Genomic DNA, 115,343 nt, shown 5'->3' on the forward strand with positions numbered 1-115,343 from the left:
CGGCCCGGGCGGCGCGCTCCTGAGCGAGCAGGCGCTGGGCGCCGCCGCGTGCCTCGGCGTCCAGACGCATGATGTATCCCGCGAGCGCCATGCCCGTCACGATGGCGGCGGTGGTCAGCCAGACGTCGTTGTTGATCACGGAGAACGAGGCGAGGGCGGCCGCGGCGACGGGCAGCGCCGCTCCCAGCGGGAGCCGCTCCAGCGCGCCGATGGCACAGCCGCACCACACGACGAGCGCCGGTCCCTGGAACCCCGTCGCCTGAGCGAGCGCGGCCACGCCCAGGAGCAGAACGATCAGCCCGAGGGACGGCCACAGCCGATGGCCGTAGGTGGTGCGGTAGAAGCCCCAGGACAGGACCGCGGTCAGGAGGATCCCGCCCACCGCCGCTGCCGTGCCCCAGCCATGGACGTGATGGGCGTCAAAGGCACCCCACGCCAGCACACCGATCGCCACGACCCGCACCGACCAGGCGAGCAGGCGTCTCGGCCGGGTGATCCCCTCGCGGCCCAGCGCCTCACGGGAAGGCCAGCGCGTCCAGGCGTTCTCCGTCACACGCCCTCCTTCCACGCCGACCGGCGCATGGCGTCACCGTACGCCGCGCCGCGCCCGGTCGCCGCGGTGAGGGACCGCGCACGCCAGACCAGGATTCCGGAGCGGACGACAAGAGTGCCGGCCAACGCGAGGAGCAGGGCCGAGCTGTCCTGATGGATCCCCAGCACCGCCCCGAGACCGAAGAGGCCGGCGCGCAGCGCTATACCGGACGCCCAGACGGCCACGCTCGCCTTAGTGCTCTTCGTCCACACGGCGCCGTCCGACTCGGTCCACACCCGTGTCGTCCAGGCCCAGCCGGCTCCCATCGCCAGGCCTATGAGCAGTTCGGCGCCGAGCAGTGTGATGGATTCGGTGCGGTGGTGGGCGTCGATGATGCCGGGCTCGCGCAGGGCGACGACCGCCAGGATGACGGGCAGGACCCACCAGCGCCGGTCGGTGTCGATCGCGCGGGCACGGAACTGCCGCACCAGAACCAGCGCGACCACGGCCACGATCACCAACACATTGACCAGCCCGGACATCAAAGCCTCCGTGAGCGGAAGGGGGTGTCGGCTGCGGGTGCTGCCGATGCCTACGACGCTACGGAAATGCGCAGGTCAGCGAATCGGAGCCGGGGTGGATCACGGGTGGATCCGCAGGTCGGGCCAACCTCCACCCGCGGGTGGAGAACCAGGCGCGCGCCCGGGTCATTCGGCCGGGCACGCAAAAACGCGGGGGTGCGGCCGTCGCCACAGTCGCCCGAGGCAGCCCGGCCAGGTGAGACGTTGGGTGTCGGCGTGCGGACACCAGCACCAGCACCAGCGACTGTGACAGTCCGGTCCGGTCCGGTCCGGTGACACGGTGAGCCGGCGCGCGGAAACCGGGCGACCGTGCCGGTGCCCGGCCCTTTACCTGCCCGAGCCCAGCGGTGTCCCGGCCCGAGGCACTACGGGCCCGCGGGGACCGCTGTGCCACGGGTCCGTTGTGCCGGTCCACGGGAAGCGCTGGTGCGGCCGATGCCAGGACCGTACCGGGCCGGGGCCCGGCCAGTGCCGGCTGCTGCCGAGTCCGCCGCGGCCCCGGCGAGGGGGCCGCGGCGCGGTCGTTAGGCGTCGATCCGCGAGCGGTCCAGTGTGGCCGCCGAGCTGGAGATGAACTCCTTGCGGGGGGCGACTTCGTTGCCCATCAGCAGATCGAAGACCTGTTCGGCGGCGTCCAGGTCGGACAGGTTGATCCGGCGCAGGGTGCGGTGGCGCGGGTCCATCGTTGTCTCGGCCAGCTGGTCGGCGTCCATCTCACCCAGACCCTTGTAACGCTGGATGGAGTCCTTGTACCGCACGCCCTTGCTCTGGAACTCCATGAGCTTGTCGCGCAGCTCACGGTCCGAGTAGGTGTAGACGTACTTGTCCTGGCCCTTCTTCGGCTGGACGAGCTCGATGCGGTGCAGCGGCGGCACCGCCGCGAACACCCGGCCGGCCTCGACCATGGGCCGCATGTAGCGCTGGAACAGCGTCAGCAGCAGGCAGCGGATGTGGGAGCCGTCGACGTCGGCGTCCGTCATCATGATGATCTTGCCGTAACGGGCCGCGTCGAGATCGAAGGTCCGGCCCGATCCCGCTCCTATGACCTGGATGATCGCGCCGCACTCGGCGTTCTTCAGCATGTCGGTGACGGACGACTTCTGGACGTTGAGGATTTTTCCCCGGATCGGGAGCAGCGCCTGGAACTCGGAGTTCCGGGCGAGCTTCGCGGTGCCGAGCGCGGAGTCTCCCTCGACGATGAACAGCTCGCTGCGTTCCACGTCGTCGCTGCGGCAGTCGGCGAGCTTGGCCGGCAGGGACGAGGACTCCAGGGCCGTCTTGCGGCGCTGTGCGTCCTTGTGCTGGCGGGCCGCGATGCGCGTACGGGCGGCGGCGACCGCCTTTTCCAGGACCACCCGGGCCTGCGCCGCGGCGTCCCGCTTCGTGGAGGTCAGGAACGCCTTGAGTTCCTTGGAGACCACGTTGTTCACGATGCGGCGGGCTGCGGACGTGCCGAGGACCTCCTTGGTCTGACCCTCGAACTGCGGCTCGGCCAGGCGCACGGTGACGACCGCGGTCAGCCCTTCCAGGGCGTCGTCCTTGACGACGTCGTCCTCGGCGACGCGCAGCAGCTTTTTGGCGCGCAGCACCTCGTTCAGCGTCTTGGTGACGGCCTGCTCGAAGCCTGCGACGTGGGTGCCGCCCTTGGGGGTGGCGATGATGTTGACGAACGACCTGAGGGTCGTGTCGTAGCCGGTCCCCCAGCGCAGTGCGACGTCCACGCCCAGCTCGCGGGTGACCTCCGTCGGAGTCATCTGCCCGTGCTCGTCGAGCACGGGCACCGTTTCCTTGAAGGTGCCCTGACCGGAGAAGCGGAGGATGTCGCAGACCGGCTTGTCGGTGGCCAGGTACTCGCAGAACTCACTGATGCCGCCGTCGAAGCGGAAGGACTCCTCGCCCTTGCTGCCGCCCTCGCCGAGACCGAATTCGTCGCGTACGACGATCGTCAGGCCGGGCACCAGGAAGGCGGTCTGCCGGGCCCGCTGGTGCATGGTCTCCAGGGCGAGCTTGGCGTCCTTGAGGAAGATCTGCCGGTCGGCCCAGTACCGCACGCGCGTGCCGTTGCGGGTCTTGGGGATCTTCTTGGTCTTGCGCAGGCCGCTCTTGGCCTCGAACTTGGCACTCGGGCCGTTCGCCGCGAAGACGCCCGGGACGCCGCGCCGGAAGCTGATCGCGTGGGTGTGCCCGCCGCGGTCCACCTCGACGTCGAGGCGGGCGGACAGCGCGTTGACCACGGATGCGCCGACGCCGTGCAGACCGCCGGAGGCCGCGTACGAGCCGCCGCCGAACTTCCCGCCGGCGTGCAGCTTGGTCATGACGACCTCGACGCCGGACAGGCCGGTCTTGGGTTCGACGTCCACGGGGATGCCGCGGCCGTTGTCCCGCACCTCCACGGAACCGTCGTCGTGGAGGATCACCTCGATGTGGTCGCAGTACCCACCGAGGGCCTCGTCCACGGCGTTGTCGATGATCTCCCACAGGCAGTGCATCAGACCGCGGCTGTCGGTCGAGCCGATGTACATACCGGGACGCTTGCGCACGGCCTCAAGACCTTCGAGGACGAGCAGGTGCCGCGCGGTGTAGTTGGAGCCGTCCCGGTCTGCTCCTGCCAGCAGCGCAGTGGACGGCACGGACGTGTCGGCGGTCACGCGGTTCGCTCCTCGCTGAATTTCAGGTGAGCCCTTTTGGGTAAGGGCGCGGCTTCGGTCGCCGCCAAGAGGGTACCGAGGCCTGGTAGAGCCGTTGTAACGCCACCCTCGTCTGAACTCACACTAGTCCACAGTCGTATGGGTGTTCGATCCCTCCATGGAGTGAAGTACATATCACGTTCCCTTCGAGGCATGAACCATTTAGGCTCCGGGCACGTCCTCATTCACAACCGGCAAGCCAGCCGGGGGGACCGAAACCCGATAGACAGCGCGAACCCGTAAGACACATAGACACGCAATACGGCACATTCGCCGCCAACCGGCAGCAGACAGCCGCCCCGGAGAGATTTTTTCGAGGAAGAGCCACGAGCGGGAACGTTTTCGGGCTGGTTGGATGTTGACCCTGGTACGACAGCTCGTCGAGCTAGAGAAGAGGCGACGTGACTACTGTTCTGACCCCCGCGAGCCCGCTGACGGCCGCCGATCGCTGCGACCGCTGCGGCGCCCAGGCATACCTGCGCGTCGTCCTGCTGAGCGGCGGAGAACTGCTCTTCTGCGCCCACCACGGCCGCAAGTTCGAGCCGGAACTCAAGAAGATCGCCGCTGAGATACAGGACGAGACGGAGCGGCTGACGTCCGCTCCGGCATCCGCCGCCGAAGAAGAGCGCTGAGATCTCGCATCCACGACGAGCCAGTCCCGGCACAAGCCGGTGAACGGGCGGCCGCTCCTCTTGGAGCGGCCGCCCGTCGTCGTGTCCCTCAGCAAGCGATCCAGGGCGTCAGGCGCCCGTGTGGGGCTTCCTTGCGCCGACGCCGCTCGCGCCCGTCCTGACGACTTCGGAGACCCGGGTGTAGACACCGGGACTCCCTGCCCGCCCGCAGCCGCTCCCCCATGACACCAGTCCGATGAGCCGCCCCTCGGCGACCAGCGGCCCTCCGCTGTCGCCCTGGCAGGCGTCCGGGCCGCCCTGGGTCTCTCCGGCGCACAGCATGGACTCCGCGCGATACGCTCCGTCGACACCGCCGGGATAGGCTCGCTCGCACTGGGCGTCCGACAGCACGCGCACGCGTGCTGCCCGCAACTGCCGCGGGTAGTCCCCGGCGCCCGTCGTGTCGCCCCATCCGTACACCGTGGCGCTCGTGCCCGGCGCGTAGGCCGGATCGCCGGCCGCCGCCATGCCGATGACATCGCTCTGCGGCAGGGACGCGGTGAGAGTGAGCACGGCGAAATCGCCGGCATTGGTCGCCGCGTCATAGCGCGGATTGATACGGACCTCGCGTACGGCGATCTCCTTCCCCTCGGCCGACAGGAGATCGGTACGACCCGCGATGACCTTGAGGTCGCGCGCCTCGTTCGGCGGCGCCCCGAGAACCTCCTCGGTCAGACAGTGGGCCGCGGTCAGCACGGTGGTCCGGCCGATCGCCACGCCACCGCAGAACTGCCCCGCCCGCGTACCCCCGAACCGGTCACGGCTGGACAGCGCGACCGTCCAGGGGCTCTGGGAGACATCGACGGGAAAGCCGCCGACGACAACACTGCCGGCAGCCTCCGGGGCCGCGGCGGTCAGGGGTATGGCGGTCGCGGCAGCCGCCAGAACCAGCGGCCGGATCAGTGCTCGCGCGATAGGGCGTCGCATGCACGCTCCTCACTCTGAGTGCCTATGAGACACCCAGAGTCATCCAGAGCACGGCAACCCGCAGCACGAAGGCCCGGCGCCCCACTACGGGGGACCGGGCCTTCGACGTCGTAGCACCGCGATGAGACCTCAATCGGTCGCAACCCGACTTCGTACGACCAGAGGCCGATCGAGATCGATCGACGCGGTCGCCGGACTAGTCGAGGTAGTCACGCAGGACCTGCGAACGCGACGGGTGGCGCAGCTTCGACATCGTCTTGGACTCGATCTGACGGATGCGCTCACGCGTCACGCCGTACACCTTGCCGATCTCGTCGAGGGTCTTCGGCTGCCCGTCGGTGAGACCGAAGCGCATCGAGACGACCCCCGCCTCACGCTCGGACAGGGTGTCGAGGACGGAGTGCAGCTGCTCCTGCAGGAGCGTGAAGCTGACCGCGTCGGCCGGGACGACGGCCTCGGAGTCCTCGATGAGGTCGCCGAACTCGCTGTCGCCGTCCTCGCCCAGCGGGGTGTGCAGCGAGATGGGCTCGCGACCGTACTTCTGGACCTCGATGACCTTCTCCGGGGTCATGTCGAGTTCCTTGGCCAGCTCCTCCGGGGTGGGTTCGCGGCCCAGGTCCTGGAGCATCTGGCGCTGCACACGCGCGAGCTTGTTGATGACCTCGACCATGTGCACCGGGATGCGGATGGTGCGGGCCTGGTCGGCCATGGCGCGGGTGATCGCCTGGCGGATCCACCAGGTGGCGTACGTGGAGAACTTGTAGCCCTTGGTGTAGTCGAACTTCTCGACCGCGCGGATCAGGCCCAGGTTGCCTTCCTGGATGAGGTCCAGGAACAGCATGCCGCGGCCGGTGTAGCGCTTGGCCAGGGAGACCACCAGACGGAGGTTGGCCTCCAGGAGGTGGTTCTTGGCGCGGCGGCCGTCCTCAGCGATGATCTCCAGCTCGCGCTTGAGCTTGGGGGCCAGTTTGTCGGCATTGGCCAGCTTGTCCTCGGCGAACAGGCCCGCCTCGATGCGCTTGGCCAGCTCGACCTCCTGCTCGGCGTTGAGCAGGGGGACCTTGCCGATCTGCTTGAGGTAGTCCTTGACCGGGTCGGCGGTGGCGCCGGCGGCTGCGACCTGCTGCGCGGGCGCGTCGTCCTCGTCCTCGTCGGACAGGACGAAACCGGCGCTCTCGGCGCCCTCGGGCTCCTCTGCACCCTTGGCGTCTTCGAGCACCTCTTCTTCGAGCAGCTCGGCGTCGTCCTTCTTGGCGGTGGTCTTCTTGGCCGCCGTCTTCTTGGCCACGGCCTTCTTGGCGACCGTCTTCTTGGCGGTCGCCTTCTTGGCTGCTGCCTTCTTCGCGGGCGCGACTTCCTCGGCCGGGTCGACGGCGACGGGCTCGGCAGGCACGGCCGGAGCGGACGTGGTGGCGGTGGCCTTCCTGGTGGTCACCGTCTTCGCCGCGACCGTCTTGGTGGCGGTGCGCTTGGCCGGACTCTTCGCTGCGACGCTCTTTCGGGTGCGCTTGGGCTCCGCGGCACTGACCATCAGCGTCACACCCTCTTCCTCGAGGATCTGGTTGAGGCTGCGCAGTACGTTCTTCCACTGAGTGGCCGGAATCTGGTCAGCTTCGAAGGCCCGACGCACGTCGTCGCCGGCGATCTGCCCCTCAGCCTTTCCCCGCTCAATGAGCGCCATGACAGAGACGGACTCGGCGATCTCCGGCGGGAGCGTACGGGATGTGCTGGCCGACACGAACAACCTCTCGGAACGTTGGAAAACGGCTTCCGGCCCCGTCCACGGCGGACTGGAGCCGACCACCGGCCTGGGGATGGGCCGACGGCGCGGGCGGACGCCGGAAGGGCACAGCGCCTTGTATGGCGTCCGTATTCCCTCCGCGGCTGTCACCTCTTAGGTCATCGCGCTGATCCCCCGAGCGTTACGCCCAATCTTCGTGGCCCGAGTCACACCCCGTAAGTGCCCAAAAACGGTCAGATACGGTCAGACGTGGCTGCTGGCGGTATCGACCGGCACCACCGCCGCCATCGGGCCGCATCACCCTGCCGCCGAGCCCCACCGAACCCCTCCGGACCGAGGAGGGCCCGGAAGGGTCCGGCGGGGTCCGGCGAGCGACGGCTCCCGGGCCGGGCACAGCCCTCACAGGGCGGTGCGCCTGCGACCACAGCGCCCGCGGTCCGCGGTCAGTGCTCGCGCGGCGCGGGCACCACACGCTCCACCTCGGGGTGGATGGTGAGCAGTTGACGCATCGCCGCCTCGGCCGCGGCGCCGTCACCGGTGCCGAGCGCGTCGACGATGCGCGCGTGCTGGGCCAGGGAGGCATCGTTCGGCCGGTCACAGCCGGTGACCGGGCCGCCGGAGACCTGGAGCGCGGCCGACACGATGCCCGACAGGTGCTCCAGCATGCGGTTGCCCGCGATCTGGATGAGCAGGGCGTGGAACTCGGCGTCGGCACGGGAGAAGGTGAGGGCGTCACCCTGCCCCATGGCGTGGCTCATGATCTCCACCATGTCGGAAAGGCGCTGCTGGACGTCCTCACGGCCGTGCCCCGCGGCGAGGCGCGCGGCGAGCGGCTCGATCGTCCAGCGCAGCTCACTCAGTTCGCGGCGCTGATCGTCGCGCTGCGGCCCGAATGCGCGCCATTCAATGATGTCCGGGTCCAGGAGGTTCCAGTCACTGACGGGACGCACACGCGTGCCGACGTTCGGGCGGGCGCTGACCAGGCCCTTGGCCTCCAGGACACGGAGGGACTCACGGACGACGGTACGGGACACCTCGAAGCGTTGGCCGATCTCCTCGGGCACGAGCGGGCGGTCCGCGCCGAGGTCGCCCGAAACGATCATCTGGCCCAACTGCTGGACGAGTTGGCCGTGCAGGCCGCGGCCGCGGCTGCCCGCGGCGCGCCGTCCCACCCGGCCCAGGTCGGGGTCCGCACCCTCCCAGGCGGGCGTTCCGAGCCGGTCGGCTGCGGGGCCCTCGGCGTAGGGGTAGCGGTCGAGTTCGCCCGGTCCGACCAGACCTGAGTCGGTGGAGCGGGCGGCGGTCATCATGGTGTGCGCAAGGGTACTCACGGATCCTTTGTCGGCGCTGTCTCCAACTGCCTTGAGGTCTTTGGTGAAAAGCACACGAAAGGGTGATCGCTCACCCCGTCGCAATTGACGCCTTATCGGAAAGAAATGGGCGCGCTCCGGGGGAGTTGTGCACACAGCCGGATCGGAAGCGCGCGGACGGTCGTCATCTGACCCTGCTGCGCAGCGTCGTGAGCAGATACGCACAGAGCAGGGCGGTCAGCGACAACGCCAGTGCGCCGCCCACGGGTTGGACGAGCACCCGGGCCACCACGGCCAGGTACCGCTCTCCCCCGAAGGGCCACTGGAGCAGGAAGACCTCCCGCATCCGGACCGGAAGACCCGCCGCGGTCCGCACGGCCGGGCCGCCCACCATCTTCTGCACGACGGGGACGACCACGACCGGTACGGCGAGCACCGCGGCGAGCCCGGCCGTCGTGGACCGGAAGACGCCCGCCGCCAGCACCCCGGCCCAGGCGCACCCGACCACCAGCCCGAACCAACTCGCACTCAGCGAAAGCCAGTCGGCGGGAACTTCCGCAAGCTCCCGCCCGTAGACGACATAGAGCACTTCGGCGTCGCAGCCCACGGTGAGGAAGGCCAGCATCAGCGCCGTGGCCCCGGAGACGAGCAGTTTTGCGGTGAGCAGGCCCAGCCGACGGGGCACGGAACCGCGGTCCGCCGCCAGGGCGGGGTGGCGGAACTCGTCCCCGAAGGCCAGCGCGCCGAGCAGCCCCGCGCCGAGCGCCGCGGGCGGCAGGGGCACCTCCCGGGGCCATGCGGCGAACAGGCGCGCCTGCGGGGTGTGACCGATGCGGGCGAGCAGGACGGCCGTGACCGCGGAGACGACGAGCACGACACCACAGGTGAGAAAGCCCGTGCCGATCCCCGTGGCGCGGCGCAATTCGTAGCGCAGGGGGCGGAGGGGGCTGGGGGCGGGGCGGACGGAGATGGGGGGAGGGAGAGGGGACAAAGAGCCGGGGGTGAGCGATCCGGTGGCGCGATGCGAAGGCCCGGCCCCGGGTCGGGCGGCGGGTACGCGGCCGATGACCGGCGCCGCGGGGCCAGTGGTGGAACCGGGTGAGGTGGGTGCGGCGTCCGGGGTCTGAGCGGAGGAGGGGGCCGGGGTCTCGGCCCCCGGCGTGGGTCCGGTCGGTTCCGGACCGCCGGGCGTGTGGTCGTCGGATTCCAGGGGGTGGCCGTCAGCGGGGGTCGGCGCGCCCTCGGAGGGAGGTGTGCCGGGCAGGTCACGGGATGTCGCCGCCGACGGCGCGCCCACGGGAAGTGGTGCCTCAGGATCGCCCCGGCCCTCCGTCGCCACGGGTGATTCATGAGCCGCTCGCTGTCGCCTCAGGACGGACAGGCCGCGGCCCGGTCGCAGCCGGACCCCTTCCGGACTCGCTTGGCTCTGCCCTTGTCCGCCGGCCGTCGTTTCGTGCGCGGGCTTCGGCCCGCCCGGCACCTCCGGCACGTCGACCGGGTGCTCCCCATCGTGCGGGCGGGTTCCGGCGCCCGGTCCCATGTCGCCCACCTCGTCCGCGAGTTGGTGGACGAGGATGCCGTGCCGGAAGGCGACGTCACCGATGTCCGCAGTCGTACTGCCGTACACGGAAAGACGGTTGCCCTCCTCTCGAACGATCTCGACGGACCGCCGGTCGGTGCGGGCCTCCTTGGTGAGCAGGGCGGCGAGGCGGGCGGGGTGCGGGGTGCGGACCGCCACTCGGGGACGCAGACGTGTGCGGGCGAACTCCACGGCCTCCTGGTCGGCGACGAGTCTGCCCTGCTCCAGGGTGACGACCCGGTCCGCGTTGCGGGCCGCCTCCTTGGGTTCGGCGGTGGTGAACAGGACCGTGCCGCCCTGGGTCGCATGCGCCCGGAGCATGCCGTGCAGCCAACGGGCTTCACGGGCGGACAGCCCGTCCACGGGTGCGTCCAGCACCAGGGTGTGCGGGTCGGGCAGCAGAGCACAGGCTAGTCCGAGCCGGCGGTCCATCCCGCGCGAGAGCGTGCCCAGGCGCTCCTCTCGCAGGCTGACGAGGCCGACGACTTCGAGAACCTCGTCGGCGCGCCGGGCCGGGACCCCCGTGGCGGCGCACAGCATGCGCAGATGCCCGCGGACCGAGCGCGCCGGATGCCCGGGTACGTCACCGAGGAGGACGCCCACCTCGCGCGACGGGTGGGCGATCCGGTGCAGTGGCCGCCCTCTGAAGTGGGTGATCCCCCGGCCCCGTTGGAGTTCGAGCATCAGTCTGAGCGCCGTTGTCTTGCCGGCGCGGGGCGCACCCAGGAGTGCCGTGACACGGCCCGCGGGTGCCTCGAAGGAGACATCGTTGACGGCGGGCGGGTGCGCCTTGCGGGGGTTGCTGGTCAGTCCGAAGGCCTGGATCACCTGCAGCAAGATAGCGCGCTGAGTCCCTTTTTCCGGGTATCACCCTGTCTGCCCAGTGCTGGGGGTCTTCCTCCTGATGTTTCTGCCGGCGGTTCCCCGGTCCGGGCCGGTGCGGGGTACGGAAAGAGGGGCCTGCTCGCACCGTCCGGCCCTGTCCGCTCAGACCTCGGGACGCAGCATCGGAGGGTTGAGCAGCGTGGCACCGCCGGCTCGGAAGAGCTGGGCGGGACGGCCGCCCTGGCGTGTGGTCGTGCCTCCGGTGGGGACGAGGAATCCGGGGGTTCCGGTCACCTTGCGGTGGAAGTTGCGTGGGTCGAGGGCCACTCCCCACACCGCCTCGTAGACACGGCGCAGCTCACCGACAGTGAACTCGGGCGTGCAGAACGCGGTCGCCAGGGACGAGTACTCGATCTTGGAACGGGCCCGTTCCACCCCGTCGGCCAGGATCTGGGCGTGATCGAAGGCGAGCGGTGCCAGGGGTTCGCCGTCACGGCCGTACCCCCCCTGCTGCAGCAGTTCCTCCACCGGAGCCCAGCGCGCGTTGCTCGCGTCGCCGCCCGCGCGGGGCGCGGGCAGGTCGGGGGCGAGCGCCAGGTGAGCGACGCTGACCACACGCATGCGCGGGTCCCGCTTGGGATCGCCGTACGTCGCGAGCTGTTCGAGGTGGGCGCCGTTGTCCTGGGCCGGGGCGGACGGGTCATGGGCATGCAGGCCCGTCTCCTCGGCCAACTCGCGCGCCGCGGCCTGCGCGAGATCCTCGTCGGCCCTGACGAAGCCGCCGGGCAGCGCCCATCGCCCCTGGAACGGTGCCTCGCCCCTGCGCACCGCCAGCGCACACAGGGCGTGGCGGCGCACGGTCAGCACGACCAGGTCCACGGTGACGGCGAAGGGCGGAAACGCTGACGGGTCGTAGGGCATGCCGCGATCATAGTCGTCTGCCTGACGATAAACACTCCCTTCGCCGACCACATCGCCGACCGATCCGTTCGGGTCCGATGCCGGACGCGCGAGCGGTTTCCGGTTCTTCATCCGAATGGCATCGTGCGAGGTCACACTCCCGGTTGCCGGCCGTCCGCAGGCTTGTCGATCATGGCGAACCCTTGGCGGCCGCCCTGTACGGAACACGGGGGTCCGCGGCCCGCAGCCCCCTCGTGGGCTCCCTCCCAGGGGCAGGCACTGCGCCGGTCGAAGGACGACCGTCCGGATGCGGGTGTCGTAGTGGTTGCCCATGATCGCCGTCAGGATCAGTACCCCGCGGGGCCGCCGCCTCGGCCGCGCCCGGGAGAGCTGCACCGCCTGGTCGCAGCAACCAGCGCGGACGGCGGAACCTTGATCGGGTCAGGCCGTGCGGCCGATGACGGTTTCTGCCGCCGAGTCGCAGGCGGTCCGGGACTGCCCGTCGCCACCGGCCTGCGTCGCGTCCGCCGCCGCTCACGAGTCCTCCGCGGCGCCATCGCCGCCGGCCCGTGAGCCTCCCGCAGATGCGCGGCCCGCGTCGCTCCTGTCCGCGGCACGCGCACGTGTACCGTCCGTAGCCGACACGCCGGGGCGCGTGGAGCCCTCGCCCCGGGAGGGGCGCCGGGGGGCCAGCCGCGAACGCCGCCCCTCCGCTCGTACCGGACGGGCGTCGCCGTCGGAGCCTGCCCGGACGCGTACGCGGCGCCGACGGCGCGATCCGGACTCCGACGAGTCCTTACCTGCTGCCGGTGACGTCTGCTTCCGGCATGTCGCCTCTGTCGCTTCGGTCCGTGCCTCCGGACGGTCGGCGCGCTCCGCGCGCAGACAGCGGCGGATCGCCTCCGGGTCCAGGCCCTCGTTGCAGGCCTGATGCAGCAGACGTGCGAACAGGTAGTCGGGGTCAGCACCGAGGGCCATGGCCAGCGCTTCCCTGGCCTCCAGGTCGTCGCCGACGGACCAGGCGACCCAGCCCGCGAGGGTGAGCGGCGCGGCGGCATGTTCGCCGTACGGTCCGACGCAGCGACGGGCCAGGGCGCGCCACAGGCGCAGGGCGGGACCGGCGTCGTCGCCCTCCATCCATGCGGCGGCCCGGTCACGGGTGGTGCGGTCCTGGAGGCCGAGGATCAACTGTGCCGCTTCGTCGTGGGTGAGCAGTGCGTCGTCGCGCAGGTCCGCCGGGAGTGTGCCGGGCGCCGGGGCCGCCGCCGCGAACTTGGTGAGCACGCGCTCGGCGAGGCGCAGCGTTTCCTCCGCCACGTCTGCGCGGTCCGCGTCGTCGAGAAGCCGGGGCACCAGGGCGGCGCCCGCGGTGTCCAGCGCGATCTCCTGTTCCAGTGCGGCGGAGATCTCCCAGGGCAGCAGCCGGGCCCGCAGCTCGCGCAGCGTGCCGCGTACTTGGAGACCGGCGTAGGTCGCGGCGGCGGCCAGCACGGAGGTGCCGGGCAGTCCCATGGGTGTTCCGTCGTCCGGGCAGCAGCCCGCGTTCGGGCAGCAGTACGACCAGAAACGGCCGTCCGAAATACACAGGGCCTCGATGACGGGTACGTCCAGGGCGCCGCATTCGGTGCGCAGCAGTTGGGCGAGCGGCTGAAGGCGCTGCATGACCTCGCGGCCAGTCTCCCCCTTCGCCGGTTCCTGGCAGACGTAGGCGACGATCTGCGCGGGCCGCGATCCCCGGCGTTCGCTGCCGGCCACCAGGCCATGGGCCAGTTGCCGGGCGGCCGACGCCCAGTCGTCCCTGCTCGCGGGGATGCCGAGCCTTGCCCGGCCGCCGAACCGGCCGCGTCCGTCCCGGTCGTGGAGAGCCACCAGCACGATGCTGTCCTCGGGGCGGTATCCGAGCAGATACGGCAGGGCATCGGCCAGTTCGGCCGGGGTGCGCAGGGTGACCTGTGTGTCGTGGGCGGCACGGCGGTCGAGTTCCTTTTGTTCCGTGACGTCGCCGTTTTCGGCGGGTCCAGTCGATTCGCTGTGATTCGTCATGCGCCGACGATCTCGCGGATCTTGAGATTCCGCTTGAGTCTGTGGATAAGCCGAGGCAGGGTCACGACAATCACGTCGGTGGGGCCGTCGCTTGTCCACAGGCGCCGTTCGGCTGTCGCCGGTGTCCTGTTGGATGGGATGCATGGAGCACACGAGCAACACGGATCTGCGAGCACAGGCCGACATCGTCCTTGCCCGGCTGGTCGGGGATGCCACGGGCGCCGCCCGGCTGCGCGAGGACCAGTGGCGGGCGATCGAGGCGCTGGTCGCCGATCGCCGCAGAGCCCTTGTCGTCCAGCGCACGGGATGGGGCAAGTCCGCGGTCTATTTCGTGGCGACGTCGCTGTTGCGTGCCCGGGGCAGCGGCCCCACCGTGATCGTCTCGCCACTCCTCGCGCTGATGCGCAACCAGGTGGACGCCGCTGCCCGAGCCGGCATCCACGCCCGGACCATCAACTCCTCCAACACCGAGGAGTGGGATTCCATCCAGACGGAGATCACGGCGGGCACCGTCGATGTCCTGCTCGTCAGCCCGGAACGGCTGAACAACCCAGACTTCCGCGACCAGGTCCTGCCCAAGCTGGCCGCCGCGACCGGGCTGCTCGTCGTGGACGAGGCCCACTGCATCTCCGACTGGGGCCACGACTTCCGGCCCGACTACCGCCGGCTGCGCACCATGCTCGCCGACCTCCCGCCCGGTGTGCCCGTGCTGGCCACTACCGCCACGGCCAACGCGCGCGTGACCGCCGATGTCGCCGAGCAGCTCGGTACGGGGGGCTCGTCGGACGCACTGGTCCTGCGCGGCCCGTTGGACCGGGACAGCCTGAGCCTGGGCGTGCTGCGGCTGCCGGACGCCGCGCACCGCATGGCCTGGCTCGCCGACCACCTCGACGATCTGCCGGGTTCGGGCATCGTCTACACGCTGACGGTGGCTGCCGCCGAGGAGGTCACCGCCTTCCTGCGGCAGCGCGGGCACATCGTCGCCTCGTACACGGGCAAGACGGAGAACGCCGAACGGCAACAGGCCGAGGAGGATCTGCTTGCCAACCGGGTCAAGGCGCTGGTCGCGACCTCCGCACTCGGCATGGGCTTCGACAAGCCCGACCTCGGGTTCGTGGTGCACCTGGGCTCGCCCTCCTCCCCCATCGCCTACTACCAGCAGGTGGGACGGGCCGGCCGAGGCGTAAAGCATGCCGAGGTGCTCCTGATGCCGGGCCGGGAGGACGAGGCCATCTGGGAATACTTCGCCTCGCTCGCCTTCCCGCCCGAGGACCTGGTGCGCCGCACACTCGACGTCCTCGCCGGATCGGACCGTCCGCTGTCGCTGCCCGCCCTGGAGCCCCTGGTGGAGCTGCGGCGCTCACGTCTGGAGACCATGCTGAAGGTCCTCGACGTGGATGGGGCGGTCAAGCGGGTCAAGGGCGGCTGGGTCGCCACGGGGCAGCCGTGGACGTACGAGGCCGAGCGGTACGACTGGGTGGCCCGCCAGCGCAAGGCCGAGCAGCAGGCCATGCGCGAGTACGCCGACAGCGCGGGCTGCCGGATGGAGTTCCTGCAGCGGCAGCTGGACGACGAGGGGGCCAAACCGTGCGGCCGCTGCGACAACTGCGCCGGTAGCCGGTTCTCGGCGGACACGACGGTGGCCGCGCTGGACGCCGCGCGCGTCGATCTGCGGCGGGCGGGCGTCGAGGTCGAGCCCCGGCGCATGTGGCCGACGGGGCTGCCTGCGATCGGCATCGACCTCAAGGGGCGGATTCCTGCCGGGGAACAGGCGGGGCCGGGGCGCGCGTTGGGGCGCTTGTCGGATATCGGCTGGGGCAATCGGCTGCGGCCGATGCTCGCGCCCTCGACACCGGACGCGCCCGTGCCGGACGACGTGGCGCGGGCCGTGGTGGATGTGCTGGCCGACTGGGCCAAGGGTCCCGGCGGCTGGGCCACGAGGGCCGCCGACGCGCAGCCGCGGCCGGTCGGTGTGGTCGCACTTGCCTCGCGCACCCGGCCACAGCTGATCCACTCCCTGGGCACGCGCATCGCGGAGGTCGGCCGCCTGCCGCTACTCGGGTCGGTGGAGTACACGGGAGAAGCGCCACGGTTGTCCCGCAGCAACAGCGCGCAGCGTCTGCACGCACTGGACGGCACGCTGGTCGTGCCACCCGCACTGGCCTCCGCGCTCCTGGCGGCGGGCGGTCCGGTCCTGCTCGTGGACGACTACACCGAGACCGGCTGGACCCTGGCGGTCGCGGCCCGCCTTCTCAGGAGGGCGGGAGCGCAGGGAGTGCTGCCGCTGGTCCTGGCCGTCCAGGGCTGATATCCGCCACACCGGCGCACGCTCGGCGCACGGCGTCCGAAAACGGCGGGACCGCCGGTCCCACGAGTCGTCGGACGACTCTCTGGGTAGGGATATAAGCCACAGATCCCTGGATAAGGGTCGCTGGCCCCAATTGCTCGTTGCCGCATCCAAGTTCGACAGGAAGAATTGAAGCCCGCTCCCCGCACGGTTCGTCCGTGATCCGGTTGGGCTTTGCTGCGGTGCGCGTCCCCCAGTCCGACCCCGCCCGCAGTGTGGGCGCGTAGCCGAAGGGAGAAACGTGACCTTCGGATTCGCTCCGTCCTCGGGGGCATCCTTCTCGACGCCCGCGTCCGCCGCTTCCACCAACCGCCTGCTTGAACCCGCGGAGTGGGCCGCCGCGGGGATCCCGCTGCTGCGCAACCCCCGTGAGGTCGTCAGCGGGCTGCACACCCGGCACCGGCCCAAGGCGACGACCGCGGTCGTCGCGGTCCTCGACCCCGAGGAAAGACTGCTGGCCAGCGCCTCGTTCATCCGTCGCCCGGTACCGGCCGACGGGTGGATGTTCCGCAATGCGCTGCTGTCCCAACTGCGCCGGGTCATCCCGCACGACCTGCGGCGCCGCACGCCCGTGCGCACGGCGGTGCTGCTCTACTGCCGTGAAGGGGACGCGCGTTGGACAGAGGAGGACGGCGCATGGATGTGGGGCCTGCGTGACGCCTGCACCCTGCACGGATTGCGCTGCGGGGCGTACATCACGCTGACCCGGGACGGCTGGCAGGTACTCGGCGAGGGCCGCGGCGGCCGTCGCCCGAACGTGGACTCGACGCCGGAACCTTTCGCCACCGCGGACGCCCCACCGTCCTCACCCCGCACCGGCGGCGCCGTTTCGGAGGTATTGCGCCGCGCGGCGGCCCGTTGAGCGGTACGGTCCTGTGACCAAGCAGATCGGCTCCGTGCTCGGCGGAGCCGGCCAGTCTCGTGCCGGCCCGTGTGACCGACGCCGGTACGAGATCCGCAGTGGGCCGGTTGCCCGGGCCATCGCAGCCCCATGCCCGGTACGCAGTCCAATGCCCGGTACCGGTGCGGCGCTTCCCCGGCAGAAAGGGCCGCTCCCCGGTTTCCGGGCATGCCAAAAGCACCACCGTGCCTGTGCCGCCGAAGCGGTAGCTTCGACGCCCCGCGCTGCTCTCGGTGTTCCGGCTGGGTACCGGACCCGGATCAGACGCCCGTGCCCAGCACCGCGTTGATCTGCTGCGGGTCACCGCAGACGATCAACAGGGCACCGGCCCGGGCATGGGCCAGCGGGAGGGCGGCGGCGGCAGCCGTGTCAGGACCGCCGTTGACCGCGACCACGACCACCGGACGGGATGCCGCACGGGAGGCGCCGACGGCGTCCGCGTAGAAGACGTCGTCGCCTGCATCGTGCTGCGCCCAGTAGGAGGCGTCGCCGAAGGACAGTTCGTGCTCGGCCCACGGATGCGGCCGACCGGTGGTGATCACCAGCACATCACCGGGAGAGCGGCCCGACTCCAGGAGCAGGTCCACCGCCTCGTCGGCGGCATCGAGTGCTCCCTCGGCAGAGGCCGGAATCAGTTGGATCTGCGGGTTCGCCGCCGAGGCGGCGGAGGCGGCCGGACCCGACGGGCCCGGCTCGCTGGCGGCCACGTCACGCGGCGTACGTTGCATCGGCGGCGCGGGCCGGAGAGGGCCTGGGCGACCGGGACGCGACGGAGCCGCGGGGCGGGGGCCGGGTACGGGACGGGGGGTCGGCGCGGTGCGGCCGCTGGACGGCGTGGCGCGGGGACCCTGGGCACTCTCGTGAATCTGAGGCTCCTCGGGAATGAGAGGCATGAGCTGATATTTATCAAACGCCGGTCTGGCACGCACGACCGGGTGGCACAACAGTGCGAGTGGAATCGTCAGAAGTCGAAGCCGAGCTGGCCCTCGACCTCTGGAACGCTTCCATCCGCCCAGCTGCGGGCCTTCTTGAGGTGCCGCCACTGGGGCAGCGCATCAAGATACGCCCACGACAACCGGTGGTACGGGGTGGGGCCCCGCTCCTCCAGTGCGGCCTTGTGCACGGGAGACGGATACCCCGCGTTGTCCGCAAAACCGAAGTCTGCATGGTCGATACCCAGTTCGGCCATCATTTTGTCGCGCTGAACCTTGGCGATCACCGAGGCCGCCGCCACCGCCACGCAGGACCGGTCGCCCTTGATCACCGTACGTACCTTCCAGGGCGTGCCGAGGTAGTCGTACTTCCCGTCGAGGATCACCGCGTCGGGGCGGACCGGAAGGGCCTCCAAGGCGCGCCCGGCCGCGAGCCGCAAGGCCGCCGTCATCCCCAATTCGTCGATCTCCTGCGGGGAGGAGTGGCCCAGGGCGTAGGAGGTCACCCAGGTCCGCAGCGTCTCGGCCAGCACTGTGCGCCGTTTGACGGTGATCAGCTTGGAGTCGGTGAGACCCTCGGGGGGCCGGCGAAGTCCGGTGACGGCTGCACAGACGGTGACGGGTCCGGCCCACGCGCCGCGCCCCACCTCGTCGACACCGGCAATGACCTTCGCTCCGGTCGTGGCGCGGAGGGAGCGCTCGACGGTGTGAGTAGGCGGTTCGTACGGCATGGCGCCCTTAGCGTACGCCGCCCGGATCCTCCGGCGACACCCCGGCCCACCACTGCGGCCGGGGTGCGGCCACACCCCGCAGTCAGGCCCCCTCGGGCCGGAGCAGCGGCAGCATCAACTGGTCGATCATCTCTTGGACGTCACGATCGGACCATTCACTGGCGCACATCTTGGTGCGGTACATCATCATCGCCGGGATGGCGTCGCAGACATAGCTGTTCGCCGCGTCGGGGCGCACCTCTCCGCGCGCGATTCCGCGGATGATGATCTCGTGCAGCAGCTTGATCGCCGGTTCCACGACACCCCCGATGATCACGCTGTGGAAGCGCTCCGCCTGCATCGTGTCGCATTCGTGAATCACCGAGCGCAATGCAAAGCCGGGGCGGGAGAACATCGCGTCGCGCGCTTGGAGGCACAGGGCCAGCAGATCCTCGCGCACACTCCCGAGGTCGGGGGCCTCGTCCATCCGCGGCAGACCGGCCTGCAGGGCGTCGGCGACGAGATCCTCCTTGGAGGGCCAGCGGCGGTAGACCGCGGCCTTGCCGGTCTGAGCACCGGCCGCGACCCCCTCCATCGTGAGGCCGTTCCAGCCGACGGTGCTGAGCTGCTCCAGGGCGGCATCGAGGATCGCGCTTTCGAGTACGGCGCCGCGCCGGCGAAGGGAGGCCGCCCGAGCGGGGGCGGCGCTCCAGTGCGAGGTAACCATCTGGATTTCTCCAACAGACAAGGGGAGGCGGGAATTCCGACACAAGGGGCGCATCACACGGCGACAGCGGGGGACGCGACGCGCAGGTAAGGATTAAGTGAACGCTTGCGTTCTCTGTTGGGGACTCACTACCGTTGGCGCGACAGTGAACGCGAGCGTTCACTAACGCCTTCGCGGGGGACCCATAGTGACAACCTCTCAACTCATTCAGGACAAAACACCAGGAGCGACCGACCGGAAGGGGCACTCCGGTATCGCGCTCACTGTCATCGCGGCCTGCCAACTCATGGTGGTACTCGACGCGCCGGTTCCATCGCGTGTTTCACCGTCCTCGACATCGCCATCGCCCGTGTGGAACAAACGGGGGTCGACCACGCCCTCGACCAGCATCTCAGGCAACGGCGCCTCTTTCGATGGCTCGGGCACCGGAACCGTCTGAATCCCCTGTACCTCCGCCAGCGCCTCCACCACGCGCTCCCATGTGCCGTCCGCGCCCCAACGGGTCCAGCGGCTCATGAGGGACTTGCCCACACCATGAGCCATCCGCGAAGCGGCCTCGTTCCATGTCTTCGCCATCCGCGCTTTCCACAGGATCGCCTCGACGGCTTCACGGGCCGGTAGGTCAGTGGACTTTCCCGATCCCCGGCCGGTCCTGGTGACAAGCGGCTGGATGAGCGCCCACGCCGTATCGGGGACCTCGACCGGAATGAGCAGGCCGCGGCTTTTGAACCACGTGCCGACGGCGCAGCCCGAGCGTCCCTTGCGTACGGGGACAGGGCTCTGGAGTGTGACTCGGAGGTCGATAAGATCGATGACGTCCGCCCGATCCTCATTGTTCATGGACGGCATCTGGACACGAGCCCGTTCGGCAAGGGCGCGAAGGTCCCTGGCTCGGCGCTCGGCGGCCTCGTTCTCTCGCTGCCATGCGACGGCTTCCCCGCGGAGCTTGCGCAGCTGGCCGAGTTCGGCGTTCATGGAGGCAGTGGTCTGGGTCACGAGCTGGGTCGCGGCATCTTGATCAAGACCTTGCTGCGCGGCCTGGACGGCCGTCACAGACATCACCGTGGCGATCGCCTTCTCCTGCACCGCAATCTGTGCATCGAGCTCCTCGATACGGTCGCCCTGGCCGCTTCGGACGCCCAGCGTGGCATCGACCCATTCCTGGGCCAGCTCCATCAGCGCGTCCGGGCTCTTGAGGAGCCTGCTGACGCGCCGCCACACCTCCTGCTCGATCCGCTCCGCATCGATCTGGCTGCAGGCGCACACCGGGCTTCCGGCATGACGGGGCTGCTTGCCCGAGCAGATGTACTTGCGCCTTCCCGTAGTCGTCTGGATCTGCCCGACGTAGTGGGCGCCGCACCAGCTCACGATGCGCTTGGACAGTGGATAGGCATGCGAGCGCTCACGCGACGCCCGTTGCGTGCCGATTCGAGCGGCTGCCTCTTTCAGCTCGCGGACTTCGTCTTTCGTGAACACCTCGTCCAACTTGATGACTACCGTGGCTCCGAAGACGGGGTTGCCGTCCCTGTCGACTTTGGTCCCGCGCCCGGATCGTGCGTCCTTGGAACGCGCGTCTCGGAACACCTGCACTCCTTCAAGTACCGCGCGGGACATCACACGTGCCCGGAGATTCTCTCGGGACCAAGGGGCTCCCGAGCGCGTCAGCAACCCTTCGGAGTTCAGGACGAGCGCAGCCTGAGTCCAGTTCTTGAGCTCGTGCACGATGAGGTACAGCGCGCGCCGCAAGGTATTCGCTTCACCTTTGGGGACGCCCTCCTCCTCGTACAGGTCCAGCACGAGCCAGCTCTCGCCCTTCTTTCCCTGGTCCTGAATCCGCCAGCCGTACGGCACCGTCCCGCCGGTATGGCCGCCTTCTTCCGCCTTCTCCTGAAGGCCGCCCTGTGTGCGGTCCCTGATCTTCTCCCGCTCGTCCTCCGCGTAGTCGGCCCCTTTGCGCATCTTCGAGCGGCCCGCAGGGGTGGTGTTGTCGTAGTCGTCCTTCACGACCGCCACGAAGACCCCGAGGTCCTCCAGTTCCCAACCCCACGGCCAGAACGCTCGTCCTCGGCGGCCGATGGCCCGCTCTTCATAGACCACGACGACATCGAACGGGCGGGGTTCGGTGCGGGCATCCCTCATGAGGCGGCGGAGGTCCTTCCGCTTGTGCGCCTCCAAGCTCCCGCTGAAGCCCTCATCGGCGTAGGTGTCGGTGTGTGACCATCCCTTCGCCTCGATGTACTTGGCCGTCTTCTTGCCCGTGTAGGTAATGCCGTAGCCCTTGACCTGCTCCTCGGTGGACACCCGCAGGTAGTCCACGGCTCGGAGCGGAGGAGCGGATGTGGACCGAAGTGCGGTGTCGACGGCTCCCACCACAAGGTTTGTCATTTTCATCCCATTTGTTCTGGAATGGCTGGATATCGGAGCGCTGCGCCGCAGCCGTGATCGCATGCGGACCGGCAGCGTAGCTCCGCTCCCGCAAGAGCGCTGCAAACCTCCGACCAGGCCAGCTACTGCTCTCCAAGCGCGTGATCGCCGTCTTCCCGCAGGGCGTTGCCGAACAGGGCCCGAGCGAAGCGGAGCCGCTCAGTCCGGCTCCAGCGGCCCGCACGCCACCGAATGGTGACGCAACCGACTTCCACGATGGCGGTGGGATCACCCGCCCCGCGCTTCGATCCCCTGGTCGACGAGGTTGGGGGATCCAGACCGTGCTCTGCGGGATCGGCGGGATGCTCTGGATCGGCGTGCGGGCCACGGCCCTCGCTCTGCTGTGGGGCTGGCGTCTGGCTTGCCTCCATCAGCGGTCACCGCTCAGGGGGACATCAGGACCGAAGAAAGCACTGCCAATTCCCGAGCAGAGTGATCCGGGCTTGATCGCGCCGATCAGGACGCGCTGAAGGTGGACTTGGCCGACGCGCGCGGCATGCTCCTCATTCACCACGATGCCTTCCGCCACAGAGCAGGATCTTTAGCTTGCGAGGGGCCGGGGACCGCAGTCACCCAGCCTTCGCCGAGACCCATGGTCCATTCGACGAACCCGGCGGAGAGGCGTCGGGTTCCGGGAACGGCGTGCCAGGCGATGTGGCCTCCGATCGCGGCCTGGACGCCAGAGTCCAGGCCGCTGACTCCGGAGGACAGGCTGCCGATCGGAAGGTCAGTTGCCGCCACAGCGGCCCCTTCCGGTGCAGGTGCGGGAGCGGACGGCGGCTGGGGTCGCCGACCTGCAAGCTGTTGTGGCCGTGCACCTCGACGTGTGTGTCGTTGTTCTCGGAGCGCTGTGCTGTCCGGGCCGGGTGAAGACGAGTACGTCCTCGTGCTGGACGACCGCGAGGGGGATGCCCTGGCGGCGGGCGTCACGGACGTTCTTCATCTGGAAGAACGAGGGGCGGGTGATCAGCCGGCTGTCGCGGATTCCTGCAAGGAGGGCGACGCAGCGTTCGGCGGGGGTCAGCGCAGCGGCCTGGCCGGAGGCGAGGACGGCGGAGGGCAGGTCGATGAGTTCACCGCCCTGGCGCCAGGGGCGGGTGGTGACGACCACGGTGCCGCCGGGGCGAAGGACGCGTCGGCACTGGGTGAGGATCTCGGTGAAGGCTTCCAGGAGCCGGTCGGTGGAGACGTGGGCAAGGTTGGAGGGGTCGTGGCTGTAGCGGTAGTACTTCTTGACCACACCGCGTTCGCCGGTCTCGCGGGTGGAGCGGACCTGCCCGTGCACCGAGTTCCCGTAGGGCGGTGAGGTGACGACGAGGGCGATCTTGCCGTGATGGCAGTCGTCGATGAGGTGGGTCAGGTGACGGGCGTCGCCGCATGCGACGTGTCCGCTGCCACCTCCGGTTGCCTGCTGGGTGCGGGCGACGTTGGCGCGGGCCAGGTCGGCCCAGCGTGGTTCGTACTCGGTGCCGAGGGCGTGGCGGCCGAGGCGGATGGCCTCAACGAGGGTGGTGCCGATGCCGCACATGGGGTCCAGGACCAGTTCCCCGGGACGGGTGTAGCTGGCGATGGCGTGGGCGGCGATCTGCGGGAGCATCTTGGCCGGGTGAGCGGCGGAGCCGTGCACGTAGCGGTCGGCACGCTGGGCGGGGGCGGATGTGGGGGCGGTGTTCCACACCGAGAGGGGGGACGGCATGGCGGGTCTCCTGTTCCTTGGTCTAGGCATGGGTGATCGCGGACAGTGCGATCAGGTCGCAGTGCGCGACGCCACGGGAGGCGTCCGGGGGCAGCGCGGGTACCAGGCGGTCGCCGGCCGGGTGGCCGTAGACGACCACGATGTGCTGGTCGTCGCGGGACTGCTCGCCGTCTTCTACGTCTACGCCGGCACGCTGAAGGTGATCCGCAGCCGCGATCAACTCCGACCGATGATGGCCTGGGTCGACCGCATACCCCTGCCTGCCCTCAGGGCGCTGGGGACGGTCGAAATACTCGGCGCGACCGGCCTGATCCTGCCGCCGCTGACCGGTATCGCTCCCTCGCTGGCGACGGCCGCGGCCATCGGCTTCGTACTCCTGCAGACCGGCGCGATCGCCGTCCACCTGACTGGCGAAGACCGCCGGATCGCACTCAACGCCGGGCTCACCGTTACCGCGGCCGTGGCCATCTGGCTGGCCACCCGGCTGTGATCGAGCCCAGGCCTCGACCGGTGGATGCGACTACAGGGCCGGCCGCCCCACGACCGCTGTCATTTCTCACGAACATCGAACACGCCGCTATCTACGCGCTGCTCGGCGAGGTGTACATCTGCTGTCGCAATTCGTGAACAGAGCCACCTGCTCAAGGCCCTGTGCGAGGCCGACCCGGACTTCGTCCTGCTGGACGGCACCCTCGCCGAGTGCGACCGCGTCGGTGACGGGCGGGCGGACTACTCGGCCAATCACCGCTGGCACGGCGTGAATGTGCAGGTCGTCACCGACCCCAGCGGCCGACTGCCGTGACTCTTCCCTGCGCTGCCGGGCCATGCCCACGACCTGACCGCCGCCCGTGCCCACCGGATCATCCTTATTTGCGAACGCCGGTGCGACCGGACACGGCCCTGCGCCGGCACCGCACTCTGGTCACACACCGCCGCGCCACCGCGTCCCGCTCCAATCAATGCGGCCGGCCCCGCCCCCAGGGCCCTGGCAAAGTCGTTCTGTAGCCCTGTGGCGTGGGATTTTGCGGGGTGGAAGAGGTGCGCGGGCGTAGTCCAGTCCGGTTGGGTGGAGGTTCCTACGCCTTACCGTCCGAGCAGGGGATGACGCCCGCGCCATGCCATCGTCCCTCATCCCTGCCCCTGCTCGCACGCCTGCCCCGGATCATGAGCTCCTCGTCCAGCTGCTTGCCGGGATACCTGATCCGCGCCGTCGGCGCGGTGTCCGGCACCCGGTGGGTGCTCTGATCGCGGTGGCGGTGTGCGCGGTGGTGGCCGGAGCCCGGGGGTTCACCGCGATCGGGGAGTGGGCCCGGGACGCGGGAAGTGTCGCGCTGGAACGGCTGGGCCTGGAGCGGGGCGGGGTGGACGAATCAACGCTGCGGCGCCTGTTCGCCTGCCTCGACGCGGACCATCTCGATGCGGTGCTGGGAGCCTGGGCCCAGACCAGGACCGCACGTGTCGCGGGCCGCAGGGTGATCGCCATCGACGGCAAGACGGTCCGGGCGCACGCGGCGGCGGCTCCGCGGCCCCGCACCTGGTCGCCGCCCTCGCGCACGGTCCGGGGCGGTGCTCGGCCAGGTCGCGGTGAGCGAGAAGAGCAACGAGATCCCCGCCGCCCGGGAACTGCTTCAACTCTTCGGCCTGGACGGCGTGGTCGTCACGATGGACGCACTGCACACCCAGCACGACACCGCGACCCTGGTGACCAGGGCCGGGGGAGACTACGTCCTGACCGTGAAGGCGAATCAGAAGTCGCTGTACGCACAGCTCAAGGCGCTCCCCTGGACTTCGATACCCGCCGTCACCAGGACGGACCGAGGACATGGACGCCGCGCCACTCGCACGGTCAAGGTCGTCGACGTGCCGGCATGGGTCGGGTTCGCCGGGGCCGGGCAAGTCGCCCAACTGCGGCGCACCGTCACCCGCAAGAGCCGAAGGACCATCGAGATCGTCTACCTGATCACCAGCGCGGACGCCCGCACCGGGCCGCCCGCCGTCCTGGCCGCATGGACGCAGTCGCACTGGGAGATCGAGAACCGCCTGCACCGGGTCCGCGACGTCACCTTCGACGAAGACCGCTCCCAGATCCGCACCGGCAACGCACGCCGCGTCATGGCGGGCCTGCGCAACACCGCGATCACGCTGCTGCGCTTGGACGGACACCACAACATCGCCGCCGCCCTACGGCACCAGGCACACACACGCCACCGACCACACGCCACCGACCACACACCACCGACCATCCTATCAACCTACCCCTGACAGCCTGATCAACAACTTTGCCGGAGCCCTGAGGGTGAAGGAAGCTGCGGCCACCTTCTGGAATCTCCAAGAACGCGGGCACCCGACCCGGCATCCAGCCAGTCTCGACCGCTGGGGCGGACTTCCCGCGCTCCCCATCCGACGCATGAGCAGGCCGGGGCGGCCGGATCACCGGGTAGCTGGGTTCACTCGAAGCAGTTACAGGACACCCTTCAACGCCGATTGATACCGAGCAAACGGACGTCGTAGAAGTCCAGCATCGAGAGGGTGCGCGACCGCGTCCGTTCCTTCATGTAGGGCCAGGAAGCCTCCACCAGGCCGTCGGCGTTCAGGAGCTGTTCGAGCACCTCAAAGTACACGGCACCGCGGACAAGTTCCGAGGAGTGGGACACGATGTGCTCCACGAAGTCCCAGCACCGCTCAAGCAGGTCCGTATCCGGGCTTGCGCTCTTCAACTGCGGCATCAGCACCGGCGCTGTGAAGCATTCGGTCAGCAGCTCGTACAGATCGAGGAGCGCGTCCTGCGTCAGGACGGCCGCTTCCGCAGGTTGGTGGTATTTCTCGGCAATGAACCCGGCGGACTCCGGAATCATTCGCAGCAATAGCGGAGGAACCTCGTCCTCGGGGATCTCCTGGTCGGGGACGCTACTCATGTTTCCTACCTGTGGTGCGGTGGCTGTGATCGTCGGGATAGCTGTGCGCGGCGCCGGGAACACGGCGTCGCTGGTAGACCGCGAGCGTGGAGCGAATCGATGTGATCGCCTTCCGGGTCCGGCCAGAGGTCATACCCACCATGAGGACCAGGGCCAGCTCCGTGAGAACACCCACACCCGCTACACCGCCGTCGCCCGGCTCCATCTCATCCCCGGCCTCGGGCAGAAGAAGCTGGCCAAGCTCACCGCCAAGGACGTCCGTACCTGGCTCAACCAGCTCCGCACCACCTGCCAGTGCTGCTCGCGCGGTATCGACGCCCGGCGGGATCACGCTCCCTGCTGTGCCACCGGCCGGTGCCGCCGCAAGCTGCTCTCGCCGCCGACGCTCACCTACGTCCATGCCGTGCTCAAGTCCGCCCTGGAGCACACCGTTCGCGAGGAGGAGATCCCGCGCAACGTCGCCCGCAACGTCCGCACCGGCACACCCCGTCCCCGACGCTTCGAACCCCTTACCGCCGACGAAGCCCGCCAGTTCCTCAGAGCCGCGCGCGGGCACCGGCTCCATGCCCTGTTCGAGTTGGCGCTCCACACTGGACTCCGCAAAGGTGAACTGCTCTGCCTCCGCTGGGAAGACCTCGATGTCGCCCGAGGCACGGCTGCCGTCCCCCGCACCTTGCAGCGCACGAGCACAGGCGGACTCACCACGTTGCCCACCAAGACCCGAGCCTCCGAGCGCCGCATCGCCCTCCCCGCCCGCTGCCTCCAGTCACTGAGGCACCACCACGAACAGCCGCAGCGCGAGCGTGAGGCCGCAAGCACCACGTGGCGGCGCAAACCCGGGGGCGGGGCGGTCGAGGTGTCATCGGTGGTGTGGCGCGGCGGGGATGTACCCATCTCCGCCGTGCCAGTACTCACCGTCGCCGATACAGGTCCTCTGAGTACCTCAGGAACGATTCTAGCCTTTCCACCATTCCTGAAATTCCCTCCTTACCCCCAGGAGGGGGAGGCATGTATTTCACGAAGCCCTCCATCTCCTCAGGGTACTCAAAGTCCGAATACAACTCCTCAATGGCGTCGAACAATTGCTGCTCGCTCAAGCCTCCCTGATAGAGCCAGGCAAGCGAGAGATAGATCCACACGGCGGACAGCTCGCGGGAGTCACCCAAATCCTCAGGCGAAAGGTCCGGAAGATCCCCGGATCGGATATCCTCCTGGAGAGCGAGCGCCCACCTTTCCTCTACCTCAGCCAGCGGGCGGCCGGCCTGCATTTTGTGCAGGTAAATCTGCACGATGGCAGGATCATCCAACCACCCCCAACGCTTCCCGTAAGCGACTTCCCTGGTCGTCAGATCCACTCGATCCACAATAAAGCTACCGGGGATCTTGAACCTAGCCATCGCGTTCATCGTTTGTTTGGGATTCCGTTCATCGATCCTCCATTTACGAATCTTTGATGAGTGATCAGGTTTCCACTTCCGCCGCGCTCAACTAGCCACTCGAAGCGCCCAGCTTTTCCGTTCATCTCTCCCGGCATCTGCACCAACAAGCGCTCCACTCCATCGCCACCAACAAGTCGAGTGGTTACACCCTTAGTTGCGATATCACCGACAACGAAATCTGCCGCTCTGTGCCCAGCATCCCTCTTCAGCCCGGACCCATACCCCTTGGCATTCTGGATGATTTCCTGCGCTTCCGCAGGGCCGACACCACACCACGGTCCACTGTTGTGAACGAGTACTGGCGTCTCGCCCGCCAGCACATAGTACGTGTGGACGTCCTCGATGGTCAGGTCATGAGTGATCTGCGGCTTGGTGAAGTGGCGCACGGTCGCGACCTCCACCTGGCGTCCGTCACTGGTGCGCAGTGTCATGCCCGGCTGTAGGTCGCCAGCGTCCAGCCAACGTCGCTCCGACGGGGACCAGAACGGGTGCGTGGTCGTAGCGATCAGTGGCTTGTGGACGTCGCCACTCTTTTTGTCCTTTATCGTGAGAGCGATGAAGTCTTTGTCGTCCTTGGTGAGGATGGTTCTGACGACCTCATGAGTGACCGTCTTTCCGGTATCCGGGTCCGTGGCCAGGACCACATCATCGACTGTCACGTCCTCGATGTTCTTATGCGTCCCGTCCGCGAGGAGAACCTGAGTCCCATCCGCAAAACTATGTGTGCATCCCGCTCCCTGCCGAATCTTGTTCAGCGCCGTAGCTGCTTCGCCGGCGAGCAGGATAGGCACAAGTTCTGCTGCTTCTTTCATCGCTTTGTAGGCGCCGGCATCCACGCCGCACTCATGGCTGTGCGTGACGCAATAGGTCGCTGCGATTTCCTTTGCCTTGGCGAAGCTGCCGCCGTTTGCGACGTAGGAAAACGCCTTACGGCATGCAGTACGCCCGAAGCACGCCATCGCTGTCCGGTCACCGTCGCCGACCTGGGCGTCCCAGTAGCCGCCGTACTGGGTGGTGCCACCCATGTCGAACCAGACGATACGAAATCGGTCTTCGTTCCAGCCGTTTTCAGGGCGCGGCAGATAGGACATCAACTCTGACTTGGTCGTGGTGGTTCGACCGGTACTGCTGGCGCTGTTCTTGCTGCAGGTGTAGTAGCAGCCGCTGGGTCCGGTGCCGCCGCGGGGAACTCCGACGTTGCTGCCGTGGTTTCCGGAACGGGGGTGGGGTTCGCTGTGGCCGGTGCCGTCGTCAATCCACGTGCCTGCTGGGTCACTGAGGGTGACGGGGTTGTTGTCGGCGTAGGCGTAGCCATTGATGGACTGTGGGTCGGAGAGGTCCATGAGCGGGTCGACGCTGATGAACCGGCCTGTGGTGGGGTCGTATTCGCGTGCTCCGAGGTGGGTGAGGCCGGTGGTGGCGGTGTCGTCGGTGCCTCCGATGTAGCCCTTGGTGCCTGGCCAGGTGCCGGTGCTGTTGCCCCGGTTACCGCCGAAGGGCAGGGTGCGGCGCTGAGAGAGTGCCAGGTCGGCGACGCCGATAGCGAGTTGGCCGGTGCCGAGGTGGTCGGCGACGGTGATGGTGATCTTGCCGTCGTCCGACTGGACGGCCTGGCTTCCGCTGCCGAGGTCGATGTAGCGGGTGGCCTTGGGTGTCGTTGCTCCCTTGGCCAGGACGAGTTCGGTGTTTCCGATGTAAAGGGTGGTCTCGTTCGGGCCGCGGGCGATGAGGCGGTTGCCGTCCGCGTCGTAGATGTATTCGGTGACCTCGTCGGGCTTGTTGGGCACGGGCTGGGTCACCTTGGCGAGTCTGCCTTCGGCGTCCCAGTCCAGGCCCTGGGTGTCGCCGGAGATCGTCCGGCCGGTGGTGTTGCCGGTGAGGTCGTAGGAGTAGGCGGTCTTGGCGGTACCCGTCGGGCCGCTTTGGTTGACTTCCGTCAGGGTGTGGGGCTGCGCGGTGCCGGGCGGCGGGTAGGTGTAGGTCCGCTGGACGTCCTTGCTGGTGTCACCGGCGATGTCATGGAGTGTTTCGGTCTTGCGGCCGCCGGTCTTGTCATAGGTGTAGGAGTGCCAGTACGGCGCGACGGTGCCCAGCGAACCGGCCCGTGGGGCTGTCTCGCAGCTGGTGTCGCCTTCGGTCCATGCCTCAGTCAGACAGCGCAGGTAGTCGTAGGTGAAGCACTGGTTGTCGGTTCCGGCGCGGGAGACGTCGGTGACGGACAGGACGTTGCCCGTCTGGTCATAGTGGTAGGTGTTCTGCCGGTCGACGCCCGCGACGCCGTAGCGGTCGACGCGGGAGGTGGCCAGGCGCTGGGTGCCCCATTCGTAGGTGTTGGTGACCCAGGCTTCCTTCGCTCCGCTCGCGGTGGAGTGGTAGCTGTATTGGAGCGGCTTGCCGGTCAGTGAGTAGCTGGTGACGTCTGTCTGGAAGCCGTCGCCGAGGAGGGTGATCGGGCGGAGGGTGTCATCGTAGGTGTAGGCGTAGCCGCCGCCGGGAAGGGAGCCTGCCGCGGAGTAGGACACACCGGCGACCAGGCCGGAGGGCTTGTAGCTGGTGCCGGCCTGGTAGGTGCCGGCCAGGCCCTTGTTCTCAGTGGTGTCCGGGATCGTGACGGAGGTGCGCTGGGGCCGGTAGAGCCGGTCGTACAGTGTGACCTTGCTCGTATAGGCCGCGCCGTTCACGTAGCGGGTGGCGGAGGCCGGCTGTCCCTTTGCGCCGGCGACCGTGTCGTAGGTCCATGCGGCGCGCAGCAGGCCGGTGGCGTTCTTCTCCCGCAGTTCGGTCTGGCGTCCGAGTTGGTCGTAGGCGTGGTAAAGGACCGTGTCGCCGGGGTTTTTGGTGGTGGTTGTGGTGGTGGTGATGCGGCCGCGGTCGTCGTATCTGGTGTCGGTGGCTCCCTTGTCCGGGGCGACGGTCCTGGTCTGACGGCCGAGCAGGTCGTACTCGTAGGTCCACGCGTTGCCGGCCGGGTCGGTGACCTTCGTCATATGGTCGGCGAGGTCGTACTTGTAGCTGGTGGTGTCGTAGGCGGCGCTGGCGCTGCGGGTGTGGTGCTGGCGCAGTTCGGTGGTCTGCCCGCGCACGTCGGTGAGCGTGGTGGTGGCGGTGCCGCCCTGGGGTGGGATGACGGTGGTGCGGTCGCCGCCGTAGATGGTCTGGGTGATGCCCAGGACTGTGCCGCCGTCGCCGTTGCCGGCGATGTTCCTGGACTCGGTTTCCCGGCCCAGGCCGTCGTAGGTGTGCCAGGTCTGCGTCTCCACGCTCAGGGCCTTGGCGGGCGGGAACAGTACGCGGCTGGGTGCGGTGGCGGTGTAGTAGGTGGCGAAGGTTTTGGCGACCTGGCCGCGTTCGTCGTAGAACGTGTCGGCGATGAGGCTGCCGCCGTTCGGCCCGGTGTCCTGGGTCTGGCGGGCGCGCAGCAGCCCGTCGTAGAGCGTGTAGGACGGGATCTGGCCGCCGTTGTTGTTCAGCGTCAGGGTGCGTACCGTGGCTGGTTTGCTGTCCTCGATGAAGTAGTCGAAGTCGTAGGTCGGGGCCTGGTCGGTCTTGCGGTCGGCGAGCCAGATCTTGTCGCTGCGTCCAAGCGCGTCATAGGTGTAGGCCGTGACCTTGCCGTTGGTGTCCTCCTCCGCTGTGGGCTGGCCGCGCAGGGGGTCGAGGGTGGATGTGGTGGTCTGTGCGGTGGTCGTGTCGGCGGCCTGGGCCGGTGGAGTCTTGGTGGTGACGGTGGTGGGGAAGCCGGTGGCCGGCGTGTAGGTCGTGGTGCTGGTCAGGCCGTCTGTGCGCGTACTGCGGACGGGTGTGCCGGCTTCAGTGGCGGTGACGTCCGCGGTCAGGTCGGTGACGGTCAGCGGCCGCCCGTAGGAGTCGTAGGTGGTACCGGTCTCCAGGTAGGTGGCCGTGGTGCCATTGTGTTTGCTGAGGGTGGCGGTTGCGGTGATGTCGCCCTTCGTGGGCGCGCTGTTGTAGGCGCCGCCGTCGTAGGCGGTGCGTACGTCCGACAGGACGTCCTTGGCCCGGTCCGGGGTGGTCGTGCAGTCTGCGCCCACTGTCTCCGTGCGGGAGACGAGCGTGAGTATGTTGGCGCTGGTGTTGGTGGCGTAGGTGATGCGGGTGCAGGTGTTGTCGGCGACCCCAGTCTCGCCGTTGTCGGCGGTCTGGGTGAGTCTGCCGGCGACCGTGTCGTACTTCATGGACTTGGAGGCGATGCGCCAGTCGGTGCCCGCGCCGTTGTCCAGCGAGGTGAACGTCTGAGTGTTCGCGGTGCCGGTGAAGTTGGATGTCACCGTGCCCCAGGACCGCACCTTCTTGCCGGTCTCGTAGTGCCAGGGCCGGTTGACGGTCTTTGCCAGCACCTTGCCGCCGGGACCGGAGTAGGTCTCCGTCCGGTACTGGAAACCGGCCGCGGACTCGTGGTCGGCGATCGGGTCGCCTTCACCGGCCCCCAGCGTGACATTGACGGTTTTGGTGCCGCCGGAGGAGTCCTTGCGGTCGCCGTCCATACCGCGCAGGAAGTAGCTGTCCTGCTGGGTTTTCATGGCGGCGCTGCCGCCCTGGCCGCCGGTTTTGACCCGGACGTGGCCGTAGCCGCGCCACTGCGACCAGGTCTTGTTCTTCTCCTTGGTCAGGCCGTCGTCATCGTCGTAGTGCCAGGCCCCGCCGTCGAGATACTCGTAGGCGGTGACGGCGTCCGGGGCACCGCCGGTGCGGTCGGTGGCGGTGACGGAGGTGACGACGTACTTGTTGAACCAGTGCCGCTCGGGATCTTCGGTGTCCGTGCCGCCCAGCATCTGCGGGAAGCAGCGGGTGGTGTTGGTTTCGGGTGTCGGCAGGCTGTCCGCCTTGCAGGCCGGCTCCGAATAGTTGACGTCCGTCTCGCCGCCGTACTCGTCGCTGATCGTGGACAGCCGTGCCTTGACGAAGGGTGCGTAGCCGTCGCCGGTCTTGTCCAGCCGGTTCTCCAACTGGGTGTAGGCGAACGTAGTCGGCGGCAGAGTGATCGGGGTGGCGGCGGTGTGGCCGGTGTGCTGCACCGAATCGAGGAGCAACTGGTAGTCGACGTCCGCCTGGCCCCAGCGGTGGGTCAGCTTCCAGGAGTCGACCGGGCTGTAGGCACCTGCGTTGAGGACCTGGGTGGAGATGCCCGTGAGGCGCTTACGGGTCCAGAACGTCGGCGAGTAGCTCGCGTCACAGTCCGTGTCCGCCTCGCAGTTCATGTCCCACGGCGTGTCGTACCAGTAGAACGCGTCCTTGGAGATGGACGAGCAGTCCGTCGCGCTGTCGGGCAGGCACCGCTCGGAACTGGTGAAGTCGACCTTGGCCAGCGGCTTGGCGCTGTAGACCTGGTCCCATCGCACGCCGTACTCGATACGGTCGAGGTAACCGCCGCGCGTGTAGCGGGTGTCGTCTGTCTTCTTGAGGTTCCGCCCGTAGGAGTTCTCTTCCTTGTCGTAGTAGTAGGCGATGGCGTTGCCGTGCGTGCCAATGACATAGTCGAGGTTCCACCGCCAGGCCTGCCGGCACCAGGAGTCGGCAAAGGCAGCGGCGTGGCAGGGCTCGCCGGCGTCATTGCCGTAGACAGGGACGGTCCAGGTGGAGTCGGTGGTTTCCTTGCCCGCCGCCCAGCCTTCCAGCCGGTTGTAGCCGAAGTAGTACCGGGTGCCGTCCGCGGTCGTGACACGCCAGTACTCATTGTCATCGTCGCCGTTGCCGCGGGCCGTCTCCGTCAGCCGCGCGACGCGCGTGCCGTCATCGTCCTTCAGCCGCCACTCGTCATCGCCGACCGGGACGAGTTCGCCGCTCTTGCCGTTCAACGAGATGTAGGCGTTGTCGTAACCCCAGCACAGATCGCCCGGCTTGCTGACACCGTTGTCCGCTTTCTGCCCGTCATCCGCGCACGGCTTGTAGCGGCGCTCGATGAAACCCGGCGAAAGATCGAACCCGTCACCGACCCACGAGGACTGGTTGTTACTGTTCCCGGTGCGCCCGTCGATCCCTCCGGAGGAGTACGACAGCCCCACGCTCGGCGACAGGCCGCCCGGGACCGCCGGTACCGGAATGCCGTAGGACCAGCCGAAGGAACCGGAGTTCAGACTGGTGCTCCAGGTCGACGACGCCGACAGCGGAGTCGCCTTGTAGTCACCGGTCTTCCCCGAGTCGTCGGCAACCACGGCCAGCACCGTCGGGCTGCCGGGCCTGACGGACACAGCAGACGCGGTGAGTGTCTGTGCCTCGGTGTCGTTGTCCGAAGCTACGGGTGCAGTGGTGCGGCAGGCGTCCTTGGCAGGTGAGGTCAGCACGCAGGCGGGCAACTCGACCAAGGTGAGGCGGGAAGCGTAGGAGCCACCGAATGCCTGCGCGAAGGACGAGTAGTCGACGGTGGCGCCGACCGAGCCCGCCGCGTCCTGGTCCTGGGCCTCAAGAGTGACCAGCAGCCCGTCGATGCCTGCCTTCCGGGACGCGTCCTGGCCCAGCACACGGGCCTCGACGTGACCGCCGGTGGCGGACTTCACCCGCTTCGCGGGGGTGGTCAGTTCCAGTGGCAGCCCCTTGGCCTTTACCGGATCACCCGCCTTGGCCTGCGGCTCCTTCAACGCCACCACGGCGGAGCCGGTCGCAGGCCACGCTGCCTTCGGCGCCTCGTGTGGCGTACGCGGGCCTTTCATGACCTTGCGGGGCTTGGCCTTGATGGCAGCGCCGGCAGTGACCGGCTTGTCCGGGTCCGTTACCGCCGGGCGGCCCCTGCCCGCCGCATCAGCGACGGGCGCGGAGGCCACCGCCTGCAACAGTGTGGCGATCAGGACTGCCGAGACGCCCAGCGCGACTCTTCGCCGCTGGACGGCAGCGCGGCGTGCTCGCGATATGCCGTACATGCTGGATCCGATCCTCATCAACAGGCGCTCACCCAGGGGTGGACGCGGGACATAAGACGGGGAGAAGGAAGGGGGCTGCGCCGGGTTCCGGGCCGGGCGCACCCTGTGGTTTTCGGTCAGCCGCCGGGGACTTCGGTGGGCACGTCGAACCAGTTGGTGGCCAACTCGGCGATCTGGGCGTCGGTCAGTGCGCCCTGGAACGTCCATACGTCGTCCACCAGGCCGGGGAAGTAGCCGCCGGCGCTGCTGCCGGTGCCGCTGCGGCCGATCTGCAACGACGTGGCCTTGAACGACAGCACGTTCTCCGCCCAGGAAACCTGATCCGTGCAGGTGCTGCTGTCACTCGTGCCATCGCCGTCGGCGTCCGTGCAGGCGACTTCGGCCAGGCTTCCGTTGACGTAGAGGCGGGCCTCCTTGGTGAAGCCGTCGTAGACCAGGGCCAGGTGGTTCCACTCGCGGGCGTCATAGAACCCGCTGTTGTCGACCTGCACCACGGTGGCATCCGCCGTGTCCTTGTCCGCCACGGACAGTTGCCAGCGCCCAGGGCTGTTCTCCGGATCGGTGGCATCCGGCACGAACCGGACCGTGAAGGCGCTGCGCGCGCTGCCCTCCGCGCCGGCCAGGGCCACCGCGCCATCGGGCATCGCCGCGGCCTGCGCCCAGGCCGTCAGCGTGAAGCTGCCGGAGGTGTCCACCGGCATGCTCTTGGCGGAGGCGTAGCCGGTGATGCCGTCGAGTTCCATGGCACCGAAGTCGATGAATCCCGCGTCCGACTTCTTGGCGCCACCGTTCAGCGTGAGGACGTTGCCGGTGCCTGCGGCATCCGGGACAGTCACCGGAGCCGTACCGGCGGTCTCCTCGAACTTCCAGCGGCTCTTGACCAATGGGCGCTGTTGGAACATCTGCTGCACCTCGACCGCGGAAACCGGCCGGTCCAGCACCCGGACGTCGTCGACCGTGCCGGGGAAGAAGTACTGCGTCGCTCCGCCGAAGTTCCCTGTACCGATGTACATCGACTCGGCCGCATAAAAGGGGCTGGTCTGTGTGACCGAACCGGCCTTGACCCCGTTCACATACAGCGTGAGCGTGTCGCCCTCGGTGTCGTGCACGCCGACCAGATGCGTCCACTCCCCGGCCCGCGCCTTCGTACCGGAGGCCGGGAGTGCGCGGACGATGCTCGCATCCGTTGTGTCCGCCGTGTACTGGGCGAATGTCCACTGCTGCGAGGCGGCGGAGTAGTACAGCTCCATCCCGGGCCGTTCCTTGCCGGCCTGCGTCACGACCACGCCGCTTTCAGCAGCCAGGCTGTCCAGTTTGGCCCAGGCGGAGACAGTGAAGCTCCGGAAGGTGTTGATGTGCGGGGCGCTGGTCCGGCCGATCTTCCCGTAGCCGGTCGCGCCGTCGAAGTGCGTGGCTTTCCCCGCCATACCCGGTACTCCTGTGGTGACGGCACCGTGGTATTCCGCCGGGAAGACTCCGCCGTAGCCGGCGATCTCGGTGGCGTCGGGTTCCTCGTCCAGGTGGAACACCGCGGTCGCGGGCGGCCCCGGGTCTCCGACGGTCTCCTTCGCGTACAACGCGCTGACCTCGTTGCCGGCGAGCGGTCGGCTGAAGATCTGCACTTCGTCGATGGCACCGGGGAGGAAGTTGCCCGGCGTCCCGCTGTAGGAGCCGGCGCCCAGCCTCAGACCACGGCGAGCGTTCCACGGGGTGGACCAGCTCTTCTCGCCGACCAGTTGTCCGTCGACATACAGTCGCAGCAGGTCAAGGGTCGCATCGTAAGAGCCTGCGACGTGCGTCCACTTGCCCACCGTGATCGGTGCGGGCGTAGCGGCCTTGGCCATGACCGAGGTGGCATCAGCGGAGTCCGCGGAATGCTGGTTGAACACCCAGCCGTAGGTCAGGGAGTAGTAGAGCTCGAAGCCCGCCATCACGTTGCCGGGCTGGGTGGCCACCACCGCCGAACGGGTGGGCTGCTGGTCGAACTTCACCCACGAGGACACGGTGAAGCCCTGGGTGGAATTGACCGGGGAGAGGTCCGTGTCGGCGTAGCCGTCCGTACCGTTGAACCGCACCGCCGTGCCCGTGACTCCCTCCACTCCGGATGTGGTGCCGCCCAGCAGTTTCAGTGTGCGCGGCGGAGTGGAGCCGGTCGCCTTGCTCGCGCCGGCGTCTTCGTCCAGCTGCCAGGTCGCACGGTCGGGCTGTCCGGCCTTCACCCGGTAGAAGTAAGTATGGGTCTCACTGCCGTTACCCGCCGAGTCGAATGCCTTTGCCGTGATGAAGTTGATGCCTGGCTTGGAAGGGAGCACTTTGGCGATCTGCGGAGCCCCGCCCGACGTCTTGATCGTGTTATCCGGGCTCGGATCGCCGTTGATGCCGTACCAGTACGTCGTCACATCCGAGTTCACCGCGTCGATGGTGAACGAACCGTACTGTCCGACCCCGTCATACCAGGGACCATCGGGATCCGCCGGGTCCGATTCCGGATACTCGCCCGAGCTGATCCTCGGCGCCGCGGGCGCGTTCTTGTCATAGACGAAGTAACACGCTGTTGCGTCTCCCGCATACGACCACGGCGAGTACTGCGCCCCGTCATAAGCGCGGGCATACCAGTTGATCGACTTGCCCTCCGGGATTGTCGACGGCAGGCTGATCTTGAAAGTCGACCCTGACGCCTTGAACGATGTCCGCGCGGGGCTCCATGTACCGCCGTCCCATTTCGCCTGGAACTGCACCGCGACGCTGTCCCCGTCCGGGTCGGTGACATTGTTCGCATAGATCAGGCCGAGGCTCCGCACCCGGGCGGCCGACGACGGCTTCTTGCAGGTGCCGCCGTAGACCATCGTCAACTGCGACATCCTGATCTGAGCCGGCGGACGGTTGTACTTCACCCGCAGGAACGCCTTGTCCGAAAACCGCTTCCACGCATCGGCGTCTTCCTCGTTGGCCGCCCTCAGGCCGAACGTCATCGTGGAGTCCTTGCTGTTCGCAGCCGCCTGCACCGCGGACTTGACATTGAACTCGGCGTCCTTGGCCGCACAGCCCGAATATCCGTACGCGAACGACTCCGACGCCAGCTGTTTGATCCAGAAGCCGGCTGCCTTCTGACTGTTCCACGTAGTCGACGAGGAGATGTCCTTCGTCTGCCACAGCTCCACCGTCCGCGCGTCACAGGACGCCGACCAGGTGTTACGCACCACGAATTCCGCCGACAGGATCGACCGCCCCGCGAACGCGGACACCGGAATGCGGTAGAAAAGGCGCTTGGTGTCGTTCGGCTTGCAGTACGACCAGTTGCAGTAACCCATTCCGGCGTCGGATTCCCCGTTGAACTTCCACTGCGGCGACGACGCCCAGTACTCCGACGCCATCGTCCACGCCGACGCCCGAGGCGAATACCACTGCGGGTCGATGTACACGGGATAGGTGGTGTCCTCGCCCTTCAGCACACCGGCATCCGGAGTCAGCACCACCTCCTTCTGCCCGGCAGACACCTCCACCTCCACCGGCGCCAGCTTGCCCGACTCCCCCGCACCCGGCTGCCCCGCCGCGTCCTCAGCCGCCTGCAGTCCGGCCGGCTTACCAGGCGCCGCTGTCGACGACCGTGCCGTGCCCGCAGCCCCCGAACCCGGGCTGGAGTCCCACATCATCGGCTTCGGCGCCTCGAAAACAGCGCCCTGGGCCCCCGCGTCGAGCGCCTGCAGGCCACCGTCCGGAGTCTCTTCGACGGACAGGCCCTGCGCCGACAGCTTCAGCCGCAGCTCGGCCAGTTCAGGACTCGCCGCGGCTGCGGCCGTCTTCACCACCAGCAGCTGGGTGAAACCGTCCGCCTGGGCCGTCATCCGCAGATCCACGTCCGGAAGCACCGACCGATAGGTCGCCACCGCCCCCGTAACCTCGGGCTCGGGCAGCGGGGTGGGCCACGACAGGCTCAGCTCCCGCCCCGCACGCCACACCCGCACCAACGGGGCCGCGCCGCCGCCGGAGAACTCCACCCCCATCGTCGACACCTTGGGAGCGACCCTGCCCGACCCGGTCACCACCAGGTCAGAGTCGATGCGCTGCCAGCCACCCGCCACGCGGGCCCAGACCGGACGCACATACTCACGCGCCTCCAGGTTGCCGTCCGGCATCGCGAAGACCTCACTGGCCTCACCGCGCAGCGCCGCAACCTCCACCGGCTCACCGGACTTCGCAGCCTTCGCCAGCGCATCAGCCTCCGACAGGCCACCGGCATCATCGGCCGGTGACGCGCTCCGCAGGCCCGGCGAGGCCGCCGCATCGGCCGACGCACTGGTGGCCAGCGCAGGCACTGACCCGACAGCCAGGACCAAACCCAGCAGAACCCCGATCGCCCTGGGTCCGCCCCTTAACCGGCTCCACATTCCCGCCACACCCTGCCCACAGAGGCCTCACAGCTGACTGCAGTAACCAACCCCGCACACCAACAGCAGGTCAACAGACAGGAAAGCATCGATGACGTGACAAGTCTGGCTTCGCACTTGTGGTGATCGTTACGTTTACCGGTGATTGCACGGACTTTGTTAATCATCAAGCAAAGAAGTGCACCCAGTTGTCCCCCGACCGTCAACTTCTACCGCCAGGCACCTTCCACCTTCCAAATGTGGTCATTGGGTTTGATCCGGGCAATCATGAAATCCGGGTGCTGACGGGAGAGACGGGGATGGTTCATCCACTCATGCCGCGACATTCACCTTGGCGGACAAGCCACGAATCACGGGACTGCACACGGGGCGTTCGACAGGCGAGGGCCTCAACCGGGCCATAGCGGGTGGTGTCGCACGTCGTCGTCCGATCAGGATGACCGCGTCGCGCGCTTGGCAATAGTGAGGACGCCGCCGCGCTTGAGGGGCGGCCCACCACGCCGGCTGCCCCGTGTCCTGCAGGGCATGGGCGGCGCGATCGCATCTCCCACCTCGCTCGCGCTCATCACCACGACGTTCCCCGAAGGCCCGGAACGCAACAGGGCGTTCGGCATCTTCGCGGCAGTCTCCGCGGGGGGCGGCGCCGTCGGGCTCTTGGCTGGCGGACTCCTCACCGAGTGGCTCAACTGGCGCTGGGTGCTCTTCGTCAACGTACCCATCGGCATCCTCATCGCGGTGCTCGCACCGCGCTACATCAACGAGTCCGAGCGACACCCGGGGCGCTTCGACCTCACCGGGGCGACTACCTCGACACTCGGCATGGTCGCCCTGGTCTACGGGTTCATCAGGGCGGCATCCGATGGCTGGCGGGATTCGCTCACGCTCGGCGCGTTCGGCGCGGCCGCGGTGCTCCTTGCCGCCTTCCTGTTTGTAGAGACCCGCGCCAAGGAACCGATCACCCCGCTGCGGATGTTCGCCAACCGCAACCGCTCAGGCACATACGTGATCATGATCAGCCTCGCCGCAGCGATGTTCGGCATGTTCTTCTACATCGTGCTGTTCGTACAGAACGTGCTGAGCTACTCCCCCATCCGTGCCGGCCTGGCCTTCCTGCCCGTCACCGTCGTCATCGCGTTGGGCGCGGGGATATCGCAGCGACTACTGCCGACGTTCGGTCCCAAGCCGTTCCTGATCACCGGCGCCACTCTCGCCGCCATCGGACTGGCCTGGCAGTCGCTGATCGACTCAGGTAGCTCCTACGTCGGCGGAGTGCTCGGCCCGATGCTGATCTTCGGCTTCGGCATGGGGCTCAACTTCGTAACCGTCACCGTGACCGCCGTATCCGGCGTCGCCCCCCACGAGGCGGGAGCGGCCTCCGCCCTGCTCAACGCGACCCAGCAAGTGGGCGGTTCACTCGGTCTGTCCATCCTGACCACCGTCTTCGGCTCGGCCAGCCGCGACGAGGCGACCAAGTAGGCAGCGTCGTTCATGGCCGAGGCATCACTCGAACAGAAGGCTGCGTTCGCCAAGACCCACCAGCTGCCGGCCCCGTGGAGCCACGAAGTCCTCGCACACGGCATCTCCACGGCCTTCATCCCGGCCGCCGCCATGGCCGTCCTCGCACTCGCCGTCGCCGCTGCCGTCATACGCGTCCGCAAGAGCGACCTGGAGGCCCTCAGCGGCACGGGGGGCGCCCCGGCCGTGTAACCCCCGGCGGTCCCCCGATCACGGCACCCGTGACCGAACACCCCGTCCACCACGGGTTCGTCGGCCTACGGGCGTCATGCGGCACCCCCAGCCCCGGGGATGGGCGCCCCCGGCCATGCCCGTCATGGTTGCCGCATGACGTCACGCCATCGACGCCAATCGGAACCTGATAACGCACGTTGGAACGCCACCGGACGCGACGATTGTGAACATCGCGCTCCCGCACATTCAAGACGCGCTCAAGTTCAGCACCACAGACCTCACCTGGGTGGTCAGCGCCTACACGCTCACCTTCGGCGGCCTGCTGCTGCTCGGCGCCCGGGCCGGTGACATCCTCGGCCGCCGCCGGGTGTTCATGGCCGGCATCCTGCTGTTCACCTTCGCCTCGCTGCTCGGCGGTCTCGCCCAGGAACCCTGGCAACTGCTCGCCGCGCGTGCCTTGCAGGGCGTCGGTGGCGCGATCGCTTCGCCCACCTCGCTGGCCCTCATCACCACCACATTTCCCGAGGGGCCGGAACGGAACCGGGCGTTCGGCGTCTTCGCCGCCGTGTCCGCGGGCGGCGGCGCCATCGGTCTGCTCGCCGGCGGCATGCTCACCGACTGGCTCGACTGGCGGTGGGTGCTCTTCGTCAACGTGCCGATCGGCATCCTGATCGCCGTGCTCACACCGCGGTTCATCAACGAGTCCGAACGGCACCCCGGACGCTTCGACATCGCGGGCGCACTGACCTCGACCCTGGGCATGGCCTCTCTCGTGTACGGCTTCATCCGCGCCTCGGAGGACGGCTGGCGCGACGGCCTGACCCTGGCGTCCTTCGGTGCGGCCGTGGTTCTGCTGGTGGCCTTCGTCTTCACCGAGATGCGGGCCAAGGAACCGATCACGCCGCTGAAGATGTTCGCCGACCGCAACCGCTCGGGCACGTATGTGATCATGTTGAGCCTGGCCGCGGCGATGTTCGGCATGTTCTTCTACATCGTGCTGTTCGTGCAGAACGTGCTGGGATACAGCCCGATCAAGGCCGGGCTTGCCTTCCTGCCCGTGACGGTCGCGATCGCCGTCGGGGCCGGTCTGTCGCAGCGGTTCCTGCCCTCGCTCGGCCCCAAGCCGTTCATGATCAGCGGTGCGACGTTCGTCGTCATCGGGCTCACCTGGCAGACCTTCATCAGCCCCGACAGCTCCTATCTCGGCGGGATCCTGGGCCCGATGCTGGTGTTCGGCTTCGGCATGGGTCTCAACTTCGTGACGGTGACGGTCACGGCCGTCTCCGGCGTCGCCCAGCACGAGGCGGGCGCAGCGTCCGGGCTGCTCAACGCCACACAGCAGGTGGGCGGTTCGCTCGGACTGTCCATCCTGACCACCGTCTTCGGCTCGGCGAGCAAGGACGAGGCGGCGAAGCAACTGCCGAAGTTCCTCGCCGACGGCTCGCCCGCGCAGAAGGCGGAGTTCGCCAAGACCCAGCAGTTGCCGGCGCCTTGGGGGCACGAGGTGCTCGCGCACGGCATCTCGACCGCGTTCATACCCGCCGCCGCGATGGCCGCACTCGCTCTGGTCACGGCCTGGTTCGTGATCAAGGTGCGCAAGAGCGACCTCGAAGCCCTCTCCGGAGTCGCGGGCCCCGGAATCGGCTGAGCCGGAACGCTCCCCGCAAGACCGCGGATGGCCGGGCCCAGCCCGGGGGACGGACGGTGAGGGCGACGGTCCGGCCATCCGCATCACAGCCGCCAAGACCGAGAAGAAGAACACCAGCACCACGAACACCGTCACCACACCCCCTGCCCCACACAGAATCTCCCGACCGCGCGTACCCACACGTCGCACAGCCGATGTCAGAACAACGCGCCGACATCACACAGAGTTCCCAGCAATCACGCAGGGTTTCCATCGACTGGAGTCGACCGCGGGTGTCAGGCCGCCGCCACCCAGTCCGGAAGCGTCTCCGCACGCTCCAGCCACTCGGTCGGCGGCGTCCCCGCCTTTCCGGCCGCCAGCACACCGCCCACGATGGCGCAGGTGGTGTCGACATCCCCGCCGACCTGGGCAGTCGCCCAGAACGCCGTCTCGTAGTCACCGAGCGCCCGAGCCGCCGACCACAGAGCGAAGGGGACGGTGTCATGGGCGGACGTGCGCCGTCCGCAACCCAGGACGGCGGCGACGGTGCCGGCGTCTCCGTAGTCGAGCATGTCCCGGGCGCGCCGCAGCCCCGCGCTCACGGCGCTCTTCGGCACGAGTGCCAGGATCCCGTCGAGGAGTGCCTCGGGGCTGGGCGGGCCGCCGGGAGCGGCGGCCCGGGCTGCGGCTGCGGCGACCGCCATGGCCCCGACGACGGCCTCGCGGTGTGGTGTGTGGTGTAAGCCGAGATCTCCGCCTGGTGGGTCGCCTGTTCCGGGTCGTCCGCGTACCAGGCGCCGAGGGGTGCGATCCGCATCGCCGCACCGTTGCCCCAGGATCCCTGTCCGTTGAAGAGCCCGGCGGCCAGCTCACGCCATTCGTGGCCCTCGCGGACGAGCCGCAGCAGGCGGTTGACCGCCGGTCCGTAACCGCGGTCAAGTCGTGGTGCTCGGCGAAGGAACGGGCGAGCGCGTCCTGGTCGATGCAGTGGTGCGCGGCGAGGACGGCGACCACGGAGCAGGCCATCTCCGTGTCGTCCGTCCATTGCCAGGGGCCGGGCGGCAGCTCACGGCGCGTCAGCAGCGGATAGTTCGCCGGTACGAAGAACTGGGAGCCGAGCGCGTCCCCCACGGCCAGTCCGCGCAGGCTGGTCAGGGCACGGTCCAGGCGGTCCAGGCGAGTGGAATCAGCGGTCATCGCCCAGCCCCTCTATCCGGTGATCCAATGCGGCAGCGGGTCCCGCCAACGCTCGAAGGGCCGGTCGAGCGTGTACTTGCCGTCATCACCGAGAACGAGCATGCGCATCTCCGCGTTCCCGGGGTTCGACAGGGATTCGAATTCCGCGACCGTCCAGTGGAACCAGCGCATGCAGAACAACCGCATGGCCAGGCCATGGGTCACCAGGAGCACGTTGGGCGGATGGTCCGGCGCCTCGAAGCTGCGGAACAGGCTCTCCAGGAAGCCCCCGACCCGGTCGTACACATCGGCGCCCGACTCGCCCTGCGGGAAGCGGAAGAAGAAGTGCCCGTACGCGTCGCGGTAGGTCTTCTGGAGGCGTACGTCGTCGCGGTCCTGCCAGTTTCCCCAGTCCTGCTCACGCAGTCGCGGTTCCTCACGCACCCGTATCAGCTCGGGGTCGAGGTGGAAGGCGCGGAGCGTCTCGTGCGTACGCCGGTACGGGGAGACGTACACGCTCACCCGCTCCCGGCCGAACACCTCCCGGATCCTCTTTCCGGTCTCCCCAGCCTGCTGCCAGCCGCGCTCGGTGAGCGCGAGGGCGTGGTCGGGTTCCCGCTCGTAGACGGAGTCATCGACATTGCCCGTCGACTCGCCGTGCCGGACCAGTACGATGCGCCGTGGTCGTGCCATGCCAAAACCCTAGATCGGGTGACGCCCGGCCGGGCAATCCGGAGCACCCCATACGGCGTAGGTCACACGAATCCGGCACCAGGGACCACTCAAGGCACACATTTCACAGCCTCGCATGTCAGACCGTCCACGTCGGCTCCAGTTCCACGATGTCGCCGGTGAGCGCCGCGACGTCTGCCTCGGTCTGTGCCCGCAGGGCCAGCCGTTCCACGCGTTCGGTGCGGTACTTGCCGTGCTCGGCGGCCGAGCGCCACATCGAAAGGACCAGGAACTCGTGCTCGGGGGCCTCGGCGAACATGCCACGGATCATGCCGGGCGAGCCGGCCATGGCGGGGTTCCAGACCTTCTCCTGCATCAGCGTGAAGTTCTCCACTCGTTCTTCGTGGATGCGGCAGTGGGCGACACGGATCAGGTCGGAGTCCGCGAACCTCGGTTCGAAGCCGGTCTTCACGTCGAAGCGGTACTCGAACAGCTTGGCCTGGCTGTCCTTGAAGGTGCCCGCCTGCGACGCCGCGAGACGGTCGTGGGAGCGGGCCATGAAGGAGTCGTAGAAGGCGCGGCTCTCCCAGAAGGCGAAGATGTGCGCCACGCCGGGCCGCCGCCGGCTCCAGCCGCCGCCCTGCCCGCGAAACCCCGGCTCCCCCAGAAGCCCCGCCCACTTTCGCTGCCCCCGCTCGAACCCGCGGCGGTCCACCACGGTGCAGCGAATCCACTTGACCAGCACCGCGCCATCGTAAGGCCATGGAGCGTGGCACCGGTCATGCTCCGCGAGAGATCACCCACGCACCGGCCCGCGGCCCATGGCACGATGGACAACGAACCTTGGCCATCAGGGAGTTGGGACAAGGCCCAGAGGGGGAAAGGGGAAGCCTGGTGAACGGCTTGAGCAAGGGGATCCGCAAGGTCGAGATCGCGTTGCAGTGGGATCCGAGCCCCATGGGGCAGCAGCCCACCGATCTCGACCTCATCGCCGCCGCATACGGGAAGGACGACCCGTACGGCACGCCGGATTATCTGGTGCACTTCGACAGCCGCTCCCCCGACGGAACGATCTACCTCAACCGGGACAGCGCGGACGGAAAGGGCTTCGGCTCGGACGAAGTCATGACGCTGGAACTCGACCGGCTCAACGACCGGTACGCGCGCGTGGTCGTCGGTGTCGTCATCCAGCAGCGAACCGCGGAGCGCGGGTTCGCCGGCGTCCTCAATCCTGCGGTGCGCATACGCGAGGGCTACACCGTCCTTGCCGAGGACGACTTCGCATCGGTTCCCGGGGCGACCGCGGCGACCGTCGCGGAGTTCGTCCGTGATGAGTCCGGCGGGTGGCAGTTCCAGCCCGGCGTCCATGGCTTCGAGGACGACCCCGCGGCCTTCAGCAGGACCATGGGCCGGCGCGGCGGCCCCGCAGGCCGACCCGAGTAGGGGCGGTGATCGCAGGAGTCCATGCCGGCAGCTCCCGGGCCGACCCGCGGTGGGGTGAGGCCACGCGGCGGGTCAGCCAGCTCGCGGGTGCCGGCGCCGTGGTCCGCCTGTACGTGGAGGTGACGCTGTCTCCTACAGCGTGTTGAACGCTCCGGACGGCCGGGGCTGGCCCGCATCCGGAAAGCTCGGATGACGCGTGCCGGCCCCGTGTCGAGCGAGCCTCTGTGACCGGGGGCGGCACAGGGCCCGGCGAGTATCGGGCGCAATGGCGTGGACCGGCGGCGGGCTCTGCGCCGTGCGCTACCGCGCGGACGCCGAGGCGTGGCGCTCGGCCGCGTCAAGGCGCGCATCCAGACCGGGTGGGTCGGCGTACCGCCGTGGCGTGGGCGGGCCGTGCGGCGCCGCCGGTCCCCGTGGCCAAGGCGCACCGGGTAGCGCGTCCGTCAACGCGGACGGTGCGGGGACACGCCGGACGGGACACGGGGGTGCCGCCCCGTCGCTGTGACGGGTGAGGGCCACGCGTGGTAGGTGGGCGGCGAAGGGGCGCCGACCCGCGGTCGACGCCCCTCACCTCACGGGATCAGCTGCAGCCGCTGGTCGAGCCACAGCCCTCGCAGATGTAGCAGGATCCGGCCCGCTGCATCTTCGTGCCGCAGGAGAAGCACAGCGGGGCGTCGGCCTGGATGCCCAACTGCATCTCCACCAGCTCGGCGCTGGTGTGTGCCTGCTTCGGGGCGGGCTGAGCCGCCTCGCCGCCGGCCTGTGGGGTGGACACGGCCTTCAGGTCGGTCTGGCGCGGCGCCGACTGGGCCAGTCCCTCGACGTCGACCTCGTCCTCGGACGACTCGTAGGAGCCGGTCTCCAGGTGACGCTGGCGCTCTTCGGCAGAGTGGATGCCGAGCGCGGAGCGCGTCTCGAAGGGCAGGAAGTCCAGCGCCAGACGGCGGAAGATGTAGTCGACGATCGACTGGGCCATCCGCACGTCCGGGTCGTCGGTCATGCCGGCCGGCTCGAAGCGCATGTTGGTGAACTTCGAGACGTACGTCTCCAGGGGCACGCCGTACTGAAGGCCTACGGAGACGGCGATGGAGAACGCGTCCATCATGCCCGCGAGGGTCGAGCCCTGCTTGGACATCTTCAGGAAGACCTCGCCCAGACCGTCGTCCGGGTAGGAATTGGCGGTCATGTAGCCCTCGGCGCCGCCGACGGTGAAGGACGTGGTGATGCCGGGACGTCCCTTCGGGAGGCGCTTGCGGACCGGGCGGTACTCGACGACCTTCTCGACCTTGGGGGCCTCCTCGGCCTTGGCCTCGGTCTTCTTGTCGTCGCCCTTCTTCTTCGCGGAGAGCGGCTGGCCGACCTTGCAGTTGTCGCGGTAGATCGCGAGCGCCTTGACGCCCATCTTCCACGCCTCGAAGTAGATCTCCTCGACCTCCTCGACGGTCGCCGACTCCGGCATGTTGACCGTCTTGGACAGGGCGCCGGAGATCCACGGCTGGATCGCGGCCATCATGCGGACGTGGCCCATCGGGGAGATCGCCCGCTCGCCCATGGCGCAGTCGAACACTTCGTAGTGCTGCTGCTTGAGGCCGGGGGCGTCGATCACGTTGCCGTGCTCGGCGATGTGGGCGACGACCGCCTCGATCTGCTCCTCCTGGTAGCCCAGGCGGCGCAGGGCCTGCGGGACGGTGCCGTTGACGATCTGCATCGAGCCGCCGCCGACCAGCTTCTTGAACTTGACCAGGGCGAGGTCGGGCTCCAGGCCGGTGGTGTCGCAGGACATCGCGAGACCGATGGTGCCGGTCGGGGCGATGACGGACGCCTGGGAGTTACGGAATCCGTTCTTCTCACCGAGGCGCAGCACGTCCTGCCAGGCCTCCGTGGCGGCGGCCCAGACCGGGGTGTCCAGGTCGTCCATGCGGATTGCCGCGCCGTTGGCGTCGGCGTGCTGCTTCATGACGCGCTTGTGGGCGTCGGCGTTGCGGGCGTAGCCGTCGTACGGGCCGACGACCGCGGCGAGTTCGGCGGAGCGACGGTAGGACGTGCCGGTCATCAGGGAGGTGATGGCGCCCGCCAGGGCGCGGCCGCCGTCGGAGTCGTAGGCGTGGCCGGTCGCCATCAGCAGGGCGCCCAGGTTGGCGTAGCCGATGCCGAGCTGGCGGAACGCGCGCGTGTTCTCGCCGATCTTCTGGGTCGGGAAGTCAGCGAAGCAGATGGAGATGTCCATCGCGGTGATGACGAGTTCGACGACCTTCGCGAAGCGCTCGACCTCGAACGACTGGTTGCCCTTGCCGTCGTCCTTCAGGAACTTCATCAGGTTCAGCGAGGCGAGGTTGCAGGACGTGTTGTCCAGGTGCATGTACTCGCTGCAGGGGTTCGAGCCGTTGATCCGGCCGGACTCCGGGCAGGTGTGCCAGCGGTTGATGGTGTCGTCGTACTGGATGCCGGGGTCGGCGCAGGCCCAGGCGGCCTCGGCCATCTTGCGGAACAGGGCTTTGGCCTCGACCTCCTCGATGACCTCGCCGGTCATCCGCGCGCGGAGGCCGAACTTTCCGCCCTGCTCGACGGCCTTCATGAACTCGTCGTTCACGCGGACCGAGTTGTTGGCGTTCTGGTACTGGACGGAGGTGATGTCGTCGCCGCCCAGGTCCATGTCGAAGCCCGCGTCGCGCAGGGCGCGGATCTTCTCCTCCTCCTTCACCTTGGTCTCGATGAAGTCCTCGATGTCGGGGTGGTCGACGTCGAGGATGACCATCTTGGCGGCGCGGCGGGTGGCTCCGCCGGACTTGATGGTGCCCGCCGAGGCGTCGGCGCCACGCATGAAGGAGACCGGACCGGAGGCGTTGCCGCCGGAGGACAGCAGTTCCTTGGAGGAACGGATGCGGGAGAGGTTCAGGCCGGCCCCGGAGCCGCCCTTGAAGATCATGCCCTCTTCCTTGTACCAGTCGAGGATCGACTCCATCGAGTCGTCGACGGACAGGATGAAGCAGGCGGAGACCTGCTGGGGCTGGGGCGTGCCGACGTTGAACCAGACGGGGCTGTTGAAGCTGAAGATCTGGTGCAGGAGGGCGTACGCCAGCTCGTGCTCGAAGATCTCGGCGTCGGCGGGCGAGGCGAAGTACTTGTAGTCCTCTCCGGCCTTCCGGTACGTCTTCACGATGCGGTCGATCAGCTGCTTGAGGCTGGTCTCGCGCTGCGGGGTGCCCACGGCACCACGGAAGTACTTGCTGGTAACGATGTTGACCGCGTTCACCGACCAGGAGTCGGGGAACTCGACGCCACGCTGCTCGAAATTGACCGAGCCGTCGCGCCAGTTGGTCATGACGACGTCACGGCGCGCCCACTCGACCTCGTCGTACGGATGCACGCCGGGGGTGGTGTGGATGCGCTCGATGCGCAGTCCCTTGGTGGCCTTGGTGCCCTTGGCTCGGGAACCTCGTGCCGGACCGCTCGCCGTCTCTGTCATGCCGCCTCCCTGTACGGGCTAAAACGCCCTGAAGTGCCCCGATGTTCCCGTGGCACGGTGTTCTGTCTTGTGTTGCGGGCTCCCAACACGCTGCCGCCCGCAACAGGTCTTCACTCGCCGCCGTCCGGCCGGATCCCGGACCCCCGTCCGCTCCGGCGCATCCTTCAGTCGGCGGCGTGGGCGGGCACGGGGACCTCGGCAGTCCCTCCGCGCCCGCGCTGGTCCTCCTGGCTCCCCGCTCCCGCGTCATCGTCGTCCGCGGCGGGGGCTCGCCTCGCTTCCCTGAGTTCGGCGATGGCGGCCTCGAAGTCCTCAAGCGAGTCGAACGCCCGGTAGACGGAGGCGAATCGCAGATAGGCGACGAGGTCGAGCTCCTGCAACGGGCCGAGTATGGCCAGCCCCACGTCGTGGGTGGTCAGCTCAGCGCTCCCGGTGGCCCGCACCGCCTCCTCGACCCGCTGGCCGAGTTGGGCGAGCGCGTCCTCGGTGACGGGCCGCCCCTGGCACGCCTTGCGTACGCCGTTGATGACCTTGGTACGGCTGAACGGCTCGGTGACACCGGACCGCTTGATCACCATGAGCGAGCACGTCTCCACGGTCGTGAAGCGGCGGGTGCAGTCCGGGCACTGACGGCGCCTGCGAATCGACGTGCCGTCGTCGGTCGTCCGACTGTCCACGACACGGCTGTCGGGGTGCCTGCAGAAGGGGCAGTGCATGATCTCCAACCCTCCTCACAGCAGACTCAAAGGCCCCGAAAGACCTCCTGGGCCCCTCGAAGCAGCCCCCAGCATAGGCGATCTCTCGGACATCGAAGACCCGGGGACCACAACTTGTGGGCAGCTGTAGCAATCCAACCACTAGATGTGGTGCCTGGCTCAATACATCGACACGCGCGCGTGTCGCATGTGTACCGCAGCGGGGGATGCGGAGATACCGTGGACGCCACGCGGAGGACGCGTGCGACTCCGGCACAGAAGGGGACCGGCTCCCGGTCGACGGGGCTCCGGATGGCAGACTGGGCGCGCAACCCACGAGGTCGTCGGCCCGGCGGTGAAGAGTACAACAATGAGCCCTTTTATCCGCCAGGTGCAGCGTTAGCCATACACCCAGACACGTGATCACGCTAAGCGAACCGCGATTTTTCACTCGAACGTGTGTTTGGCGCAACCTTTCGAAAGCAACTACCGTTGTCCAGCAGGGAGACCATCGAGAGGGGCCGACGTGACCACCACCGTAGACACAGCCACCATCACCGCCCAGGACCGCTCCCAGGGCCGAATTGAGCCGGTGCATGCGATGAACGAAGCCGCGAATCCAGAAGGGCACAAGCGCTCTCTGCCCGGCCGACCTCCAGGCATCAGGGCCGACAGCTCGGGACTCACCGACCGGCAGCGTCGGGTGATCGAGGTCATCAGGGACTCTGTGCAGCGGCGTGGCTACCCACCGTCGATGCGGGAGATCGGCCAGGCCGTCGGCCTGTCCAGCACGTCTTCGGTCGCGCACCAGCTGATGGCACTCGAACGCAAGGGCTTCCTGCGCCGCGACCCGCACCGCCCGCGCGCATACGAGGTCCGCGGTTCCGATCAGACGGTGACCGTGCAGCCCACAGACACCGCCGGCAAGCCCGCCGCGTCCTACGTCCCGCTCGTCGGCCGCATCGCCGCCGGTGGCCCGATCCTCGCCGAGGAGTCGGTCGAGGACGTCTTCCCCCTCCCCCGGCAGCTCGTCGGCGACGGCGAACTGTTCGTGCTGAAGGTCGTCGGCGACTCCATGATCGAGGCCGCGATCTGCGACGGAGACTGGGTCACCGTCCGCCGCCAGCCGGTCGCAGAGAACGGCGACATCGTGGCCGCGATGCTCGACGGCGAGGCCACCGTCAAGCGCTTCAAGCGCGAGGACGGCCATGTCTGGCTCCTCCCGCACAACTCCGCGTATGAGCCCATTCCCGGTGACGACGCGACCATCCTGGGCAAGGTCGTCGCGGTCCTGCGCCGCGTCTGACGGCCCGACGGCGAGCGTCGGCTCTTCCCCTGACCGGGCCCCGGAACCTCTGCGCCGGTTCCGGGGCCCTGTGCTGCACAGCCCCGGTGACCGGCGGCGTCGCATCGCGGGTTAGCCTGTCCCGGCGCCGGGACAGGCTAACCCGCGATCACTTCGCCTCCCCTTGCTGCGCGGCGGCGGCAATGGCCGCGAGCGACTTCCGCACCTGATTGCGGTCCGTGGTGTACCAGAAGCCGGGCAGTGACGCCTTGAGGTAACCGCCGTACCGCGCAGTGGCCAGCCGCTGGTCCAGCACGGCGACCACACCCCTGTCCCCCGACGCCCGGACGAGCCGGCCTGCGCCCTGCGCCATCAGCAGCGCGGCATGCGTGGCGGCGACCGCCATGAAGCCATTGCCCCCCGCATCCTCCACTGCCTTCTGGCGCGCGCTCATCAGCGGGTCGTCGGGGCGCGGGAAAGGGATCTTGTCCATCACGACCAGCTGACAGCTGGGACCCGGGACGTCGACGCCCTGCCACAGCGACAGAGTGCCGAACAGACAGGTCTTGGAATCAGCGGCGAAGTTCTTGATCAACTCACCGAGTGTCTCCTCGCCCTGGAGCAGGATCGGGAACTCGGGGATCCGCGAGCGCAGCTCCTCGGCGGCGAGCTGAGCCGCCCGCATGGAGGAGAAGAGGCCGAGGGTGCGGCCGCCGGCCGCCTGGATCAGCTCGGTCAGTTCGTCGAGCATGTCCGCGCGGTCGCCGTCCCGTGCCGGACGGGACAGATGCTTGGCCACGTACAGGATGCCCTGTTTGCGGTAGTCGAAGGGCGAGCCGACGTCGAGGCCCTTCCACTGAGGGAGATCCTCGCCCTCCGTGCCCTCCGAGGCCAGGCCCAGGGAGGCACCCACTCCGTTGAAGTCGCCGCCCAGTTTGAGCGTGGCGGACGTGAGGACGACGGAGCGGTCCGCGAAGAGCTTCTCCCTGAGGAGACCCGAGACGGACATGGGTGCGACCCGGAGGGAGGCGCCGAAGCGGTCGTGGCGTTCGTACCAGACGACGTCCCACTCGGAGCCGTTCACCACGCGCTCCGCCACGTCATGCACCGTCTCCACGGACGCCAGCGCCTGCTTGCGGACCGCGTCCTCGTCCTGAACCGACTTGTCACGGGTCGCGCCGATCGAGGAGATGACGGTGCGGGCGGCGTCCCGCAGGGCCATCAGGGCGTAGGAGAGGTCTTCCGGGATCTCCTCCAAGCGGCCCGGAAGGGCCAGCTCCATCAGCCGCTCGAAGCCCTCGGCCGCCGTCTGGAGCTGGTCTGCGGCCTTCTCGTTGACCAGCTTCGCGGCGCGGCGCACCGCCCGGTTGACCTGGCCGGGCGTCAGCTCCCCGGTCGCGACGCCGGTGACCCGCGAAACCAGTTCGTGTGCCTCGTCCACGATCAGCACGTCGTGCTGGGGAAGCACCGGGGCACCCTCGATGGCGTCGATCGCGAGCAGCGCGTGGTTGGTGACGACGACCTCGGCGAGCTTGGCCCGCTCCCGGGCCATCTCGGCGAAGCACTCGGCGCCGTAGGCGCACTTCGATGCGCCCAGGCACTCACGGGAGGAGACCGACACCTGCGCCCAGGCACGGTCGGACACGCCAGGTGTCAGGTCGTCCCGGTCCCCGCTCTCGGTCTCGTCCGCCCAGTCACGCAGCCGCAGCAGATCCTGGCCCAGTTTGCTGGTCGGCGCAGCCGCCTCGAACTGGTCGAAGAGCCCTTCCTCCTCGTCTTGCGGTACGCCCTCGTGCAGACGGTGCAGGCACAGGTAGTTGGACCGTCCCTTGAGCATCGCGAACTCCGGGCGGCGGCGCAGCAGGGGGTGCAGCGCCTCGACCGTGCGCGGAAGATCGCGCTCCACGAGCTGGCGCTGCAGGGCGAGGGTGGCCGTCGCGACGACGACGCGCTCCCCGTGCGCAAGCGCGGGCACGAGATAGCCGAGCGACTTACCGGTGCCGGTACCGGCCTGGACCAGCAGGTGGGATCCGTCGTCGATCGCTTCGGCGACCGACTCGGCCATGGTCACCTGGCCGGGGCGCTCCGTGCCGCCGACGGCTGTGACAGCGGCATGCAGGAGTTCGGGGAGTGAGGGCTTCGTCATAGCCCGACCACCCTACGGCCAGGCACCGACAAACGTGGGATCAAGTAGGAGAGGAGAGGTCGGACGGGGTGAGCGCCGGTGGACGGGCCGACCGACGGGCCAGCGGGCGGTGCCTCTCGACTGCCTCAAGTATCTGGGTCGCTCGATCGGGTGCCAGGGTCACGGGATTGGCTGACAAGCCACGGACGGGGCCGGTGAAGGCCGGGACGGATCACGGTGCGGACTCCTCGGCGGTGTCGGACGCGGAGCGGGGTGGAGTGGGTGAGGCGGGGACGGCTGAGGCGCGGGACGCAGGGCGGGGTGACGCTGGAGCGCGGCCGGGCAAGAGTCGGAGTGGCACCGGGACCCACGGGATGTCGAGGCGGGGCGCGTGGATTCTGTCGGGCTCGAACAGCAGAGCGCGTCAGGTCTGGCGGAGTCGAGAGAGCGCGCCCAGTCGGCTGACTCAGCAGTGTGTGCTCAGTCGGATTCGGCAGACGGCAAGAGGCTTTCGGCCGGTGCCGGGCAGCGCGGGCCGGCCCGCGTCCGGATTGCTTGGCTCACGGTGGTGTGCGAAGCGACCGGCAAGCCGGCTGCTTCGCTGAAGGTGACCCGCCTGCCTCACTCGATGAATTCGTTTCGGCCGACCCGGAACCCCGGCGGCCCGAGCGGTGTACTACATGTGAACGCGTCGTCACTCGGCGCTACGGCACATCATGCAGTGACCGGTCCCGAATCATGAGGGCGGCCCGCTTCGCGGGCAGGTCGACCTCGGCGGCGAACCGGAAGCCTGCAGAGAGGAAGGCGGCAATGGACGGCGTATTGCGAAGGTCGGGCTCGGCGACGACTCGTGAACAGGCGGGCCGTCGTGCCAGGACCAGGTCGGCCACTGTTCTGAGCAGGGCGGATCCAAGGCCCCGCCCTCGGTCGGCGACGCCGCCGATAAGGAGGTGGATTCCGGTGTCGTGCGGGCGGGCCGGGTAGTGGCGTGCCAGCGGGTCCAGATCCGCCCGGTAGATCTCCCAGTAGCTCATCGGGGTGCCGTCCAGCGTGCCGAGGCACGGCACGCTGCGACCGTCACCGGTGAGCTGGGTGGCCAGGTGTTCCTCTGTCCTGTCCGGAGATCCGGCCAGTTCCCAGAAGGCAGCGACGGCCGGGTCGTTCATCCAGCGGCTGATGAGCGGGAGGTCGTGGTCGAGGCGGACGGGGACCAACTGGAACAGGCCCGCGGGTGTGCCGGTCTGGCCCCAGGCAGCGACATGGTCGAGCAGGTCATCGTCCGCGGCGGAGAAGCCGACCTCCGCAGCGGACGGCGGGCCGGCTTTCGCAGCAGACGGCGAGTTGGCCTGCGCCGCGAAGGGGTAGCGGCTGTCCAGCTCCGAGCGCCGACCGGTATCCGTCGTGAAGCCCGGGTCGGCCACCGCCGGAGACGGTCCCCGCTCGTCCCGCACGGCGAGCGGACCGGCACCGGTACCGGTGGTGGCAGCGGCACCGGATCGTTCAGCGGAGTCCTCCGGTTGCGCGGCGAAGAGGGCCACGAGTTCGTCGGGGAGGCGCAGGTCCAGCGTGTCCTCGCTGTCCGATCCGGGATCGGAGGGACCCGGGCGAACGGGCACGGGCCCGGTGTCGGTGCTCGCGTCGGCAGGGGACATGGCGCGCTCCTCTCAGAGGCCGAGGTGGCTCACGTTCCTCGGAGGGTGAATGAAGTGGGTCGGGTCAGGAATGAAGGGGGTTGGCGATGGTGACGTAGACGGACTGGGTGTCGACTGGACCGACGAGTTCGTCGAGGCCGTGCAACCGCGTGAGCAGGTTGGCTTTGCAGCGCAGAACGGGTGAGTCCAGCAGGCGGGCGGGCAGGGAGGTGCGCAGCGGTGCGGGCCCCGCGGCGACGCCGGCGAGGAAGCGGCGGAACGCGGCCAGCAGCAGGCGCTCGTCGGCAAGGTGCTGCGAGCCGAACGCACCGATCAGGCCGAGCACGTTGTTGATGGCGAGGTAGTAGCCGAACCGCTCGTCGGTGACCTCGTCGGAGACGAACGTGTCACTGTGCCGGCCGATGCCGGGCAGTCGTGCGTCGAGTTCGGCTCGGCGGGACTCGCGGAAGTAGTAGCCCTGGTTGTCGCGGTAGCGGCCACCCGCGGGCCAGCCGTCGCCGTCCAGTACGAGCAGCGTGTTCTGCTGGTGCGCCTCCAGTGCGATCCCCGCCTCGCTGTCCAGCCACAGCACGGGACGCACGACCAGTTCCAGGTAGCGCAGGAACCACTCCGCGGCGACCGTTCCACGGGGACGACCGGTCCGCTCGGCGAGGCGCGTGACGACTTGGGCCAGGCGGGACTGGAGGGGCCATGCCCCCACAGAAGTGAGGTGCCCGTTGGCGGCGGGAACGGCCATGGGGCGAGGCGCGACGAAACCGGCGAGGCAGGAGACGTCGTCGGTGGGTGCGAAGGAGTTGTGCCGGATCACCACATCGAGTCCCCGGACGGGCAGGCCGTCCTGGTCGTCGACGGCCAGCCAGGCGGGGTCGCGGACGATGTCGAAGCCCGGGTGCACGGCCTGCCACTGCCGCGACAGGCCGGAGCGCAACAGGCGGTGCACCTCGACGCCGCGGTGGAGTTCCTTACGGAGGTTCTCGCGGCGGGAGTTGGTGATCCGGAGGCCCAGCGACAGCTTGAGCATCGCGGGTGCACCGGATTGATGGACGGTGCGTACGGAGGAGGTGGGATTCCACGGGGTTCCGAAGGAACCGAGTTCACGCAGCAGTCCCGCGTCGAGGAGGGCGGCGATGTCATCTCGGTGCCGGGCCTCCCGTGACTGCCACGGGTGCAGGGGAAGGGCGGCGAACCCGTCGGGCAGGGGCAGCCCGGAGCCGGCGAGCCGTGCCGTGAGGTGCTCCGCTCGGACGGGGCGTCCGCGCTCGGTCCAGGCCGAGTCGGTAGCGATCAAGGAAGGTGATACGGCCATCCAGTGCAGAGGGAAGGAGCCGCGCAGTTCCGGTGAGTAGGGGCGGGCTTCGGCTTCGGACAGGCCCTCTCGGCTCTTCGGTGTCGGGTGCAGCGGGTGTCCGAGCAGGAGTGCCTGTTCGGCGCTGAGAAACAGGTCCGGTCCATCGGCGGGGTGGGAGCGGCGGTCGCTGATGAAGCCGGTGGTGCGGCGGACCGAGTCGGCCACTCGTGCGGCCAGGTCTCCCCCGATGGTGGTCACAGCGGTGTCCGGACCGGCGGGGGTGTCACTGCCGCCGAGTGTCTCCCTGGCGATCAGCGCTGCCAGTGTCACGGCGTCGACCGGTGGGGCGCCTTCGGGGGCGTCGGCCAGGCGCGGGCGGCCGAAGCGGTGCCAGCCGGTCGGGGACCAGTAGCGGATGGGTGCCGTCAGGGCCGTGCCGCTGTGAGGCAGCGGGATGCGGAGCGAGCCGAGGCGGGTGCCCGTGCCAGCGTCGGCGTGGGAATCGGAGCCGACGTGGGAATCGGAGCCGACGTGGGGGTCGGCGTCGGGGGCGAGGTTGCTCTCGCGGACCCAGCAGCGGAGCAGGTTCTCCACGGCGGCGCTCTCGGCGGCTGTGTGGGGGTTCGGATGTTCCAAGAGGTCGTCGGACGCGCTCCACGGGCGGTCCGTTCCCGGGGTCCGGGGTCTCTGTTCGGGCACCCGCCCGGCGGTCGGCGAGGGCGAGGACTGTGTGTCGTGGGAGGTGATGTCAGGAGTGCGGGAACGGCCGCTGGAGGTGGCGCTGGCGTTCAAGACTGTTCCTAGGAGCGTGCGGAGCAGAGGGTCGATGGCCTTCGGGGTCGTCGCTCGGCCTCATACGAGGAGGGGCCGGGACGAGGGCGGGAGAGCGAGGGGAGGTGGTTCGGGCGGGGAGTGCGGAGGCGAACTGGTCATGGGCGCCAAGGGGGCAACCGTGGTCCTGGGGATTGGACAGGCGGGTGATCCGTTCGGCGCAGGAGGTGCCGGGCGCGCCCGGGGTGTCGGTGATCACCTCTGGGGTGAACGCCGGTGACGGCCAGAGTCCGGGGGTGGCCGGCCCCGGTTCGGGTGCCGGTGCCGGAGCGACGGCCGAGGTGGTTTCGGGTGTGGAGGGCCTTGTCGATCGGCGCGGGCGATCGCAGTGGGGCGGTGGGGAGGGCGTGCGCGTCGCGGCGCACTGTCGGTCCGCGTGTCGACGGGCCGCCCGCGTGCGGGGCGTGCGCTTCCTGGGACCGCTCCCTGATCTTGGGATCGGTCAGCGAATCGGTCACGGCCACGGCTTGGATTCCTCCCGCTGTCCAGAGGCGAGTTGATCCGCGGGACCGGACACGGGCAGCAGGCCCCTCACGGCTACAACCCCGGACTGCCCACCGGGTTACGGGTTGCCTCAAGATCCTTGCCGTGACGCAACTGTTGCTGTTCCGTCGGAAGTCCCCCACAGCGAGCGCATAGTGTGTGGTGCGGTTCCCAGAGGGCCGTGAGAACGGCGTGAACTGCCCATGAGTTCCGCCTGACTTCACGGTCGTAGCACCGAGTTTCCTTACCACCAGGGGGAGTCAAGAGCATGCGATCCATACGGCCGTCCTTCACCGTTCGCCGCGGGAGGAGTGCGGGCCGCAGAACCTCCCCCGTGCTGGCCGCCGTCGCCCTCGTCTCGGCGCTGGCGCTCACCGCCACCGCGTGCAACGGCGACGGCGACGACACCGCGGACGGCCAGGCCACCGCCTCCGCGGCCGCTGACGACGGGAAGATCAAGATCCCCGAGGACATCAAGGACCGGCTCAAGGAGCACGGGATCGACCTCGACCAGTGGAAGAACGGCGCATGGAAGAACTGGAACAAGGACGACTGGCTGCGTGAGGCGAACGATTTCATCAACCCGATCATCAAGGGCCTGTGGGACCCGGACCGCATGCGGGACGCCGATGACCCGGACCGGAGCGTGGACGACAACGACCTCTCCGGTGACCAGGGTGTGACCGACCCGACGCCGACGCCGGTGAAGGCACAGGCGGTGCAGCCGCCGTACCACACCAACGCCGCCACCGCCGGCAAGGTCTTCTTCGACTCTCCCGAGGGCACGATGGTCTGCTCGGCGACGGTGGTGCAGGATCCGGCGCACCCCGGCAAGTCCAACATGGTGTGGACCGCCGGCCACTGTGTGCACGCGGGTAAGAAGGGCGGCTGGTACCGCAACATCGCGTTCGTGCCGTCGTACAACGACAAGGGCATGACGAACGAGGAGTTGCAGAGCGCCGCCAAGGAGCAGATCGCTCCGTACGGGATCTGGTGGGGTGACTGGGCACAGACCTCTCAGCAGTGGATCGAGCAGGGTGGTGAGACGGGCGGGGACGGTGCCTCGTACGACTTCGCCGTGATCCATGTGACGCCCGAGGAGGGCGGCAGCGGCAAGTCGCTGGAGGAGACGGTCGGTTCGGCGCTTCCGGTGGACTTCGACGCCCCGGCGGTACCGAAGGTCGCGAGCATCACGGCGACCGGTTATCCGGCGGCGGCGCCGTTCGACGGTCAGTCGCTGTACCAGTGCCAGGACAAGCCGGGCAGGCTGTCGCTCAGCAAGTCGGACCCGACGATGTACCGCATCGGCTGCACGATGACGGGTGGTTCGTCCGGTGGCGGCTGGGTGGAGACCGGTTCCGACGGCAAGCCGGCGCTGGTGTCCAACACGTCCATCGGTCCGGTGAGTTCGGGCTGGCTGGCCGGTCCGCGGCTGGGTGACGTGGCCGAGGGTGTGTACGGCGCGGTCAGCAAGAAGTTCGCCGGGCAGTAGGAGACGGCGGGTACAGCCGGGTCAGGGACGGCGGCGGGGTGTCGCGGGAACCTTCAGCTGCTCGCCGCCGTTCGTCCCCAGCCCCACGGGCACAGTGGGGTGTCATCACACGCTTCAACAGGGGTTATCGCACCATGCGTTCCATACGTACGCCCTTCACGCACGCCATGGACGGCGGCGCACCGTCCTCGCGGCCACCGGTCTGGTCGCGGCAGTGGCGCTCACGGCGACGGCCTGCGGCGGCTTCGGCGACGAAAAGGCGGGCGACAAGCCCGGCGCCTCCCGGGCGGGCGGGGCCGATGACGGCAAGGCCGGTATCCTGGCCGACATCGCGGACAAGCTCAAGGCGCACGGCATCGATGTCGACAAGTGGACCGGCGGCGGCTGGAAGGACTGGGACAAGGTCAAGTGGCTCAGTGAGGCCAAGGACTTCGTCAACCCGGTGATCGAGGGCCTCTGGAAGCCGGAGCGGATGCAGTCCGCGAAGGAGGCCGACAAGACGATCTCGACGCAGGACGCCTCCGCGGACCAGGGTGTCAGCGACCCGGAGCCGCAGCCCGTGCAGGCGCAGGCGGAGAAGACGCCGTACCACGAGAACGCGGCCCCGGTCGGCAAGGTCTTCTTCGACTCCCCCGAGGGCTCGATGGTCTGCTCCGGCACGGTCGTCAAGGACGTCGATCATCCGGGCAGGTCCAATCTGGTGTGGACGGCCGGACACTGTGTGCACGCCGGTCAGAACGGCGGCTGGTACCGCAACATCGCCTTCGTGCCGTCGTACAACGACCTCGGCAAGTCCGAGGCGGAGCTGTCGGGGGCGACGACCTCGCAGGCGGCGCGGGTGCCGCACACGACTACGCCGTACTGCATGTGAAGCCGGAGAGCGGGTCGAAGTCCCTGGAGGAGACCGTCGGCGCGGCGCTCGACGTGGACTTCTCCGCGCCGTCCGCGGCCGAGGTGGCCAGTATGGGCGCCTGGGGGTATCCGGCGGCGCCGCCGTACAACGGTCTGAAGATGTTCAAGTGCATCGACCGGCCGGGGCAGCTGTCGCTGAGCCCGTCACTGCCGACGATGTACCGCATCGGCTGCACCATGACCGGCGGATCGTCGGGCGGCGGCTGGTTCCGGGTGGCGGACGGCAGGATCGTACTGGTCTCGAACACATCGATCAGCCCGACGGACAGCACCTGGCTCGCGGGTCCACAGCTTGGCCAGGAGGCCGAGGCGCTGTACCAGAACATGAGCAGGACGTACGGCGGTCGGTGAGACCCCACCAGCCCGAAGGCCCGCTCCCGCGGTCGGCGGGGGCGGGCCTTCGGGCTGTGTCGCGGTGGCTCAGGCGAGCGACGCGGGAACGTACGGCGCGAGGTCGGCCGCCAGTTCCTCGTGCACCCGCGCCTTGAGCAGCGTGCCCTCCGCGGTGTGCTCCTCGGAGATCACCTCGCCCTCGGTGTGGGCGCGGGCGACCAGCTTGCCGTGCGTGTACGGCACCAGGGCCTCGATCTCGACCGAGGGCCTGGGCAGTTCGTTGTCGATGAGCGCCAGCAGTTCATCGATGCCCCGGCCGGTGCGGGCCGAGACGGCGATGGACCGCTTCTCGACGCGCAGCAGCCGCTGGAGCACCAGCGGATCGGCCGCGTCCGCCTTGTTGATCACGACGATCTCGGGCACGCCGGTGGCGCCGACATCCCTGATCACCTCGCGCACGGCGGCCAGCTGCTCCTCCGGGGTGGGGTGCGAGCCGTCCACCACATGCAGGATCAGGTCGGAGTCGCCGACCTCCTCCATGGTGGAACGGAACGCCTCGACCAGGTGGTGCGGCAGGTGCCGGACGAAGCCGACGGTGTCGGCGAGCGTGTACAGCCGACCGCTCGGGGTCTCGGCCCGGCGGACGGTCGGGTCCAGGGTCGCGAACAGGGCGTTCTCGACCAGGACGCCCGCGCCCGTGAGGCGGTTGAGCAGCGAGGACTTGCCGGCGTTGGTGTAGCCCGCGATGGCGACGGACGGCACCTTGTTCCGCTTGCGTTCCTGGCGCTTGATCTCGCGGCCGGTCTTCATCTCCGCGATCTCCCGGCGCATCTTCGCCATCTTCTCGCGGATCCGTCGCCGGTCCGTCTCGATCTTGGTCTCACCGGGACCACGGGTGGCGAGGCCGCCGCCCTTGCCGCCGCCCATCTGGCGGGACAGCGACTGACCCCAGCCGCGCAGCCTGGGCAGCATGTACTGCATCTGCGCGAGCGCCACCTGTGCCTTGCCCTCTCGGGACTTGGCGTGCTGGGCGAAGATGTCGAGGATCAGGGCCGTACGGTCGATGACCTTGACCTTGACGACGTCTTCCAGGTGGATCAGCTGGCCCGGGCTCAGCTCACCGTCGCAGATGACGGTGTCCGCGCCCGTTTCGAGGACGATGTCGCGCAGTTCGTCGGCCTTGCCGGAGCCGATGTAGGTGGCCGCGTCCGGCTTGTCGCGCCGCTGGACCACGCCGTCGAGCACGAGCGCGCCCGCGGTCTCGGCGAGGGCGGCCAGCTCGGCGAGGGAGTTCTCGGCGTCCTGCACGGTCCCGGAGGTCCACACCCCGACGAGCACGACCCGCTCCAGGCGGAGCTGCCGGTACTCGACCTCGGTGACGTCCTCAAGCTCGGTGGAGAGGCCGATCACGCGACGCAGCGCCGCGCGCTCGGAGCGGTCGAACTGGTCGCCGTCCCGCTCTCCGTCGCTCTCGTGGCTCCAGGCGACGTCCTCTTCCATCAGGGCATCGGCCCGAAGACCCTCGGGGTAGTCATGCGCAAGGCGCTTGGTGTCCTGGGAAAAGGAAGAAGAGGAGGTCATTGGGTCCTTACGTCGCAGGGGATTCCGTTACGGCTGTCATGATGAACAACGCACGAGGGCGGCGGGAGATTCCCGTATCCCGTGCCGTGCCGACCTGACGATGGTCGCACGGCACGGGCCGTCTCGTCACCGGCTTATTCCGGGGTTCATCCCGTGGCCGCGTTCGCGCGCGGTGCGGCGCTCTCCTTCGCGGACGCTCCCTTTCCTCCCTTGGCGGACGCCCCGGCGCCCTTCTTCGCGGATGCTCCCGGGGCGTTCTGCGCGGGGGAACCCCCGGTCTTCTTCTCGGGAGGCGCGGACTTCCAGTCCGGGTGTCCGGGCATCGGCGGCGTCTTCTCGCCGTACAGCCAGCCCTTGAAGAATCCGCTCAGATCGCGTCCGGCGACCGACGAAGCGAGGCGTACGAAGTCGGCCGTGGTCGCGGTGGCGTCCCGGTGCTTCTGCACCCAGAGCCGCTCCAGCCGCTCGAAGGCGGTGCGTCCGATCTCCTGGCGCAGGGCGTACAGGACCAGTGCGGCGCCGTCATAGACGTTCGGCCGGAAGATCCCAATCTTCTGACCCGGCTGGGGTGGCTTGGGGGCGGCGGGCGGTCCGCCGGAGGCCCGCCAGCGGTCGGAGGCGCCGTAGGCCGCCTTCATCCGGTCGACCATGGGCCGGTCCGCCTTCTCCTCCGCGTACAGGGTCTCGTACCAGGTGGCGTGCCCCTCGTTGAGCCACAGGTCGGACCAGGTGCGCGGGCTGACACTGTTCCCGAACCACTGGTGCGACAGCTCATGCACCATGATCGACTCGACGTACCACTTGGGGTAGGCGGGCTCGGTGAACAGTTCCTTCTCGAAGAGGGAGAGGGTCTGTGTCTCCAGTTCGAAGCCGGTGGCGGCCTGGGCCATGAGCAGGCCGTACGTCTCGAACGGGTAGGACCCGACCTTGCTCTCCATCCAGGCGATCTGGTCGGGGGTCTTCGCCAGCCAGGGTTCGAGGGCCTTGCGGTCCGCGCTCGGCACGACGTCGCGCACCGGCAGTCCGTGCGGTCCGGAGCGGTGCAGCACGCTGGAGCGGCCGATGGACACCTGGGCGAGTTCGGTGGCCATGGGGTGCTGGGTGCGATACGTCCAGGTGGTGGCGGAGCCGACCCGGTCCACTCCGGTCGGCAGTCCGTTGGCGACGGCCGTGTAGTCGTTCGGCGCGGTGATCCGGAACGTGAACATCGCCTTGTCGGAGGGGTGGTCGTTGCACGGGAAGACCAGGTGCGCGGCGTCGGCCTGGTTGGCCAGGGCGAGGCCGTCCGTGGTGCGTACCCAGCCGCCGTCCCGGTCCTTGGCGGGCATCGGGTCGCTGGAGTGCCGGACGGTGATCCGCGTCCAGCTGCCCCGGGGCAGCGGCCTGTCCGGGGTGACCACCAGGTCGTCGCCGGCCCGTGCGAAACCGGCCGACCTGCCGTCGACCTCCACGGAGTCGACCTTGCCGTGCGCGAAGTCGAGGTTGAGCCGGTCCAGGGCGGTGGTGGTCCAGGCGTCGATGGTGGTGACGGCCTTGAGGGGTTTGTCGTTGCTGCCGGGATAGGTGAGGTCGAGGTCGTACGACGCCACGTCGTATCCGGGGTTGCCGAGATAGGGGAAGAGCCGGTCTCCGACGCCCAGCGGGGCGGCGGGTGCGCTCGCGGACAGGAGGCACACGGAGACGGCGGCGGCCAGGAGTGCGGCTTTCCGGTGCCGGGTGGCCCGGCGCGGCCGGGTGCGGGGGGTGAGCAGCATGCACCACGGCTACCAGCGCGCCTGTACGCCGCCGTGGCGACGCGCGCGCCGCCCACTCGAACGGGTTGGTCCGGCCGACGCCGCCAGGAGTCCGAGAGCGGGTATGGAACGCCGCGGCGGAACCGTTTGCGAGGCCGACACCGGTACGGATTGCTGGCGCCCAGGAGGCAACGAGGCCAGTCCCCGGTGCTGAACACCGCTCAGAAGCCAAGGGCCAGGAGAACAAGCCCCAGGAGGCAAGGGCCCGGTCCTGACGAGCCCGGCAGGCCAGGTGATGGGCGCAGCGCGGGGGCGTGGGGTTCGGTGACGGGCGCAGCTCGGCGCGCAAAGTCTGTTACCAGGCGCAGCTTGGAGACGCGTGAGGTTTGGTGACGGGCGCGGCTCGGGGCCGAAGGTGCCTACTCGACGCAACTCGGGGAGACGCCAGGCCCGGCGCCCGGCGCAGCTAGGGGCGCAAAGTCTGCTCCCAGGCGCCGCTCGGAGGCGCGAGGTTCAGTGACGGGCGCCGCTCAGGGCCGACAGGAGCCTGCCCAGCGCAACTCGGGGAGACGCCAGGCCCGGCGACCGGCGCAGCTAGGGGCGCAAAGTCTGCTCCCAGGCGCCGCTCGGGCGCGCGAGGTGGTGGGCGCGGCGGCGTTCGGAGGGGCGGAGGTGGGGGCGTTGGTCAGGAGGCCGGGGTCTCGTGTTGTGCCCGGCCTACGTCGTACACGCCGGGCACGTTGCGCATGGCGCGCATCAGGGCGGGGAGGCCGGCCGCGTCGGCTAGTTGGAGGGTGTAGGTGTGGCGGACGCGCTGTTCGCTGGGTGGTTCGACGGTGGCGGAGACGATTTCGGCGCCCTCCAGGGCGATCACTTCGGTGAGGTCGGCGAGCAGATGGGGTCGTCCGAAGGATTCCGCGACGAGCGTGACACGGTATGCGGCGCTGTCACCCCACCGCACGCCGACCTCCGCACGCCCTCCGCTCTTCATGCGCGTCACCGCGGCGCAGCGCAGGCGGTGCACGGTCACCACGCCCCCGCGCACGGAGAAGCCGGTGATCTCGTCGGGCGGCACCGGCGTACAGCATCCGGCGAGGCGTACGCTGGCACCCGGGCCCTCGACGAGGAGGTCGGCGCCCGCGCGTCTGGGGTCGACGCCGGAGCGCGCGCGGTGACCGCCGGAGCGCGCGCCCGGAGCGTGGAGGACGGGGGCGCCGCCCGAGCGCCCGGGTCCGTCGTCGGCGCCCGTACGGGCGTCGGCCGCCGGCGCGGTCGGGTCACTCGCCACCGGGGTACGCGGGCCGGGCCCGGGCCCGGCGCCGCTCCCGGTGTCGGCGGGACGCTCACCGAACCGCGCGCGCTCCCCCGCCGGGGCGTCCGCCGGATCCTCGGGGTGCGCGGCGAGCCACCGCTGGATGGCGATGCGCGCGGCCGGTGTGTGGGCGTGCTCCAGCCATTCCCGGGAGGGTTCGGAGGCCGGGTCCTGGCCCATGAGGAGCTGGACGGAGTCGCCGTCCCTGAGGACCGTGCTGAGGGTGGCCAGGCGGCCGTTGACGCGGGCACCGATGCAGGCGTGCGCGTCCTCGCCGTACTGGGCATAGGCGGCGTCCACGCAGGTGGCGCCCTCGGGCAGGCCCAGCGTGCCGCCGTCGGGCCGGAAGACGGTGATCTCCCGGTCCTGGGCGAGGTCTTCGCGCAGCGTGGACCAGAAGGTGTCGGGGTCGGGGGCGCCCCGCTGCCATTCGAGGAGCCGGGACAGCCAGCCGGGGCGGGTCGGGTCGGCGCGCTCCCCGTCGGCCGCCGACGCCTGCTCGTCCGCGGATGGGGCGTAGGGGTTGCCGAGGGCGACCACGCCCGCCTCGGCGACGCGGTGCATCTGGTGGGTGCGGATGAGGACTTCGACGACCTGGCCGTCCGCGCGGGCGACGGCCGTGTGCAGCGACTGGTACAGGTTGAACTTGGGTACGGCGATGAAGTCCTTGAACTCCGAGACGACGGGCGTCATGCAGGTGTGCAGCTCGCCCAGCACGCCGTAGCAGTCCGCGTCCTCGTTGACCAGCACGAGCAGCCGCCCGAAGTCGGCGCCGCGCAGCCGTCCACGCTTACGGGTCACGCGGTGCACGGAGACGAAGTGCCGCGGGCGGATGAGGACTTCGCCCTGGATGCCGGCTTCGCGCAGGACCGTGCGGGCCTCGTCGGCGATCTCGGTGAGGGGATCGTCGGACCGGGCCGCGTTGGCGGCGATCAGCTGCCGCGTGCGCTCGTACTCCTCGGGATGGAGGATCGCGAAGACCAGGTCCTCCAGTTCGGTCTTGAGGGCCTGGACGCCCAGCCGCTCGGCGAGCGGGATCAGGACGTCGCGGGTCACCTTGGCGATCCGGGCCTGTTTCTCGGGGCGCATCACGCCGAGGGTGCGCATGTTGTGCAGCCGGTCGGCGAGCTTGATCGACATCACCCGGACGTCGTTGCCGGTGGCGACGAGCATCTTGCGGAAGGTCTCGGGCTCGGCGGCGGCGCCGTAGTCGACCTTCTCCAGCTTGGTGACCCCGTCGACGAGGTAGCGGACCTCCTCGCCGAACTGGTCCCGCACCTGGTCCAGCGTCACATCGGTGTCCTCGACGGTGTCGTGCAGCAGGGATGCCGTCAAGGTCGTGGTCTCGGCGCCGAGTTCGGCGAGGATCAGGGTCACGGCGAGGGGGTGCGTGATGTACGGCTCGCCGCTCTTGCGCATCTGGCCGCGGTGCGAGGACTCCGCCAGGACATAGGCGCGGCGCAGCGGTTCGAGGTCGGCGTCGGGATGATGGGCGCGGTGGGCGTCGACGACATGGCCGATGGCGTCGGGCAGCCGGTCACGGGCGGCCGGGCCGAGCAGCGCGGCCCGGCCGAGCCGACGCAGGTCGATCCGGGGGCGGGCCTTCCTGCGGGGCGCTGTAGGGGCTACAGGACCAGGGGTCGCGGGGTTCGTGGCCTCCGCACTCATGGGCACCTCCGGCTCGTGGACCGGCGGACGGAGCCCCAGGGCGTACGCGGCTCAGGGATGGCTACGTTCCCCCGTCCGTGCCGGTGCTTGATGCTATCGAGCCCACCACGCCCGACTGACCGCCTCTCGCCGAGCGTGAAACGGATCACCCATTCGAGCGACAATCCGGAGGTTTACGGTTTTGCGCCAGGTGCTCCGCGGTCGGCCGTGGTTTCGAAGTGGTACGGGCCCCGATGCCCGCGGATCCATGCGTCCAGGGCGGCCGGTGCCACGGTTCGCGTGGTCAGCGGGCCGTGTTTTCCAGCCACTCGGCGTCGATCTCGCCCTCGGCCACGATCACCGCGGGGCCGGTCATCTCGATCTCGCCGTCCGGCAGCTCGGTGATCACGAGGCGTCCGCCGGGCACGTCCACGGTGTAGGTCGCCGGGCTTCCGGTGACGGCCGGGTCGGTGCCGTCGCGGCGGGCGGCGGCCACGGCGACGGCGCACGCGCCCGTGCCGCACGAGCGGGTCTCGCCGGAGCCGCGTTCGTGCACCCGCATCGCGACGTGCCGGGGGCCGCGGTCGATGACGAACTCGATGTTGACCCCGTCGGGGTAGGCGGCGGCCGGGCTGAACGGGGGCTGGGTGCGGAGGTCGCCCGCGTGCGCGAGGTCGTCGACGAAGGCGACGGCGTGCGGGTTGCCCATGTTCACGTTCCGCGCGGGCCAGCTGCGCTCGCCGACGCTCACCGTCACGGCCCCCTCGGGCAGGCGTGCGCTGCCCATGCCGACCGTGACGTCGCCGTCCTTGGCGATGTGGACGGTCTTCACGCCCGCGCGCGTGGCGATGGTGAGGTCGCCTTCGGGCACGTGCCCGGCGTGCTGGAGGTAGCGCGCGAACACCCGGACTCCGTTGCCGCACATCTCCGCGACCGAGCCGTCGCCGTTGCGGTAGTCCATGAACCACTCCGCTCGGGACGCCATCCCCGCGGCCTCCGGGTGCGCGGCGGAGCGCACCACGTGCAGCACGCCGTCGCCGCCGATCCCGGCGCGGCGGTCGCACAGGGCGGCGACGGTGGCCGGGCTGAGGTCCAGGGCGTTCTCCGGGTCGGGGACGATCACGAAGTCGTTCTCGGTGCCGTGACCCTTGAGGAAGGCGATCCGCGTGCTCATCCCTCGATCGTACGGGGTCGCTGCGACATCCCCGCCGCCCGGCAACCCACGCGCCACCCGGCCGACACCCGCGGCCGAGAGCCCCTCGGGCACCGACGCCGCGCCCCGCCGACGGGCACGGCCGAATGGCCTTCGGAGACCGGCACTGCGCCCCCACCGACGCCCGCCTCCGAGCAACCCACGCTCACCGAAGCCGCACCCCGCCGACAGGCACACCCGACCGGCCATCGCAGACCCCACAGCGCCCCCACCGACGCCCGCCTCCGAGCAACCCACGCTCACTGACCCGGCACGCAGCCGACAGGCACAACCGACCAGCCCCCCGGAAACCCGCACGACGCCCCTACCAACGCCCCCTTCCGAGCAACCCTCGCTCACTGACCCGGCACGCGGCCGACAGGCGCAGCCAAACGCTCTTGGGATACCGGCGGGCAGCTCCGATGGGTGGCGGCCGAGCGGCCTTCTGCGACATATCCGGCGCCCGCCGTCGGCGCCTGCGGCCAAGCGGTTCTCGGAGCCGACGCGGTCGGCTCAGTGGCGGAGGCGGGCCACGCGCCACACGGCGAGGACCGCCACCACGGCCACGATCAGGACGTAGGCCAGGACGACCCGCCAGTCGGGGCGGCGTCCGGAGCCCCGCGGGGGCAGCCCCGGCAGGGTGTGGCCGACGCGGCGGGCGGCCATCATGCCCCAGCCCGCGGAGCAGGAGCAGATCAGCAGGCCGAGCATCGCGATCACCGCGCCGCTGTCCCCGAAGTCGAAGGCGAGCGGGAAGGCGAACATCAGGGAGCCGACCGCGGCCAGGCCCACGATGGGGGCGAGCTGCCAGATCCGCAGCCGGCGCTGCGGGCGCAGTTCGACCTCGACCTCGGGCCCGCCGGTGAACATCTCCTCCGGCTCGGGTCCGTCGGCGGTCACGCCGCCCGGCGTCTCGTCGGGTCCGTCGGGGCTCAGGCGGTCCTCACCCCGCTCCGCTTCGCCGCCGTCGGTGGTGACGTGTTCGGTGCCTTGTGCGGTGTCGCGAGGGCCGGCCTCCATCGCCACGCGCCCTCCCAACTCGGACTCCACTTGGTCGATCGAAGCTCGATGATGGCATGGCGCCGAAGGCCCCGATGACCGGCGGCGCATCCCGATGCCATCACGTGATCAGGCTGTGACCGGTCGTTCGAGCAACGCCAGTGCGAGGTGCGGAAGTTCCGAGCGGTCCGCCGCGGCCCCACTCAACCAGTGCACCCGGGGGTCGCGCCTGAACCACGAATCCTGGCGGCGCGCGAAGCGTTTGGTGGCACGTACGGTCTCCGAGCGCGCCTCCTGTTCGGTGCAGTCCCCGGACAGCGCCGCGAGGACCTGCTGGTAGCCGAGCGCGCGCGACGCCGTACGCCCCTCGCGCAGGCCGCGCGCCTCCAGTGCGCGCACCTCGGCCACGAGGCCCGCCTCCCACATGCGGTCGACGCGGTGCGCGATGCGCTCGTCGAGTTCGGGGCGGGCCACATCGACGCCGATCTGCACGGTGTCGTACACCGAGTCATGGCCGGGAAGGTTGGCGGTGAACGGCTGGCCGGTGATCTCGATCACTTCCAGCGCGCGGACGATACGGCGGCCGTTGCTGGGGAGGATCGCCTGCGCGGCCTCGGGGTCGGCGGCGGCGAGCCGGGCGTGCAGCGCTCCGGAGCCGCGCAGCGCGAGTTCGTCCTCCAGCCGGGTCCTGACCTCGGGGTCGGTGCCGGGGAACTCCAGGTTGTCCACCGCGCCGCGGACGTACAGGCCGGAGCCGCCGACCAGGATGGGCCAGCGTCCCTCGCCGAGCAGTGCCTCGATCCGGGTGCGGGCCAGCCTCTGGTACTCGGCGACGGATGCGGTGACCGTGACGTCCCAGATGTCCAGCAGATGGTGCGGGACGCCGCCGCGTTCCTCCAGTGTCAGTTTGGCCGTGCCGATGTCCATGCCGCGGTAGAGCTGCATGGAGTCGGCGTTGATCACCTCGCCGCCGAGCCGCTGGGCGAGGAAGACGCCCAGGTCGGACTTGCCCGCGGCGGTGGGTCCGACGACGGCGATGACTCGGGGGGTGGGGGGTGCACTGCTCACCGCACCAGTCTCGCAAACCCCGCGGCCAGGCCTCGATCGGGTGGTGCGACGGCCGGCGGGCGGCCCGCCCGGGGCGGCGGGGTCGCGCCCGGGATGCGTCGGGTCACGCGGGATCGCGCCCGCGCGGGTACCGTATGGAACGGATGTGGGCACTTCAGCCCGCCTTCTCGCGACCCTGACAGGGGCCGTGGCGAGGAAGCCGCGGGGGCGGCGGGGACGGTGCGGGTGCCCGCAGGCAACCGTCCCGCAAGGAAGGTGGACCATGGGTCTTTTCGACAATGTGAAGGCCAAGCTGGGCCCGGCCAAGGACAAGGTGTCCGACCTCGCGCAGCAGCACGGGGGCAAGATCCAGGGTGGCATCGACAAGGCCGCCAAGGTGGTCGACGAGAAGACCAAGGGCAAGTACAGCGACAAGATCCACGCGGGCACCGACAAGGCCAAGGGCGCCATGGACCGGCTCGCGCACAAGGGCGGTTCCGAAGCGGCCGGCGGCACGACCGGCACGAGCGGAGCCGCGGGAACCACGGGGGCGACGGAAACGAAGGGGACGACGGGCACGACGGAGACGCCCCCGCCGTCCTCCTGATCACGCGGGTCCGCGTCCGGGACGCGGACCCGTCGCTGCGACCCCATGGCGCCGCGGATCGTGCGCCCGGGCCGCCGCAGACCCACGGAATCGAGACGTACAGTCGGCCGTCACACGCCCGGTTCCTGGGCGGCCTAGGACCAGGCCGCCACCAGGTACCCGACGCCGTAGGGCGCGTCCTCGTAGAGCAGTGTGCCCGTCAGGTCCGCGCCCTCGGCGGCGCCCGCGAGGACCTGCCAGGGTGCACGGCCCGACGCCTTCAGCTCCTGCGCCAGTTCGACGTCCAGTGCCGCGAGTGCCGCCAGGTCCGCCGACCCCAGCGCATGCGCGACCCGCGCGTCGAACGGCGCCGCCCGCTCGTCCAGATAGCCCGGCGCCTTGAGCGTGCGGCACGCACTGGCGTCGCCCATCACCAGCAGTGCCGTCCGCGCGGCCCGCGCGCCGATTTCCCTTCCCACTTCGATACACCGCTCGGGCGCGAGCGGTTCCCCCACGCCGAGACCCTCGATCGGGGCATCCGCCCAGCCGGTCCGCTCCAGCAGCCAGGCGGCGACGGCGAGCGACTGCGGCAGTGCACGCTCGGGAGCCGGGTCCCCGTCCGGCCCGAGCCGCACGTCGAGGTCGACGCCGAAGCCGCGGAAGGAGCCCCGGGCGCCCTGCGGGTGGGCGCCGCGGCCGTCCGGTGCGGCGGGTCCCACGACCACCAGCCGGTCGGGGCGGGCGGCGGCGAGCACGCCGAGCGCGTCCGCGCACGCGGCGCGCGCGGCGTCCAGCTCCGCCGCGGCGCCCGCGGCGACCTCGGGCACGAGGAGGGGCGGGCAGGGGCAGGCTGCGGCGGCGACAAGCATGATCGGCAGCGTACGTCAGTCGCAGCCGCAGGCACTCGTGGCGGCCGGCAGGGGCTCCGGAACACCGATCCTGGGCAGGCCCAGCATGACGCCCGCCGGCTTGGCGGACTCGGCCGCGGTCCGCTTCTCCCATGCGTCACCCGCGCGCGTGCGGCGCACGTCGAGCACCGGCCCCTCGGCGAGCAGGTGGTGCGGGGCGGCGTACGTCACCTCGACGGTGACCACGTCGCCGGGGCGCACCGGCTGCTCGGGCTTGGTGAAGTGGACCAGGCGGTTGTCGGGGGCGCGGCCGGACAGGCGGTGCGTGGCGCCGTCCTTGCGGCCCTCGCCCTCCGCGACCATCAGCTCCAGGGTGCGACCGACCTGCTTCTTGTTCTCCTCCCAGGAGATCTCCTCCTGGAGGGTGACCAGCCGCTCGTAGCGCGCCTGGACGACCTCCTTGGGGATCTGGTCGTCCATGGTGGCCGCCGGGGTGCCGGGGCGCTTGGAGTACTGGAAGGTGAACGCCTGCGTGAAACGGGCCTCGCGGACGACGTGGAGGGTCTGCTCGAAGTCCTCCTCCGTCTCCCCCGGGAAGCCCACGATGATGTCGGTGGTGATCGCCGCGTGCGGGATCGCGGCGCGGACCTTCTCGATGATGCCGAGGTAGCGCTCCTGCCGGTACGAGCGGCGCATCGCCTTCAGGACGGTGTCCGAGCCGGACTGCAGGGGCATGTGCAGCTGCGGCATGACGTTCGGCGTCTCGGCCATGGCGGCGATCACGTCGTCGGTGAAGTCGCGGGGGTGCGGCGAGGTGAAACGCACCCGTTCCAGGCCCTCGACGGCGCCGCAGGCGCGCAGCAGCTTGCTGAACGCCTCCCGGTCGCCGATGTCGGAGCCGTAGGCGTTGACGTTCTGGCCGAGCAGCGTGATCTCGCTGACGCCCTCGGCGACCAGGGCCTCGACCTCGGCGAGGATGTCGCCGGGGCGGCGGTCCTTCTCCTTGCCGCGCAGCGCGGGGACGATGCAGAAGGTGCAGGTGTTGTTGCAGCCGACGGAGATCGACACCCAGGCCGCGTACGCGCTCTCGCGCCGGGTCGGCAGCGTCGAGGGGAACGCCTCCAGGGACTCGGCGATCTCGACCTGGGCCTCCTCCTGCACGCGGGCGCGCTCCAGCAGGACGGGGAGCTTGCCGATGTTGTGCGTGCCGAAGACGACGTCCACCCAGGGCGCCTTCTTCACGATCGTGTCGCGGTCCTTCTGGGCCAGGCAGCCGCCGACCGCGATCTGCATGCCGGGGCGCAGGGCCTTCTTCGGCGCGAGCCGGCCGAGGTTGCCGTACAGCCGGTTGTCGGCGTTCTCGCGCACGGCGCACGTGTTGAAGACGACGACGTCCGCGTCGCCGTCGGAGCCCTCGGGGGCGCGTACGTAACCGGCTTCTTCGAGCAGCCCGGACAATCGCTCGGAATCATGGACGTTCATCTGGCACCCGTAGGTCCGGATTTCGTAGCTCTTGGATTCTCGAACGTCCACTGCGGGGCTCCGGTCGCTGCTGCTGGTCATTCCTCAAGGGTAGGCGCTTCGGGGAGGGCCCCGGCCGGCCCGCCCTGGGAGGCCGGACCCACGGCGCCGCGTGATCGTCAGGCGCCGCCCGGGATCCAGCCCTGGCGGCGCAGGACCGCGGAGACGTCCGGGGCCTCGTAGTGGTCGCCCTTGAGTACCTTGCCGTCGGCCCGGCGGGAGACCCCGCCGTCGGGTCCCCGCTTGCTCATGTTGGAGCGGTGCACCTCGGCGAGCACCGCGTCGAGGTCGATGCCGTGGACCAGCGCCGTGCCGTACGCCACATAGACCACGTCGGCGAGTTCGTGCGCGAGCCGGTCGAGGGGGCCGGCCACCGAGACCTCGGCGACCTCCGCAGCCTCCTCGGCGAGCAGGTCCCCGCGGTGCGCGGCCAGTTCGGGGGACACCTCGGTCGGTGTGCTGCGGGCGTCGAGGCCGAAGGCTCGGTGGAACTCACGGACGAGATCGGCGGGCGAGGAGGTCATACGGCGACTGTAGCGGCCGCCTGTGACATCGTCCGCGGCCCGCCCGACCCGGCTGCGACCCGCCCACGCCGCACCGGGCGTGCCCACGACACCGAACACGCCCCGGCCCGCCCGGCCGTGCCACCGCCTCCGCCTCGCCCGGCCTGGTCAGGAGCATGGGCGGGCTGGCAGGATCGCGCGCATGTCCAAGGTGATCCCCCGTATCGGCAAGCGCCGTGCGGTGCAGGGCGCGGCCGTCGGTGTCGTCGCCCTCGCCCTGCTGGCGTGGTGGCTGCTGCCTCTGGGCGAGGCCCCGCCGACCGGGACGATCGTCTTCAGCACCGGGACCCAGCGCGGGGTGTACCAGGAGTACGGGGAACGGCTGCGCACCGAACTCGACAAGGACATGCCGGGCTTGGAGGTGAAGCTGCTGAACAGCGCCGGCTCGCAGGAGAACGTGCAGCGGGTGGCGACCGGCGAGGCCGACTTCACCATCGCGGCGGCCGACGCGGTGGAGACCTATGTGCTCGACGACCGGCCCGGCGCACGGGACCTGCGCGGGGTGGCCCGGCTGTACGACGACTATGTGCAGCTGATCGTCCCGCGTGACTCCGATGTGCGGACGGTCGCGGACCTGAAGCACAAGCGGGTGGCCATAGGACCGGTCGACTCCGGGGTGCGGCTGATCGCCAACCGGGTGCTCAGGGCCGCGGGCATCGATCCCGGCAAGGACATCACCCCCCTGGCCGACGGCATCGACACCGGCCCCGACCGGCTGAAGGGCGGCGACATCGACGCGTTCTTCTGGTCGGGCGGCCTGCCCACGAAGGGGCTGTCCGAGGTGGCCCGCACCTTCGCCCTCCGGTTCGTCCCGATCGGGGCCGACCTGGTGTCCCGGCTGCACGGCCAGGGCGACGTCACCCGTTACTACCGCACCACCAACATGCCCGAGTCCGCCTACCCGTCCGCCCAACAGGGCATGACCGTGGCGACGATCGCGGTCTCCAACCTGCTGATGACCCGCAAGGACGCGGATCCGAGGCTCACCGAGTGGCTGACCCGCACAGTGATCAAGAGCCGTGACGACATCGGCGGCCATGTCCACTCCGCGCAACTGGTCGACCTGCGCACCGCGATCTACACCGACCCGCTGACGCTGCACGAGGGCGCGCGGCGGTACTACCGGTCGGTCAAGCCGTAGGCGCGCTCGCGGCCACGGGCCCGTGCCGGGGCAGCGTCACCGTCACCTTCAGGCCGCGCGGCGCGTGGTGCCCGTACGCGATCGAGCCGCCGCCCGCCGCGAGCAGCGCCCGGCTGATGGACAGGCCAAGGCCGGAGCCCTTGATGTTCTGGTGCCGGCCGCTGCGCCAGAAGCGGTCGCCGATGCGGGCCAGTTCCTTGTCGGACAGGCCGGGCCCGGTGTCCGTGACCACGACCGTCGAGGCCTCGCCGTTGCGGGCGACGGCCACCTCGACGGTGCCGTCCTCGGGGGTGAACTTCACCGCGTTGTCGATCACCGCGTCGAGGGCGCTGGACAGCGTGATCGGGTCGGCCCAGGCGGTGGTGGGCGGGCAGTCGCCGACCAGCCGGACGCCCTTGACCTGGGCGGCCGGTGCCCAGGCGGCCACCCGCTCCGCCGCGAGCTGGCCGATGTCGGTCAATTGCAGGTCCGCCTCTGCGTGCTCGGCCAGGGCCAGGTCCAGCAGGTCGTCCAAAACCTGGGCGAGCCGTCTGCCCTCGGTCTGGACGGAGGCGATCTCCTCGTTGTCCTCGGGCAGTTCGAGGGCGAGCAGTTCGATGCGCAGCAGCAGCGCGGCGAGCGGGTTGCGCAACTGGTGCGAGGCGTCGGCGACGAAGGCCCGCTGCTGCTCCAGCACGCTTTCGACGTTGTCCGCCATCTCGTTGAACGAACGGGCCAGCCTGCGCAGTTCCGGCGGACCGCCGGCCGCGGCCACCCGTGACTTCAGGCGCCCGGTGGCGATGTCGTGGGTGGTGGCGTCCAGGACGCGCACGGGCCGCAGCACCCAGCCGGTCAGTCGGAGGGCTGCGCCGACGGCCAGCAGCATCGCGGCGATCTCACCGGCGCCGACGACCAGCCAGCGGCGCAGCGTCCGTGAACGCATCGCTCCGGTCGGCGAGTCGGTGACCACCACGGCCGCCACGTCGCCGTCGCGGATCACCGGCGAGGCGACGACGAGCCGGCTGCGCTGCCAGGGCCACACCTGCTCCGGGTCGTGGCTGCGCCGGCTGAGCAGCGCCTCCTCGAAGGCGTCGCGCACCTCGCCCTCCTCGGGCAGCAGCCAGTCACCGGGCGCGTTCGCCATCGGCGAGGCGTTGCGGTAGAAGACGCCGGCGCGGATGCCGTAGACCTCGAAGTAGCTGGTGAGTTCGCGGCGCAGGGTCTCCTTGCGCTCGTCCTCGTTCGAGCGGCGCGACCCGGCGGGCGCGTCGGTGACGAACTGGGCCAGCGCGGCGAACCGGGCCGTGTCGTCGATCCGGTCGACGACCACCGTCTGCTGCTCGGCCGCCGCGCTGCTGACGGCGAGCGGGACGCCGAGCGCGAGCAGCACGGCCGCCATCAGGACGATGAGCAGCGGAAGGAGACGTGTGCGCACCCGTGCCCGCTAGGCGGCCGGTGCGACGAGCCGGTAGCCCACGCCGCGTACGGTCTCGATCAGTGCGGGCATGCGCAGTTTGGCCCGCAGGGAGGCGACGTGCACCTCCAGGGTGCGCCCCGTGCCCTCCCAGCTGGTGCGCCAGACCTCGCTGATGATCTGTTCCCGCCGGAACACCACGCCCGGCCGCTGGGCGAGGAGCGCGAGCAGGTCGAACTCCTTGCGGGTCAGCTGGATCACCGTGCCGTCCACCGTGACCTGGCGGGTGGGCAGTTCGATGTGCACGGGGCCGAGCCGCAGCGCGCTGTCGCCGCTGGTCGCGGTGTCCTCATGGACGGTGCGCCGGCTGACGGCGTGGATCCGGGCGAGCAGTTCCCCGGTGTCGTACGGCTTCACCACGTAGTCGTCGGCCCCCAGGTTGAGGCCGTGGATCCGGGAGCGGACGTCGGAACGCGCGGTGACCATGATCACCGGGGTGCCGGTGCGTTTGCGGATCTTGCCGCACACCTCGTAGCCGTCCTGGTCGGGCAGGCCGAGGTCGAGCAGGACCACGCCGAAGCCGGGGCCCTCGGGGACGAGCGCCTGGAGCGCCTCCTCACCGCTGCGCGCGTGCGTGACGTCGAAGCCGTGCCGGGCGAGGATCGCGGACAGCGCCGCAGCGACGTGGTTGTCGTCCTCGACGAGCAGCAGTCTCATCCCCGCCCCCTCCGGTTCAGCAGTCGCACGGTCCCGGTTCTCCATCGGCCACTAAGCCCGCGCACAAGAAGGTTGCCCACGCGCGCGTGCACCATGGCAGTCACGCCGATGGAAGAGGACGGCGTCAAGAGGGTTCCGGTTACCCACCGCATCCGTTACCCGGCCGATACGTGACCAGCTCACAACTGCTACGACACGTGTCCGATTGCTATAGGATCGTGATGCTCAGATTCCCCTCAGATGTAATGACGCATGTCACAGGGGCTCACTACTGTCCTCCGAAACCGAGGAGGACGGAGCCTGAGAGCGATGACCGAAGTATCGGTGGCCAAGGAAGACGTGGCCGCGACAGGCGATCTGGTCGTCCTGAAGAGCGTCAACAAGCACTTCGGCGCGTTGCACGTGCTCCAGGACATCGATCTGACGATCGCTCGCGGCGAGGTCGTCGTGGTCATCGGACCCTCCGGGTCCGGTAAGTCGACCCTGTGCCGCACCATCAACCGCCTGGAGAGCATCGACTCGGGCGCCATCATGATCGACGGCAGGCCGCTGCCCGAGGAGGGCAGGGAACTGGCCCGGCTGCGGGCGGACGTCGGGATGGTGTTCCAGTCCTTCAATCTCTTCGCGCACAAGACCGTGCTCGACAACGTGATGCTGGGACAGGTCAAGGTCCGCAAGGCGGACAAGAAGCAGGCCGAGGAGAAGGCCCGGGCCCTGCTCGACCGGGTCGGCGTCGGCACCCAGGCCGACAAGTACCCCGCGCAGCTCTCCGGCGGGCAGCAGCAGCGCGTGGCCATCGCACGGGCCCTGGCGATGGATCCGAAGGTGATGCTCTTCGATGAGCCGACCTCCGCCCTCGACCCCGAGATGATCAACGAGGTCCTGGAGGTCATGCAGCAACTCGCCCGCGACGGCATGACCATGATCGTCGTCACCCATGAGATGGGCTTCGCGCGCTCGGCCGCCAACCGCGTGGTCTTCATGGCGGACGGCCGCATCGTCGAACAGTCCACGCCGGACCAGTTCTTCAGCAACCCGCGCAGCGACCGGGCCAAGGACTTCCTGTCGAAGATCCTGCACCACTGACGGCGCCCGCACGCATGACGGACGAACCGGCTCACCCGCACCGCCGGCCCGCTTCCTCACCACACGAAGGATGTTCACCATGAAGCTCCGCAAGGTCACCGCAGCCTCCGCCGCCGTGCTCGCCCTCTCCCTGGCCGCCACCGCGTGCGGTTCCGACGACAAGGACGACAGCGGTTCCTCCGGCGGTGGCAAGAAGATCACCGTCGGCATCAAGTTCGACCAGCCCGGCATCGGTCAGAAGACCCCGCAGGGCTACACGGGCTTCGACGTGGACGTGGCCACGTATGTCGCCAAGAAGCTCGGCTACGGCGAGGACAAGATCGAGTGGAAGGAGTCGAAGAGCGCCGACCGCGAGACGATGCTCAAGCGCGGTGACGTCGACTTCATCGCCGCCTCCTACTCGATCACTCCGGAGCGCGAGCAGCAGGTCGACTTCGCCGGCCCGTACCTGCTGGCCCACCAGGACGTGCTGATCCGCGCGGACGACGACAGCATCAAGTCGGCCTCGGACCTCAACAGCAAGAAGCTGTGTTCGGTGACCGGTTCGACCTCGGCGCAGAACGTCCATGACAAGCTGGCTCCCAAGGCCCAGCTCCAGGAGTACCCGACGTACTCGGCCTGTCTGACCGGTCTGCAGAACAAGGCCATCGACGCGCTCACCACGGACGACTCGATCCTCGCCGGCTACGCCTCGCAGTCCCAGTTCAAGGGCAAGTTCAAGCTCGCCGGCCTCAAGATGACCAACGAGAACTACGGCATCGGCGTCAAGAAGGGCAGCGACCTCAAGGACAAGATCAACAAGGCCCTTGAGGACATGGTCTCCGACGGTTCCTGGCAGAAGGCCGTGGACAGCAACTTCGGTCCGGCCAACTACAAGAACGAGCCCGCCCCGAAGATCGGCGACGTCAAGAGCTGAGGCAGCGCCCGACTGGTGCGCCGCCGTGCCGGCGGCGCACCAGGGCATCCCTACACGCGGAAGCGCGGGAGATCGTGTTCGACTTTCTTGAGGGTTACGACCTGCTGGGCGCCTTCTGGGTGACGGTGCAGCTGACGCTGCTGTCCGCCGCGGGCTCCCTGATCTGGGGCACCCTGCTGGCCGCCATGCGGGTGGGCCCGGTGCCGCTGATGCGCGGTTTCGCAACCGCCTACGTGAACATCGTGCGGAACATCCCGCTCACGGTGATCATCCTGTTCACCTCGCTCGGCCTGTACTCGACTTTGAACATCACCATGGGTTCGAACGTCATCGAGACGAGCAACTTCCGGCTGGCCGTGCTCGGCCTGATCGTGTACACGTCCGCCTTCGTCTGTGAAGCGCTGCGCTCCGGCATCAACACGGTGCCGGTCGGGCAGGCCGAGGCCGCCCGGGCGATCGGCCTGAGCTTCACCCAGGTGCTGGGCCTGGTGGTGCTGCCGCAGGCCTTCCGGGCGGCCGTCGGCCCGCTGACGAACGTCCTGATCGCGCTGACCAAGAACACCACGGTGGCGGCCGCGATCGGTGTGGCGGAGGCCGCGTACCTGATGAAGGAAATGGTCGAGAACGAGGCGCAGTTGGTGCTGATCTCAGCCATCATCGCCGTCGGCTTCTGCTGTCTGACGCTGCCGACCGGTCTGCTTCTCGGCTGGGTCGCCAAGAAGGTGGCGGTGAAGCGATGAGTTCCGTCCTGTACGACGCCCAGGGCCCGCGCGCCAAGCGGCGCAACGTCCTCTACACGGTGGTCTTCGCCCTCGCCGCGGCCGCCGTCCTGTGGTGGGTGTTCAGCGCCCTCGCCGACAAGGACCAGTTGGCCTGGGAGAAGTGGAAGCCCTTCCTGGGCGGTACCGAGGCGTACACGACCTACATCTGGCCCGGTCTGGAGAACACCCTCAAGGCCGCCGCCCTGTCCATGATCATCGCGCTGCCGCTGGGCGCGGTCCTCGGCATTGCCCGGCTCTCGGACCACGTGTGGGTGCGCGTCCCGGCCTCGATGGTGGTCGAGTTCTTCCGGGCGATCCCGGTCCTGGTCCTGATGATCTTCGGGATGGCCTGGTACTCCGAGTACACCAATGTCAGCTCGGACGCCCGTCCGCTGTACGCGGTCGTCACCGGCCTCGTGCTGTACAACGCGTCCGTCCTGGCCGAGATCGTCCGGGCCGGCATCCTGTCCCTGCCGCGGGGCCAGTCCGAGGCCGCGATGGCGATCGGTCTGCGCAAGAACCAGACGATGCGGCTGATCCTGCTGCCGCAGGCGGTCACCGCGATGCTCCCGGCGATCGTCAGCCAGCTGGTGGTCATCGTGAAGGACACGGCGCTCGGCGGCGCGGTCCTGACCTTCCCCGAACTGCTCGCCTCGGCCAACACGATGAGCGGCTACTACGGGGCCAACACGATCGCCTCCTTCACCGTGGTGGCCGTGATCTTCGTGGCGATCAACTTCTCGCTCACGTCCTTCGCGGGCTGGCTTGAGCGACGGCTGCGGCAGGGCAAGAAGTCCACCGGCGCGGTGCTGGGCGCCGACGCGGTCGCCGAGCTGGCCGCACCGGGCGAGCACGAAGAGGTGACGAAGATCGGATGATGCCGACGGGGCCCTTGAGCACGACGGGCCCGTTGAGCAGAACGGGCCCCCAACGGGCGTAGCGCGCCCGATGAGACCGACACGCCTGATCAGCCCGATGACCCCGATCAGCCGATGATCTGACAAAGCGACAATTCCCTGAGGGCAGTGGCATGATCGCCACTGCCCTCGGTCACTTGACGCAAACACCGCCAATGGGTTGCATACGTTCTGTGATCGTGCACCCTGCTCCATCTTCCTGTTCACACACGTCCGTCCAGGCACAGCCGCGGGCAGGGGGCGCCGCGCCGTGGACCCGGTGATCATCGTCGGAGCGGGGCCCGTCGGGCTCACGCTCGCCCTGGCGCTGGCCCGCCAGGACGTGCCGTCCGTCGTCCTGGACGAGGGTCCCGGCACCGACGAACCGCGCGCCGCGCGCACCGTCGTACTGCGTGAGGACACCGCCGCGCTGGTGAGCCGGCTCACCGGCGTCCCGCTCGCCGAGCGGGGGCTGCGCTGGGCCGGATGGCGGTCGCTACGGCGCAAGCAGGTGACGGGCGAGATCGAGTTCGACGACGCGGAGCCGGGCCCACTGCATCTCGCGCAGCACGCGCTGACCGGCGCCCTGCGCGCCGCGCTCGCCGACGAACCGCTGGCCGGGCTGGCCGTGAACAGCCGTCTCGACACGATCGAGCAGGAACGCTCCGGCGTCACCGCCCACACCCGGGACCCGGGCGGCACCTGGTGGCGCGGCAGCTATCTCGTCGGCTGCGACGGTCCCCGCTCCACCGTGCGCAAGCTCCAGGACATCCGCTTCCCCGGCCGTACAGCGGTGGAGCGGCACGCCGTGGCCGCACTGCGCGCCGAACTGCCCCGGCCCGACTGGGGGTTGCTGCACCGGCTGCCGCCGTGGCGGGCGTCCGGGCCGTTCGCCGGCGAGGTGACCGCCCGCCCCCTGCCGGACGGCGTGTGGCGCCTGGACTGGCTGCTGCCGCCCGGCAAGGACCTCGTCACGCCGGAACTCCTCGTGGCCCGCGTCCGCGAGACCCTGGCCGGCTGGACGGGCGGCACCACACCGCCGTACGAACTCCTCGACACCGGGGTCCATACGGTGCACCACCGGCTCGCCCGCCGGTGGCGGGTGGGGCGGGTGTTCCTCGCCGGGGACGCCGCCCATCTGCTGGGCGCGCTCGGCACCCAGGGCCTCGACGAGGGGCTGAGGGACGCCGACAACCTCGCCTGGAAGCTGGCGCCGGCCTGGCACCACGGCCGGCACGAGGCGCTGCTCGACTCCTACCAGGCGGAGCGGCGCGCCGTGGTCGCCGCGCGGCTGCGCGCCACCGACCAGGTGCTGCCGGTGCTGCGCGGCGGTGGCGGACTGCGCGCCTACGTCCCCGGCACCGCACGCGGGCACGACGCGCTGCTCACGGACGGTCATCTGGGACGGGGGCAGCTCGGCACACCGGGGACGTACGCCGACTCCCCGCTCGCGCCCGGGCACCTCGATGCCGAGGTCCCGGTCGACACGCCGTCGGGCGCCCAGGTCAGCGACGTGCGGGTCACCGCGGAGGACGGCGCCTTCGTCCGGCTGCGGGACCGTCTCGGCCGCGGGGCGCTGCTGGTCGTCCTGATCGCTCCGGGCACGGGTGTGTGGGACCGCAAGCACTGGGTGACCGCCGGGATCATGCCCCGTCTGGCGGCGGCGGTGGCCGCGCTGCCGTACCCGGCCGAGCTGCTGGTCGCCGAGGCCTACCCCGGCGCGCCCGCGCACACAGTGCTGCTCGTCCGCCCCGACGGGCACCTGGTCACCGCGCTGGGCGGGGTCCGGCCGGCCGACCTGTACTCGGCCGCGCAGGCGGCGCTGGGCGGCGCCGAGAAGGAGGAGGCCGAGGCCGCTGCGGGGGCGGGTTCCGGGGCGCGCTGACCCTTCCCTTTTTCCTGGTCTTCCCCTGGTCCGGTCCACATTCCGACGACGAGTTGACCGCTGCGCTCCCGCAGTGGTGTACTCCGCTTCGTGATCGACACCTGTGTGCGCCTGTGGCGGAGGGTCCATATGGACCTGGTCCGCTATGCAGGCTGCGTGTGTCGCCGCACCTGCTGAATTCGCACCCCCCTCTCATCTGCGCGCCCCATCTGACCTGCGGCGCGCTCTCGGCGAACGCTCAACAGGACGGTGTACGTGTCTGTCTCTCCCTCCGCATCCGCTCCCTCCGCCGCCCCGGCCACCGGTGCCGCGGCGGCCCCGCCCACTCAGGCGGACCTCCTCGACTTCGTCCGGCGGACCGCCGCCGACGCCGAACTGATCGCCTCGCTTCCGCTCGACCCGGAGGGGCGCACCTGGGTGCGCCTGGACGGGCCCGGCGGCAGTGAGGCCTGGCTGATCGGGTGGCCCCCCGGTACCGGCACCGGCTGGCACGACCACGCCGAGTCGATCGGCGCCTTCCTCACCGCGGCGGGCGAGTTGAAGGAGAACTCGTTCGCCGCCCGGCTGCCCACCGACGGCTGGAAGACACTGGAACTCAGCGAGGACGTGGACCGCGAACGGCGGCTGCCGGCCGGGCGGGGTCGTTCCTTCGGTCAGCACCATGTCCACGAGGTGCTCAACGAGTCCGCCGAACGGCATGCCGTTTCCGTCCACGCCTACTACCCGCCCCTGCCGCAGATCCGCCGCTACAGCCGCAGCGGCCAGGTACTGCGTCTGGAGCAGGTGGAGCGCCCCGAGGACTGGCAGTGACCGAGTCGTCGGGCGCGAGCAGGGCCGAACCGCCGCTCGGCATCGACGAGTTGCTGGAGCAGGTGCGTGCGGGCTATCGGCGGATCGAGCCCCGCGAGGCGTATGACGCGGCGCAGGGCGGGGAGGCCCTGCTGGTCGACATCCGGTACGCGGCGCTGCGCGAGCGCGACGGGCTGATCCCCGGCGCGCTGGTCATCGAGCGCAACGAACTGGAGTGGCGCCTCGATCCCCAGGGCAGCCATCGCTCGCCCGAGGCCACCGGCCATGATCTGCGCGTCGTGGTGATCTGCAACGAGGGCTACGCGTCCAGTCTGGCGGTCTCCTCCCTGCACCGGCTGGGTCTGCACCGGGCCACGGACCTGATCGGCGGTTTCCAGGCGTGGAAGGCGGCGGGGCTGCCGGTGGCGTCCTGACCCAGGGCTTCCTCTCCGCCGGGCCGTGCTCCCCCGGCCCTCCACGTCCGGCGTTCCGGGTCCGGGAGGAGGCCGGGGGACGGCGTCGGCACCGGTCCTCGATGGCGAGGCGGCTCGGCGGCTCGCCGGTCCCGCCCTCGTGACCAAGCTCGTCGGCCTGACCCCGGTGGGTCAGAACTCCTCACGGTCGAGGAACTCCGTGTCCTCGCCCTCTTCCTCCAGCGCCCGCCGGACCACCCGGAGGGCCATGCCCTCGGGGTAGCCCTTGCGGGCGAGCATCCCGGCCAGGCGCCGTATGCGTCTGTCCCGGTCGAGGCCGCGGGTGGAGCGCAGTTTGCGGGCGACGAGGTCGCGGGCGGTCGACTCCTCCTGCTCGGCGTCGAGTTGGGCCACGGCCTCGTCGATCAGTGCCGAGTCGACCCCTTTGGTGCGCAGTTCCCGGGCGAGCGCGCGACGGGCCAGCCCCCGGCCGTGGTGCCGCGACTCCACCCAGGCGCCGGCGAACGCACCGTCGTCGATCAGACCGACTTCCTCGAACCGCGACAGCACCTCCTCGGCGACGTCCTCCGGGATCTCCTTCTTGCGCAGGGCGTCCGCCAGTTGCTTGCGTGTGCGCGGGGTCCCGGTGAGCAGGCGCAGACAGATCGCCCGCGCCCGCTCAGCCGGGTCCCCTGGAGACTCCTCCTGCTCGGCCCTCGATGAGGAGAAGGAGCCTCCGTCTTCGTCGGCCGGTCCCCCGAAGCCCCGCCGACGACGCCCGCGCGGGCCGCCGCCACGCCGCCCGCCACCGGGCGGTCCGCCCCCGTGTGGTCCTTCGCCGCGGGGCCCACCCCCGTGGGGCCCCACGCCTTGTGTCCCCTCGCCGTGAGGGCCGTCCCCGTACCGTCCCTCGTCGTGGCGGCCGTCCCCGTACCGCCCCTCGTCGTGGGGCCGGCCGCTGTGGGGCTCGTCGCCGTACGGGTCCCGCGGGCCGTCGGGGCCGCAGGCGTCGGCCCCTTCGCAGGATCCGCCCCACAACGGCCGGTCGCCGTCGAACGCCCCCTCGCCGTCCGGGCCGTCGCCCGGCCGGGTGGGACCGACGCCACCTCTGCCCGTCCGCTCCCGGTGAGCGTCGAAGTGCGCGTACTCGGCCCAGTCGGTTCGTCGTGTCACGGGTCAGCTCTTGGCTGCGGCGGCCTTGGGCTTGGTGGCCTTGGCGGCTGCCGGGGCGGGCGCCGTCTTCGCCGCGTCACCCGGAGCGGTGGCGACCACCGCGGCCGGTTCGGCGGCGGGCTCCTCCGGCCGCACTCCGACGCCCAGCTTCTCCTTGATCTTCCTCTCGATCTCGTTGGCCAGGTCAGGGTTGTCCTTGAGGAAGTTGCGCGCGTTCTCCTTGCCCTGGCCGAGCTGGTCGCCCTCGTACGTGTACCAGGCGCCGGCCTTGCGGACGAAGCCGTGCTCCACGCCCATGTCGATCAGGCCGCCCTCGCGGCTGATGCCCTGGCCGTAGAGGATGTCGAACTCGGCCTGCTTGAAGGGCGGCGCGACCTTGTTCTTGACGACCTTGCAGCGGGTGCGGTTGCCGACCGCTTCCGTACCGTCCTTCAGTGTCTCGATACGGCGGATGTCGATGCGCACCGAGGCGTAGAACTTCAGGGCCCGGCCGCCGGTCGTGGTCTCCGGGGAGCCGAACATGACGCCGATCTTCTCGCGGAGCTGGTTGATGAAGATGGCGGTGGTCTTGGACTGGTTGAGCGCGCTGGTGATCTTCCGCAGCGCCTGGCTCATCAGCCGGGCCTGCAGACCCACATGGCTGTCGCCCATCTCGCCCTCGATCTCCGCGCGCGGGACGAGCGCGGCGACGGAGTCGATGACGATCAGGTCGAGCGCGCCTGAGCGGACCAGCATGTCCACGATCTCCAGCGCCTGCTCGCCGTTGTCCGGCTGGGACAGGATCAGGTTGTCGATGTCGACGCCCAGCTTGCGCGCGTACTCGGGGTCGAGGGCGTGCTCCGCGTCCACGAACGCGACCTGGCCGCCTGCCTTCTGCGCGTTCGCCACGGCGTGCAGGGTCAGGGTCGTCTTGCCGGAGGACTCGGGTCCGTAGATCTCGACGACACGGCCGCGCGGCAGGCCGCCGACGCCAAGGGCCACGTCGAGCGCGGTCGACCCGGTCGGGATGATCTCGATGGGCTCCTTCGACCGCTCGCCCATGCGCATGACCGCGCCCTTGCCGAATTGCCGTTCAATCTGCGCGAGCGCGGCGTCGAGCGCCTTCTCGCGGTCGGTTCCTGCCATGGGTTCCACCCGGTTTGCTTGAGTCGATCGCTTCACGTCAAAGACGCTAACGCCTGCCACTGACAATGCGTCCCGACGCCGACCCGGCCTGTGGATAACTCCGGCACTTCTCCACCCGAACCGGGCCGAAACCCCCCGTCGAGAACCTCGCCTGGACCTCCAGGAGAATGGATGTTCGATTTTCGTGTCAAGCGCACCACACGGCACTTACGCTCGTCCAGCCACCGCGCCCCGGCCGCCGAAGAGCCACCGGCCGACCGGCGCCGCCGCGCACGGCGCGGGTGGCGACGCCGCTGTGCGGCCTTGCGGGCCGTGAAAGGGTCGGGGCATGGCTCACTCACCCATGCGGATCAATGCCCTCATCCTCGATGCCGTCAACCCCGAGCGGCTGGCCGCGTTCTGGTCCGATCTGCTCGGCAGGCCGGTCGTGGGCCGCACCGGACCGTATGTCTGGCTGCGGCGCGAGAACGGCCTGGGCCTGGGCTTCCAGCAGACCGCCGAGCGGAAGTCGGGCAAGAACCGCATGCACTTCGACATCACTTCACCCGACCCGGCCGCCGAGCAGCAGCGGGTCGAGGCGATCGGCGGGCGCAGGCTGGAGGAGTATGCGGACGGCGGGTTCCTGGTGATGGCCGACCCCGAGGGCAATGAGTTCTGCATCATCCCCGAGGGCCCCTTCGAGCTGGACGACGAGGGACGCGCGAACTACCTCGGCTGACCGGCATTCCCGTCCGGGCCCAGCGCGTCATCGACCGGCCCTGAGGCCGGCCGGCCTCCCGGAGTATCAGCGGACCACGTCGAAGACCTGCTTCTGCAGGCCGTTGGCGTAGACGTCGTCTAATTGTCGGTTTGAGGTCGCCGCGTCCGCCGCACCGCTGCTTCCCCCGGCGTACGGCGGGTGTCTTCGGCTGTACGACGACCTTGGGTCACGCGCTCGGGAGTCTTGACGCATGGATGATCCGCGCCCCGTCGAGCGTCTCTGTCACGCGATCGGTCTGCTTCTCGTCGTCTCCGGTGTCGTGCACCTGGCCGTGTTCGCCGTCGACGGCGGCCCCTGGTACGGCCCCGTCTCCTGGCGCAAACCCGTCACGTTCGGGCTCTCCTTCGGCGCGACGCTGATCGCGATCACCTGGGTCACCTCGTATCTGCGCATCGAGGCGCGGTTGCGTGCCGTCCTGCTCACCGTGTTCGCCGTCGACTGCGTGGTGGAGGTCGGCGGCATCACCCTGCAGGCGTGGCGCCGGGTGCCCTCGCACCTCGACATGGAGACGCCCTTCGACACCGCGGTGTCCATGACGCTCGCGATCGGCGGCGGCGTCCTCGTGGTGCTGCTCACCGTGTTCGCGGTGGCCGCCTTCCGGCACCGGCCGGCCGGCCCTCCGGGCATGGCGCCGGCGGTACGTGCGGGATTCGCCGTCCTGCTCGTGGCACTCGCCTCGGGTGCCGCGATGATCGCGCGCGGGGTGGTGCTCACCCGCACCGGCCATCAGGTGGCCGCCTACCACTCGACGGCCCCGCTCAAGCCGCTGCACGGGGTGAGCCTGCACGCCGTCCTGGTGCTGCCGGCGCTGGCCTGGCTGCTGTCCCGCACACCCTGGAGCGAACGGGCCCGGCGGCGTACCGTGGCCGTCGCGATCGGCTGCTACGCGGCCGCGGTCGCCGCAGCCGGGGTCTTCGCGTTCCTCACGTACTGAACGCGGCGCGCAGTGAACACGGCGCCGCGCCCGATCCTCAGGCGGAGCCCTCCTCCCGGGCCTCCGGTTCGCCCGGTCCCGGTCGCCGCGTCCACTGCGTCCACGCGCGCGTGAGACGGCCGGGCCCACTCGTACCGCGCGCCCGATGGCCCTGCACTCTGGGGTCGTCCGTGACGTCGTACCGCTTCACGTACGCGCCCAGGAACGCCTGCAGCGTGGCGACCGCGGGGATCGCGATGAGCGCGCCGACGGCGCCGAGCAGCGCGGTGCCCGCGATGACCGACCCGAAGGCGACCGCGGGGTGGATGTCGACGGTCTTCGAGGTGAGCTTGGGCTGCAGCCCGTAGTTCTCGAACTGCTGGTAGATCACGACGAAGACCAGGACCCACACCGCGTACCAGGGATCGACCGTGAACGCGATCAGCATGGGCAGCGCACCCGCGAGGTACGTGCCGATGGTCGGGATGAACTGGGAGACCAAACCCACCCAGACGCCCAGGACGGGTGCGTAGGGCACGCCCAGGGCCTGGAGCAGTATGTAGTGCGCGATCCCGGAGACGAGCGCCATGAGCCCGCGGGAGTACAGGTAGCCGCCCGTCTTGTCCACGGCGATCTCCCAGGCGCGCAGCACCTCCGCCTGGCGTGCGGGCGGCAGCACCGAGCACAGGGCGCGACGCAGCCGCGGCCCGTCGGCGGCGAAGTAGAACGAGAACAGCCCGACCGTCAGCAGCCGGAACAGGCCGCCGAGCACCTGGGCGGACACGTCGAGCACCCCGGCGGCGCTGGTCTGCGCGTACTTGCGCAGCCAGTCGGAGTGCAGCAGCCCCTCCTGGACGTCGACCCGTCTGAGTTCGGTGTGGAACGTCTCGTTGATCCAGTTGATGACCGAGTCGAGGTAGTCGGGGAAGCCCTCGACCATCTTGACGATCTGGCCCGCGAGCATCGAGCCGAGCAGGGTGACGAACCCCGCCGTGACGATCACCAGGCCGAGGAAGACCAGGAAGGTGGCGAAGCCGCGGCGCATGCCGCGCCCGGCCATCCAGCTCACCGCCGGCTCGATGGCGAGGGCCAGGAAGAAGGCGATGAGGACGTTGATCAGCAGACCGGTCAGCTGGTGGAAGGCCCAGCTGCCCAGCTGGAACGTGGCGATGAGGGCGAGCGCGAGCACCATGGCGCGCGGCAGCCAGCGCGGCATGCGGGCGCCCGGCGCGGCGCTGTCGGCCGGAGGCCGGGCGGGCGGCGTCGTGCCGGGCGGGGATGCGTGCCGGGTGATCTGCCCGGTCTCGTCAGTGGGGGCCACGGGACAAGTCTCGCCCACGGCACCGACATCCCGCTGCCCCCTCCGGTCCTCGTGACCGATCAGCGCCTTTCCCCCGGCACGTCCATGACGGTGCAGACCACGCGCCACACGTCCTTGGCGTCCCAGCCGGCGTCCAGCGCCTGGTGCACCGTGCGTCCGCCCAGCTCCGCCATCACATGATCGCGCGCGAACGTGTCGGCGTATCCCGAACCGAAATGGTCCGCCATCCGCTGCCAGAAGACCGTCAACCGCATGACTCCAGTATCCCGCCCCTGAGGGTGGGCCCTGCCCGGGACCACGTGCCGAGACCGCTTTCCGCCCTACGGTCTGTCGCATGGCCGAAACCGGAGCTTCCCCACTCCCCCCTACGCCCACGGCGCGCTCCCCGCTTTTCCGCGCCGAGCACTTCGTCTGGCTCACCGCGCGCGTGCTGGAGCAGCGCCTGTTCGCGTACCACTTCCTGAACGGCGGCGCCGATCCGGTGGAGACGGCACTGGACGCCTATCGCAACGAGGACGGCGGGTACGGCCACGCCCTGGAGCCCGATCTGCGCGGCCCGGTCAGCCGGCCACCGCACACCGGTCACGCGCTGAACGTCCTGGACGCCATCGGACGCTGCGGCGGACAGCGGGTGGAACGCGTGTGCCGCTATCTGACGTCCGTGTCCACGGCGGACGGCGCCCTGCCGCCGGTCGGTCCCGACGACCCACGCGGCTACCCGACTGCCCCGTCCGTGCCGGTCGTGGACGACCTGCCGAGCGACCTCCTCGCCACCGCTCCGGTGGTCGGTCTGCTGCACCACAACGAGGTGTGGCACGCCTGGCTGTTCCGGGCCACGGACTTCTGCTGGCGGGCCGTGGAGTCGCTGGAGAGGCCCCACCCCGGTGAGATCACGGCGGCGGTGGCCTTCCTGGACGCCGCGCCCGACCGCCCGCGCGCGAAGGCACTCGCCGACCGGCTGGGCCGCCTGGTGCGGGAGCAGCGGCTCGCGACGCTGGATGCGGACCGTCCGGCGGACCGGCCCGCCACGCCTGACCAGCCCGTCGCGTCCGGCCACGATCCGGCGGAGCGCCACTTGCCGCACGACTTCGCCCGGACTCCGCACTCGCTCGCGCGCGCGTGGTTCACCGACACCGAGATGGCGCGCTCGCTGGACCTCCTCGCCGCGCAGCAGCAGGAGGACGGCGGCTGGCCGGCCCGCCGCCCCCGGCGAGCCCCGGGCATCACCCTGGAGGCCCGCCCCCTGGTCACGATCGAGGCCCTGCGCACGCTGAGAGCACACGGCCGGCACGTGGGTTGACGCACATGGGCCGGCACGGACGCCAGCCCGCCACGCGTGGGCCCGTGCGGGGCTGAGCAGGCGCCGGTCGGTTCGGCCCCGGCGTCAGCCGCCCATGGCGCGCCCTCCCGCCGTCACCAGCACCGCCGCCGCGACGACGAGCAGGAACGGGGCGCGCAGCATCAGCGCCACGGAGGCCGCCGCGAGCCCCGCCGCCCGGGCGTCCAGCACGAGCGCGTGGCCGTCTGCGAACGTCTGCTGCGCCGTGAGGGCGGCGAGGAGGGCGACGGGCAGCAGGGCGGCGAGCCGCTTGACGAGCGGCCGCTCCAGGGCGCCCGCGGGCACCAGCAGGCCGGCGAGTTTGACCGCGTAGCAGCCGAGGGCGGTGGCCCCGATGGCGATCCAGGTGTTCACCATGTTTCCTCTGTCGTCCGGTCCGGTGTCGTGCGATCTGGTGCGGCCTGAGGGCGAGGGGAGCCGCCGCGGGCCCGTCCGCCGCGGCGGCCCTCCACGAACAGGGCGAGCGGCGCCGCGAGCGCGGCCACCAGCACCGGCACCCCGGCGGGCAGGACGGGCAGCAGACCGAGCCCCAGGAACACCGCGAGGCCCGCCACGGCTCGCTCGGTCACGGAGTTCAGCATGGGTGCGAGCAGCGCGAGGAAGACCGCGGGTCCGGCCGCGTCGAGGCCCCACGCGTCGGTGTCCCCGATGGCCTCGGCGCCCAGGGCTCCGAGCAGCGTGGTGAGGTTCCACAGCACGTACAGGCTGATCCCGGTGACCAGGAAGCCGAGGCGGGCAGCGCGCCGGGTCGGCTGTGCCAGCGACACCGCGGTGGTCTCGTCGATCACCCACTGGGCCGCGAACGGCCGCACCACTCGGCCGAGGGCCAGCAACTGGGACAGACGCAGCCCGTAGAACGCGTTGCGCACCCCCAGGAAGAAGGCACCCGCCGCGGCCGTGACCGGGCTGCCACCGGCCGCCAGCGCTCCCACGAGCGCGAACTGGGAGGCGCCGGTGAACACCAGGAGGCTGAGCACACAGGTCTGCGGCACGCTCAGTCCGCCGCCGGCCGAGGTCACCCCGAAGGCGAAGCCGGACAGCCCTACGGCGACGCCGACTCCGAGTGCGTCCCGGACGACGGCGGAGTCGGCTTTCCCTGGGTCTTCGGCGCGTATGTCTGCGAGAGCTGTCTGTTCTGCCACGCCTCGGACGGTACGAGCAGCCGCCGCCGCGGGTCTTGTACGTTCTTGCGCTCACGCTGGTACGCCCCGGGAGGCACGCCGACGATCCGGGCGAAGTGGCGGTTGAGGTGCGGCTGGTCGGTGAACCCGACGGTGACGGCCGCCTGGGCCGGGGTCGTGCCGGCGTCCAGCAGGCGCCGCGCCCGACGCACCCGGGCGTCGGTCAGCCAGGCGTGCGGCGGCATGCCGTAGGCGTCGCGGAAGGCCCGCAGCAGGGCGAAGGGGCTGGTTCCGAGGTCGGCGGCGAGCCGTTCCAGCGTGGGCGGCTCGGTCATCCGCTCCTCCAGCACGGCACGCGCGCGTGCCGCGATCCGGGCTCCGGCCGACCGCACCTCGTGCCGGGGCACCGGCCCGCCGTTCAGCCGCAGCAGCCGGGTCACCGCCACCCGCAGCAGAGTGTCGGCGGCGAGCGCGTTGCCCTCGTCGGCGGCGCGCAGCACCTGGTGGACCAGGCCGACCGCGTACGGGTCGTCGAGGACGGGGCTGACGAAGCCGGGGGTGCCCCGGATCCCGGTGGTCTCGGCGGCTATGGCGGCCACCACGTCGGGCGACGGGTAGACGGCTCCGTACCGCCAGCCCTCGGGGCCGCCCGCCCGGCCGGTGTGTGTGGTGTCCGGGTTGACCAGCGCCAGGGCTCCGGCGCCGGCGGCGACGTCCGACCCGCGGTGGTGGAAGACCTCGACGCCGTCGACGATGGCCGCGATCACGAAGTGCTCATGGGTGTGCCGGACGAAGGTCTTGCGGATGTAGCGGGCGCGCAGCAGGTCGACACCGGGCAGTTCCTCGTACTGCCAGTGCCGCGCCAGCTCGCCCGACCCCGCCATGCGGTCATTGTCCGTCACACCGTCGCCGCGGCCACGCCGCCGTCGGTCCGGCCGCGGCCCCGGCTGATGCGGTCCGGGTCCCGCCGATGCCGTCAGCGGCCCCCGTCGATGCGGACCTGGCCCCGCCGATGCCATCAGCGGCCCCCGCCAGTACGGTCCCGGTCCCCGCCGGTGCCGTCACGGTCGCGGCGCCCGTCTGCGCGGTCCCGGTCCCCGCCGGTCCGGTCACGATCGCCGTCGGCACCCGGCATACCTGCACCCGCACCCGCACCCGCACCCGCACCCGCACCCGCACCCGCACCCGCACCGACACGACACCGGCACCGGCACCGGCACCGGCACCGGCACCGGCGGCATTTGCCCAGGTCACAGCGTTTGTCAGTGCTCGGGTGCAGGATGGACGCATGGTCAGCTCCGCACATCGAGCCCTCGACGGCTTCTCCCCCGCGACCCGCGGCTGGTTCACGGGGGCCTTCTCCGCGCCCACCGCGGCCCAGGCGGGCGCGTGGCAGGCCATCCGGGAGGGCTCCGACGTGCTGGTGGTGGCCCCGACCGGCTCCGGCAAGACGCTGGCCGCGTTCCTCGCCGCCCTGGACCAGCTCGCCTCGACCCCGCCGCCGGCCGACCCGAAAAAGCGCTGCCGTGTGCTGTACGTCTCACCGCTCAAGGCCCTCGCGGTCGACGTCGAGCGCAACCTGCGCAGCCCGCTGACCGGCATCCGGCACGAGTCCCTGCGCCTGGGCCTGCCCGAGCCCGAGGTCAAGGTCGGCATCCGCTCCGGCGACACCCCGGCTGCCGAGCGCCGTGCCCTGTCCACACGCCCGCCGGACATCCTGATCACCACCCCCGAATCCCTGTTCCTGATGCTGACCTCGGCCACCCGCGACGCGCTGACCGGCGTCGAGACGGTGATCCTGGACGAGGTGCACGCGGTGGCGGGTACCAAGCGCGGCGCGCATCTCGCGCTCTCCCTGGAGCGGCTGGACGAATTGCTGCCCAGGCCGGCCCGCCGCATCGGGCTGTCGGCGACCGTCCGCCCGGTCGACGAGGTGGCCCGGTACCTCTCGCCGCGTCGCAAGGTGGAGATCGTCCAGCCCAAGTCAGGCAAGGAGTTCGACCTCTCCGTCGTCGTCCCGGTGGAGGACCTGGGCGAGCTGGTCGGTTCCCCGGTCGCCGACGGCGGCGAGAGCGCGGAGCGGCCGTCGATCTGGCCGCATGTGGAGGAGCGGATCACCGACCTGGTGCAGGCCCACCGGTCGACGATCGTGTTCGCGAACTCCCGGCGCCTCGCCGAGCGCCTGTGCAACCGGCTCAACGAGATCGCCTACGAGCGGGCGACCGGCGAGCCCCTGGAGGAGCACCACTCCCCCGCCCAGCTGATGGGCGGGTCGGGCGCGGCCCAGGGCGCACCGCCGGTCATCGCCCGCGCCCACCACGGCTCGGTCTCCAAGGAGCAGCGTGCCCTGGTCGAGGAGGACCTGAAGGCGGGCCGGCTGCCCGCCGTGGTGGCCACCTCCAGCCTGGAGCTGGGCATCGACATGGGCGCGGTCGACCTCGTCGTGCAGGTGGAGTCCCCGCCCTCCGTCGCCTCCGGCCTGCAGCGTGTCGGCCGTGCCGGTCACCAGGTGGGCGCCGTCTCCACCGGCGTGGTCTTCCCGAAGTACCGCGGCGACCTCGTGCAGGCCGCCGTCGTCACCGAGCGGATGCGCTCCGGCGCCATCGAGTCGCTGAAGGTCCCCGCCAACCCGCTGGACGTCCTCGCCCAGCAACTGGTCGCCATGACGGCGCTGGACACCTGGCAGGTCGACGACCTGCTGGCCACCGTGCGCCGTGCCGCACCGTTCGCCTCGCTCCCGGAGTCGGCGTTCACGGCCGTCCTGGACATGCTCGCGGGCCGCTATCCGTCCGACGCCTTCGCCGAACTGCGTCCGCGCGTGGTGTGGGACCGGGTCGCCGGCACCGTCACCGGCCGCCCCGGCGCACAGCGGCTCGCCGTCACCTCCGGGGGCACGATCCCCGACCGGGGACTCTTCGGCGTCTTCCTCGCCGGCGCGGACCCGAAGAAGGGCGGCGGCCGGGTCGGCGAACTCGACGAGGAGATGGTCTACGAGTCGCGCGTGGGAGACGTCTTCACCCTGGGCACCAGTTCCTGGCGCATCGAGGACATCACGCGCGACCGCGTTCTGGTCTCCCCGGCACCCGGTGTGCCGGGCAGGCTGCCCTTCTGGAAGGGCGACCAGTTGGGCCGCCCGCTCGAACTGGGCCGCGCCGTGGGCGCGTTCCTGCGCGAGGTCGGCTCGCTCCCGAAGGACGACGCCCGGTTGCGACTGCTCGCCGCGGGCCTCGACGCCTGGGCCGCGGACAACGTCCTGTCCTATCTGGACGAGCAGCGCGAGGCGTGCGGTCACGTCCCCGACGACCGGACGATCGTGGTGGAGCGCTTCCGCGACGAGCTGGGCGACTGGCGTGTCGTCGTCCACTCCCCGTTCGGTGCGCAGGTGCACGCCCCGTGGGCTCTCGCGCTCGGCGCCCGCCTGTCCGAGCGGTACGGCATGGACGCGCAGGTCATGCACGCCGACGACGGCATCGTGCTGCGCCTGCCCGACGCCGACCTGATGGGCCTCGATCTGCTCGACCAGGAGCCCATGAAGGCGTCCACGGCCTACGACGCCGAGCAGGCGCCGGTCGGCGCGGCGGACGTCGCCTTCGACAAGGGCGAGGTCGACCAGGTTGTCACCGACCAGGTCGGCGGCTCGGCGCTGTTCGCCTCCCGCTTCCGTGAGTGCGCCGCCCGCGCGCTGCTGCTGCCGCGCCGCAACCCCGGCCGCCGCACCCCGCTGTGGCAGCAGCGCCAGCGGGCCGCGCAACTGCTCCAGGTGGCGAGCGAGTTCGGCTCGTTCCCGATCGTCCTGGAGGCGGTCCGCGAGTGTCTCCAGGACGTCTTCGACGTCCCCGGGCTCACCGAGCTGATGGGGGACATCGAGTCCCGCAGGGTGCGCCTGGTGGAGGTGACGACTCCCGAGCCGTCGCCGTTCGCGCGGTCCCTGCTGTTCGGCTACGTCGCCCAGTTCCTGTACGAGGGCGACTCCCCGCTGGCCGAACGCCGCGCCGCCGCCCTGTCGCTGGACTCGCGGCTGCTGGCCGAGCTGCTGGGCCAGGCGGAGCTGCGCGAACTGCTCGACGCTGAGGTGCTGACCGAGCTGGAGCGGGAGCTCCAGTGGCTCACCGAGGACCGCCGGGTCAAGGACGTCGAGGGCGTGGCCGACCTGTTGCGGCTGCTCGGGCCGCTGACCGAGGCCGAACTGACCGAGCGTGGCACCGACCCACGGTGGGCCGGGGAGCTGGCCGCCGCCCGCCGCGCCATCCGGGTCCGGATCGCCGGATCGGACCACTGGGCGGCCGTCGAGGACGCGGGCCGTCTGCGCGACGCGCTCGGCACTGCGCTGCCGGTCGGAGTGCCCGAGGCCTTCACCGAGCCGGTCAAGGACCCGCTCGGCGACCTCCTCGCCCGGTACGCGCGCACCCACGGCCCGTTCACCTCGGCCACCGCGGCGGCCCGCTTCGGCCTGGGCGTGGCGGTCACGGAGGGGGCCCTGCAGCGGCTCGCGGCGGGCGGCCGGGTCGTCCAGGGCGAGTTCCATCCCGCGGGGATCGGCCAGGAGTGGTGCGACGCGGCCGTCCTGCGCAGGCTGCGCCGCCGTTCGCTGGCCGCGCTGCGGCACGAGGTGGAGCCGGTGCCGCCGCCCGCGCTGGCGCAGTTCCTGCCGCAGTGGCAGCACATCGGGAAGGGACACGGCCTGCGCGGCACCGACGGACTGGTGCGCGCCGTCGAGCAGTTGCAGGGTGCGTCCGTCCCGGCGTCCGCCCTGGAGAAGCTGGTCCTGCCGTCGCGGGTGGCGAACTACAGTGCGTCGATGCTCGACGAACTCACCTCGGCCGGTGAGATCGTCTGGGCGGGAGCGGGGGCGCTGCCCGGCAAGGACGGCTGGGTGTCGCTGTACCTGGCGGACGCGGCCCCGCTGCTGCTGCCGCCGCCGCACCCCCTGGAGCTGACCGCGCTGCACCAGTCGGTGCTGGACGCCCTCTCCGGCGGCTACGGCCTGTTCTTCCGGCAGATCACCGACCAGGTCCGCGCCACCACCCACCCGGAGGCCACCGATCCCCAACTGGCCGATGCCCTCTGGGACCTGGCCTGGTCCGGGCGGCTGACGAACGACACGCTCACCCCGATGCGCTCGCTGCTGGGTTCGGGCCGCACGGCGGGCTCCACGGCCCACCGGGCCAGGCGCACCGTCCCGCGCGGTCGCTACGGCTCGCTGACGGCCGCCGCCCGCCCCGTCTCCCGCGCCGGCCCGCCGACCGTCGCGGGTCGCTGGTCCCTGCTCCCGGAGCGCGAGCCGGACGGCACCGTGCGCGCCCACGCTCTGGCCCGCACGCTGCTCGACCGGCACGGTGTGGTCACCCGGGGAGCGGTCGCCGCCGAGGGCGTGGAGGGCGGTTTCTCGGCCGTCTACCGGATCCTGTCGGCCTTCGAGGAGAGCGGCCAGGCCCGGCGCGGCTATGTCGTCGAAGGGCTGGGCGCCGCGCAGTTCGCGATGGACGGGGCGGTCGACCGGGTGCGAGCGGTCGCGAACGCCCGCGAGCGCGGCGACGGCCTGCCCGCCCCCGGCGCCGCGAACGGCAGCCCGCGCGGCTTCCCGGGGAACGGCACCCCGGGATCCACGGGGGAGGATATCCCCGACTTCGCGCGCGAGGGCTTCCAGGGCTTCGGCTCGCCCGACGACGACGCTTCGGCCACCGGGTTCGACCCGGCCTCCGGCACGTTCGGCGGGCCGGGCGGAACGGAAGGAACCGAAGGGACGGACGGGACCGGCGGAACCGACTGGGCGTACCCGGAGGAAGACTTCTCCTGGCCCCCCGGGAACCGCACCGCACCGGGCGACTACGTCTCCTCCAAGGACCTCAGGGACCTCGCCTCCCCCGGGCACGGCGGCCCCCGAGGGGGACCTGCCCTGCCGTACGGCGCCGGACACGGCGGCCGCCGTACCCGTACCTCCGCCGCCGACACCCGGGCGGTCGTCCTCGCCGCGGCCGACCCGGCGAACGCCTACGGCTCGGCCCTGCCCTGGCCCGAGCCGCCGACCGGGGCCGGGCACAAGCCGGGCCGCAAGGCGGGTTCGCTGGTGGTGCTGGTGGACGGCGAGCTGACGCTCTACATGGAGCGGGGCGGCAAGACCCTGCTGGCCTGGCCCGCCGCCGCGGACACCGAGCCCGCCGACGACCCCCGACTCCGGGCCGCCGCGGACGCCCTGGCCGCCGCCGCCCGCGCGGGCGCCCTGGGAACGGTCACGGTGGAGCGCGTGAACGGCGCCTCGGCGCTCACCTCCCCCGTCGGCACTCTCCTGGAAGGAGCCGGTTTCGTGGCGACCCCGCGCGGCCTGCGCCTCAGAGCCTGAGCAACGGCCGGCCCACCGCCTGATCCGCGCACGGGCAGGCACCGCCCGCCGCGGCGGTGGCGGATGCGCCCCGCACGGCCGCCGTCGGCGTCCGGCGGCACACGGGAGCGGACCGTCCCACGCACCCAGCCGGCTCCCTTCGAGCCGACGGCGCGCCCGGCCCCGCCCGCACGGCCCGAGGCACCGCTACTGCGTCCCGTGCGCCCCCGCGCCGGAGGCCGTCGCCGGTGCCCCGAGCCGGATCGCGCCCCGCTGGTCGGCAAGTGGTTCCCCGAGCGGCGCGGCGCGCGCACCGGTTTCGTCAACGGCGGATTCGCGTACGGTTCGCCGCCGGCTGGGGACGCCGGAATCCGGCGCGGAGGCGGATCGCCGCGGCCCCGCCCAGCCCCGGGCGCGGACGCCGCTCCGCCCGCCGTGGTGTCCGCGGCAGCGCACCCCAGCGCCGCGGACACCACGGCGGCGCAGGCAGGTGCGTCGACAACCACGCGCCCGTCCAGCTGCCCTGCCCGCCCTGCCACCCTGCCCGTCGTGCCACCCTGGACGCATGCCCGAAGGTGACACGGTCTGGCAGGCCGCGAGGCGGCTGCACGGCGCGCTCGCGGGCCGGGTGCTGACCCGCAGCGATCTGCGGGTGCCCAGGTACGCCACGGTCGATCTCACCGGGCGCACGGTGCTGGACGTCACGCCGCGCGGCAAACACCTGCTCACCCGTATCGAGGGCGGTCTCACGCTGCACACACACCTGCGCATGGACGGCGCCTGGAAGGTGTACGGCGACGGCGAGCGCTGGAGCGGCGGCCCGGCGCACCAGATCCGCGTCATCCTGGGCACCGGGGAGCACACCGCGGTGGGCTACCGCCTGCCGGTCCTGCAACTGCTGCGCACTACGGAGGAATCCCGCGCCGTGGGCCATCTCGGTCCCGACCTGCTGGGCCCCGACTGGGATCCGGAAGCCGCACTCGCCAACCTGCTCGCGGACCCCGCCCGGCCCCTCGGCGAGGCCCTGCTCGACCAGCGCAACCTGGCGGGCATCGGCAATGTCTACAAGAGCGAACTCTGCTTCCTGCTCGGCGTCACCCCGTGGCTGCCGGTGGGCGCCCTGCCCGACGACCGCGCCGCGAAGCTGCCCGCCCTCGCCAAGAGGCTCCTGGAGGCCAACCGCGACCGGCCGGTCCGCACCACCACGGGCCGGCGCGGCCAGGACCTGTTCGTCTACGGCCGGGCGCCCCGCCCCTGTCTGCGCTGCCACACCCAGGTCCGGGCGGCCGACCAGGGCGACGGCTCACGGGAGCGGCCCACGTACTGGTGCCCGCACTGCCAGCAGGGCCCGGCACCGGCACCGGGTTCCACGCAGGCCCGCAGAATCCGCCCCCGCGGCAACAATTGACGTTCCGTCAGAAACGCTCGTACGGTCGGTTCATGACCGTCGACGCGTACGACCTCACCGGACGCACCGCATTCGTCACCGGCGCCGCGAGCGGCATCGGCCGTGCCTGTGCCGTGCTGCTCGCCGAGGCGGGCGCGACCGTGCACTGCGCCGACCGGGACGCGGCCGGCCTGCGTGAGACGGCGGCCCGCGTCAAGGCCCGGGGCGGCACCGCCCGCACCCATCGGCTGGACGTCACCGACCGGGCCGGGCTGCGGCAGGCCGTACGGTCCTGCGAGCGTCTGGACGTGCTGGCGGCGGTCGCCGGGATCATGCACAGCAGCCCGGTCCTGGAGACCACCGACGAGGACCTCGACCGGGTGCTGAACGTCAACTTCAAGGGCGTGCTCCACGCCTGCCAGGAGGCGGCGCGGCTGATGCTCGACCGTGGAGCGGGGGGCAGCATCGTCACCATGGCCTCGGGCGCCGTCGACACCGGCGGCCCGGGGCTGCTCTGCTACGGCGCGGCGAAGGCGGCCGTGGTCCAGCTCACGAAGACTCTGGCGGCCGAGGTCGGCCGGCACGGCATCCGGGTCAACGCGGTCGCCCCCGGCTGGATCCGCACACCGATGACCGCACGCCACGACGACGCGGCGCAGGCCCACACGGAGAACCTGATGAACCGCATGTCGCCGCTGGGCCGGGTCGGGGAGGCGGAGGAGGTCGCGCACGCCGTGCTGTACCTGGCGTCCGACGCGTCCTCGTTCACGACGGGCCAGATCCTGCGTCCGAACGGGGGAGTCGCGATGCCCTGGTGACATCACCGGCCCGCCAGGCGGCCACCCACCGCTCCGGCCCGACGGCGCCCGCGGCACACGCCTTCGGCATGCAGTGCACCGGCAGCACGCTCAGCCCCCACCCGCCGGCCGCGACGGCGCCCTCCAGTGCCCCCACATCCGCGCCCAGCACGATCCGTACGACGGCCCACGACCACGCCGCCCCGAGCCCCAGGCCCATCACCCACCGCACTGTCCGCCGCACCATGGCCGTTTCACCTCCAGCCGGACGCTAGAACGCCGCCTCACCCGCCGTGGAGGCGCATCGACGGCTCACCGATGCAGCACCGGGCCGCACCCGGACGCCCTCCGGGCGGACAGACCCCGCCGGACGGGCCCGTCACCCGCTCTCCGCCCAGAATGTCCAAACGTCCAGTGGTGAAGTCTCGGATCACACATGGATCTGCACCAGAACGCCTTTCCGGTAGCGGAATCCGGGTTTCCTTCCGGTCGGCGCCGGAGATTCGCCGTCCTTCGTGTGAGTGTCCCCCGGCCGGGCCCGAGCCGCATCCAGGAGCACCAGCCACCCGGTGGCCAACGCCACGCCGCCGTTCCGCTTCTCCGCCGCCCCGGCCGCCGTGCTCGAAGCCGGGGCCGCCCGACCGGGTCGAGGCGCGTCCGCCGACGGCCTGATCAGCCGTTCTCCGCCTGGAACATCCAGTGGTGTTTCTCCAGATCGGCTGTGATGCCGATGAGGATGTCCTGGGTCACCGGGTCCGGTTCCGCGGTCGCGGTCATCCGCTCCCGCATGCGTGTGATCACCGCGGCCAGCGCGTCCACGATCGCCCCCACCGCGTCGGCGTCCCTGACCCAGCCCTCGGGCGTCACGCCGATGCCGCTGCCGGTGGCCACCGTCGCCGCCCGCCCGTCGGGCGGGACGCCCAGCGCGGCCGCCCGCTCGGCCACGGTGTCCGAGTGGGTGCGGGCGGTGGTGACGACGTCGTCGAGCTGAAGATGGACGGACCGGAAGCGGGGGCCGACGATGTTCCAGTGGAGCTGCTTGGCGACCAGTGAGAGGTCCAGCAGGTCGACGAGGGCTCCTTGCAGCACCTCGGCCACGGTGTTGAGGTCCGCGTCATCGGACAGGGGGCTCTTGACGACGTACATCCACAGCCTCCGTTGGTTCACCGGGTCATGTCCCTCCACCATGACCGCCCCGCCCGGTACCGGCAAATGGGCGCAAAGTGAACTCCGACGGCCGAGGGGCCCGGCCTGCGCACAGCACGAAGGCCCCGGCCGCGCCCCGCGGGGTTCTCCCCGCGGCGGCCCCGGCCGGGGCCTTCCACATGTCGCGTTACAGGGCCACGCGCGTGACGGTCACGCGGCGACCACGTCCACCGCCTCTGCGGGGGCCTTGATGGTCACCCGTTCCGGTGGCACACCGGTCACCGAGACGGAACCCAGCATCGGACGAACCGGCGCAGGCACGGACTCGGTGGCCGCGGCAGACTGGGCCAGCTCGGCGAGGGCGAGTTCGTCGCTCACTTCCCTCATGAGCTCGGACATCCGTACGTCCAGCGCGTCGCAGATGGCGGAGAGCAGTTCGGAGGAAGCCTCCTTCTGCCCCCGCTCCACCTCGGAGAGATAGCCGAGCGAGACTCGGGCGGACGAGGAGACTTCGCGCAGAGTACGGCCCTGGCGTTGGCGCTGCCGACGCAGCACGTCACCCAGCAGGCGACGGAGCAGAATCATCGGTGGCTCCCTCCTCGGACCGCGTAGCCGCATCCTTCTCGCCCCACCGTACCGCTTCGCGCCGCGGCCGTGCGGGGAGCGATGTCGTGTTCACTCAGGGCTGCAAACATCAAAACCCCCCGTTCTGTTCCGTATCCTGTGCCCGCTCATTCCCGGTCTGTTCGCCCACAAGCTCCTTCAGGAGCAGTGCAAGTACGCTCCGTACACTCTCCATACGGATTTCCGCACGCCGACCGTTCAACCGCAGGGCCTCCACTTTTCCGCCACCGGCAGAACCGGACTCCGGACGGCGGGGACCGTCGACGGCGACGAACACCGTGCCCACGGGGCGGCCGTCCTGCGGTTCCGGCCCGGCCACCCCGGTCGTCGCGATGCCCCAGTCGGCGCCGAGTGCCGCACGCACTCCGGCCGCCATCTGCGCCGCGACCTGCGGATCCACCGCTCCGTTGCGGTCCAGCAGGTCGGCGTCGACGTCCAGCAGCCGGTGTTTCAGGTCGGTGGCATAGGCGGTGACCGAACCGCGGAAGGACTTCGAGGCCCCGGCGACCGCGGTGATCTCCGCCGCGACCAGACCGCCCGTCAGCGACTCCGCGACGGCGAGCGTCTCGCCTCTCACGGTCAGTAGCCGCACCACTTCGGCAGCCGCGGAATTCACCCTTCGGACTCCTCCAACACCGACGTCCGCTCGGCCATTCCCCGCCTGCGCAGCACAATGGCCTGTCTTACATAGTCGAGGCCGGTCACGACGGTCAGCACGACCGCCGCCGCCATCACCCAGAACCGCAGGGTGGCCAGCCAGCCCGTCAGCGCCAGCACGTACATGCCCACGGCCACGCCCTGGGTGAGCGTCTTGAGCTTGCCGCCGCGGCTCGCGGGAATCACGCCGTACCGGATGACGAGGAAACGCAGCAGGGTGATGCCCAGTTCCCGGCCCAGGATGACGACCGTCACCCACCAGGGCAGGTCGTCGAGGGCCGAGAGACAGATCAGGGCCGCCCCCATGATCGCCTTGTCGGCGATGGGGTCGGCGATCTTCCCGAAGTCGGTGACCAGGTCGTAGGTGCGTGCCAGGTGACCGTCGAACAGGTCGGTGATCATGGCGATGGCGAAGGCGGCCCAGGCGAGCGAGCGCCAGGCCGGGTCATAGCCGCCGTCGGCCAGCATGAGTGCCACAAAACCGGGGACGAGGAGCAGCCGGAGCATCGTCAGCAGATTGGCGACGTTCCAGACGCTGGCCTGGTTGACGGCCGCCGCCGCCAGTTTCCCGCCGCGCGCGGGCCTCGTCGCGCCCTGCGCGCCGGAGACGGCCGCGCCCGCCGGTTCTTCGGCGGCGGAGCCCGGGGCCCCCTGCGCGCCGGAGGAGCCGCCCGCAGCGGATGCCGGGACTCCCGTCATCTGCCCGCCTCCTCACTACACGCGAGCGAGCCCTCAAGCGGCTCGGCCACCAGGTCGACACCTTCCGTACCGACCACCTTCGCCTCGACCATACGACCGACGCTCAGGCCCGCGCCGCTCGTGAGCAGCACCTGGCCGTCCGTCTCCGGCGCCTGGTGCGCGCCGCGGCCGTACACCCCGTCCTCGGCGTCGCCGACGGCGCCGTGGTCGTCCTGTCCGACGGACTCGACCAGTACCTGCACGGTTTCGCCCATGCGTTCCTCGGCCCGCTGCGAGACGAGTTCCTCGGCCAGCCGGGACACATGCGCAAGGCGCTCGGCCACGACGTCCTCGTCGAGCTTGCCGTCGTACGTCGCCGCTTCCGTGCCCTCCTCGTCGGAGTAGCCGAAGACGCCGATGGCATCCAGTCGGGCGTGGTTCAGGAAGCGTTCGAGTTCGGCGAGGTCGGCCTCCGTCTCGCCGGGGAAACCGACGATGAAGTTGGAGCGCACGCCGGCCTGCGGGGCCTTGGACCGGATGGTGCCGAGCAGTTCCAGGAACCGGTCGGTGTCGCCGAAGCGGCGCATCGCGCGCAGCACGCCGGGCGCGGAGTGCTGGAAGGACAGGTCGAAGTAGGGGGCGACCTTCGGGGTGGAGGTCAGCACATCGATCAGCCCCGGGCGCATCTCGGCCGGCTGGAGGTAGCTGACCCGTACCCGCTCGATGCCGTCGACCTCGGCCAGCTCGGGCAGCAGCGACTCAAGGAGGCGGATGTCGCCCAGGTCCTTGCCGTAGGAGGTGTTGTTCTCGGAGACCAGCATGATCTCCTTGACGCCCTGCTCGGCCAGCCACCGCGTCTCGTTCAGCACGTCGCTCGGGCGGCGCGAGATGAAGGAGCCGCGGAAGGACGGGATGGCGCAGAAGGAGCAGCGCCGGTCGCAGCCGGAGGCGAGCTTGACCGAGGCGACCGGGGCTCCGTCCAGGCGACGGCGCAGGGGCGCACGGGGTCCCGAGGCCGGGGCGACGCCGTCGGGGAGGTCCGTCGGCGCGTGCCCGGGCAGCGCGACCGAGGCGGCCGACTTCTGGCGCTCGGCGGGGCTGATCGGCAGCAGCTTGCGCCGGTCGCGCGGGGTGTGCGCGGCGTGGATACCGCCGCTCAGGATCGTCTGCAGACGGTCGGAGATGCTCGCGTAGTCGTCGAACCCGAGCACGCCGTCGGCCTCGGGGAGGGCGTCGGCCAGTTCCTTGCCGTATCGCTCGGCCATGCAGCCCACCGCCACCACGGCCTGCGTTCTGCCCTGCCCCTTGAGGTCGTTGGCCTCCAGGAGTGCGTCGACGGAGTCCTTCTTGGCGGCCTCGACGAAGCCACAGGTGTTGACCACGGCGACATCGGCGTCCGTGGCGTCCTCGACGAGCTGCCAGCCGTCCGCCTCCAAGCGGCCTGCGAGCTCCTCCGAGTCCACCTCGTTACGGGCGCAGCCGAGTGTGACGAGTGCGACGGTACGGCGTTCAGGCATGCGCTCAAGACTACTTCGTCTCACTGACAGCCTCTGTCGACGGGGTTGGCGATCATGACCGACCCCGCCGACGGGACAGCCCCCGGGGTCCGCCTAACCGACCTCGGGGTCGCCCTTGGTGTACGTGAGGCGTTCCACGGCTCCCGGCTGGAAGTCGTCCTGGATCTTCTTGCCGTTGACGTAGAGCTGGATCGCCCCGGCGTCGCCGAGGATGAGGTTGACCTTCGAGCTGTCCTGGAAGGTCTTGGAATCGCCCTTCTCCAGGAGCCCGTCGAACAGCATCCGGCCGTTGTGGTCCTTGGCCGAGATCCAGCTGCGTCCGTCGGCGGCGCTCACCTGGACGGTCACCTTGTCCTGCGGGGCGGCCGCAATGGCGCTGTCGGACGGCGCGGGCGTCTGGTCGGCGGGCTTGGTGTCGGTCGGCTTCGGCGTGGCCGGCTTGCTGGTCGTGGGCGTGGCACCCTCGGCGACCTGCGCCTTGGCGTCGTTCCCGCTGTCGCCGCCCTTGAACGCGGTGAAGCCGACGAAGCCGATCACGGCGACGATCGCGGCGACCATGGCCGCCGTCCAGTTGGGTCCGCGCCGCTCGGGTCGGATGCGTTCCGCCTCGAACAGCGGTGCGGCCGGCGTGGGCGCGGGCCGTCCGCCGTGCTCGGTGTCGTACTGCGTAAGGAGCGGGGCGGGATCGAGGCGGACGGCCTTGGCCAGGGTCCGGATGTGCCCGCGGGCGTACACGTCTCCGCCACAGGGGCCGAAGTCGTCCGCCTCGATGGCGTGCACGATGGCGATGCGGACGCGAGTGGCGCTGCTGACGTCGTCAACGGTCAGCCCGGCCGCGATGCGCGCCTGCTGGAGGGCGCGGCCGACGGAGACTCGGGATTCCTCGGACACGTCTGGGAACGGACGCTCGTCTTCAGGGGAGTTGCCGATGGACACGGGGGCGCCTTTCGAGCGTGTAGCCACCTGTGCTGGAAGTTCAGTCTAGGGGGGGTGTGAAAGGGTGGGGCAACCGGGCAGTACGACTTTGTACGCCATCGGAATGGCCGGTCATCCCGATGACGGGTCAGGCCCGGACCGCTCCGGGGTCCGCGCCTGGCCACTCGCTCAACTTGACGTATGTCCAAGGGAAACGGTTGCTCGCCGGTCTCTAACAGGTGGATCACGGTGCCGCTGCCACCCCTCTCGGACCGCCGAACGGCCCGTCCCTAACCTTCAGACTCCCCGCGTATCACGGCGAGCACGCCGTCGAGTTCGTCGGGTTTCACCAGAACGTCACGGGCCTTGGATCCCTCGCTGGGCCCGACGACGCCGCGGGACTCCATGAGGTCCATGAGCCGGCCCGCCTTGGCGAACCCGACGCGCAGCTTGCGCTGCAGCATCGACGTCGATCCGAACTGTGTGGAGACGACCAGTTCGGCCGCCTGGCACAGCAGGTCGAGGTCGTCTCCGATGTCCTCGTCGATCTCCTTCTTCTGTTTGCTGCCGACGGTGACGTCTTCCCGGAAGACGGGAGCCATCTGCTCCTTGCAGTGCCGGACGACGGCCGCGACCTCCTCCTCGGTGACGAAGGCGCCCTGCATACGGGTCGGCTTGTTCGCGCCCATCGGCAGGAACAGCCCGTCGCCCTTGCCGATCAGCTTCTCGGCGCCGGGCTGGTCGAGGATGACGCGCGAGTCGGCGAGCGAGGAGGTGGCGAACGCGAGCCGCGAGGGCACGTTCGCCTTGATCAGACCGGTGACCACGTCGACCGACGGGCGCTGGGTGGCGAGCACCAGGTGGATGCCGGCCGCGCGCGCGAGCTGCGTGATGCGCACGATCGCGTCTTCCACGTCGCGCGGCGCGACCATCATCAGGTCGGCCAGCTCGTCGACGATGACCAGCAGGTACGGGTACGGCTGGAGTTCCCGTTCGCTGCCCTCCGGGGGCTTCACCTTGCCGACCCGGACGGCCTCGTTGAAGTCGTCGATGTGCCGGTAGCCGTAGGCGGCCAGGTCGTCGTAGCGCAGATCCATCTCGCGCACCACCCACTGGAGCGCCTCGGCCGCCCGCTTGGGGTTGGTGATGATCGGCGTGATCAGGTGCGGGATGCCCTCGTAGGCGGTCAGCTCCACGCGCTTGGGGTCGACCAGGACCATGCGTACGTCCTCGGGGGTCGCCCGCATCATGACGGAGGTGATCAGGCAGTTGATGCAGGACGACTTGCCGGAGCCGGTGGCGCCGGCGACGAGCACGTGCGGCATCTTGGCGATGTTCGCCATCACATAGCCGCCCTCGACGTCCTTGCCGAGCGCGACCAGCATCGGATGGTCGTCCTCGGCGGCGTCCGCGAGGCGCAGCACGTCACCGAGGTTGACCATCTCCCGGTCGGTGTTCGGGATCTCGATGCCGACCGCGGACTTGCCGGGGATGGGGCTGATGATCCGCACGTCGGGGCTGGCGACGGCGTACGCGATGTTCTTGGTGAGCGCGGTGATCCGCTCGACCTTGACGGCGGGGCCCAGCTCGACCTCGTAGCGGGTGACCGTCGGCCCGCGGGTGAAGCCGGTGACGGCCGCGTCGACCTTGAACTCGGTGAAGACGTTGGTGAGCGAGGCGACGATCGCGTCGTTGGCCGCACTGCGCGCCTTGCCCGGGCCGCCGCGCTCCAGCAGGTCGAGCGAGGGCAGGGAGTAGGTGATGTCGCCGGACAGCTGGAGCTGTTCCGCACGCGGGGGCAGGTCGCGGATCTCGTCGGGTGCCGCCTTGGTCAGGTCGGGCACGACCGCGTCGGCCTTCAGTTTCTCCTGCTTGGGGCGCGCGGCCGGGACCGGGACCGGCGTCGGCGTGGTCTCCTCGCGGTCACCCACGCTCACACCCTGGGTGAGGTCGGCCACCAGCGGCGAGGGCGGCATGCCGTGCAGGACGGCGCCGTCGAGGTCGGCGGCGGCCGCCGCGGCGATGTCCACGGCGTCCAGCCGCCGGTCCGGCGCGGGCTGCGGCACCGCGGAGCGCCTGGGCCGGCCTCGGCGCTTGGTGAGCGCCTCCTGCTCGGCACCGTCCGGGTCGTACGCCGGGGAGCCGCCCTGGCGTCCGCGGGGGCGCGCGGGCAGGGCCTCGCGCCATTGATCCTCGTAGCGGTCGTCGTCCTCGTCGTGCCGGTCGCCCTCGGGGTCGTGCAGCACGCCGAGCCGTACGCCGACCGCCCGCAGCCGCTGCGGGACGGCGTTGACCGGGGTGGCCGTGACGACGAGCAGCCCGAAGATCGTGAGCAGCACGAGCAGCGGCACGGCCAGTACGTCGGTCATCGTGTACGACAGCGGGGTCGCCGCCGCCCAGCCGATGAGACCGCCGGCGTCCCTTATGGCCTGCATCCCGTCGCTGCGGGCGGGCGAGCCGCAGGCGATGTGGACCTGTCCGAGCACGCCGATGACCAGCGCCGACAGCCCGATCACGATGCGGCCGTTGGCCTCCGGTTTCTCGGGATGGCGGACGAACCGCACGGCGATCACCGCGAGCAGTATCGGCACCAGCAGGTCGAGCCGGCCGAAGGCGCCGGTCACCAGGATCTCCACGAGGTCACCGACCGGGCCGCGCAGATCGGCCCAGGTGCCGGCGGCGACGATCAGCGCGATGCCGAACAGCAGCAGCGCGACGCCGTCCTTGCGGTGCGCCGGGTCGAGGTTCTTCGCACCCTGCCCTATCCCGCGGAAGACGGCGCCGACGGCGTGCGCGAGGCCGAGCCAGAGCGCGCGCACGAGCCGGTAGACGCCCCCGGTGGGACTGGGTGCCGGCTTGGGCGCCGGCTTCTTCGCCGCGGCCTTCTTGGCAGGAGCCTTCTTCGCGGGGGCCTTCTTCGCCGCAGCCTTCGCCGGAGCAGCCGCCTTCTTGGCGGGCTGCTTCTTGGCTGCGGAGGGACGTGAGGCCATGGATGTGAGATTACCGGGAGAGACGACAGCGGACACGCGTGCCCAGAGCTTCACCCGTTCGTGTCGCCCGTAACGGGGCACGGAACTGACGCACGCTCATGCGCAACTGCGGGCCGGGCGGGCGTCAGTTCTGTGTCGGCAGCGTCGGGGCACCGCCGCCGGTGCCGGGCTCCAGCGCGTCGAGCGCCCGGCGCAACCCCGTGAGTTTGCGTTCGAGATGGGCGGCCGTGGCCACCGCCGCCGCGTCCGCGGACTCGTCGTCCAACTGCTTGGACAGCGCCTCCGCCTGCTCCTCGACGGCCGCGAGCCGCGCCGACAGCTCCGCGAGCAGCCCCGCCGGCTCCTTGCCGGGGCCGACCGCGCCCTTGCCGCCGCCCTCCAACTGGAGCCGCAGCAGCGCCGCCTGCTCCCGCAGCTGACAGTTCTTCATGTACAGCTCGACGAACACCGAGACCTTCGCGCGCAGCACCCACGGGTCGAAGGGCTTGGAGATGTAGTCCACCGCGCCCGCGGCGTACCCCCGGAAGGTGTGGTGCGGGCCGTGATTGATCGCGGTGAGGAAGATGATCGGGATGTCCCGGGTCCGCTCCCGCCGCTTGATGTGCGCGGCGGTCTCGAAACCGTCCATGCCCGGCATCTGGACATCCAGCAGAATGACCGCGAAGTCGTCCGTGAGCAGTGCTTTGAGCGCTTCCTCCCCGGACGATGCCCGCACCAGCGTCTGATCGAGCGCAGAGAGGATGGCCTCCAGCGCCAGCAGATTCTCCGGCCGGTCATCGACCAGGAGGATCTTGGCCTTCTGCACCATGGCCCGCCCTCCTCGCCCCGGCGGTACACCGGGCGCCGCCCCAGGGGACGACTCCCTTTCGCCGCCCGTCCTTGTGCCGGTCATGGTAGCCGCACCCCGCCCGTCACCACACCCTGTCACCGCGATGTCACTGTGCACATAGCAAAAACGCGGCAGGGGACCGGATGGTTCCCCGAAACCCACACCATCACACGGCCTCCTCGTGCATCCACTGCCGCATCACCGTCAGCAGATGGTCCGGATCGACCGGCTTCGTGACGTAGTCGGACGCCCCCGACTCGATCGCCTTCTCCCGGTCGCCCTTCATCGCCTTCGCGGTCAGCGCGATGATCGGCAGCCCGGCGAACTGGGGCATCCGGCGGATCGCGGTGGTCGTCGCGTACCCGTCCATCTCGGGCATCATGATGTCCATCAGCACGACCGCCACATCGTCGTGCTGCTCCAGGACCTCGATGCCCTCGCGGCCGTTCTCGGCGTACAGCACGGACAGGCCGTGCTGCTCCAGGACGCTGGTGAGGGCGAAGACGTTGCGGATGTCGTCGTCGACGATCAGCACCTTCTCGCCGCCGAACCGCACGCCTCGGCACGCCTGCGGGACCGGTTCCTGCTCGGCGGCCGACCACTGCCCGGGCCGCTGTTCGACCACCGGGGCACCCCTGCGGCGGCGCCTGAAGAGGGCCGCGGCGCCGTTCTGCGTCTCCTGGTACGACTTCACCTCGGCCGGCGTCTCGATCTCGGCGCCGGACAGCTCGGACAGCGGCTGCTCGGAGGCCACCAGGTCGCCCGCCGCCAGCGCGGGCGCCGGCTGCTGATAGCCCTGCGGCGGCAATTCGCTCGGATGCAACGGCAAATACAAGGTGAACGTGGAGCCGCGTCCCGGTTCGCTCTGCGCGTGGATCTCACCACCGAGCAGCTGCGCGATCTCCCGCGAGATCGACAGCCCAAGACCCGTGCCGCCGTACTTGCGGCTGGTCGTGCCGTCCGCCTGCTTGAACGCCTCGAAGATGACCCGCATCTTGCTGGCCGCGATGCCGATCCCGGTGTCGGTCACCGAGAACGCGATCAGCTCCGCGTCCGGGTCGGTGAGCGAACCGGCCTCCAGCAGCTGCTCCCGGACGCCCACCGGGACGTCCGCACCGGCCGGCCTGATCACCAGCTCGACCGATCCGGAGTCGGTGAACTTCACCGCGTTCGACAACAGGTTCCGCAGCACCTGGAGCAGACGCTGCTCGTCCGTGTGGAGCGTGGCAGGCAGCTCCGGAGAGACCCGTACGGACAGGTCGAGGCCCTTCTCCGCGGTCAGCGGGCGGAAGGTGGCCTCCACGTAGTCCACCAGCTGGACGAGCGCGATCCGCGTCGGCGAGACGTCCATCTTGCCCGCCTCGACCTTCGACAGGTCCAGGATGTCGTTGATCAGCTGGAGCAGGTCGGAACCGGCCCCGTGGATCGTCTCGGCGAACTCGACCTGCTTCGGGGTCAGGTTGGAGTCGGCGTTGTCGGCGAGCAGCTTGGCCAGGATCAGCAGCGAGTTGAGCGGGGTGCGCAGCTCGTGCGACATGTTGGCCAGGAACTCGCTCTTGTAGCGCATGGAGACCGCCAGCTGCTCGGCGCGCTCCTCCAGGACCTGCCGCGCCTCTTCGATCTCGGTGTTCTTGACCTCGATGTCCCGGTTCTGCTGGGCCAGCAGCTCGGCCTTCTCCTCCAGTTCCGCGTTGGACGCCTGCAACGCCTTCTGCCGGTTCTCCAACTCGGCCGATCGCTCCCGCAGTTGCTCGGTCAGCTCCTGCGACTGCTTCAGCAGCACCTCGGTCTTGGTGTTCACGGAGATGGTGTTGACGCTGGTCGCGATCATCTCGGCGATCTGGTTGAGGAAGTCCTTCTGGATCTGCGTGAACGGCGTGAAGGACGCCAGCTCGATCACACCGAGCACCGTTCCCTCGAACAGCACCGGCAGCACGATCACCTGGGCGGGCGGCGCCTCGCCGAGCCCCGAGGAGATCTTCAGGTAGCCGCTGGGCGCGTTCTCCACCAGGATCGTGCGTTTCTCCTTGGCGGCCGTCCCGATCAGCGCCTCACCGGGCCGGAACGACGTCGGCATGGAACCCATGGAGTAGCCGTACGAACCGAGCATGCGCAGCTCGTAGGCGTCCTCGCGCTCGTCGTTCATGTCCTTGCCGTCGAGCAGCGGCATCGCCAGGAAGAACGCGCCGTGCTGCGCGGAGACCACCGGCGTCAGCTCGCTCATGATCAGCGAGGCGACGTCCTCCAGGTCGCGGCGGCCCTGCATCAGCGCGGAGATGCGCGCGAGGTTGCCCTTGAGCCAGTCCTGCTCCTTGTTGGCGATCGTGGTGTCGCGCAGGTTGGCGATCATCTTGTTGATGTAGTCCTGAAGCTCCTGGATCTCGCCGGACGCGTCGACGTCGATCTTCAGGTTCAGGTCGCCCCGGGTCACCGCGGTCGCCACGCGCGCGATGGCGCGCACCTGCCGGGTCAGGTTCCCGGCCATCTCGTTCACGGACTCGGTCAGGTCGCGCCAGGTGCCGTCCACGTCACGCACGCGTGCCTGCCCGCCGAGCTGGCCCTCCGTGCCCACCTCGCGGGCGACCCGGGTGACCTCCTCGGCGAAGCTCGACAACTGGTCGACCATGGTGTTGATCGTCGTCTTCAGTTCGAGGATCTCGCCCCGGGCATCGATGTCGATCTTCTTCGTCAGGTCGCCCTTGGCGATGGCCGTCGTGACCATGGCGATGTTGCGCACCTGACCGGTCAGGTTGGACGCCATCTGGTTCACCGACTCGGTGAGGTCCTTCCACGTGCCGGCCACGCCCGGGACGTGCGCCTGGCCGCCGAGGATGCCGTCCGTGCCCACCTCGCGGGCCACCTTGGTCACCTGGTCGGCGAACGAACTCAGCGTCTTGACCATCGTGTTGATGGTGTCGGCGAGCTGCGCCACCTCGCCGCGCGCCTCGATCGTCACCTGACGGGTCAGGTCGCCGTTGGCGACGGCCGCCGACACCTGGGAGATGTTGCGCACCTGCATGGTCAGGTTGTTGGCCATGAGGTTCACGTTGTTGCTGAGGTCCTTCCAGATGCCCGTGACCCCCGGCACGTGCGCCTGGCCGCCGAGGATCCCCTCGGTGCCCACCTCGCGGGCCACCCGGGTCACCTGCTCGGCGAAGGACGACAGCTGGTCGACCATGGTGTTGACCGTGGTGACGAGTTCGAGGATCTCGCCCTTGGCGTCGACGGTGATCTTCTTCGACAGGTCGCCCTTGGCGACCGCGGTGGTGACCTCGGCGATGTTGCGGACCTGGATGGTCAGGTTGTTCGCCATGAAGTTCACGGACTGCGTGAGGTCTTTCCAGGTGCCCGCGACCCCCTGGACCTCCGCCTGGCCGCCCAGCATGCCCTCGGTGCCCACCTCGCGCGCGACGCGCGTGACCTCCTGGGCGAACGACGACAGCTGGTCGACCATCGTGTTCAGGGTGTTCTTCAGCTCCTGGATCTCCCCGCGCGCGTCCACGGTGATCTTCTGGGACAGGTCGCCCCGCGCCACCGCCGTGGCCACCTGCGCGATGTTGCGGACCTGGGCGGTGAGGTTGCCGGCCATGCCGTTCACGGAGTCGGTCAGATCGCGCCACACGCCCGCCACGCCGGGCACCTGCGCCTGCCCGCCGAGGCGGCCCTCGGTACCCACCTCGCGGGCCACCTTGGTCACCTGGTCGGCGAAGGCGGACAGCTGGTCCACCATCGTGTTGATGGTGTTCTTCAGCTCCAGGATCTCCCCGCGCGCGTCGACGTCGATCTTCTGCGACAGGTCGCCCCGCGCCACCGCCGTCGTCACCTGGGCGATCTGCCGCACCTGGGAGGTCAGATTGCCCGCCATGAAGTTGACGGAGTCCGTCAGCTCCTTCCAGGTGCCCGAGACGCCGTCCACGCGGGCCTGACCGCCCAGGCGGCCCTCCGTGCCCACGTCCCGGGCCATCCGGGTCACCTGGTCGGCGAAGCTCGACAGCTGGTCCACCATCGTGTTCACGGTGTTCTTCAGCTGGAGCATCTCGCCGGAGACGTCGACCGTGACCTTCTGCGACAGATCGCCGTTGGCCACCGCCGTCGTCACCTGGGCGATGTTGCGGACCTGACCGGTGAGGTTGCGGAACGCCGTGTTGACCGAGTCCGTGAGGTCCTTCCAGGTCCCCGCGGCGCCCGGCACCTGCGCCTGGCCACCCAGCTCGCCCTCGACCCCGACCTCCCGCGCCACCCGCGTGACCTCGGCGCCGAACGCGGAGAGCTGGTCCACCATCCCGTTGACGGTGTTCTTCAGCTCCAGCATCTCGCCGGCCACGTCGACGGTGACCGTCTGCGACAGATCACCGCTCGCCACCGCCGTGGTCACCGCGGCGATGTCCCGCACCTGCGTGGTCAGGTTCCGGAACACCGTGTTCACCGAGTCCGTGAGGTCCTTCCAGGTCCCCGCGGCGCCCGGCACGTTCGCCTGCCCGCCGAGCCGCCCCTCGCCGCCGACCTCGTTGGCCACGCGCGTGACCTCGTCGGCGAAGATCCGCAGCGTCTCGGTCATCTGGTTGATCGTCTCGGCGAGCTGCGCGACCTCGCCGCGCGCCGGGACGGTCACCTTCTGCGACAGATCACCGTTGGCGACCGCCGTGGTGACCTGTGAGATTCCCCGCACCTGGGCGGTGAGGTTGCCCGCCATGGTGTTGACCGAGTCGGTCAGTTCCTTCCACACGCCGGCCACCCCGGGCACCTGCGCCTGGCCGCCCAGGATGCCCTCGGTGCCCACCTCGCGTGCGACCCGCGTCACCTCGGACGAGAACGCGGACAGCTGCTCCACCATCGTGTTGACGGTGTTCTTCAGCTCCAGCATCTCGCCGGCCACATGCACGGTGACCTTGCGCGACAGGTCACCGCGGGCGACCGCGGTGGTCACCAGCGCGATGTCCCGGACCTGCGCGGTGAGCCGGTTGGCCATGGTGTTGACGGACTCCGTCAGGTCCTTCCAGGAACCGGACATACCGCGCACCCGGGCCTGGCCGCCCAGCTTGCCCTCGGTGCCCACCTCGCTGGCCACGCGCGTGACCTCGTCCGTGAACGTGGACAACTGGTCGACCAGATTGTTGACGGTCCGCCCGACCCGGAGGAACTCGCCCCGCAGCGGGTGCCCGGTGCCGTCCGGCCCGTGCGTGCGCAGTTCCATGCGCGGCGACAGATCGCCCTCGGCCACCGCGGTCAGCACCCGGCCGACCTCGGAGACGGGCCGTACGAGGTCGTCGACGAGCGCGTTGGACGCGTCGATCGCGGCGGCCCAGGAGCCCTCGCAGGCCCCCGTCTCCAGCCGTTCCGTGAGCTTTCCCTCACGTCCCACCATGCGCCGCACCCGCGACAGCTCACCCGTCAGGTGCAGATTGCGGTCGGCCACCTCGTTGAAGACCGCGGCGATCTCGGACATCACGCCGTCGCCGGAGACGGTGAGCCGCTTGCGGAAGTTCCCCTCGCGCATCGCGACGAGCGCCGCCAGCAGCCGGTTCAGGGCAGCGGTGTCCACCGTGGTGGTACCGCCCTGCTTTCCCAGGGAGCGTCCGCCTTTCGCGCGCGTTTTCGTGGCCCGCGTCGCTGCGCCAGACTCCACTGTGTCCCTCCCGCGGGGCTCGACCGTCACTGCTGTGCTCGTCGGGTACTGCCGAACGGTGTTCCGGTTACTCCGGCGTACCGGTTACTGCTGGGTATTTCTTCCAGATGCGCTCCGGCCACACCAAGGGCTGCTGCCCCCCGTGCACAGAACACACTCAGCCTGTCCGGACCTTCACAAGAAGCCTGCCCAGTGTTTCACCCCTGCGGAACCAGGCCATAACAGTTCGGCAGCTTCGCACACCGTCCACACACCCCGGGGGCGTAAAGACCGGCGACCGGCATCCGTCCGGACGGCGAAGGTAAGTAACCTTGCATGCGGCTGTCCAGCCGCACCGGTCCGTCCGGCCTGGGCGGTGGCAGGAGAACGACCGGGCATCGGAGGGACGGCCGCAGAACCATGACCACGGGACTGATCCCCGGGGGACAGCCCCCGGACCGGCCGAAGGGGGCGCGGATGCCGCAGCAGCGGCGTGAGCAGGTCGGCCACGCAGCCCTGCCCGTCGACAACCGGCCGAGGAGTTCTGTGATCACCGCGCGCGCGGCCGCCAGCTTCGAGCCCGTCGGACGATCCGTCGCGACCGCCCGGTCCTTCGTCCGCGACACCCTCCAGGGCTGGGGCTTCGCCGACATCGTCGACGACGCCGTGGTCCTCACCAGCGAACTCGTCACCAACGCGGTGGTGCACGCGGGCACGCACGCCGACGTGCTGTGCCTGCGCACCGAGGACGGCGTACGCATCGAGGTGGCCGACCGCTACCCGGA

Annotated in this window: 77 protein-coding genes and 8 pseudogenes (2 of these 85 only partly in view); 31 read left to right on the plus strand and 54 right to left on the minus strand. The window is 70.1% G+C overall.

Annotated features, from left to right (window positions below; all coding sequences use genetic code 11):
• From ACFYTE_RS23595 to ACFYTE_RS23605, 3 genes are all read right to left on the minus strand, one after another.
• A protein-coding gene (locus tag ACFYTE_RS23595; protein WP_388713688.1) for a sensor histidine kinase crosses the window boundary here: on the minus strand, nucleotides 1–553 show its 5' portion. Its footprint begins 599 nt before the window's first position; only the first 553 of its 1,152 coding nucleotides appear in the window; the start codon lies at nucleotides 551–553; its stop codon lies off the left edge, out of view.
• Nucleotides 550–1,074 (minus strand): DUF1453 domain-containing protein, encoded by a 525-nt coding sequence (locus ACFYTE_RS23600; RefSeq protein ID WP_388713690.1) that lies wholly within the window; start codon nucleotides 1,072–1,074, stop codon nucleotides 550–552. The genes ACFYTE_RS23595 and ACFYTE_RS23600 overlap by 4 nt, the downstream gene beginning before the upstream one ends.
• 563 nt (nucleotides 1,075–1,637) lie before the next feature.
• Complete coding sequence (locus ACFYTE_RS23605) at nucleotides 1,638–3,761, minus strand: type IIA DNA topoisomerase subunit B (protein ID WP_388713693.1); 2,124 nt, start codon at nucleotides 3,759–3,761, stop codon at nucleotides 1,638–1,640.
• A 440-nt stretch (nucleotides 3,762–4,201) separates the two neighbouring features.
• On the opposite strand from ACFYTE_RS23605, the gene ACFYTE_RS23610 reads away from it, so the two are divergent.
• Nucleotides 4,202–4,432, plus strand: a complete 231-nt coding sequence (locus tag ACFYTE_RS23610) for a hypothetical protein (protein WP_388713695.1) — start codon at nucleotides 4,202–4,204, stop codon at nucleotides 4,430–4,432.
• Between the two features lie 108 nt (nucleotides 4,433–4,540).
• On the opposite strand, the gene ACFYTE_RS23615 is transcribed toward ACFYTE_RS23610, so the two are convergent.
• From ACFYTE_RS23615 to ACFYTE_RS23640, 6 genes are all read right to left on the minus strand, one after another.
• Nucleotides 4,541–5,398 (minus strand): serine protease, encoded by an 858-nt coding sequence (locus tag ACFYTE_RS23615; protein WP_388713698.1) that lies wholly within the window; start codon nucleotides 5,396–5,398, stop codon nucleotides 4,541–4,543.
• 196 nt (nucleotides 5,399–5,594) lie between these two features.
• Nucleotides 5,595–7,136 (minus strand): RNA polymerase sigma factor, encoded by a 1,542-nt coding sequence (locus tag ACFYTE_RS23620; RefSeq protein WP_388713701.1) that lies wholly within the window; start codon nucleotides 7,134–7,136, stop codon nucleotides 5,595–5,597.
• 446 nt (nucleotides 7,137–7,582) lie between these two features.
• Nucleotides 7,583–8,470 carry a FadR/GntR family transcriptional regulator gene (locus ACFYTE_RS23625; protein WP_388713704.1) on the minus strand — a complete coding sequence of 296 codons (888 nt, stop codon included), beginning with the start codon at nucleotides 8,468–8,470 and terminating at the stop codon, nucleotides 7,583–7,585.
• A gap of 163 nt (nucleotides 8,471–8,633) precedes the next feature.
• Nucleotides 8,634–10,856, minus strand: a complete 2,223-nt coding sequence (locus tag ACFYTE_RS23630) for an ATP-binding cassette domain-containing protein (RefSeq protein ID WP_388713707.1) — start codon at nucleotides 10,854–10,856, stop codon at nucleotides 8,634–8,636.
• A gap of 159 nt (nucleotides 10,857–11,015) precedes the next feature.
• Entirely contained in the window at nucleotides 11,016–11,774 is a 759-nt protein-coding gene (locus ACFYTE_RS23635; RefSeq protein ID WP_358907349.1) for an NUDIX hydrolase, read from the minus strand.
• Nucleotides 11,775–12,287: 513 nt separating this feature from the next.
• The gene (locus ACFYTE_RS23640) at nucleotides 12,288–13,796 is read right to left on the minus strand and encodes a DUF4192 domain-containing protein (RefSeq protein WP_388713711.1); all 1,509 of its coding nucleotides are present in this window, start codon (nucleotides 13,794–13,796) and stop codon (nucleotides 12,288–12,290) included.
• A gap of 142 nt (nucleotides 13,797–13,938) precedes the next feature.
• On the opposite strand from ACFYTE_RS23640, the gene ACFYTE_RS23645 reads away from it, so the two are divergent.
• Complete coding sequence (locus ACFYTE_RS23645; RefSeq protein WP_388713714.1) at nucleotides 13,939–16,104, plus strand: RecQ family ATP-dependent DNA helicase; 2,166 nt, start codon at nucleotides 13,939–13,941, stop codon at nucleotides 16,102–16,104.
• Between the two features lie 280 nt (nucleotides 16,105–16,384).
• Entirely contained in the window at nucleotides 16,385–17,005 is a 621-nt protein-coding gene (locus ACFYTE_RS23650; protein ID WP_388713717.1) for a hypothetical protein, read from the plus strand.
• Between the two features lie 299 nt (nucleotides 17,006–17,304).
• Here the strand turns inward: ACFYTE_RS23650 and ACFYTE_RS23655 are convergent, their stop codons facing one another.
• The 6 genes and pseudogenes from ACFYTE_RS23655 to ACFYTE_RS23680 form a co-directional block, all read right to left on the minus strand.
• Entirely contained in the window at nucleotides 17,305–17,937 is a 633-nt protein-coding gene (locus ACFYTE_RS23655; RefSeq protein WP_388713720.1) for a hypothetical protein, read from the minus strand.
• Nucleotides 17,938–18,005: 68 nt separating this feature from the next.
• Complete coding sequence (locus ACFYTE_RS23660) at nucleotides 18,006–18,707, minus strand: ribonuclease HII (protein WP_388713723.1); 702 nt, start codon at nucleotides 18,705–18,707, stop codon at nucleotides 18,006–18,008.
• Nucleotides 18,708–18,789: 82 nt separating this feature from the next.
• Nucleotides 18,790–19,413, minus strand: a complete 624-nt coding sequence (locus ACFYTE_RS23665; protein ID WP_388713725.1) for a TetR/AcrR family transcriptional regulator — start codon at nucleotides 19,411–19,413, stop codon at nucleotides 18,790–18,792.
• Between the two features lie 480 nt (nucleotides 19,414–19,893).
• Nucleotides 19,894–21,861, minus strand: a pseudogene (locus ACFYTE_RS23670) (recombinase family protein); the annotation flags it as partial.
• A 346-nt stretch (nucleotides 21,862–22,207) separates the two neighbouring features.
• Entirely contained in the window at nucleotides 22,208–22,366 is a 159-nt protein-coding gene (locus ACFYTE_RS23675; RefSeq protein WP_388713727.1) for a hypothetical protein, read from the minus strand.
• A gap of 198 nt (nucleotides 22,367–22,564) precedes the next feature.
• Nucleotides 22,565–23,533 carry a TRM11 family SAM-dependent methyltransferase gene (locus ACFYTE_RS23680; protein WP_388713730.1) on the minus strand — a complete coding sequence of 323 codons (969 nt, stop codon included), beginning with the start codon at nucleotides 23,531–23,533 and terminating at the stop codon, nucleotides 22,565–22,567.
• 142 nt (nucleotides 23,534–23,675) lie between these two features.
• Between ACFYTE_RS23680 and ACFYTE_RS23685 the strand changes: the two genes are divergently transcribed.
• The 4 genes and pseudogenes from ACFYTE_RS23685 (at nucleotide 23,676) to ACFYTE_RS23700 (ending at nucleotide 25,795) form a co-directional block, all read left to right on the plus strand.
• Nucleotides 23,676–24,023 (plus strand): DoxX family protein, encoded by a 348-nt coding sequence (locus tag ACFYTE_RS23685; RefSeq protein ID WP_388713892.1) that lies wholly within the window; start codon nucleotides 23,676–23,678, stop codon nucleotides 24,021–24,023.
• A 147-nt stretch (nucleotides 24,024–24,170) separates the two neighbouring features.
• Nucleotides 24,171–24,416, plus strand: a pseudogene (locus ACFYTE_RS23690) (transposase); the annotation flags it as partial.
• A gap of 232 nt (nucleotides 24,417–24,648) precedes the next feature.
• Nucleotides 24,649–24,912 (plus strand): annotated as a pseudogene (locus ACFYTE_RS23695) (transposase family protein); the annotation flags it as partial.
• A gap of 187 nt (nucleotides 24,913–25,099) precedes the next feature.
• On the plus strand, nucleotides 25,100–25,795 hold the full coding sequence (locus ACFYTE_RS23700) for an ISAs1 family transposase (RefSeq protein ID WP_388713732.1): 696 nt from the start codon (nucleotides 25,100–25,102) through the stop codon (nucleotides 25,793–25,795).
• Between the two features lie 212 nt (nucleotides 25,796–26,007).
• Here the strand turns inward: ACFYTE_RS23700 and ACFYTE_RS23705 are convergent, their stop codons facing one another.
• Nucleotides 26,008–26,448, minus strand: a complete 441-nt coding sequence (locus ACFYTE_RS23705) for a hypothetical protein (protein ID WP_388713734.1) — start codon at nucleotides 26,446–26,448, stop codon at nucleotides 26,008–26,010.
• A gap of 157 nt (nucleotides 26,449–26,605) precedes the next feature.
• Between ACFYTE_RS23705 and ACFYTE_RS23710 the strand changes: the two are divergent.
• Nucleotides 26,606–27,277: pseudogene (locus ACFYTE_RS23710) on the plus strand (tyrosine-type recombinase/integrase); the annotation flags it as partial.
• 82 nt (nucleotides 27,278–27,359) lie between these two features.
• On the opposite strand, the gene ACFYTE_RS23715 reads toward ACFYTE_RS23710, so the two are convergent.
• The 3 genes from ACFYTE_RS23715 to ACFYTE_RS23725 form a co-directional block, all read right to left on the minus strand.
• Nucleotides 27,360–27,845, minus strand: coding sequence for a DUF2247 family protein (locus ACFYTE_RS23715; protein ID WP_388713737.1), 486 nt, complete (start codon nucleotides 27,843–27,845; stop codon nucleotides 27,360–27,362).
• A gap of 5 nt (nucleotides 27,846–27,850) precedes the next feature.
• Nucleotides 27,851–34,759 (minus strand): polymorphic toxin-type HINT domain-containing protein, encoded by a 6,909-nt coding sequence (locus ACFYTE_RS23720; RefSeq protein WP_388713740.1) that lies wholly within the window; start codon nucleotides 34,757–34,759, stop codon nucleotides 27,851–27,853.
• A 116-nt stretch (nucleotides 34,760–34,875) separates the two neighbouring features.
• Nucleotides 34,876–39,147, minus strand: coding sequence for a LamG-like jellyroll fold domain-containing protein (locus tag ACFYTE_RS23725; protein WP_388713743.1), 4,272 nt, complete (start codon nucleotides 39,145–39,147; stop codon nucleotides 34,876–34,878).
• Between the two features lie 510 nt (nucleotides 39,148–39,657).
• Here ACFYTE_RS23725 and ACFYTE_RS23730 point away from each other — a divergent pair.
• Nucleotides 39,658–40,854, plus strand: a pseudogene (locus tag ACFYTE_RS23730) (MFS transporter); the annotation flags it as partial.
• A 193-nt stretch (nucleotides 40,855–41,047) separates the two neighbouring features.
• A pseudogene (locus ACFYTE_RS23735) lies at nucleotides 41,048–42,484 on the plus strand (MFS transporter); the annotation flags it as partial.
• 275 nt (nucleotides 42,485–42,759) lie between these two features.
• On the opposite strand, the pseudogene ACFYTE_RS23740 reads toward ACFYTE_RS23735, so the two are convergent.
• The 3 genes and pseudogenes from ACFYTE_RS23740 to ACFYTE_RS23750 form a co-directional block, all read right to left on the minus strand.
• A pseudogene (locus tag ACFYTE_RS23740) lies at nucleotides 42,760–43,660 on the minus strand (ADP-ribosylglycohydrolase family protein).
• A gap of 12 nt (nucleotides 43,661–43,672) precedes the next feature.
• A complete protein-coding gene (locus ACFYTE_RS23745; protein WP_388713746.1) occupies nucleotides 43,673–44,332 on the minus strand; it encodes a histidine phosphatase family protein in 660 nt (219 codons plus the stop codon).
• 118 nt (nucleotides 44,333–44,450) lie between these two features.
• A complete protein-coding gene (locus ACFYTE_RS23750) occupies nucleotides 44,451–45,056 on the minus strand; it encodes a YdbC family protein (RefSeq protein ID WP_388713748.1) in 606 nt (201 codons plus the stop codon).
• Between the two features lie 149 nt (nucleotides 45,057–45,205).
• Here ACFYTE_RS23750 and ACFYTE_RS23755 point away from each other — a divergent pair, with 149 nt between their 5' ends.
• Nucleotides 45,206–45,754, plus strand: a complete 549-nt coding sequence (locus tag ACFYTE_RS23755; protein WP_388713751.1) for a TerD family protein — start codon at nucleotides 45,206–45,208, stop codon at nucleotides 45,752–45,754.
• 580 nt (nucleotides 45,755–46,334) lie between these two features.
• On the opposite strand, the gene ACFYTE_RS23760 is transcribed toward ACFYTE_RS23755, so the two are convergent.
• The gene (locus ACFYTE_RS23760) at nucleotides 46,335–49,220 is read right to left on the minus strand and encodes a vitamin B12-dependent ribonucleotide reductase (RefSeq protein WP_388713754.1); all 2,886 of its coding nucleotides are present in this window, start codon (nucleotides 49,218–49,220) and stop codon (nucleotides 46,335–46,337) included.
• A 164-nt stretch (nucleotides 49,221–49,384) separates the two neighbouring features.
• On the minus strand, nucleotides 49,385–49,936 hold the full coding sequence (nrdR, locus tag ACFYTE_RS23765; RefSeq protein WP_388713757.1) for a transcriptional regulator NrdR: 552 nt from the start codon (nucleotides 49,934–49,936) through the stop codon (nucleotides 49,385–49,387).
• A gap of 505 nt (nucleotides 49,937–50,441) precedes the next feature.
• Here nrdR and lexA point away from each other — a divergent pair.
• Nucleotides 50,442–51,221, plus strand: a complete 780-nt coding sequence (lexA, locus tag ACFYTE_RS23770) for a transcriptional repressor LexA (RefSeq protein WP_388713760.1) — start codon at nucleotides 50,442–50,444, stop codon at nucleotides 51,219–51,221.
• A 148-nt stretch (nucleotides 51,222–51,369) separates the two neighbouring features.
• On the opposite strand, the gene ACFYTE_RS23775 is transcribed toward lexA, so the two are convergent.
• The 3 genes from ACFYTE_RS23775 to ACFYTE_RS23785 all read right to left on the minus strand — a co-directional run bounded on the left by ACFYTE_RS23775 (nucleotide 51,370) and on the right by ACFYTE_RS23785 (nucleotide 57,057).
• On the minus strand, nucleotides 51,370–53,346 hold the full coding sequence (locus ACFYTE_RS23775; RefSeq protein ID WP_388713762.1) for an ATP-dependent DNA helicase: 1,977 nt from the start codon (nucleotides 53,344–53,346) through the stop codon (nucleotides 51,370–51,372).
• A 683-nt stretch (nucleotides 53,347–54,029) separates the two neighbouring features.
• Nucleotides 54,030–54,977 (minus strand): GNAT family N-acetyltransferase, encoded by a 948-nt coding sequence (locus ACFYTE_RS23780; RefSeq protein ID WP_388713765.1) that lies wholly within the window; start codon nucleotides 54,975–54,977, stop codon nucleotides 54,030–54,032.
• Between the two features lie 64 nt (nucleotides 54,978–55,041).
• Nucleotides 55,042–57,057 (minus strand): IucA/IucC family protein, encoded by a 2,016-nt coding sequence (locus ACFYTE_RS23785; RefSeq protein WP_388713768.1) that lies wholly within the window; start codon nucleotides 57,055–57,057, stop codon nucleotides 55,042–55,044.
• A 790-nt stretch (nucleotides 57,058–57,847) separates the two neighbouring features.
• Here ACFYTE_RS23785 and ACFYTE_RS23790 point away from each other — a divergent pair.
• Nucleotides 57,848–59,071, plus strand: a complete 1,224-nt coding sequence (locus ACFYTE_RS23790; RefSeq protein ID WP_388713771.1) for a trypsin-like serine peptidase — start codon at nucleotides 57,848–57,850, stop codon at nucleotides 59,069–59,071.
• A gap of 134 nt (nucleotides 59,072–59,205) precedes the next feature.
• A pseudogene (locus ACFYTE_RS23795) lies at nucleotides 59,206–60,334 on the plus strand (trypsin-like serine peptidase).
• A gap of 69 nt (nucleotides 60,335–60,403) precedes the next feature.
• Here ACFYTE_RS23795 and hflX read toward each other — a convergent pair.
• The 6 genes from hflX to miaA all read right to left on the minus strand — a co-directional run bounded on the left by hflX (nucleotide 60,404) and on the right by miaA (nucleotide 69,848).
• Nucleotides 60,404–61,897, minus strand: a complete 1,494-nt coding sequence (gene hflX, locus ACFYTE_RS23800; protein ID WP_388713774.1) for a GTPase HflX — start codon at nucleotides 61,895–61,897, stop codon at nucleotides 60,404–60,406.
• A gap of 146 nt (nucleotides 61,898–62,043) precedes the next feature.
• Nucleotides 62,044–63,651 carry a M1 family metallopeptidase gene (locus ACFYTE_RS23805; protein WP_388713777.1) on the minus strand — a complete coding sequence of 536 codons (1,608 nt, stop codon included), beginning with the start codon at nucleotides 63,649–63,651 and terminating at the stop codon, nucleotides 62,044–62,046.
• 664 nt (nucleotides 63,652–64,315) lie between these two features.
• Complete coding sequence (locus ACFYTE_RS23810; RefSeq protein WP_388713780.1) at nucleotides 64,316–66,610, minus strand: RelA/SpoT family protein; 2,295 nt, start codon at nucleotides 66,608–66,610, stop codon at nucleotides 64,316–64,318.
• A 283-nt stretch (nucleotides 66,611–66,893) separates the two neighbouring features.
• Entirely contained in the window at nucleotides 66,894–67,763 is an 870-nt protein-coding gene (gene dapF, locus ACFYTE_RS23815) for a diaminopimelate epimerase (RefSeq protein ID WP_388713784.1), read from the minus strand.
• A gap of 531 nt (nucleotides 67,764–68,294) precedes the next feature.
• Nucleotides 68,295–68,801 (minus strand): hypothetical protein, encoded by a 507-nt coding sequence (locus tag ACFYTE_RS23820; protein WP_388713895.1) that lies wholly within the window; start codon nucleotides 68,799–68,801, stop codon nucleotides 68,295–68,297.
• 108 nt (nucleotides 68,802–68,909) lie between these two features.
• Entirely contained in the window at nucleotides 68,910–69,848 is a 939-nt protein-coding gene (gene miaA / locus ACFYTE_RS23825; RefSeq protein ID WP_388713786.1) for a tRNA (adenosine(37)-N6)-dimethylallyltransferase MiaA, read from the minus strand.
• 262 nt (nucleotides 69,849–70,110) lie between these two features.
• Between miaA and ACFYTE_RS23830 the strand changes: the two genes are divergently transcribed.
• Nucleotides 70,111–70,434, plus strand: a complete 324-nt coding sequence (locus ACFYTE_RS23830) for an antitoxin (protein ID WP_388713789.1) — start codon at nucleotides 70,111–70,113, stop codon at nucleotides 70,432–70,434.
• Nucleotides 70,435–70,568: 134 nt separating this feature from the next.
• On the opposite strand, the gene ACFYTE_RS23835 is transcribed toward ACFYTE_RS23830, so the two are convergent.
• From ACFYTE_RS23835 to ACFYTE_RS23845, 3 genes are all read right to left on the minus strand, one after another.
• Nucleotides 70,569–71,282 carry a class III extradiol dioxygenase subunit B-like domain-containing protein gene (locus ACFYTE_RS23835; RefSeq protein ID WP_388713791.1) on the minus strand — a complete coding sequence of 238 codons (714 nt, stop codon included), beginning with the start codon at nucleotides 71,280–71,282 and terminating at the stop codon, nucleotides 70,569–70,571.
• A gap of 15 nt (nucleotides 71,283–71,297) precedes the next feature.
• Entirely contained in the window at nucleotides 71,298–72,824 is a 1,527-nt protein-coding gene (gene miaB, locus ACFYTE_RS23840; RefSeq protein WP_388713794.1) for a tRNA (N6-isopentenyl adenosine(37)-C2)-methylthiotransferase MiaB, read from the minus strand.
• A 77-nt stretch (nucleotides 72,825–72,901) separates the two neighbouring features.
• Entirely contained in the window at nucleotides 72,902–73,306 is a 405-nt protein-coding gene (locus ACFYTE_RS23845) for a MazG nucleotide pyrophosphohydrolase domain-containing protein (protein WP_388713797.1), read from the minus strand.
• Between the two features lie 181 nt (nucleotides 73,307–73,487).
• On the opposite strand from ACFYTE_RS23845, the gene ACFYTE_RS23850 reads away from it, so the two are divergent.
• Nucleotides 73,488–74,486: a TAXI family TRAP transporter solute-binding subunit gene (locus ACFYTE_RS23850; protein WP_388713800.1), complete on the plus strand. Its 999-nt coding sequence runs from the start codon at nucleotides 73,488–73,490 to the stop codon at nucleotides 74,484–74,486.
• On the opposite strand, the gene ACFYTE_RS23855 is transcribed toward ACFYTE_RS23850, so the two are convergent.
• Nucleotides 74,476–75,900, minus strand: a complete 1,425-nt coding sequence (locus tag ACFYTE_RS23855) for an ATP-binding protein (RefSeq protein WP_388713804.1) — start codon at nucleotides 75,898–75,900, stop codon at nucleotides 74,476–74,478. The genes ACFYTE_RS23850 and ACFYTE_RS23855 overlap by 11 nt on opposite strands.
• Before the next feature lie 9 nt (nucleotides 75,901–75,909).
• Entirely contained in the window at nucleotides 75,910–76,596 is a 687-nt protein-coding gene (locus ACFYTE_RS23860; RefSeq protein ID WP_388713807.1) for a response regulator transcription factor, read from the minus strand.
• Nucleotides 76,597–76,905: 309 nt separating this feature from the next.
• On the opposite strand from ACFYTE_RS23860, the gene ACFYTE_RS23865 reads away from it, so the two are divergent.
• The 8 genes from ACFYTE_RS23865 (at nucleotide 76,906) to ACFYTE_RS23900 (ending at nucleotide 83,363) form a co-directional block, all read left to right on the plus strand.
• Nucleotides 76,906–77,682, plus strand: a complete 777-nt coding sequence (locus tag ACFYTE_RS23865) for an amino acid ABC transporter ATP-binding protein (RefSeq protein WP_388713810.1) — start codon at nucleotides 76,906–76,908, stop codon at nucleotides 77,680–77,682.
• A 79-nt stretch (nucleotides 77,683–77,761) separates the two neighbouring features.
• Nucleotides 77,762–78,598, plus strand: a complete 837-nt coding sequence (locus ACFYTE_RS23870) for a glutamate ABC transporter substrate-binding protein (protein ID WP_388713813.1) — start codon at nucleotides 77,762–77,764, stop codon at nucleotides 78,596–78,598.
• Nucleotides 78,599–78,672: 74 nt separating this feature from the next.
• Nucleotides 78,673–79,338 (plus strand): amino acid ABC transporter permease, encoded by a 666-nt coding sequence (locus ACFYTE_RS23875; protein WP_388713816.1) that lies wholly within the window; start codon nucleotides 78,673–78,675, stop codon nucleotides 79,336–79,338.
• A complete protein-coding gene (locus ACFYTE_RS23880) occupies nucleotides 79,335–80,237 on the plus strand; it encodes an amino acid ABC transporter permease (RefSeq protein ID WP_388713819.1) in 903 nt (300 codons plus the stop codon). Before ACFYTE_RS23875 ends, ACFYTE_RS23880 begins: the two co-directional genes overlap by 4 nt.
• 289 nt (nucleotides 80,238–80,526) lie before the next feature.
• A complete protein-coding gene (locus ACFYTE_RS23885) occupies nucleotides 80,527–82,140 on the plus strand; it encodes an FAD-dependent monooxygenase (RefSeq protein WP_388713822.1) in 1,614 nt (537 codons plus the stop codon).
• Between the two features lie 129 nt (nucleotides 82,141–82,269).
• Nucleotides 82,270–82,317, plus strand: a complete 48-nt coding sequence (locus ACFYTE_RS23890; protein ID WP_351741692.1) for a hypothetical protein — start codon at nucleotides 82,270–82,272, stop codon at nucleotides 82,315–82,317.
• Between the two features lie 78 nt (nucleotides 82,318–82,395).
• The gene (locus ACFYTE_RS23895) at nucleotides 82,396–82,950 is read left to right on the plus strand and encodes a cysteine dioxygenase (protein WP_388713825.1); all 555 of its coding nucleotides are present in this window, start codon (nucleotides 82,396–82,398) and stop codon (nucleotides 82,948–82,950) included.
• The gene (locus tag ACFYTE_RS23900) at nucleotides 82,947–83,363 is read left to right on the plus strand and encodes a rhodanese-like domain-containing protein (protein ID WP_388713828.1); all 417 of its coding nucleotides are present in this window, start codon (nucleotides 82,947–82,949) and stop codon (nucleotides 83,361–83,363) included. The genes ACFYTE_RS23895 and ACFYTE_RS23900 overlap by 4 nt, the downstream gene beginning before the upstream one ends.
• A gap of 171 nt (nucleotides 83,364–83,534) precedes the next feature.
• Here ACFYTE_RS23900 and recX read toward each other — a convergent pair whose 3' ends face one another.
• Entirely contained in the window at nucleotides 83,535–84,515 is a 981-nt protein-coding gene (recX, locus tag ACFYTE_RS23905) for a recombination regulator RecX (RefSeq protein WP_388713831.1), read from the minus strand.
• 3 nt (nucleotides 84,516–84,518) lie between these two features.
• The gene (gene recA, locus ACFYTE_RS23910) at nucleotides 84,519–85,640 is read right to left on the minus strand and encodes a recombinase RecA (protein WP_388713834.1); all 1,122 of its coding nucleotides are present in this window, start codon (nucleotides 85,638–85,640) and stop codon (nucleotides 84,519–84,521) included.
• A gap of 328 nt (nucleotides 85,641–85,968) precedes the next feature.
• Between recA and ACFYTE_RS23915 the strand changes: the two genes are divergently transcribed.
• Both ACFYTE_RS23915 and ACFYTE_RS23920 read left to right on the plus strand, forming a co-directional pair.
• On the plus strand, nucleotides 85,969–86,358 hold the full coding sequence (locus tag ACFYTE_RS23915) for a VOC family protein (RefSeq protein ID WP_388713837.1): 390 nt from the start codon (nucleotides 85,969–85,971) through the stop codon (nucleotides 86,356–86,358).
• Between the two features lie 232 nt (nucleotides 86,359–86,590).
• Nucleotides 86,591–87,334, plus strand: coding sequence for a hypothetical protein (locus tag ACFYTE_RS23920; protein WP_388713839.1), 744 nt, complete (start codon nucleotides 86,591–86,593; stop codon nucleotides 87,332–87,334).
• Between the two features lie 37 nt (nucleotides 87,335–87,371).
• Here ACFYTE_RS23920 and ACFYTE_RS23925 read toward each other — a convergent pair whose 3' ends face one another.
• A complete protein-coding gene (locus tag ACFYTE_RS23925) occupies nucleotides 87,372–88,634 on the minus strand; it encodes an AI-2E family transporter (RefSeq protein WP_388713842.1) in 1,263 nt (420 codons plus the stop codon).
• 59 nt (nucleotides 88,635–88,693) lie between these two features.
• Entirely contained in the window at nucleotides 88,694–88,888 is a 195-nt protein-coding gene (locus ACFYTE_RS23930) for a DUF3046 domain-containing protein (RefSeq protein ID WP_388713845.1), read from the minus strand.
• Nucleotides 88,889–88,968: 80 nt separating this feature from the next.
• Between ACFYTE_RS23930 and ACFYTE_RS23935 the strand changes: the two genes are divergently transcribed.
• Entirely contained in the window at nucleotides 88,969–89,934 is a 966-nt protein-coding gene (locus ACFYTE_RS23935) for a hypothetical protein (RefSeq protein WP_388713848.1), read from the plus strand.
• Between the two features lie 84 nt (nucleotides 89,935–90,018).
• Here ACFYTE_RS23935 and ACFYTE_RS23940 read toward each other — a convergent pair whose 3' ends face one another.
• Genes ACFYTE_RS23940 through ACFYTE_RS23950 form a run of 3 tightly spaced genes read right to left on the minus strand, consistent with a single transcriptional unit; the run spans nucleotide 90,019 to nucleotide 91,978 of the window.
• Nucleotides 90,019–90,327 carry an AzlD domain-containing protein gene (locus ACFYTE_RS23940; protein WP_388713898.1) on the minus strand — a complete coding sequence of 103 codons (309 nt, stop codon included), beginning with the start codon at nucleotides 90,325–90,327 and terminating at the stop codon, nucleotides 90,019–90,021.
• Nucleotides 90,324–91,115: an AzlC family ABC transporter permease gene (locus ACFYTE_RS23945; RefSeq protein WP_388713851.1), complete on the minus strand. Its 792-nt coding sequence runs from the start codon at nucleotides 91,113–91,115 to the stop codon at nucleotides 90,324–90,326. Before ACFYTE_RS23945 ends, ACFYTE_RS23940 begins: the two co-directional genes overlap by 4 nt.
• On the minus strand, nucleotides 91,016–91,978 hold the full coding sequence (locus tag ACFYTE_RS23950; RefSeq protein WP_388713854.1) for an AraC family transcriptional regulator: 963 nt from the start codon (nucleotides 91,976–91,978) through the stop codon (nucleotides 91,016–91,018). The genes ACFYTE_RS23945 and ACFYTE_RS23950 overlap by 100 nt, the downstream gene beginning before the upstream one ends.
• Before the next feature lie 404 nt (nucleotides 91,979–92,382).
• Between ACFYTE_RS23950 and ACFYTE_RS23955 the strand changes: the two genes are divergently transcribed.
• The 3 genes from ACFYTE_RS23955 to ACFYTE_RS23965 all read left to right on the plus strand — a co-directional run bounded on the left by ACFYTE_RS23955 (nucleotide 92,383) and on the right by ACFYTE_RS23965 (nucleotide 99,618).
• Nucleotides 92,383–97,434 carry an ATP-dependent helicase gene (locus ACFYTE_RS23955; protein WP_388713857.1) on the plus strand — a complete coding sequence of 1,684 codons (5,052 nt, stop codon included), beginning with the start codon at nucleotides 92,383–92,385 and terminating at the stop codon, nucleotides 97,432–97,434.
• A gap of 544 nt (nucleotides 97,435–97,978) precedes the next feature.
• A complete protein-coding gene (locus ACFYTE_RS23960) occupies nucleotides 97,979–98,821 on the plus strand; it encodes an Fpg/Nei family DNA glycosylase (protein ID WP_388713860.1) in 843 nt (280 codons plus the stop codon).
• A 32-nt stretch (nucleotides 98,822–98,853) separates the two neighbouring features.
• The gene (locus ACFYTE_RS23965; RefSeq protein ID WP_388713863.1) at nucleotides 98,854–99,618 is read left to right on the plus strand and encodes an SDR family NAD(P)-dependent oxidoreductase; all 765 of its coding nucleotides are present in this window, start codon (nucleotides 98,854–98,856) and stop codon (nucleotides 99,616–99,618) included.
• 651 nt (nucleotides 99,619–100,269) lie between these two features.
• Here ACFYTE_RS23965 and ACFYTE_RS23970 read toward each other — a convergent pair.
• From ACFYTE_RS23970 to ACFYTE_RS24010, 9 genes are all read right to left on the minus strand, one after another.
• Nucleotides 100,270–100,743, minus strand: coding sequence for a Dps family protein (locus ACFYTE_RS23970; protein WP_388713901.1), 474 nt, complete (start codon nucleotides 100,741–100,743; stop codon nucleotides 100,270–100,272).
• 210 nt (nucleotides 100,744–100,953) lie between these two features.
• The gene (locus tag ACFYTE_RS23975) at nucleotides 100,954–101,328 is read right to left on the minus strand and encodes a helix-turn-helix domain-containing protein (RefSeq protein WP_016432287.1); all 375 of its coding nucleotides are present in this window, start codon (nucleotides 101,326–101,328) and stop codon (nucleotides 100,954–100,956) included.
• 109 nt (nucleotides 101,329–101,437) lie between these two features.
• Nucleotides 101,438–101,983 carry a CinA family protein gene (locus ACFYTE_RS23980; RefSeq protein WP_388713868.1) on the minus strand — a complete coding sequence of 182 codons (546 nt, stop codon included), beginning with the start codon at nucleotides 101,981–101,983 and terminating at the stop codon, nucleotides 101,438–101,440.
• Nucleotides 101,980–102,723, minus strand: coding sequence for a CDP-diacylglycerol--glycerol-3-phosphate 3-phosphatidyltransferase (gene pgsA, locus ACFYTE_RS23985; RefSeq protein ID WP_388713870.1), 744 nt, complete (start codon nucleotides 102,721–102,723; stop codon nucleotides 101,980–101,982). Before pgsA ends, ACFYTE_RS23980 begins: the two co-directional genes overlap by 4 nt.
• Complete coding sequence (gene rimO, locus ACFYTE_RS23990; RefSeq protein ID WP_388713873.1) at nucleotides 102,720–104,219, minus strand: 30S ribosomal protein S12 methylthiotransferase RimO; 1,500 nt, start codon at nucleotides 104,217–104,219, stop codon at nucleotides 102,720–102,722. Before rimO ends, pgsA begins: the two co-directional genes overlap by 4 nt.
• A 93-nt stretch (nucleotides 104,220–104,312) precedes the next feature.
• The gene (locus ACFYTE_RS23995; protein WP_388713875.1) at nucleotides 104,313–105,155 is read right to left on the minus strand and encodes a RodZ domain-containing protein; all 843 of its coding nucleotides are present in this window, start codon (nucleotides 105,153–105,155) and stop codon (nucleotides 104,313–104,315) included.
• Between the two features lie 269 nt (nucleotides 105,156–105,424).
• Complete coding sequence (locus ACFYTE_RS24000; protein ID WP_388713878.1) at nucleotides 105,425–108,124, minus strand: DNA translocase FtsK; 2,700 nt, start codon at nucleotides 108,122–108,124, stop codon at nucleotides 105,425–105,427.
• Between the two features lie 124 nt (nucleotides 108,125–108,248).
• Entirely contained in the window at nucleotides 108,249–108,932 is a 684-nt protein-coding gene (locus ACFYTE_RS24005) for a two-component system response regulator (RefSeq protein WP_388713881.1), read from the minus strand.
• Between the two features lie 187 nt (nucleotides 108,933–109,119).
• Nucleotides 109,120–114,579 carry a HAMP domain-containing protein gene (locus tag ACFYTE_RS24010; RefSeq protein WP_388713884.1) on the minus strand — a complete coding sequence of 1,820 codons (5,460 nt, stop codon included), beginning with the start codon at nucleotides 114,577–114,579 and terminating at the stop codon, nucleotides 109,120–109,122.
• 399 nt (nucleotides 114,580–114,978) lie between these two features.
• On the opposite strand from ACFYTE_RS24010, the gene ACFYTE_RS24015 reads away from it, so the two are divergent.
• A protein-coding gene (locus tag ACFYTE_RS24015; protein WP_388713887.1) for a SpoIIE family protein phosphatase crosses the window boundary here: on the plus strand, nucleotides 114,979–115,343 show its beginning. Its footprint extends 2,383 nt past the window's final position; only the first 365 of its 2,748 coding nucleotides appear in the window; it begins with the start codon at nucleotides 114,979–114,981; its stop codon lies beyond the right edge, outside the window.

Origin of the sequence: Streptomyces sp. NPDC004629 (assembly GCF_042873595.1) — a bacterium.
Taxonomy (GTDB): Bacteria; Actinomycetota; Actinomycetes; order Streptomycetales; family Streptomycetaceae; genus Streptomyces.

What these genes read in the sequence shown, in the direction of transcription:
- ACFYTE_RS23600 (WP_388713690.1), bottom strand. Translation starts at nt 1,074, where the DNA reads ATGTCCGGGCTGGTCAATGTGTTGGTGATCGTGGCCGTGGTCGCGCTG.
- ACFYTE_RS23615 (WP_388713698.1), bottom strand. Translation starts at nt 5,398, where the DNA reads ATGCGACGCCCTATCGCGCGAGCACTGATCCGGCCGCTGGTTCTGGCG.
- ACFYTE_RS23635 (WP_358907349.1), bottom strand. Translation starts at nt 11,774, where the DNA reads ATGCCCTACGACCCGTCAGCGTTTCCGCCCTTCGCCGTCACCGTGGAC.
- ACFYTE_RS23640 (WP_388713711.1), bottom strand. Translation starts at nt 13,796, where the DNA reads ATGACGAATCACAGCGAATCGACTGGACCCGCCGAAAACGGCGACGTC.
- ACFYTE_RS23645 (WP_388713714.1), top strand. Translation starts at nt 13,939, where the DNA reads ATGGAGCACACGAGCAACACGGATCTGCGAGCACAGGCCGACATCGTC.
- ACFYTE_RS23655 (WP_388713720.1), bottom strand. Translation starts at nt 17,937, where the DNA reads ATGCCTCTCATTCCCGAGGAGCCTCAGATTCACGAGAGTGCCCAGGGT.
- ACFYTE_RS23660 (WP_388713723.1), bottom strand. Translation starts at nt 18,707, where the DNA reads ATGCCGTACGAACCGCCTACTCACACCGTCGAGCGCTCCCTCCGCGCC.
- ACFYTE_RS23665 (WP_388713725.1), bottom strand. Translation starts at nt 19,413, where the DNA reads ATGGTTACCTCGCACTGGAGCGCCGCCCCCGCTCGGGCGGCCTCCCTT.
- ACFYTE_RS23680 (WP_388713730.1), bottom strand. Translation starts at nt 23,533, where the DNA reads ATGCCGTCCCCCCTCTCGGTGTGGAACACCGCCCCCACATCCGCCCCC.
- ACFYTE_RS23705 (WP_388713734.1), bottom strand. Translation starts at nt 26,448, where the DNA reads ATGAGTAGCGTCCCCGACCAGGAGATCCCCGAGGACGAGGTTCCTCCG.
- ACFYTE_RS23715 (WP_388713737.1), bottom strand. Translation starts at nt 27,845, where the DNA reads ATGGCTAGGTTCAAGATCCCCGGTAGCTTTATTGTGGATCGAGTGGAT.
- ACFYTE_RS23720 (WP_388713740.1), bottom strand. Translation starts at nt 34,759, where the DNA reads ATGTACGGCATATCGCGAGCACGCCGCGCTGCCGTCCAGCGGCGAAGA.
- ACFYTE_RS23725 (WP_388713743.1), bottom strand. Translation starts at nt 39,147, where the DNA reads ATGTGGAGCCGGTTAAGGGGCGGACCCAGGGCGATCGGGGTTCTGCTG.
- ACFYTE_RS23745 (WP_388713746.1), bottom strand. Translation starts at nt 44,332, where the DNA reads ATGGCACGACCACGGCGCATCGTACTGGTCCGGCACGGCGAGTCGACG.
- ACFYTE_RS23760 (WP_388713754.1), bottom strand. Translation starts at nt 49,220, where the DNA reads ATGACAGAGACGGCGAGCGGTCCGGCACGAGGTTCCCGAGCCAAGGGC.
- nrdR (WP_388713757.1), bottom strand. Translation starts at nt 49,936, where the DNA reads ATGCACTGCCCCTTCTGCAGGCACCCCGACAGCCGTGTCGTGGACAGT.
- ACFYTE_RS23775 (WP_388713762.1), bottom strand. Translation starts at nt 53,346, where the DNA reads ATGACGAAGCCCTCACTCCCCGAACTCCTGCATGCCGCTGTCACAGCC.
- ACFYTE_RS23780 (WP_388713765.1), bottom strand. Translation starts at nt 54,977, where the DNA reads ATGTCCCCTGCCGACGCGAGCACCGACACCGGGCCCGTGCCCGTTCGC.
- ACFYTE_RS23790 (WP_388713771.1), top strand. Translation starts at nt 57,848, where the DNA reads ATGCGATCCATACGGCCGTCCTTCACCGTTCGCCGCGGGAGGAGTGCG.
- hflX (WP_388713774.1), bottom strand. Translation starts at nt 61,897, where the DNA reads ATGACCTCCTCTTCTTCCTTTTCCCAGGACACCAAGCGCCTTGCGCAT.
- ACFYTE_RS23805 (WP_388713777.1), bottom strand. Translation starts at nt 63,651, where the DNA reads ATGCTGCTCACCCCCCGCACCCGGCCGCGCCGGGCCACCCGGCACCGG.
- ACFYTE_RS23810 (WP_388713780.1), bottom strand. Translation starts at nt 66,610, where the DNA reads ATGAGTGCGGAGGCCACGAACCCCGCGACCCCTGGTCCTGTAGCCCCT.
- dapF (WP_388713784.1), bottom strand. Translation starts at nt 67,763, where the DNA reads ATGAGCACGCGGATCGCCTTCCTCAAGGGTCACGGCACCGAGAACGAC.
- ACFYTE_RS23820 (WP_388713895.1), bottom strand. Translation starts at nt 68,801, where the DNA reads ATGGAGGCCGGCCCTCGCGACACCGCACAAGGCACCGAACACGTCACC.
- ACFYTE_RS23830 (WP_388713789.1), top strand. Translation starts at nt 70,111, where the DNA reads ATGGGTCTTTTCGACAATGTGAAGGCCAAGCTGGGCCCGGCCAAGGAC.
- ACFYTE_RS23835 (WP_388713791.1), bottom strand. Translation starts at nt 71,282, where the DNA reads ATGCTTGTCGCCGCCGCAGCCTGCCCCTGCCCGCCCCTCCTCGTGCCC.
- miaB (WP_388713794.1), bottom strand. Translation starts at nt 72,824, where the DNA reads ATGACCAGCAGCAGCGACCGGAGCCCCGCAGTGGACGTTCGAGAATCC.
- ACFYTE_RS23845 (WP_388713797.1), bottom strand. Translation starts at nt 73,306, where the DNA reads ATGACCTCCTCGCCCGCCGATCTCGTCCGTGAGTTCCACCGAGCCTTC.
- ACFYTE_RS23850 (WP_388713800.1), top strand. Translation starts at nt 73,488, where the DNA reads ATGTCCAAGGTGATCCCCCGTATCGGCAAGCGCCGTGCGGTGCAGGGC.
- ACFYTE_RS23860 (WP_388713807.1), bottom strand. Translation starts at nt 76,596, where the DNA reads ATGAGACTGCTGCTCGTCGAGGACGACAACCACGTCGCTGCGGCGCTG.
- ACFYTE_RS23865 (WP_388713810.1), top strand. Translation starts at nt 76,906, where the DNA reads ATGACCGAAGTATCGGTGGCCAAGGAAGACGTGGCCGCGACAGGCGAT.
- ACFYTE_RS23870 (WP_388713813.1), top strand. Translation starts at nt 77,762, where the DNA reads ATGAAGCTCCGCAAGGTCACCGCAGCCTCCGCCGCCGTGCTCGCCCTC.
- ACFYTE_RS23880 (WP_388713819.1), top strand. Translation starts at nt 79,335, where the DNA reads ATGAGTTCCGTCCTGTACGACGCCCAGGGCCCGCGCGCCAAGCGGCGC.
- recA (WP_388713834.1), bottom strand. Translation starts at nt 85,640, where the DNA reads ATGGCAGGAACCGACCGCGAGAAGGCGCTCGACGCCGCGCTCGCGCAG.
- ACFYTE_RS23915 (WP_388713837.1), top strand. Translation starts at nt 85,969, where the DNA reads ATGGCTCACTCACCCATGCGGATCAATGCCCTCATCCTCGATGCCGTC.
- ACFYTE_RS23920 (WP_388713839.1), top strand. Translation starts at nt 86,591, where the DNA reads ATGGATGATCCGCGCCCCGTCGAGCGTCTCTGTCACGCGATCGGTCTG.
- ACFYTE_RS23930 (WP_388713845.1), bottom strand. Translation starts at nt 88,888, where the DNA reads ATGCGGTTGACGGTCTTCTGGCAGCGGATGGCGGACCATTTCGGTTCG.
- ACFYTE_RS23935 (WP_388713848.1), top strand. Translation starts at nt 88,969, where the DNA reads ATGGCCGAAACCGGAGCTTCCCCACTCCCCCCTACGCCCACGGCGCGC.
- ACFYTE_RS23950 (WP_388713854.1), bottom strand. Translation starts at nt 91,978, where the DNA reads ATGGCGGGGTCGGGCGAGCTGGCGCGGCACTGGCAGTACGAGGAACTG.
- ACFYTE_RS23955 (WP_388713857.1), top strand. Translation starts at nt 92,383, where the DNA reads ATGGTCAGCTCCGCACATCGAGCCCTCGACGGCTTCTCCCCCGCGACC.
- ACFYTE_RS23960 (WP_388713860.1), top strand. Translation starts at nt 97,979, where the DNA reads ATGCCCGAAGGTGACACGGTCTGGCAGGCCGCGAGGCGGCTGCACGGC.
- ACFYTE_RS23965 (WP_388713863.1), top strand. Translation starts at nt 98,854, where the DNA reads ATGACCGTCGACGCGTACGACCTCACCGGACGCACCGCATTCGTCACC.
- ACFYTE_RS23970 (WP_388713901.1), bottom strand. Translation starts at nt 100,743, where the DNA reads ATGTACGTCGTCAAGAGCCCCCTGTCCGATGACGCGGACCTCAACACC.
- ACFYTE_RS23975 (WP_016432287.1), bottom strand. Translation starts at nt 101,328, where the DNA reads ATGATTCTGCTCCGTCGCCTGCTGGGTGACGTGCTGCGTCGGCAGCGC.
- pgsA (WP_388713870.1), bottom strand. Translation starts at nt 102,723, where the DNA reads ATGACGGGAGTCCCGGCATCCGCTGCGGGCGGCTCCTCCGGCGCGCAG.
- rimO (WP_388713873.1), bottom strand. Translation starts at nt 104,219, where the DNA reads ATGCCTGAACGCCGTACCGTCGCACTCGTCACACTCGGCTGCGCCCGT.
- ACFYTE_RS24000 (WP_388713878.1), bottom strand. Translation starts at nt 108,124, where the DNA reads ATGGCCTCACGTCCCTCCGCAGCCAAGAAGCAGCCCGCCAAGAAGGCG.
- ACFYTE_RS24005 (WP_388713881.1), bottom strand. Translation starts at nt 108,932, where the DNA reads ATGGTGCAGAAGGCCAAGATCCTCCTGGTCGATGACCGGCCGGAGAAT.